The organism is Dethiosulfovibrio salsuginis (assembly GCF_900177735.1).
Taxonomy (GTDB): Bacteria; Synergistota; Synergistia; order Synergistales; family Dethiosulfovibrionaceae; genus Dethiosulfovibrio; species Dethiosulfovibrio salsuginis.
In genome coordinates this window covers 1-106,079 of record NZ_FXBB01000004.1, presented here as the reverse complement: position 1 = coordinate 106,079, position 106,079 = coordinate 1, and the positions used below count along the sequence as shown (strand labels likewise).

Here is a 106,079-nt window from a genome sequence, read left to right as displayed (position 1 = left end):
AACAGGCAGGTCGAGTATACGATTGGGCGAAACAGGGCGTAGGCGGAACGATCTCTCCGAGGGGACTCGAAAGTGAGTTTTTAGAGGTTCCCTAAAGGCTATAGGTTACCACCTTAAGGACCTGGAGGAAACAGAACAGGTATTTGACACATCCGCTTTTTCAGTCTAATATGACTAAAGACGGAAATCCTGCAAGATACACACCTACATGATTTTTTTGATTCAAGGAAGGGGAATCAGCAACTTGCTCAAGGAAAAGATAGCCTCGGAGATAAAGGGATTTTCGCCGTCTCAGGCCAGAATAGCCCGATTCATACTGGATCACCCTCGGGAGGCCCCCTTCATGACCGCCAGTCAGATGGCCGAGAGGATCGACGTCAGCGAATCGTCGGTGATACGTTTCGCCTCTCACCTTGGCTACTCAGGTTACCCAGACCTAAAGGAAGCCATGAAGGAACTGCTATTGGACCAGATGACAACCATAGAGAGGATGGCCCTTTACGACGACGATCACCACAAGGAATCGACCTGTCAGAGGACCATGGCACTGGACATGCTGGACCTGGGAGAGGCCCAGAAAGGGCTGGACCCAGCGAAGGTGGAACACTTCGCTAAGGCACTGGTTCAGGCGCCATCGGTCTATTTCGCCGCCCAGAGAAGCTCCTCGGTTCTCGCCCAATACCTCGGCTTCTACCTGTCCTGGTTCCTCCCTTCGGTGAACCACCTGACGGCGGACCTGTTCAGGGAAAATCTCATCACCGCTCCCTCCGAAAGCCTGGTGGTAGGTATCAGCTTTCCCAGGTACTCAAGGTGGACGGTGGACGTGGTTTCAATGGCTAAAGAGAGAGGCCACAGGATAGGGGTTATAAGCGACAGCAGCGACAGCCCTATGGCTCAGTCGAGCCCGGAACACACCTTAGTCGTCCCATGCAGACATATATCCTTTATAGATTCCTTCACCGCCCCTATGAGCCTGATGAACTGCATCATTATGGCGGTGGCGGAGGAGCTGGGAGATAAGGCTAAGGGTAGGCTTGTAGAGCTGGAGGAACTCTGGACCGAGGGGTCGGTCTATTCGAGCAAATAGAGAGAAAAAACTCAGGAGGTGCGAAGGGGAATGGATTTCGGCAAACTCATACCAAGAAACTACAAGGCGGAGCTGAGGAAGGCCGTTCGGGGGAAGGGCATATACCTCTACGACGACGAAGACAGAGAGTATATCGACGGTTGTTGCGGTGCTCTCATATCCAGCTTAGGTCACGGCAACGAGGAGGTGGCGAAGGCGGTCTACGACCAGCTGCTTACGTTGGAGTTCGCCCACCCCTCACGGTGGAAAAACGACGCCACCTTAGAGGCCGCCGAGGAGGTCGCATCCATAGCCCCAGGGGACCTCAAAAACGTCTGGTTCGTAAGCGGGGGAAGCGAGGCCATCGAGTCGGCCTTAAAGCTAGCGAGGCAGTATTTCGTCGAGAGAGACGGCAAGGGCTCGGGAAAGACCACCTTCATAGCCCGGTGGAACTCCTATCACGGATCCACCATAGGTACCATGGGGCTGGCGGGAAGCATGGCCCGCCGGAGGGAATTCACACCCCTCTTCCAGGAGAGCCCAAAGATACCTCCCCACTACTGCTATCGCTGTCCCTACGACATGACCTGCCCTTCCTGCGAGCTTAAGTGTGCCACAGCCCTGGAGGACGAGATCCAGCGAATCGGCCCGGAGAGGGTCATAGCCTTCGTGGCGGAACCGGTGGTCGGCTCTACCGTAGGTGCCCTCAACCCGCCGGAGGGATACTGGCAGAGGATCAGGGAGATCTGCACGAAATACGACGTGTTGCTAATAGCCGACGAGGTCATGACTGGAATAGGCAGGACGGGCAAAGCCTTCTGCGTGGATCACTGGGACGTGGTTCCAGAGATAATCTGCTCCGCCAAGGCCATGGCCAGCGGCTACTCCCCGGCGGGAGGAATTCTGGTCAGCCAAAAACTAGTAGACGTCCTCAAAGGAGGCAGCGGAGCGTTTCAGCACGGCCACACCTACAACGCCAACCCAGCCTCCGCAGCGGCGATCACCGCCACCATCAGGATAATGAAACGAGACGGACTATTTGAAAACGCCATGAAAAGAGGGGAACAGCTCATGGCGGGACTTAAGGACATGATGGACCTCCCCATAGTCGGCGACGTAAGGGGATTGGGCCTCATGAGAGGGATAGAGATAGTGGCGAACAAAGACACCAAAGAACCCTTCCCCCCATCCATCAAAGCGGCGGCGCTGGTGACCTCCTGCTGTATGGACCAGGGGCTGGTGATCTACCCCGGCACGGGGATGATAAACGGAGTGGCAGGGGATCAGTTCCTCATCGCCCCTCCCCTCATAGTCACAGAGGCACAGATAGACGACATACTCAAAAAGCTGAGAGCGGGCCTGGAAGAGGCCTGTGTGAGGTTAAAGCCATAGATAAGGAGGCCTTTAAGCGACAAAGCACCGCAAACCCGAAAGGAGGAGAGTAAGCACATGAAGAAAAAGGTATTAGCTCTAGCACTATGCTGCGCCATGGCTCTAGGAGGGACCGCCAGCGCCAGAACTTTCATAACCATCGGATCTGGAGGGGTCGGAGGAACCTACTATCCCCTAGGAGGCTCTATGGCGGAGGTACTGACCAAGGCGGATATAGACGTCAAGGCGACCTCTAGGTCTACCGCCGCGTCCAGGGAAAACTGTCGACTTGTAGCATCAGGCAGGGCCCACATAGGGATGACTATGGGATCAACCCTCTATCAGGCCTACAAGGGCACCGACGCCTTCGAGGCCGACGGCGCTCTTCCTCTGGAGATACTTTTCAACATGTATCCCGCACCACAGCACCTAGTGACCACCACCAGAACGGGAATAACCTCCTTTGAGGAGCTTAAGGGCAAAAAAGTATCCCTCGGCGCTCCGGGCAGCGGAAACCAGGTTTTAGCCAGGATGATACTGGAAGCGGCAGGCATGGACCCTGATAAGGACTTCTCCGCCCAACAGCTCACCCAGCCCGAGGCCGCCATGGCCCTTAAAGACGGCAACGTGGACGCGGTTTTCTGGAACTTCGCCGCCCCCGGCTCGGCGGTAATGGAGGTATCGGCGGTCAGAGACGTAGTCCTGATCCCCCTGCCGGAGGACCTAGTGAAGAAGGTAGTCGAGAAAAACTCCTTCCTTTTCCCCTACACCATAAAGAAGGAAGTTTACTCCGGCCAGACAAAAGATGTCCTCACCGTGGCGGACGGAAACTACCTTGTGGTCAAAAAAGGCATGGACGAGACACTGGGATACAACCTCACCAAAACCCTCATAGACAACCGAGAGGCCTTCATGAAGGTGACCCAGCAGGCGGTCCACTTCGCCCCTGAATCCTCCTCCGTGGGGATAATCCCCTTCACCCCTGGAGCTGTCAAATACTTCAAGGAGCAGGGCATAGAGGTAGAGTAGAAGAAAAAACCCAGGCTCCCCCCTTAAGGGGGGAGCCTGTACACCAAAAAGGGAGGGTTCACACATGACGTCTGCGGAAAACATCAGGCCACCTATACCTATAGAGGAGTCGGAGTCGAAAAAAAGGGAGCTGTCGGGATGGCAGTACAAGGTAGTGGCGGGGCTGGCTCTGGCGGCCTCATCGTTTCACCTCTACACCGCCGCCTTCGGCCTGCTCTCCGCCATGTATCAAAGGAGCCTCCACTGGCTACTCATGGGAGTCCTCCTGTTCCTCATATACCCGTCGTCCAAAAATCGTCCTAAAGGCAGGATAGAGATAATAGACTGGGTCCTAGCGGGGCTTCTGGCAATAGGCTGTCTTAATATAATCATAAACTGGCCCACCATAGCGATGAGAGAGGGCACACCGATCGCCTCGGATGTCTACCTAGGCATAATCATGGTGGTGCTGGTCATAGAGGGAACCAGGAGGGCCATGGGCTGGCCTCTTCCTATAATGGCAATACTGGCCATACTTTACGCCTTCTTCGGCCCTTACTTTCCGGGGATACTGGGCCACGGAGGAATTCCCCTCGACGAGCTGGCCCCCTTTCAGTACCTGAGGACCGACGGTATCTTCGGCGTCCCCCTAGGTGTCTCGGCGAGCTTTATATTCCTCTTCGTCCTGTTCGGGGCGTTTTTAAGCACCTCTGGAGCGGGCCAGTTTTTCATAGACCTGGCGGTGGCCCTTACCGGACGGAGCCAAGGCGGCCCAGGAAAGGCGGCGGTGGTAGCCAGCGCCCTCATGGGGACGGTCTCAGGCAGCTCCTGCGCCAACACGGTGACAACCGGGGCCTTCACCATACCTCTTATGAAGCAGTCGGGATATAAAAGCGAGTTCGCCGGAGCTATCGTGGCGGCGTCCTCCACAGGAGGGCAGGTTATGCCCCCTGTCATGGGAGCGGCGGCATTCATCATGGCCCAGTTCCTCGGCATATCCTACTGGGAGATCGTGGTAGCGGCGGCGATCCCAGCGACACTCTACTTCGTCTCCATAATGGCAATGGTCCACTTCAGGGCGGGCAAAATCGGCATGAAAAGACTCAGCGGCGACGACCTGCCGGTTGCGAAAAAAGTCCTCAAAGAGGGCTGGCATCTCCTCATACCTATCCTTACATTGATAGCCTTCCTGGCGACAGGATACTCGCCGGTTAAGGCGGTCTTCTGGTCCATCGTCTTCCTGATAGGCTGCTCCTGGGTCGGCAAACCGGAACACCGAATGACCCCTGCCAGAATCCTACAGGCGATGATCGACGGAGCCATAGGTGCGGTCGACGTAGCGGCGGCCTGCGCCTGCTCGGGAATAGTCATAGGGGTCATAGGCATAACAGGGGTAGGTCTGGCCTTCTCGTCCTTCGTCCTCAGCCTGTCACATGGAATACTGCCCCTGGCTCTGATTCTCACCATGATAGGATCGATAATACTGGGGATGGGAGTTCCAACCACCGCCCAGTACATCATCACGTCGACCTTGGCTGCCCCTGCCCTGGCGGAGATGGGGGTTCCTATGATGGCGGCCCACCTTTTCTGTCTGTACTTCGGGGTTCTGGCCGACGTGACTCCTCCTGTGGCCCTGGCTACCTACGCCGCTTCAGGGATATCCAAATCCAACCCCATGAAGACGGGCTTCACGGCTCTAGTGGTTGCGGTGGCGGGATTTTTAGTCCCCTATATGTTCGTCTACAACCCCTATCTCCTGTTCCAGGGGAACATATTCCAGATCGCCTTCGGCTTTGGAGCCGCCTTTTTAGCCATAGTGGGACTGGCGTCGGGGGTACAGGGATATTTCCTCACCCACATCAACATACTGGAGAGACTGGCCCTGCTGGCCCTTCCGTTCCTGATAATAGTCCCCTCTATGATGGCCAACGGCCTGGCGGTGGCGTTGATGGCGGGAGTGGTCCTTTTCCAGAAGGCGAAAATAGCGAAACTGAAGGCCGAACCGGCCTCCTAACAGAAAGGGGTTATACGCGATGCCTATCACTGTGATAAAGCCCGTCGTATCGGCTACCGAGGCCATCTCCTACGTAAAGGACGGAGCCTCGGTGATGGTCGGAGGGTTCAACTACGGAGGAGTCCCCTATACCTTGATAGAGGCCCTCTGTAAGGCTGGCACGAAAGACCTCCACCTCATAGCAAACGACACGGTGTACGCCGACGACCGCCATCCCAAGGGGGTCGGACACGGATCGCTGGTGGTCAACGGACAGGTAAAGAAGGTCACAGCGTCCCACGTAGGGCTAAACAAAGAGACCCAGAGACAGTACAACCAGGGGACCCTGGAGCTTGAGCTTGTCCCTCAGGGGACCTTCGTGGAGAGGATCAGGGCGGGAGGATTCGGCCTGGGAGGATTTCTCACCCCTACAGGGGTCGGGACGGTGGTGGAGGAAGGGAAACAGATCATAGAGGTCGAGGGGAAAAGGTACATCCTGGAGCTACCTCTCAGGGCGGACGTGGCCCTCATAAAGGGCCACCGGGCGGACCGCTACGGCAACCTGACCTACTACGGCACAAACCGCAACTTCAACCCAGCCATGGCGACGGCGGCGGACCTGGTTATAGCTGAGGTCGACTCGGTGGTGGAGCAGGGAGACCTGGATCCCAACGAGATAGTGACCTCGGGGATAGTGGTGGACATACTGGTTCTAAAGGGGGACTCTTTCTATGCTACCCGTACTTGATGAAGAGCTGATCAGACACAGAATAGCCAAGAGAATAGCCCTGGACCTTGAGAACGGCTCGGTTGTCAACCTGGGCATAGGCATACCTACACTGGTTTCCGACTACATCCCCGAGGGAGTGGACGTGGTCTTTCAGACGGAAAACGGCGTCGTCGGAGCGGGCCCCAAGCCCGAGACCACCGACTGGCGGTTCATAGGGGCGGGAGGCCGTTGCCTCACCATAATCCCCGGAGGATCGCTGGTGGCCAGCGACACCAGCTTCGGCCTCATCAGAGGAGGACACCTGGACGCCACCGTCCTCGGAGCACTGGAGGTGGACCAAGAGGGCAACCTGGCAAACTGGATGGTCCCGGGGAAGATGGTCCCAGGGATGGGAGGAGCTATGGACCTGGTCACCGGGGCGAGGCGGGTAATAATAGCCACCACCCACGTCACCAAAAAAGGGGCTCCTAAGATAATACCCAGCTGCACCCTGCCTCTGACGGGCATGGCGGTAGTCGACACGGTGGTGACAGAGTTCGCCCTGTTCCGTTTCGTCGACGGAGAACTGACCCTGTTCGAGATAGCGCCGGAGGTAACGGTGGAGGATATAAAGGCGAACACCACCGCCCAGTTCACCGTATCCCCGGACCTCGCCACCATGAAAGGATGTGACCTCTGATGGGCAGACCGGTCATACTGGCGACCTGTAGGACCCCAGGAGGCAAGTACGGAGGGGTATTCTCCAAGATAACCGCCCCGGACCTGGGGGCCATAGCCATAAAGGAAGCTCTATCCAGGTCGGGACTTTCGGCTGAACAGGTAGAGGAAGTCGTCATGGGCAACGGCTGGCAGGCAGGGGTAGGGGCAAACCCCGCCAGGATAGCCATGTACCGAGGAGGGATCCCCGAGTCGGTTCCCGCCTACACTATCAACAAAAGGTGCGGCTCCAGCGTCAAGACAGCCATGCTGATATCGGACAGAATTCGCCTGGGGGACATAAAAGCGGGGATAGCGGGAGGAATGGAGAGCGCCAGCAACGTGCCCTATCTGCTGGAGGGAGCCAGGTGGGGTTACAGGATGGGTGAAAAACCGGTCCTCGACGGCCTCCACAGAGACGGATTTATGTGTCCTCTGGCGGAGATGCTCATGGGAGCTACAGGGGAGATCCTGGCACAGGAGCACTCTATATCCAGAGAGGAGCAGGACAGCTACGCCTTCAACAGCCACAGAAAGGCCTCGGAGGCCATAGGCCTGGGCAAGTTCTCCGACGAGATAGTGGCGGTGAAGATAAAAGACCGCAAAAAAGGGGAAATCGTCGTCGATACCGACGAGATCCCCAGGGCGGACACCACGATCGAGAAGCTGGCGAAACTCCCCCCGGTCTTCGCGAAGGACGGAACCATAACCGCTGGCAGCAGCTCCGCCCTCTGCGACGGTGCCAGTGCCATGGTCATAGCCGACGGCGACTGGGCAACCTCCATGGGACACAAGCCCCTGGCGGAGATAATAGGCTACAGCTCCGCCGCCCTGGACCCTAAGCACATGGGACTGGGACCGGTCCACTCAACCCCTAAAGCCCTCGCCATGGCGGGACTGACCCTGGAAAACGTCGACCTCATAGAGCTGAACGAGGCCTTCGCCGCCCAGGTCCTGGCGGTCCACCGGTCTATGCCCTTCGACATGGATCGGTGCAATATATACGGCGGAGCCATCGCCTTAGGACATCCCATCGGGGCCACAGGGGCGAAGCTCATAGCGACCATGGTCCACGGCCTGATCAGAGAGGACAGGGAGATCGGCCTCGTCACCGCCTGTATCGGAGGAGGACAGGGAGTCTCCATGGTTATAAAAAGGCTGTAAAGGACATATCTAAAAACGCTGAACCTCGGAGAGATCGTTCCGGCGTAGGCGGAACGATCTCTCCGAGGGGACTCGAGGGTGAGTTTTTAGAGGCTCTCTAAAGATCAAAAAAGGTTAAGGATCGGGAAACAGCGCCTCCAGGCCGGATGAAAGACAGAACACCACCACCAACCAGGCGGAAGCCTTCACCAGAGGACCGGCGGACAGCACAGATGCCCAAAGAGGCACGGTAGCAGGGAGGCTGGTCAGCCGGGACGCCGCCGAACCTACCAGCCATAGGTGGCCGAAGGCCCCTGCGATGGCCATAGCCACCACGCCGTAAGCACACAGGACGAGAACTCTGGAGGAAAAATATCCAATAGCCCTCCATTTTCTGTCGCCCCGAGACAGAATCATGTAGGACGACACCGACATAATCAAAAACGACAGGACCATACCGGGCCATAGCAAAAATCTCCTGGTTATCTGGGATGACCAGACCACAAGCCCCGAGGCCTCTTTGGCTCCTAAGACGAGCCTGGCCCCTCCGTCGTGGTTGAAGTACCTCACGACCGCCCTGCCGGAGGCCAGGTCGCTGGAGTCGGAGGAACGGACCTCACCGGCGGCCCAACCGTCGAAAAAACCGAGCCGACCGGGCAAATGGTCGACCACCCCTTGCCTTATGCCCGAGCTGGCCACGACGCTTAGCCCCGAATAGGAGGAGACAAGATAGCTATCGATCCTCTGTGCCCCTCCCAGCAAAACCCCCGCCCAAAACAGGGCCCAGAGGACAGGCGCCACCCGTTCCCTCCAGTTATCCAACAAAGTAAAAAACATATTCACCGTTACACCAAGCCTCCTCTTGATCTTTCGGAGGCAAAACGGGACGTTTCCTCCACTTCATCCGCCAATTGATACAGCAGCTCCCTCATAGGAGAGGAATCCGAAGCTCCATCGGAGACCTGCCCCTTCAAAGTCGACTCCACCCAAGCAGCACAGCCACTCAGCCTTTTAAGCCCCAGGTTTCCCGCCGCTCCTTTGAACATATGGGCCACCGCGACACCTTCCTCCCAGTCCTCCCTGTCCGCAATATCCCTTATCTCACCCTGTTTTTTGCCGTAGGTATCGTAAAAAAGGGCTAGCATCTCCATCAGGAAATCCAGGTCGTCGCCGACGCTTACCAAACCGTCGGCCTGATCGAAAACCGGAAGCTCCCTCCAAGGTAATTCTCCCTCAGAGGGACCGGATATCTCCTGTGGGACCTCCTCTGCCTCAGCCCCATCATCGGCGACTCCTTTTACATGGATCGCCAAAACCGACTCCAGGTCAGCAGGGGAGATAGGCTTGGTCACGTAGTCGTCCATCCCTGCGGCGATACACTTCTCTTTGTAACCCGAAAGGGCGTGGGCGGTCATGGCGATAATAGGGATCCTGTGGGCTCCCGACTTGGTCTCTATCTCCCGAATCGCTGCGGTAGCCTCGAAACCGTCCATAACAGGCATCTGGACGTCCATCAAGATAGCGCTATAGCTCCCTGAAGACCACATCTCCACCCCTTCCCTGCCGTCGGAGGCGGTGTCACAGGAGTACCCAATTTTGGAAAGCAGTGCCATAGCGACCTGCTGATTTATCCGATTATCCTCCACCAAAAGCAGCCTGCCTTTGTCCAGCTGGCGATCTCTCGGAGAGGAGCCTTCGTCTTTGACGGTGGATCCTGAGATCAAAGAAACCACAGCTTTAGATAAGGTGGAGGTTCTAGCGGGCTTTATAAGCCACAGACAGCGTTCGATAGAGTCTATCAGATCCGCAGAGGGCTGGTCCCCTATGGAGGACAGAAAGAGAATCGGAACCGACGAGACGTCCCTTATGGACCTTGCCAGCGATATGCCGTCCATCTCGGGCATCTGGACGTCCAGAATAACAAGGTCAAACCTATCGGGATTTCCCTGAACTATCCTCAGGCTATCGGTAGGGGAGGAACACATCTCGGAGATCATTCCCCATCCTCCCAGCCTCTCGGACAAAACGAGAAGGTTATCGGACGTATCGTCCACCAGGAGGACCTTCTTGCCCAGCAAAATCTCCCTAGGGACCCTGTCCTCCCTAACATCTTCCAAAGCCATAGGCAGAGGCAGGTTGAACCAGAAATCCGACCCGGAGCCCTCCACGCTTTTGGCCCCTATTCGACCTCCCATAAGCTCAACGAGCCTCCGTGAGATGGCCAGCCCCAGTCCGGTGCCTCCAAACCGCCTTGTGGTGGTCGAATCCACCTGTTCGAAGGCATCGAATAAAACACCAACCCTCTCGGAGGGGATGCCTATTCCCGTATCGACGACGGAAAATCGGACGTTAAAAGCATCTCCTACGGAGCTGTAAAGGGAGACTTTAACCTTTACCTCTCCCTGGGAGGTAAACTTCACTCCGTTGCCCACCAAATTGACCAGGATCTGGCGAATCCTGACCGGATCTCCTCTCAGAAAACGGGGGACATCGTGATCTATGGCGTATGAAAGCCCTATTCCCTTCTCCTCCGCCCGATGGAACAGCATCTCCACCACGTCCTCGAGGAGAACCTGGAGATCGAAGTCCAGCGACTCCAGCTCCATCTTGTCCGCCTCTATCTTGGAGAAATCGAGTATATCGTTTATGAGCCCAAGCAACGACTCTCCGCTGGTCTGGATTATTCTGGCGTAATGACCCTGCCTATGGTCCAACTCGGTATCCAGCAAGAGGCCCGCCATGCCTAACACGGCGTTTAGAGGGGTCCTTATCTCGTGGCTCATGTTGGCTAAAAAGCCGCTTTTAGCCCTGTTAGCCTCCTCCGCCTCCGCCCTGGCCCTTCTCTCCGAATCCTCCGCCGCCTGTCTATCGGCGACCTCTCTCTGAAGCTCTCCTATGAGCTGGTCCTTCTGGACGTATCTGAAGAGGGCCAGCAAAGCCACAGCGGCGAACAGCAGGTAAAAGGAGATCAGTATCCTGCCGTTGCGAATTATTAGCCTCTTAGGCACCAGCTTGACCAGCTCCCATGACACCCCAGGGAGGGGAATGGACACCGATAAATAACGGAGCGGGCAGTCTCTCAAGCCATCCGGCCCCATCAGGATCTGATCTCCTCGCCTCATAAAAATACTCTCCGACTGAAAAACCTCTCCGAAAACCGGATCCAGATCCATCTTCACCACGACGACCCCTAAAACCTGGCCCTGACGGTCCACCAGAGGGCGGGAGAAGTAGGCACCGACCTTATCGGTCACCGCCCCTAGGGCGTACAGCAGACCGTTTTGGCCCGACATGGCCTGTTTGAAATAACCTCTAAAGGAAAAATTATGGCCCCTCAGAGAGGGATCGGAGGTAGCCACCACGTCGCCGGAAACGTCGGTTATAAAGACCAGGCTGGAACCGAGCCTTCGGTTGATGATCCTGAGCTGTATATCCGATCCAAAACCGGAGGAGGAAAGAGCGGACAGGGAGAGAGGATCGGAGGCCACCGTTTTAGCCATGGAAATCCCCATCATCTCGAAAAAAGCCAGCTTCCCCTTGGTCATCTCCAGCCTTCTGTAGCTCTCCTGGAGAAGGCCCTCCCTGAAATCGTCCTCCATCTTTTTTACAGTAACAGCTCCTGCCACGGTAAAGAGGGTAAAAAGGAGGAGTCCGACGTTTAAGACCGACCTAGCCTTAGGGGACATAGAGTCGCTGGAGAGAAGAAAGTACATCAAAAACCCGACGGAGCCGATCAAGGCCGCCAATGGAATCACGTCGGCAAGAGGGGAAAAATAGGAGATAATGACGTAAGCCCCTTCGGACTCGAAAAGCACCCCTACCAGACGGGCGGTTCTTCGGCGTTGCACCTCATCGATATCGATCCCCATGAGGGAAAATCCCACGATGAGCAACATAGCCCCCCCTAAGTAGAACGTCCCTGGGAAAAAAAGCAACGCCGCCCCGCCGAGCAAGCCAAACCTGATCCGTAGATCACCTAAAAGCCTGAAGGCCAACCAGGAGCACAGAGCAATCGACAGGCCATATCCCAACCTCTCCAGCTCCGGCGAGAGGCTCATGGAACGGACCACACAGGACGCCAGCCATCCGCCACAGAGGAGATAGAGAGCCCCTCTGTGGCGGTATATCATGACCGACAAGCCCCACAGGAACAGAGCGTATCCTGAGGCGACAGGGAAAGCCAGTTCCCTGAGATAGTCCATCAGTCCAAAAACTGATCTACCAGGCCAGCAAACTCCTGGGAAAGGCCTATTCCCAGGTCCGAAAGCCGACCTCTGTTTACCGCTATGATAGAGGCCCTGGCGTCCTCTACGGGAATATCGCTGATCGAATGGCCTTTAAGCAGCCTGGCTGCCATCATACCGGTCTGAAAACCCATCTGGTAGAAATCCACGCTAACCCCACCGTAGAATCCCAGCTCGGTGAAGGAGGAGTTAAGGGCCAGATCGGGCTTGGATATGACGGAGATCATAGGCCCCACCAGGTCCGCCATGGTCATAAAGCCACCGGAACGATCTCGGACGGACATAGTAGCGGGGATCCAGCCGTCCACAGTATCGTCGGCCCCTACCACCTTAGCTGCATCCATCACCTCGTCGTAGCTATCGGCACCGAAGAACAGCAGTTTCTCGCCGTAAGGAGTGGAGCTCAGCTCGTCCTCTATCTGCTGCTTTATGATCATCCCTACAGGATCCCTCGAGTAGAGCACCGCCACCTTATCGAGCGGCCTCTCCAGAAGGACCTCCAGCATCTCCATCTGCTCTTTCATAAAAAGATACTCGAAAACCCCGGTGACGTTTTTATCCGGCCTTCCCGAGCGATCGAGGAAAGGTTCGATCTTGTTATACTCCTCCACCGACCGGTTAAGACCGGTGAAAACCAAGTACATAGAGGGATGTTTAAGGACCTCTCCGTACAGTCTGGCGAAAGCCAGATCGTCTACGGTGACCACCATAGCGGGCTTTAACTCCCTGATATCCCCTATTATGGCCTCGATATCGCCATCTATCTCCTGAGGGGACCTCCGTCGAGAATCGAGATAATATCCCCGAAAAGACAGGTCTGGAATCCCGCTCTGTTTGAGTGCCTCCACCACCGCATCGTACTGAGGCTGGCCGCACATATCCCCCTGGTGGTAGCTGCCTACCATGAAGATCTCCATAGCGAAGGCCCCTCGGGGCAGGACCGACAACACCGCCAGGACTATTCCTAACAGGACACTTTTTTTAAACATTAAAACTACTCCTCTCCGATCTCTCGCTCCATAAAGGACTCCAAAGTCTTCACTGACGCACAGTTCCATTATAGAAGCTGTACAATAGGAACACAATGCGGCACGACCGCTGTAGGAAAGGAGACATAATCATGAAAATAGACATAGGGAAAACCACCACCCCTCTTTACCCCGCACCGGACCTGATAGTGGCGACCTACGACGGAGAGGGGAAACCTAACGCTATGGCCGCCGCCTGGGGTGGAGTCTGTGCCTCAACGCCGCCCTCCATTGCGATATCCGTAAGGCGGGAGAGACACACCTTTCTCGCCTTAGAGGAGCGAAAGGCCTTCACGGTAAACATACCCTCCGAGAGGTTCGTTGCGGAGGCGGACCTTTTCGGCATGATATCGGGCTCGGAGTTCGACAAGTTCGCTATGACAGGATTGACAGCCACGAGAGGGACCTCCGTGGACGCTCCGACCATCGAGGAGTTTCCCATCTCCATCGAATGCAAACTGGTCCAGACCGTGGAAATAGGCTCTCACGTCCAGTTCATAGGTGAGGTCCTGGCCTGTTTTGTGGACGAAAGCTGCCTGGACAAGCAGAACCGCCCGGACCCCAAGATAGTAAAGCCCATAATATTCATGCCGGGATTCGGCAGGTACTACGGACTTGGGGAGGAAATAGCCAGGGCCTACTCCATAGGCAAGACCCTCATAAAGGGGGATAAAAAGTGAGTTTTTAGAGACACCCCCAAAAAGGCGAAGATCCTTGAGATCTTCGCCTTTTTCCATTCAGTGAAAAGGATAAACTCTTGACGGAACTGGCTTTGAGAGATATGCTTTATCTGTTCCATCAGGCAAATCTTAATGCCGAGAGGTAAAGACAAATGTCCGAAAACGGAGGAATCCGTGTTTTAGAGAGGGCCCTTGGGGTGCTGGACCATATGGCCAGGACCCCCGGCAGGACCGGAATAACCGATATAGCCGAGGGAACAGGTCTGCCTAAAGCCACGGTACACCGAATACTCCAGACCCTTGGGAACAAAAAGGTCGTTGTCCAGGGGGACGACGGAGGATACTCTATCGGCCCGGCGGTGCTCTACTGGTCCGACTCTTTTAGGGCCAGATCGGTGCTGCCCCACCTCGCCCATCCGGTGATAAAAAAGCTGTGGGAGGCCACAAAGGAGACGGTTCACCTGACAGCCTACGACGGAGAGACCGCCTACTACGTCGACAAGCTCGAGAGTCCCCATCCTGTGGGCATGAGGTCCCGCATAGGGGCGGAGCTCTGCCTCCACACCACCGCCGCCGGTCGGTCCATAATGGCGGCTATGGATAAAGAATCTCTTGATAGCTACCTGGAAAAAGCGACTTTCGAGAAAAAGACGACCTCCACCATAGCCACAAGGGAGGAACTGGAGGCCCTTTTGGACGATATACGGCTCAGGGGCTACGGCTGGGAAAACCAGGAAAACGAGGAAGGCATAAGGTGTATAGGCTCGGCCATCCTGAGGGGAAAGCATCGCCCCATAGGGGCCATAAGCGTCTCTATCCCGGCCTACAGGCTGGACGAAGGGGACGTGCCGTCCCTGGGAGAGGCGGTCAAGAAAGCGGCGGAGAATATCTCCAAGCTTATAGACGGAACAGACCAAGTAGAAGGAGGAAGATGACCGTGCCGGAGGGCAAAGGCGATATCCTGAGGGCCATAGGTGAATCGGGAATCGTAGCGGTTATCAGGGGAAAGGACGAAAAACAGGGAATGGCCCTGTCGAACGCTGTGTATAAGGGGGGCATCAGAGCCATCGAGGTGACCATGACGATCCCAGGGGCGGTGGAGACGCATCTGGACGGGTCCAGAGATAACACAGGCATTCACCGGCTCAGCCGGAGGAGAAATCGAGGCGGTAGCCAGAAGCTAGGCCTCGGTATCGGAGAAACACCCCGCAAAAGGACTTCTTGAAGAGAAAACTACTGAGAACGGCCCCTCTAACACAACGGAGAGGCCGTTCTTTTTACGTTTTTTTACGTTGACCTGTTGACCGATAGTCAGTACAATGACCAACGTTCATCGGGACAAAGAGAGGTGAGGGCGTGGCGGGAAAGATCAACAAAAAGAGAAAAGAGCTGCTGGAGGACATAATGAGGGAAAGCCTTCTCGAGGCAACCAGGATGGTCCTGGCGGAACACGGGTGGGACGGGACCACCATGGACAGGGTGGCCGCCAGGGCAGGGGTAGCCAAGGGGACCATATACAACTACTTTCAGGACAAGACGGAGCTAATGGCCTCCCTTAGGGGAAAGCTCTCTCAACCGTACATCGACGCACTTCAGAGGATAGCGTCAGGGAACGGAACCGCCTTAGAGAGGTTGGACAGGTTCGTCGTCCTCGCCTTGGAGGACCTTTACCTCAACGCAAAGCTCATAAGGGCCATTATCGTAGGACACATGATGGACCGGTGTTTTACGCTGGATAAGCTGACCGACCCTAACATAGTGCCCCTAAAGATACACAACATACTCGCCGGACTTATAACCGAGGGGATAAGCTCCGGAGAGATTAAAGACGTAGATCCTGGGGCCGCAGCTACGATGATACAGGGCGGGATAATAGAGGCGATGAGACAGGTAACGCTTTTTGAAAAGCCTATGGACAGGGAAAAGCTAATAGGGACTTTCAGGTCCCTGTTATTCGACGGCATAGTGAAACGGGGAGATAGAGAATGAGAGGCCTCATAGAGACTGCGCTGAAACGTCCGGTGACGGTTATCATAGCCACCTTGGCCCTGATAATCTTTGGACTGTTTTCACTCAACACAATGGGAGTGGAGAGGATGCCTAACGTGGACTTCCCCTTCGTAATGGTGACCACCACCATGGAAGGGGCCAGCCCTGCGGTCATGGACAACGACGTGACCGACGTCCTGGAGGAACGGATAAATACCATAGACGGCATAAAGAACATCGACTCCAGCAGCTACGAGGGCTCGTCGATTATAGCCATAGAGTTCGAACTTGACAAGGACGTGGACGTGGCTGCCTCGGACGTCAGGGCCAAGGTCAACCTGGCAAAGGGAAGTCTTCCTGACGAGGCCGACGACCCTGTGGTCGACAAGTTCAGTTTTTCGGACATGGCAGTTATGACCATAGCGGTCAAGAGCGACTCGGACGAGAAAACCACCGCGACCTACGTCGACAAGGTGGCCAAGCAGAGACTCCAGACGGTCAAAGGGGTCGGCAACGCTCAGACCGTCGGGCTCAGGGAAAGGGAGATAAGGATATGGCTCAATCCAGCCGCCCTACAGGCCAGAGACCTCACAGCTACTGACGTCAAAAACGCCATCCACGAAAAGCACGTAGAGCTCCCGGCGGGCAGAATAGAATCGGACTCCCAGGAATACGGCATAAGGTTGGCAGGGGAGTACACCTCCATAGACGCACTGAAGGACATGGTGGTGGCCAGAGTGGACGGAGCACTGGTCAGGCTCAGGGACGTCGCCAGGGTCGAGGACGGCTTCACCGACAAAAGGAGCGTAGCGCTTTTCAACGGAGATCCCACCATACTGATCCAGATAAGAAAGCAAAGGGGCACCAACGAGGTAGCTTTGGCCCAGGATGTCAGAAAGATGGTGGACAAACTACAGGCAACCGCACCTAAGGGCGTAACCCTTGAGGTAGTTCAGGATTCATCACGGTTCATTCAAAGATCTATGAGCGGCGTAAAGGGAGACATCCTGATAGGAATAATGATGACGTCGGTCATAATGTTCCTGTTCCTGCGGACCATAAGGGCTACCTTCGTGGCGGTTGTAACGATACCGGTCTGCCTGCTGGGAAGCATGGTGGTCCTGAAATCCATGGGGATAACCATAAACAACATGAGCATGCTCGGCCTGTCCTTGGCGGTCGGGATGGTGGTGGACAGCACTACCGTCGTCATGGAGAACGTACATCGCCACAGGGAGATGGGCAAAACGGGCATAAGATCGGCGGCGGACGGCACATCGGAGGTCGGATTCTCCGTCTTAGCGGGAGCGGCGACCACTATGGCTGTGTTTTTGCCCGTTGCCTTCATGAGCGGCATCATAGGACGCTTCTTCTACACCTTCGGCATAACCGTAGCCATGACCATTCTCATATCCCTCTGCCTCTCCTTGACCCTGACTCCATTCCTGTGCTCCAGGATACTGGGAAGACAGAGTGACACCAGGCTATCTCGGATCATGGAGGCCCCTCTTATCGGCCTTGAAAGACTCTACTCGGGGCTCCTCAAAGCGGCGGTACGGCACAAAATCATCACCATCGCCGTCGGCATAGGTGTTTTCGCATCGGGTATATGGATGTCAACAAAGCTTGGCACAGAATTTTTCCCAAGCGAAGACAAAGGAAGATTTAAGATAGACTTTGAGCTTCCGGCTGACGCATCCCTCCAGCAGACTGAGGCGTTCCTCCTCAAGGCGGGAAACCTGGTGGGGAAAGACCCCAGAGTTGTATACACCTACGGGACGGCTGGATCAGGCCAGGGCGGCGAGGTCTACAAGGGAACCCTCAACATTGAGCTTGTCCCCAGAGACCAAAGGCCTCCTGTCAACGCTATAATGGGGGAATACAGGAAGAAATTCTCGGTCTATCGAGACGTCGACGTTATAATGGGCAACTGGGGAGGATCGGATATATCCCTGGTGCTCCAGGGTAACAGCTCTGAGGAGCTTGCCAAAATAGGAGAATCGATGAAAGCAGACCTCCTCAAGGGAAGCACCGGCCTGGTGGACATAACGACCGACCTTAGGATGAACAAACCCAGGATAAACCTGGCTATAGATCGAAACCTGGCAGACGACCTGGGGATAAGCATCCGCAGCCTCTCAACTGAGATAAAGACCTACTTTGGAGGGACCAACGCCGGAAGCTACAAAGAAGGCGGATATCGATACGACATCCGACTCAGGGCGGACGAAGGGGACAGAAACACTCCCGACAAGGTCTCGGACATAGCGATCAGAGGAGGGGACGGCAGCCTCATCAAGCTACCGGGGCTCATAACCCCTCAGATGGAGCTGGCACCTAACGTCATAAAGAGACACAACAGACAAAGATCCTTAGAAATAGGGGCTAACACGAGCGGAATCGCCCCGGGAGAGGGCATAGTCCAGATGGAAGAGGTCTTCAGAAAATACGCCCCAGCGGACGGATCGGTCACCATGTCGCCGGCTGGAGATACCGAGACGATGAAAGAGAGCTTCGCGTCGCTTGTCACCGCCCTGGCCTTCGCCATAATGCTGGTCTACATGGTCATGGCGGTTCAGTTCGAGTCGTTCCTCCACCCCCTAACGGTCATGTTCTCCCTGCCCCTTATGACCGCAGGGGCCTTCGGACTGTTGCTGCTGGTGAACGTCAGGCTCAGCGTCATGAGTTTTATGGGAATAATCCTCTTAGTAGGGATCGTCGTCAATAACGCCATACTCCTGGTGGACTTCACCAACCAAAGACGGGAGCAGGGCCTGGACAAGGTCTCCGCCATACTGGAGGCCGCACCACTGAGGATGAGGCCGATCCTGATGACCACCTGCTCGACTATGGTCGGAATGTTGCCTATAGCCCTAGGGCTCAGCGAGGGAGGAGAGATCAGACAGCCTATGTCGGTAGCGGTAATAGGGGGACTCATTACCTCCACCCTCCTGACACTGGTTGTAATACCGGTCATATACCTCATAGTGGACGACATATCGGATAAAACGAAAAGGATGTTCTCCAAAATATCCGCCGTAATAAGAGGCAGAAGGATGGCGGCTTCCGGAAACCTTCCCAAGAGATCGATAACATTGGAGAGGAGCGAACAGGCTCAATGAACTCAAAAAAAGCAACCTGCCTTCTGGCAACGGTAGTCACTCTGCTATGGGCTATGCCTGCCCTGGCTGTGGACCTGACCCTCCAGGAGGCGGTACAGACCGCTCTGGATAAGGACATCGACGTCCTAAAAGCCCTGGAGGATACAAAAAAAAGCGACGCAGCTAAAATAGTGGCGGAATCCGCCTTGCTGCCATCTCTTAACCTGGGATTTAACTACACCAGAAAGGACGGCAACTACGCTTTGGCGGGGCAGAGAGACGCCTACGGTGCGTCTCTGACGGTGACTCAGCCCCTCTACACCGGAGGAAAGGCGACGGCCCTTCTCCGTCAGTCTCAGGCCTACGAGGTCTCGGTGGTCCAATCCGTCGAGAACCAGAAAGAGGCGGTAGCTCTGGTGGTCATAAGGCAATTCTCCAACATACTTCACCTGAGAGAAAACGTTGCCGCCGCCAGAGACTCCCTCTCCTTCGCCGAAAACCACCTTAAAGAGGTGGTAAAAAAAGAGGCCCTCGGGGTGGCAAACCGCTTCGAGGTGACCAGGGCGGAACAGCAGATGAGCAGCTACAGGACCCAGCTCATAGCGGCGGAGAACGGCTTAGAATCGGCGAAAATAGCCCTTCTGACCACCTTGAGACTCGACCCTCACTCGGAGATAGAGTTTCAGGGAGAGCTAAAATACACCATGTACTCCGGCGATAGACAGGACTCGCTGGCGAGAGCCATGAACAACCGCAACGACCTCCGGGCCGCTATAGCCTCTCTCTCCGTCCAGAAAGACGAGATCCAAGTCGCCGCCAGCGGCCTGAGGCCCAAAGTCGACCTCAAGGCCTCCTACACCTGGGACGACCCGAAAGCGGCTAACGGAGACGAAGACGACGACTGGAAAATAGCCCTGGAGGTGGACATACCACTTCTGGACCGAAACGAGACAAAAGGCAAAATCATCCAGCAAAAGGCCATCTACCGCCAGCAGGAACTGGAGCTTGAGCGACTGAAGGAGGCTATAGTCAGCGACGTGGCCCAGGCCTGGCTCGACCTGGAGACCGCCGAGGAGACGGTGAACTCCACCTCTTTGGACCTCCAGCTGGCCTCCGAGTCCCTCAGACTATCCCAGGTTGGCTACAGGGAGGGAGTCAGCTCTCAGATCGACGTCCTCGATGCCCAGGCGTCCTACACCAAAGCCAGACAGGAACACGCAGCGGCTCTAAGCGATTACGCCGTAAAGGTAGCTACGCTGAAGAGAATCGAAGGAGAACTTGTCCCATTTATAATGACATTCGGAGGTGATATCTCTTGAACCGACTGAAAGTGGCCTATGCTGCGGTAATTATAGCGATGTGGCCGTTCTGCGCCCCTGCATTAGCCCAGGATCCCGTCCCTCCCGCCAGGGTAGAGGTTATAGAGATCGTGACGGAGCCCCAGGTATACAAAGGCTTCTCGGAGAACAGCACATTAGAGGCCATAGACCAGGTTACCATATATCCCAGGGTCTCCGGCAGGCTGATGAAAATGTTGGTCAAGCAGGGAGATCCGGTCAAGTCGGGACAGCCTCTGGCCGAACTGGATCACCGGGAGATGGACGCACAGATAGCCCAGGCCCAGGCCCAGATAGCGGTGGCCCAGGCTCAGGTAGCCCAGGCCATGGCGGAGTTGGAGAACGCCCAGAGGGAGAGGGATAGGTACAAAAGGCTGGTAACCGAGGGTTTCTCCACCCAGCAGCAACTAGACAGCAAAGAGACGATCTACAGGACCGCCAAGGCCGCCGTCGACCTAAACAGGGCCCAGGTCCGTCAGTATCAGGCCAACCTCAAGAGGCTCCAGGTGGACCTGTCGGAGTACACCCTTAAGGCGTCTATACCGGGAACGGTGGTAAACGACTACAACCGGACGCCAGGGGAGATGATAACGACCCAAACTGCGCTGGTTCAGATAGCCGACACCACCAGGCTGAAAGCGGTCATCCAGGCCACCGAAGCCCACGCAAAGCTCATAGAGAACGGCATGGCCGCCATCGTCACGGTAGGGAACACCAGACTCAACGGGCAGGTCTACCGGGTCAGGCCCTTCGTCGACGTCAGCACCAGGACCACCCAGGTAGAGGTGGCGGTGGACAACTCGGCGGATCTAAAACCTGGAATGTTCGCCAGGGTCTTCATCGTGGAGAAAGAGCTTAAAGACGCCATAATGGTGCCCCCCGAATCTATCAGGACCCTGGAGGACAGCTCCTGGGTGATGATCAGCAGAGAGGGAAAGGCCCATAAAGTGGAAGTATTGACCGGAATAACCGCCGACGGCAGGGTAGAGATTATCCAGGGGATCTCACCAGGAGACAAAGTAATCGTCTCAGGAGGACGAAACCTGGAGGACCAGGATCCTATCACCGAAATCGCGAGATAAAAAGAGGCCCCTAGGGGCCTCTTTTTGCGTCTAAAGCCTCTGGCCCTGTATAATCGTATTAGGGGATAAAGAGGAGGGGTTTCTATGAGGAGAACTATAAACGCCACAGCCTTGGCTATCGCATCGATAGCTATCCTGACATGTCAGACCTGGGGAAGTACACTTCAGGACGTATTGGACCGAGGGCAACTGAGACACTTAGGGGTCCCTTACGCTAAGTTCGTAACCGGAGCCGGGGATGGCCTGGACGTCGAGCTTATGAAGCGTTTTGCCGATCATCTGGGAGTCGCCTACTCCTACGTACAGAGCGACTGGGACAACGTTATACCTGACCTCATAGGCAAAGAATTGTCGGTAGTCCAGGGGAAGGCTCTCCTGGGGGAAAAAAGACCGATCAGAGGGGATGTCATAGCCTCTGGTCTTACGGTTCTCGACTGGAGGGAGGAACTTCTCCTCCTGTCCTTTCCTACCTTCCCGACTCAGGTATGGCTCCTGGCGACCTCCAGACACCCCTACAGGCCTATAGAGCCATCGGGGTCTATCTCCACCGATATAGAGAGGACCAGAGATATGGTAAAAAACTCCACCGTCATGGGACTAAAGGACACCTGTCTGGACCCCCTTCTCTACGACCTGGATAAAAAAGGGGGAAAGATCGTTTACTTCGACGGAGAGACCAACGACTTAGTACCTGCGATGATAAAAGGGGTATCGGACCTGTTGCTCCTTGACGTCCCCGATTTCCTGGTCTCCCTGCCATCCTGGCAGGGCAGGATAAAGGTCCTTGGACCGATAACTGAGACTCAGACAATGGCGGTGGCCTTCTCGCTGGAAGGCAAAGAACTCAAAGACAGCTTTGAGACCTTCTTCGCCGAATTAATCGAGAAAGGGGAGTATCGAGAGATGGTCACAAAATACTACCCCGGCCTGTTTAACCACTTTCCACTATTTCTGTCCAACCGGAACTAGACCATGAGCTACAGGGAAAAGACGATCGCCACCGCTAGGATAATCGCAGGTCTGGCTCTGATAATCCTCACAGCAACCGTATTCTCCCTCAACGAAGGGGAGAAAAACGCCTTTAGAGAGAGGGGACTTAAGGATTTTTCCTACAGAGCGGATCACCTGGCGACCCTTATGAGCTACGTCCTGTTCGAGAGAAAACAGGACGGAGAGGACATCGCCAACAGCCGAGAGCTGGTCTCCTACTTTCAGGGAATTGACCTGGGAATGTCCTCCCAATACGGCCTGATGGCCGCCAAGGAAAACATCCAGGAACTACTTAAGAAAAAGCTCCAGGCCACCACCTTTCAGGACAACCCGGTATACAGTCGAATAGCGATCATACTGGACGGAGGCAGACCTTTGGCGGTAGTGCCTTCGGTTATAGACTCTCCGCCTAACTGGGCGAAATATCGCTACACATTGGACCAGAAGGGAAGGGTCACCTCCGAGTGGGAAGGGGGAACCCCTAGACTGGTGATCTCGAGGCCTTTTTTCTACAAAGGGCGGTATCAGGCCCAGATAGTCCTATGGATAGTGCCGTCGGATATGCTGGCGAGGATAAGGATGACCCATAACGCCATGCCCTGGGACCAGGTTTTCATAACTACCTGGAACGGCCAAAGGGTAATCAGCCCCTTTGGGGAGAGAGAGACCTCCACGATGTTCCAGATGATGGAAGGGACCCAGGGACCGAATATACTGAAAGTAGGAGGAAAACATCTCCTCGTGGCAAAATCGGATATACCGGACACTCCGCTCTCCCTCTACCTGGTAGCACCGGAGGATAAAGTCCTGAGCAAAAAAGGCCTGGATATATCCTCCTCCTACATGGGGATCCTCTCTCTATCGCTGTTTATTGCGCTTATCGGACTGGTGAGGACAAAGACCAGAGAGGAAGAGCTTTTGTCGGACCATCGAAAAAGGGAGAGACTCCTGAGTATAGGTAGACAAAGGCTGTCTCTGTATCGAAAAAAAATAGCCCTACTGAGAAGCGGGAAAGCAGCTCTTACCTGTGATCGCTGCGTGGGGCCTTCCTCAGCCCCTCTCTGGGAGATAATAGACCGGGAAAAATTCTCAAACCTACTGGATATGATTGGAAACCAGGAGGACATTCTGGAGGGGATCATAAGGGATTTTCTGGACGTCCTGCCAGGAATGGTCAAATCTGTGGAGAAATCACTGAGAGAAGGGGATCTGAGGGCGACCGAGGAGAGCTGCTCCACCTTGAAAGACGCCCTCCAGTCCATAGGCTGTAGCTCTTTAGGCGAAATATGCACATCCATTCAGGCGGAAGTCGCAAACGGAGAGCCAGCCGACCTGGATAATCTTGAAAAAGACCTGCTATCTGGGATAGATACGCTCGTACGGGAGCTCACAAAAGGAGAATGGAGGCGGATAAGATATGGCGACCGTATTGATAGTCGACGACGACCTGATAACTAGAGCGGTGCTGGCAAAGGTGATCCGAGGTATGGAGCACCAGGTCATTGAGGCTTCCAACGGTCTGGAGGCGGTTCAACTGGCTACAAAGGAGCCAGGGCCGGAGATCATACTGATGGACGTTACCATGCCCATAATGGACGGCATAGAGGCCACCAGACAGATCAGATCCCTGGGGATACCGGCGGTAATAATGGTCCTCACCTCCGACGACTCCACCGAGACGATCCAGAAGGCCGTTCACGCCGGTGCGGACGACTACCTCAGCAAACCTATAAACCAGGCCCAGATATCCACCAGGCTGGACATGGCCCTAAAGGCATCGGGATTCTACCGCTATCGCCATAAGTTCGCCTGTCAGATGAAAGATCTAAGCGAGATCTCCGTAAAAAACGGCTCGTCTATGGATTTAATGGCGGAGAAAAACGAAAACCTACTCTCCGACCTTATAGGGACCTTAAACCTGGTCGCCAGAATGAGGGATAACCAGACATACGAACACACCACCAGGGTCGGATGGCTATCGGGCCTCATAGCCCGGCGATTAGGGGAACCGGAGGACGAGGTTCTAGCCCTGAGACTGGCGGCTCCCCTACACGACCTGGGGAAAATAGGCATACCGGACTCCATACTTCTGAAACCGGACAAACTTACGGACAGAGAGTGGGACGTAATGAAAGAGCACACCGTCTACGGCTGGAAAATCCTAAACCGTTTTTCCTCAAGCATCCTGAAGGTCGCCGCAACGGTGGCCCTCAGCCATCACGAAAGGTGGGACGGCAAGGGCTACCTCAGAGGGTTAAAAGGAGAGGACATAGACCTGGCGGGAAGGATAGTCACAGTAGCCGACTGTTTCGACGTAATTGTGACCCCTAGACCTTACAAGAAATCCAGACCTATATCCTGGGGCTTCGACGAAATAGCTTCACTTGCGGGGAAGCAGTTCTGCCCGAGGACGGTGGAGGCCTTTTTGAGTTTAAGGGACGAAATAGAGCCGAGATATCGGGCAAACTACGAGCAGCAGGAAGAAGAATCCATAGAGCCTGAGAGAGAGAGATAACAGAGGCGGGGTTTTTGTGGGATAATGGACCGAATCAGCGACCAAAATTCGGAGGTAATATATATGGCAGGCGGCACAATATTCAGCTTCATAGTGGCCTTTGGGATCCTCTTCGCCCTCTCGGCCTTCTTCTCGGCCACCGACACGGCCTACTCCAGCGTAAACAAGATTCGACTCAGGAGGTTCATAGAGGAGGAAAGGCCAGGGGCCCAGACGGCCATGGAACTGGCGAAAGACTTTAACCGAACCATATCGGCGATCCTAATAGGGGGCAACATCGTCGATATACTGATAACATCCATAGCCACAGCGGTGCTCACCGCCATGTTCGGCCCTATCGGCGCGGTCTACGCAACGGTCCTCATGACCATACTGATAATCCTGTTCGGCGAGATAATGCCCAAAGCGCTGGTCAAGGACAGGGCTGAGTCCTTCGCCCTCTTCGTGGCACCGATGGTAAAGTTCTTCGTCAAAATGCTAAACCCTGTATGCTGGTTTACCACCAAGGTAACCGTGGCGATGAGAAAAGGCAGAGGAGGACTGGAGCCAATTCCCAGCGTCACCCACGACGAGCTACTGGGAATAGTGGACACCATGGGGGAGGAAGGGGAGCTTCCGGCGTCGGAGAGGGAGCTTGTGGAGAACTCGGTCAACTTCAACGGCCTTGAGGTCTGGGAGGTCCAGACTCCCAGGGTGGATCTTTTCGCCATAGACATAGAGGACGACCCCACCACCGTGACCGGCCTCATCCTGGCAAACCACTACTCCCGTATACCGGTCTATGAGGGATCGGTGGACAACATAGTGGGGGTCCTATACGAAAAGGACTACCTGGCCTCGGTTATAGCGGGGGAAAAACCGGACGTAAAAAAGCTGATGAGGCGTCCTATTCTTATAGCGGGCAGCGCAAGCCTGATGGACAGCCTGAAGATTCTCCGGTCGAGCCACACCCACATGGCGGTGGTACTGGACGAATACGGCGGTACATCGGGAATAGTTACGTTAGAGGACCTGCTGGAGGAGCTGGTAGGCGAGCTCTACGACGAACACGACGACATAAAGGAAAACGTGACGAAGATAGAGGAAAACGTCTACATGGCTAACGGGGACATCTACCTGAGACAGCTTTTCGAGAACTTTCTCAAATATCCCGACATACCGGAAACCGAGTCGACCACCCTCAGCGGATGGCTACTGGAGGGATTCAAGACCCTCCCTGAGCCTGGAGCGGAGATAACCTGGGAAAACCTCCGCTTTCAGGTCGCCAAGCTATCGGGACAGAGAATCCAGAAGGTGAGGATCTTCAGGGAAAAAATAGAGAAGCCGCCTCAGGAGGACTACCAGGGGGAATAGACGAAAGGAGGGGGGCCGAGACTCGGTCCCCCTCCTTTATCTATATGGGCATCTCTAAAAATTGGCCTTTGAGTCACCTCGGAGAGACCGTTCCGCCTACGCCCTGTCTCGCCCAATCGTATACTCGACCTGCCTGTTTCGTACGAACCGCCTCGGAGGGCACGTCCTGTGCCCCCTCGGCTTGGGGCGACGTCCTGTCGCCCCATTCATACTACACAACGGCATGTCGAGTATACGGGCTCGAATGGGCTCCGTCAGAACGGTCTCTCCGAGGATGAGCGTTTTTAGAGGTTCCTACATGTTAGACAGCACCATCACCGAGCCTGTCGCGGCTATGAGAAGGAGAGTCATCTTTCTGAAAACCCTCTCAGGGAGGAGCTTCGCTCCCTTGATGCCGATCCAGGTCCCTAGCAGCAATACCGGCACGTAGGCCCCGGTCACCATCATGACCTGGCCGGTAAGGACGCCCCGATAGAGGTACAGCCCTATGGTGAACAGGTTTAGGGAGAGGAAATAGGCCGCCAGGTTTGCCCTGAACTCGTCCTTATCGACACCCTGATTGGACAGAAAAAGCACCACTGGAGGACCGCTCATAGACAGACTGCCGTTCAAGACACCGCTCACAAGCCCTATAGGAAGGAGAGCCCACAGCCTGTAGGGCAGTGGCTTCCTCCATCCCGACATCATGACCAGAGAGACCAAGACGATAAATCCCCCTACGAACAGCCGAAAGGACCGAGGATCGAGGGCGGTGAGTATCCATATGCCCACCGGCAGGGTCAAAACCCCTCCAGCCAGAATAGGCAGCACCTTCCTGAAATCCAGAGAGCCCCAGCAGTCCTTCAGGACCATCACGTTAAGCCCTAAACTCACCAGAACCAGCATAGGTATGACCACCTGCTGAGGCAGAAAAAACAGGAGGAAAGGGGCTGCAACCAGGGAAAAGGCGAAGCCAGCACAGCCCTGAACCACGCTGCCGGCGAGTATGGCCACCCCCCCTAAGACCATAGAGGACACCGTCAGGATCGCTCCACAGGGGCCAAGCCCCCTTCTCTGTCCACCTTAAAGGCCTTCACCAGATCGACTAGTTCGTCGGACCGACCGGACATCATCTGAGCCTCGTCGGAGACCCCACCGGAGGCCCTGGCTGTCTCATCGGTGGCGGTCCTGACGTTATCCATCATATCGGACACATCGACGATGGTACGGGAGACCGACTCTATCGCCGAGGCCATCTCCTGACTGGACTTAGACTGGGACTCAGACACCTGGGCTATCTCGCCTATGGCCTCCGCCGCCCTGTCCACCTGCTCAAGGACCGATCCGAGCTTCTCCCTGGCCTGTTCCGCCCGGGCGACCACGCCGTCCACCATGGACTCGGTCTCCTCCGCCACCGTCACCGACTTACGGGCCTTATCTATAAGGATGTCTATAAGCTTCTCGACCTCCTGAGCGGCCTTAGCGGACTCCTCCGCCAGCTTACGGACCTCCTCAGCAACCACAGCAAAGCCTCTGCCAGCCTCTCCTGCCCGAGCCGCCTCTATGGCGGCGTTCAGGGCCAGAAGGTTGGTCTGGTCCGCTATAGTGGTTATGGTGCTGACGAACTTGACTATAGACTCAACCGACGTAGCCAGATCGGAGATGTTCTCCTTTGTCCTGGCGGTCTGATCGCCAAGTCCCTGGACATCGTCGATGGTCTTGGCCATCTGGGCCACCGCATCGTTGGTGCTTTTTCTGGAGCTCTCTCCTGCATCGGCGGCGTCCTGAGCGGACTTGGCGGCCCTCTCGGAGCCTGCGGCTATCTCCTGTATCCCTGCGGAGGACTGCTGTAAAGAAGCGGCTCCCGCCTCCGCCAGCTCCGCCACCTTATCCACGGCGTTTTGGACCTCCGTCATAGAGGCGTTCATCTCCTCCGCCAGAGCCGCTAAGGTCCCTGCTCCGTCGGAAAACTGACCGGACCGGTCGAGGATCTGACGAACCACGTCCCTCTGCCGTTCCATCATCTCCGACAGGGCCTCTGCCATGGCGTTCATCTCCCCGGAGCTACCGACGTTAAAGTCGGACCTGTCCACGGTGAGGTCTCCGTCTCTGCCCCTCTCGGCAAAGCGGATAACCGATTTTATCGGAGAAGTCACGCTTCTGGACAGGATAAAGCCTAAGCCTAGAGCCAGAACTATGCCCACGAGGACCGCCACGGAGGAGGTCTTTATCGCCCTAGAAGACACCTCTCTGCCCGAGTTCACCGAGGCGACGGTCTCCCTCTGGTTTGCCGATATAACCTGGTCCATAGCGGCGGCCACCGCCTCCTGAGCGAAGGCCATCTCCCCTCGGTAGAAGCCCGCCATCTCCCCGTAGACCGTAACCGACTGATCCGCCACTTCCGAGGCGTTTTTAAAGAGCCTCCTCATGACCGAGAGAGGGGAGAGAATCCGGCTGACGTAGGCCATCTCCAGCCTATCACGAAGAATCTCCTCCGGGACCCGTCCCTTCTGGCCGATCAGCTTGTTTATGAAGTCCGCTCCCTTATGGATCTTTTGATGTTCGAGGTTCATGAGCTTGAATATATCTTTCAGTCGAGAGTTGTTTATATCGAAACTCGCCAGAAATTTTCCCAGATCGCACTTGGTGTGGTCGAGCTGTCCCATAAATGGAGTCTGGGTGACGATCGCCTCGCTCAGGTCTATGACCCAGTCCTCGTGAAGGGACAAAAGCACCGCCAGATCCGCCTTAAACAGGGTCGGGCTCTCTATGCCAAGCTCGTCCATCTTTCCGCAAAGGGCCAAAAACCCGTCGACTCCGTCCTTCCAGCCGCTCCAGGCGGGAGCAAAGCCCTCCCATGCCTGCTGCTCCATGTTAGATTTAGGAAGGGCGGAAAACCGACCTATAAGCGATTCCGCCTTACCAAAGCGATCGAAAATATCTCCGTAGAGGGCCAAACGACTGTCGGGAGGGAGGCCCTCCTGAATTAGCTGGGCACAGTCCTCGGCTATCTTAAGCTGCTCGGTGTGAATAAGGGACACTATGTTCATCCCCTCCATCCTCACCGCCGCCAGCTCTTCCACCACGTCGGAGACCTTTACCAGGCCTCGGTATCCCGACAACCCGACGATCCCGCAGATCACGGCTACCAGGAGGAACCCTCCTGTAAGTTTTGTGGATATTTTCAAACTATATCACCGACCTTCTAGCTTAAAGAAGCCTTCGTCTTTATGGCACCCATCAGGTCGTCAAAGGCGGACACAAAAGCGGACACCCCCTGGTCCATAAGGGAAGAGGTGACCTGATCCAGATCAATGCCCGAATCGGCCATAGCCTCTCTCCTGGACACCGCACCGTCCAGATCTCTGCCTATCCGATCCTCCACCACTCCGTGGTCCATAAAGGCCTTCATGGTAGCGGGAGGCACGGTGTTCACCGTATAGGGCCCCATAAGCTCCTCCACGTAAAAGGTATCCCGGTAGGACTGGCTTTTAGTCCCGGTGCTGGCCCAGAGCATCCTCTGAGGACAGGCCCCTTTATCCGCTAAAGCATCCCACCGGGAGGAGGAGAAAACATCCCCCCAGCCGGAGTAGGCCAGTCGAGCGTTATCGACACCGCTACAGGTCACCATACTCCCTAAGCCTTTGGCCTCAAGGACCGGGTCAAGGGCGGAGTCGAGACGGCTGACGAACAAAGATGCCACCGACCGCACCGACGAGACGTCCTCTCCCCTCGCCAGCCGCTTCTCCAGACCTCCTATATAGGCCTGGTTGACCTTCCTCGACTGATCTAAGGAGAATATCAAAGTGGCGTTTACCGATATCCCCAAGGAGGTGGCCTGCTCTATGGCGGCGATACCTGCCTCGGTGGCTGGGATCTTTATCATGACGTTCGGACGGCCTAAAAGCTTCTTCAACCTGACCGCCTGTTCCACCGTGCCATCCCTATCGTCCGCTAGACGGGGGTCGACCTCGAGGCTGACGTACCCGTCGAGGCCACCGGTGGTCTGAAACACCGGAAGAAGGATATCGGCGGCCCTGCCTACATCGTCCAGGACCAGCTCTTCGTATATCTCCTCCGTCGATAGGCCAGCCCTCGAGAAGGCTGAGATAGGACCGTCGTACTCCTGGCCCTCCCCTATGGACTTCCTGAATATAGCAGGATTGGAGGTCACTCCCCGAACCCCCTGGGAGACCATATCCAAAAGCCCACCGGAGTCGATAAGCTCCCTGCTGATAAAATCACACCATATGCTCTGCCCCAGTTCTGAGACCTTCCAAAGTACGCTCAAATCCACCATCCCTTTCGATCTAAAAGACTAGAGGGCACATCTAAAAACTCACCGTTGAGTCCCCTCGGAGAGACCGTCCCGCCTGCGCCCTGTTTCGCCCAATCGTATACTCGACCTGCCTGCTCCGTACGAACCGCCTCGGAGGGCACGTCCTGTGCCCCCTCGGTTTGGGGCGACGTCCTGTCGCCCCATTCGTACTACACGACGGCAGGTCGAGTATACGGGCTCAAATGGGCTACGTCGGAACGATCTCTCCGAGGATTAGAGTTTCTAGAGATACCCTAGAGCTCCGCCAGACCTTTTTCCGACTTCAATCTGTAGCCGGAGGTCAGCTCCTTCAGTTCCTCAAGTCTCCTCTCCTGCCCTTTTCTTATGCTCTCAAGCTCTTTCAGCTTCTGGGCCATAACCTCACCGGCGGTCCTCATCTCCTTTGCGGACTCGCTGCCGTTGTTGAGCATAGAGGCTATCCCATCCACCGACTTCGCTATCTCCTGGGTGCTGGCGGACTGTTCCTGAGACGCCGCGGCGATGGATTGAATCCCTTCCGCCATAGATGCCACACCGTCTGCCGCATCCCTGATCTCCGACGCCGCCTGATCGGACCGACGAAGAAGGTCCTCCATCATGGCCCCCGCCTCCTTGGTATCCTTGGCGGCGACTAACATATCCTGCTGGACCTTGTCTATAACGTTTTTGATGCTCGACGCGGCGTTATTGCTCTCCTCCGCCAGCTTTCTGACCTCCTCCGCCACCACCGCGAAGCCTCTGCCCGCCTCCCCCGCCCGTGCCGCCTCTATGGCGGCGTTCAGGGCCAGAAGGTTGGTCTGGTCGGCGATGGTAACTATGGTGTTCACGAAACCGGTGATACCTCCTACGGATCTCTCAAGCTCGTCTATGGCGTTAACCACCCTGGAGGTGGCCTCACCTGCCCCGGCGGTTCCGGAGGTAACATCATCGACGGCCTTACGGCCCTGCACGGCGTTTTCCGACACCGATTGAGCTTTTTCGCTCAGTTCGGTGACCACCTGGGTAGAGCTGGCAACCCCGGAGGAAACCTCCTCCACCCCGGCGTTGGTCTCCTCGGCGGAAGAGGCGATAGATTCCACCATGTCCGCAACGGTCTTAGACGCTCCCTCAACCGAACCTAGAGCCCTGTGGACCTCGTCGGCTATATCGCTCATGGCCCGAGACCCCTGGGCGAACTGGCGGTTCATGCCATCCACCTTTGTGACCAGCTTACGGTATTCAGCTATTATGCGACCGAAGGCCACCATCACCCGATCTATCTCGTTTCGGCTCCCCTCAACTGCGTTTACCTCCACCGAAAGGTCGCCCTCGGCGACCCGGTCGGCGACGGCGACCACCTTCTTAAGAGGAGACACCAGCTTGACCACTATCCAGGTCAACAGCGCAAGCCCCAGCAGGGCCAAAGGCAGGGTCCAGAGGAGAAGCCCTCTTTGCATAGCTCCGACAGGAGCCAGGGCCAGATCGGCGTTTACCACCACCATGATAAACCAGGGAACTCCCTCTATGCCTTGTATATATCCTCTGGAGTTTCTGCCGTTAAAGACGTACTCCAGCGCCACAGGTTCGGGAGAGGAGAAGACCCCGCTGGCCACGCAGGCCTCCCACAGAGCGGGAGCGCTGTCTTTCATCCTAACACCGGGCTCCAGCTTGGGATGAGCGACAATAGAGCCCTCGCCGTCCATAACCAGGCCGTAGCTTCCCTCCCCTAGGCTGGCGGCCATAACCCTGTCCTCCACTGGCTTAAGAGAGGTCCCTGAGAAGAGAACCATTCGGATATTGCCCTCCACGTCGGGCACCCCTTTGTAACACCCTGCGTAGGGCTGTCCTCCGAGCCACACTATCTCCTCGTAAACCCCTCTATTTTCGACGGTGTTTTTATACACCGTGCTGCCCTTTTCAAAAAGCCCTCCCAGCAGGAGCTTCCCGTCCTGGTCCGTCAAGGTCGTGGCCACCCTGATCAACCCCTCCTCGGTGACCTGAAAAATCGAGAACTGGGAGTCCATAGCGGCCTGCCAACCCTCGACCATAGCCTGATCGCCGGTTATAGGATGAAGGCCGTTGTCCATGACGAAGATCTTACTGACCTGCCTGTCGCCCACCTGTACCACGTCTTCGTTTCCGAAAATCCTCTTCCCTTCGAGCCTCTGTACGATAATGTTGACGAAAGACTCGTTGGATCTCCTAAGACTGGCTATCTCCTGAGCTACACCGACCTGAAGGCTCTCGACGAACCCCAGCCCTCCATCGTCGATAGTACGCCCCAGCATCCTGCCGGCACGAACCGACGCTACCCCCACCACCACCGCCAAAAGCAGGGCGATCATAACCCCCACCACCGAGGCCACCTGCACCCCAACCGACATTCCACGACGTCTATCCAAGACCTTCACGGCCATACCTCCTCTTCGACAAGGTTTCGGAAACCTAACAAAACATCCTTTGAGTATATCGTCTCAGACAAATATCCGCTACGATGAGTCTAAAGAATCTAAAAGTCCGTGTCAATCGAAATAGAGACCAACAAAAAAAAAGAGGGGGAATTCCCCCTCTTTTGGATGGATAAAACCTATCTCTCCGGCAGACCGAGCATCTCCGGTATATTGGCTACCTCGTGAAGCTCCTCTCTGTTGGAGAGATCCCAGGAGGATATGGACACCTTTCCAGGTCCAGGCTGACCGGTTCCGATAGCTATGACGCCACAGAGCATTATGGTGCTGACGCCTCTTGCGATACCCTGTTTTAAGGTCTTAGACAGCCCATCCACGTCGATAACGGGAAAACCCCACTGAGAACGGCCATACCGGCTCCTCAGAGCCTCAAGCTGGGCCAAAAGCCTTCGGTCTCCCGACCTCACCGCCCCGTCGACCAGCCTGTCGGCCCTCTTTCTATCGAGCCTGTCCAGCCTGTTAAGCTGGCGACCAAGTGCCCTTATCTCCTTCTCCAGCGCCTTTCTCTCCGCACCTTCCACAGACTCCACTCGGGCCAGCAGGCCCTCCATACGCTCCATAATCCCAACCCTGAGGGTCTCATGTTCGACGAAAAGGTCCAGATCCTCCCTGAGGGAGACACCGCCTGTTTCACGAAATACACTCATCGCTAAAATTCCTCCGTTTCGAACAAAAAGCCTCTGTCCATTGATCAGTATAGATCAGTGAGAGGGAATTTACATCGGCGATTTTACCGGTTTGAAAAGACCGAGAGGGCCTCTTCTGCTATGATTATCCCATGGAAAGAGGCAATCACAAAGGAATTTTAGGAAATATCACAGGTAAACCTGTCAAAAACTATCTGACCTGCACCGACCTGTTTTCCTCGGACAGCTTAAACCGCCTGACCAGGTCCATCATGGCTCCGGCGCTCTTAGCCACGTCCTGGGCCTCCTGAGAGACGCTCTCCGACGCCCTGGCGGTCTCCTCCGAGGCCTCCCGGATCGACTCTATCATCCTCACGGTCTCCAGGTTTCCTCTGCCGATCTGATCCATAGAGGAGGCCATCTCCTCCGAGGACGCCGCCTGTTCCTCCGCCACAGCGGCGATGCTCTGGATGGACTCGTTGACCACATGGGCGATCTCCGCCGCTCTCCCCAGCTGTTCCTGAGCGGAGCGGGCCGTATTCATCGCACCTTCGAGGATAGAGCCGGTCCTCTCGGTGGCCTCTATGGACTGCTGGGAGCTGGACTGGAGGAGGGATATAATCTTGCCTACATTCTCCGCGGAGCGGGCTGACTCCTCCGCCAGCTTTCGGACCTCGTCGGCTACGACGGCGAACCCTCGGCCCGCCTCTCCCGCCCTTGCCGCCTCGATGGCGGCGTTCAGAGCCAGCAGGTTTGTCTGGTCGGCTATTCTGGTGATGTCCCCCACAAAACCTCCGATAGAGTCCACCGACTCTCCCAGGCTCTTTATCCTGACTATGCTATCCTCGGAGACCGATCTAGCCTCCTCCATACGGCCTATGGCCTCCACCACCTTTTCGACGGCCTTTTGATTCTCATCGGAGCTCTTCTGAGAGGCCTCCGCCCCTTCGGTAGCGGACCGGGCGGTCATCTGTGCGCTCTCCGCCACCTCCTGCACCGACGCCTCCCCCTCCGAGAGGGCTGCGGAGTTCTTATCCGCCATGGCGGTCACCTTCTCAACGGAGGCCCATATCTCCTCCATAGATGCGTTAGACTGCTGGGAGAAAGCCGCCAGAGAGCTGGACCTATCGGACACCGTCTGAGCCTCTTTGGTTATCTCCACAACCATGTTCCGAAGCCCTTGGATCATCGAGCTGAGGGAGTCCGCCAGCAGGCCCACCTCGTCGGAGGATCGGGTCTGAAAATCATCTCTGGAGATGGACAGATCACCATCTTTAGCCCTCTCCGCCAGAGCGGAGGCCACCTTCACCGGTCGAACCACCTTGCCCACGAAGACCAGGATAACCCCGGATAACAGGAGAAGGGCTACACATCCGACCAGGATACCCTGAAACAGTATGGACCGAGCGTCTCTGTATATCATGTCGTAGGGAAGGGCTATCTCCACCGACCAGGGAGATCCGTATCTGTCGACCGCCACAGGCTGAAAGGTCTCGTAGACCTTATCCCCTGTCACGGCGGAGACCACAGTACGGCTGAAAAGCTTTCCACCGGTCACCGCCGCCATAGCCTCCGAATCGCTTAAGGTCGTCCCTACCAGCGACCTGTCGGGATAGGCCACGTAGGTTCCAAGGTCCGAGAGAAGGCCGGCGTAGCCGGTGCCAAAGGGCTTTATGGACGCAAACAGAGCCTGAAAGGTCTCCATGGCTATGTCCACCCCAACCACCCCTATGGGTTTGCCGTCAAGTAGAACGGGCACGCAGAGGGAGGTCATCATGACCATCTTTCCGCCTACCTCCCACTCGGCAGGGTCGAAGATGAGGGGCTTGCCGGTCTTAATGGGAACCAGATAATAGTCCGAGGTCTCGTACTCTACCGAGGGATCCAGAATAATAGAGCCCTCGGAGCGAACCAGGTAGGGAATAAAACGTCCTGTGTGATCGTGGCCCGGCTTGCCGACGTACTGGTCGTCCTTGCCGTCGAAAGCCCCTGGCTCAAACACAGCCCAGGCCCCTAGCAGCTGAGGGTTGGACTCCACCGTAGCCCGAAGGAGGGATATACCCAGCTCCCTGTCCGCCATTCCCTGAGAGACCAGCGTCGCCATGTTCACCGACAGATCCCTTCCGTGGGTCAAGGCCCTCCCCAGATACTCGGACACCTGAGTCCCGTAGCGTATGGAGGTCTCCTCCCCTATGCGGTAGGCGCTCTCCAGAGCCATCTCCCCGGCCCGATATGTCAGTATACCTACCGCCAGGGCGAAGGCCAAAAAGGACACCGAGATTATCACTCCGAGAAGTTTAGCTTTCAGTCCCCAAGATCTCATACACACACCTCCCAAAAAAATTACCGATCTGTATGGATAATTCTACCACCATAGGGCACGTATCCGTAGTTACTTTTGTACCAAAGCGAAAAGGATCGAGGCCCCTTTTAGGACTCGATCCTTTTCGACGGAGATCAGTAGTTGCTTATTACGTCCTCCTCCCCTGAGAGCATACGGGAGAGAAATGGAGGCATGGCGAAAGAACCTCGGTGTATATCGGAGGTGTAGTACTTCAAGCCCTCTGGAGCTTCCCTGAGAGGCTCGGAGGGGTCGTGTTTCTTCGATCCAATGGCGTAGACCCACATCCCAGAGGGGTAGGTAGGCATAAAACCCAGATAGGTATGGACCGAGGGAAAGACCTCCTTCATTGCACCGTAGGCGGGAACCATTATGGCCGCGTCGGTGAAGGGAGACTCTATATGGGTGACCATAAAGCCGTCCTCCGACAGAGCGTCCCAGACATCCCTATAAAAAGGTGACTGAAAAAGCCCTGCCGCCATATCCACCGGATCGGTAGCGTCGACGATAATGACGTCGAACTCCCCCTTGTGGTCCTTCATGTAGACCATAGCGTCCATAGGACGGATCTCCGCCTTAGGGTGGTCCATAGCACAGCTCACCGAGGGAAAAAACTCCCTGGAGGTGTTTATGACCTCTTCATCTATGTCCACCAAAACCGCCCTCTCCACCGAGTCGTGGCGGACCACCTCTCTCAGGGTTCCACCGTCCCCTCCACCGACTATGAGAACCTTTTTAGGGTCAGGATGGGAGCACAGGGCCACGTGGGCCATCATCTCGTGATAGCAGAACTCGTCCTTCTCGGTCAGCTGGATAGCCCCGTCCAGGACCAGCATCCTTCCGTATTCGGCGGTCTCTAGGGCCATAATCGACTGATAGGGACTCTCTTTTCTAACCAGCTCTCTGTTCACCCTCAGGGACAGACGAAGGTGGCGAGAGGACTCCTCGGTAAACCACACCTCGTTGTATCTTTTATCTCGGGAAGTCATAAAAAAACCCCTTTCGTATATTCCGGCTAACTCCGGTCGACCTATTCTATACGGTCAAACCAGCTATGTACACGGTCAGCGGCCGAGCCGCTTTTTAAGCAAACCTACCTGCTCGGAGTAATACCTGTGAATAGACTCACGGTAAGAGGGAACGTTCCTTCCCCTGTAAATATCCAGAGCCCTGTCCACGTCGCCGCCGCTTCGCTGCATAGCCTCTCGGAGTATGTAGGACCCTACGTATATGTTAGCCCTGGACCTCAGAAGCCTAGCGGGGGATTTTACCGTGGGAAACACCCTGGGAATCCAGCTTCCGTTGGCACGCCAGTTGACCTGCATCAGGCCATAGGCAACGCCGCTTTTGGCCTTGACCCTCACGGTGGACTCTTTGACTATTATGGAGGACACCAAAAAAGGGTCCAGCTTATACTTACGGGAAATGGCGTCCACCAAAGAGGCGTACCCTCCCGCCGCCTTGCCGCTCAAGGTAGGGTTTTTCGTCCTGAAATAGTGGGACATAACTTCGACCCTGGCCTTGGCGTATTTATTGGAGCGACGGCCCTCCATGTACTTCCAGGCTGAACTCCCCTTAAAGCCCGAGTAGGCCTGCCCCTGGGAGGACAGACACAGAAGCAATATCACCGCTATAAGCCTCAGTAGAACCGATCTAACCTTTTCCATAGGAGCCTCCCTCTATCTGGTTTATCAGGGACAATCCTTTGATCTCCTCCTCCACCACCTCTCTTATCGAAGACATAAGCTCCGGCTCGACAGCGGCCCACTCCCGACGGATCGCCTCGTCCACCCCTTGGGCTATAGAGACCCTGGCCTTTTCGACGGTTTTTCTCATAGGACCTTCGGACATCAAAAACCGGGATAAAACCGAATTGACGGGCACTTTCTCCAGCTTCTCCCTTATCGACTTTCTGCCAAAAACGTAGCCTCCCAGACCTATGGCAGCGCCAGCCAATAGCCCAGGGATACCGGTGGCTATTAGAGCTATACCTCCACCGCCGCACAGAGATGCCGTAACCAGCCCAACCACGATCCCTATAACGCCGTCCAGAGAGTCCACCAGCCCCTTGATAGGGGAGAGCCTCCCAAGATCCACCGCCTTTAGGAGATCGGCCTCACCTTCCCCGAGGGCCAAATTCAGATCCCGAGGGAGAGACTTGATCCCCTTATCCTTGAACCACCGGGCCATCATCTCCACCGTGGCCTTAGGGATTGTCCGGGCAGCTCTGTCCATGTGAGATCTTAAAAGGCCGTCCATCTCCTCCTTTACCGAATCGATACCCGATTCCATCGAACCTCTAAGCCGGGAAAGGCTTCCACCGTTGGCTCGGTAGTCCATCAGGACCGGAACCACCACCTTCTCGATCATAAGGGAGGATAACTCGAGAGAACCTTCCTGGGCAGCCTTAGAGAGCAACCTGTCCACCACCTCAGACCGAATCTTCCCCATAAAATCGGGCAAAGACCCTCTCAACGCGGCGATAGATCTGTCATTTCTGCTCCTCAGAGCGGGAAGCAGGGACAACCCTCTTGCCACCACCCCATAGGGCTGATCGCTCCTGATCAGCCTGGCGTCGGGCAATAGATCTCGAACCATATCGGGAATAAAGGGCCAAAGGCAGCTCCCTCCCGCCAGAATCACCGTCTTGGCACCTCGTCCTCTGGATATCAGCTGGGAAACTCTATGAAGCAGGTTCTCAGGGCCGTTCATACCGGGACAGTTGACCCCTATGGATCTAAGCATCTGGTCCGTAGGCCGATAGTCCGACGCCATGGAGATAAACTCCTCCCATCTAAGGTGTCTTATGGCACCGTAGGTTCCGGCGGTTCTCGTCCAGATCTCCTCCCTATCTCTGGACATAGTGTCGGAAAACCCCTCCTTCAGCACCCTGCTCCAGTACCAGTGAACGAAGTATTCCCTTCCAGGATCCTCCGATAGATTGACCAGCTCGGGGTTCGCCTGCACCAATATCTGATAGAACAGGTCGTCGAAGAGCCGCCCTCCCATAGCCCAGTCGCCCCAGGAGTCCTTTACATCCAGCTTCTCAAGGAGGGCGGCGTCGAAGGTTCCGCCGCCAAAGTCCAGAACCAACACCGACCCCATGGCCTCCGAAGGGGACATATCCCCTTGAGACAGGTGGAAAAGCAGCGCCCCTAAAGGCTCCTCCACCGTATTAACCTCGCCGTATCCCGCCTGTTCTGCCGCCTTTTTAACCGCCAAAACGTAGGACTCGGAGGCCTGGCAGGGAACTCCGAAGAAGACGTCCCGCTCCATAGGGTTGAAGACTATATTCATCCTCCTGGCGTCCTCTCTGACTTGAGACAGGAAATCCACCGCCCCCTTAAAGGCCCGTTCGTCCACGTCTATCTCAGGTTTGAACCTGGTGAGAAGGCTGTAGTGGGCTCTCTCCTCCTCCGAGGCCTCCCCCCAGGTACTCAGAGCCTGGGCTCCCACCAGAGGAGACCTTCCCTCTCTGTACAGAATTGCCGTGTCCATTCCGGTACTGCCGGAGATAAAGTCCACCGGAGAGGGAATAAGGTCGTCGTGGGGACACTTGCAGAAGTAGGAGTTAGAGGTCCCAAAATCCACCGCCAGGACCGGACGGCTCATCGGAGGGCCCTCCGAACGACCCCTTTTTCCAGGACAACCCCGTCTTTCACGATCGGAGCCCTCTCCTCCATCACAGGATCCCCTTCGTCGTAATAACCGAAAGGCTCGTATCGATCGAGAAGATCGGCACTCCAGCTAAACACCGAGGGACCTGAGGGATTCACGAAGGAAGGGGTTCCTCTCAGCCCCTCGTACCCCCCGTTAGCCGCCTCTATGAGAAGCCCCTCGGCGGCTGCCACCAGACCGTCAGGAGAGGCGTTTTTAAGGTCGTACAGCGCCCTGGCTATATCGCCATCGTTTTTCCTAGCCTGCTCCACCGGCTTAGCCGTCGTCGCCTCTATGGTCTTAAAGGTCAACTCCGCCAAAAGGGCGAGGTGAGCCCGGGCCCGGCCCATATCGGGAACCTCTTTAGGTCTGGCAAAGAAAACAGCCCCTACCGCCCCTAACAAGGCACCTATAGCCCCTATCCACTGAGCAGGAACCCAGGTCGCCGGTAGGGGAGGAAGAACCAACTCCACCGCAAAGGCCCCCAGAACCGCCCCTAAAGCCACCGAGACCGCCAGAGATCGGCGATCTACGTATTTGGTCCCAGGAAAAGGACCGGGATCGAGCTTCAGATCCATAAGAGCGATAGCCCCCTCCCTTGAGGGATCCTCCTGGACTATCTGGTCTATAACCGAGTTTAACGTTTTCCGCCAGGCCCTCTCCATAGGATCCTCACCGGGAAGGACCTTCAGACCGTTCAGCCCCTCGTCGGCGGCCTTCAAATAATCCACCTAAATCACCTCTTTTTTAAGCTAGGCCGAGTCCGTCGACCTTGTATAATACTAACACCCCATCTAGAAAGGAGGAGGACCTATGATACTGAAAGCGCTTTTGACCCTCCTGTTCCTGATAGCAGGTATTCTGGCAGGACTGTCAGGGGGCAAAAAGCCCCCTGCACCTCAACCACCGGGATACGTGGAGGCAGACCACCGAGAGGCCCAGCCTGTATTCCCGAAAACGACCGACGAGCCACAGGGGGAACCCCAAAAAACCGAGCCCCCTCGGTCCTATCGGATAGAGGGGGTCGGATCGAGGGAAAAAATCCCGGTAGAGCTGCCTGAGGGCTCCTGGACGGTCTCCGACGACGATCCCCCAAAGAGCACGATAAAGCTGCCGAAAGAGCTGGAGGACCTGGGCAAAAAGGCCAAAGAACAGCTGGACGCCCTGGACGAGGCCACTAGAAACTCGGTAAAATCGGTCCTGGACTCCATCAACCTGGAGGAACTGGACCCCGACGAGGCCACCATAAGGCCTAAAGGTGACGGAGTGGAGCTCAAGTTCTCCATCCCTACCGATTGATCGTAAGCCCCTTAACCCGCTCTAAAGGAAACCAGGCCCACAGAACGTAGTCTCCGTCCCTCTCTCCACCGGTGACGACAACCTCTTTAAACAGATCCTCGCCGATATCCAGGTTCTCCGGCAGATCTAAGCCGGTCAGCTCGGAGGAGACACGAAACACGTTCATAAAGAGGGAAAGCCTGGCGGCCCTCTGAGATCTGAGCCTCGAGGAAGGGCTCCCCTGGTCTGACAGAGGGACCCTTCCCTCGACGAGCACCAGCCCTCTCTCCCAGTCCACCAGACCGTGCTCAAACTGTTGGACCTCCTGGGCACCTAAAGGGTAGACAGCTAAAAACACCGTGATAATCGCCAGTCCCAGCATCTTCACCGCACTCGCCTCGCTCCCACGGTAGCGGCGGTAAGGTCCAGTACCTCCAGACCTGCCTTATCCAGGATAACCGCCACATCCTCGGCGGTTCCGTCCACCGACACGTCCAGTTCGAGCCTGCCGGACCGGAAGGACCTCCGGTAGACCCCTACTATACCGGGAGAATCCCGCAAAGTGGCCTCAAGATCCCTGAGGGCACCGAAGTCAAGCCCCTCCACTGTGACCCTCACGTTCCGCCCCGGGACCCCGGAGGAGCCGCCGGTAAGGGCGTAGGCCACCTCGTTCACCAGAGAGAGGGAAGCCCTGTCGGCGGCCTCTTTAAGGCCCTTTATGGCCCCGTCCTCCTCGCTCATGCCCTTCGTCCGAACGTCTGGCACCTCCACGCCTAGGCTCTGTCCCGTCTGAGCTATGACCGCCTTCAGCTTAAAGAGGGTCCTAACCCCGTGGATGGTCTGACCGGATATCTTCTGTCTGGTAAAAGAGGACGACTGGCCTTTGCCGTAGAGGATAACGTCGGCATCGAAATCCCTGGCCAGCTCCGCCAGGGCGGTATCGTCGCCGGATATCCTTGCGGCCTCCGCCTTTTTCGCCGCTATAGCGTCCAACTGTCCCTTGTCGAGCATCAGATAGCCCGCCTTCTGAAAGGCCGACTCCACCTGTCCCTCGGAGGCAACCAGAAAGGGCCTGTTTCCTCCTATAACCTCGTCCACCAGGACAACCACCCTGGGATTTCCAAGGGCGTCTATAACCGCCGGGCCTAAAACACCGTCCAGAGCCTTCTCCTCGACCACACACCTTCCCAGGAGATACAGTATATCGCCCTCGACCCACTCTCTCGTTATGGTCAGGTCCTTTACCAGCCCCTGAGAGCTGGAGAACACCCGATCTCGCACCACCTGAAAGTCCTTCATCTCGGTGATGCCCTCCACCCTGGCCCCTATGGCCTTCTCCAGGGCGTTCCTGTAAAGCTGTCTTTTAGCGGACTCTCTGGCGGCCGCTCTGTTGCCGTCCAGAATAGCCGCCTCTCCCTGAGCCTCGACGGTGGATCCGAAAGACGCCACCGGCGACAGGACGCAGGCGATCACACAACATAGGGCAAAAAGCTTTCTTCCGATCATAATGGAACCTCCTCTCCTAATAAGGGCTGGATTTTTTACTCTGTTTTTTCTATACTATGATCTTGGCACCCCTAAGTCAACGAGGTCACATTATAGGCGGGAAACTGGTATAATGCTTCATCGGGAAGGTGGGTTTAAAGTCTATCCTGTTTTTATCGAAAAGATTTTCACAAGATAACGAAACAGGCTGGATTTTATGCTATCATTTTCCCTATACGAAGGCATCGAAGGACAGACAGGAGACATAATTCTCCGGCGTTTGTCCGCCGGACAGCAAAAGGAGATGGGATAATGTACGAAGACGACAACATCAAGGCGAAGGATCAGAACGAGGAACTTATGGCGGACGAAATGGTGACAGAGGAAGAGGAGATGGAGCAGGACTTCGACGACTGCTGCTGCAACTCCGACTACGACTCCTGTTCCGGAGGGGAGAGCAAGGTCAAGAAGTACGGCCTTCTCATCCTCATGGCGGTTATCTTCCTTGGGCTGTTCTCGGGAATCATGCTCAGGCTGGACCGACTTGAGGACAAAATGGCCACAGCCAGCAAGGACATAGCCACCGCCGAAGCCACCATGGTCGAGAAGACCAGCGCCATGGAGGCCAGCCTGGCGGAGATCAACGAGACCTTCAAGTCCATGGAGGCCCGCCTTGACGTGATCGCCAAAGCGAACACCGGTGCCATCGACGCAGTCGAGGAGATGAAAGAGCTCTACAAGTCCACCGATCAGGTCCTCAGAGAGACCTTGGTCGCCAGGGACCAGCTTATCAGGGAGATCATCAGCAACCTCAGGCTTCCTTAATAAAAAAAGAGACCCTTTTTTGGGTCTCTTTTTTTTATCCTGCCTGACTATCCTCGTCTCCGAAGAGAGATGGAATCGCCTTAGACCGCCGAACTCCTTTGCCGTACCGGAGAAACACCTCGTCCCCTCGCCTCTCCAGCTCGTATCCCACCGCCCCCATCGCCAGAGCCTGCCTGTGACAATCAAGGTCCTTAGCGGATATCTTCAGAGGAAGATGACGGGATATGACCATAGGATCGTCCAGGTCCTGCCAGGTTATAAAGCGATTATGGCCGCCGTAGAGCTTCTTGCAGGCCACCACGTAATACCCCTCCGCCAGAACGTTTTTAAGGCTCGCCCAGTTTCTAGGCGACACGGTGGATATTACGTACTTTCTCCTGGAGGGGACGAAGGACCCCGACGCCTCTATGAGCATCCTGTGGAGGCCGTTGCCCCGGTAATCCCGATCCACCACCACGATATCCCTCATAGCGAAAGACTCTAGAGGCCAGTCCTCCAGATAGGTGCCCTCAAGCACCTTAGCCATATCCTCCATAACCCAGGAAAAAATACACATAGCCACCAACACCCCTGCGGCCCGAACCCCTAAGGCGAACCCCTCCCCTGAGAGGTTTCGCTCTATAGAGTTATCGGAGACATAGATATCCTCGTCGGCCACCTCGTTATACACCCTGGCGTTGAGAGCCATGACATCGTCGTAATCGGACATATCCAGACGACACAGTCGGGCGGGGACGGGGCGGCGATCTCCGTGACGGTGCAGGATAAGTAGCTTATTCTCATGATTAGATAACACGGAACATCCCTCCTCAGTTTAGTTACCCCCACAGACAATGAGAGTTTTCAGCGTTCTAAATAGGTAAACATAGGTAAATCGGATCAAAAACCGGATAAGGGAGATAATCGAAGGAAAAAGGCGATGGAAGAGCTTTTCAGGAGAAAAGACGAGTTACCCTGATATAAGTATAACACACACCTATACATATCATGCAACCTGACTTGCTTTTTTTACCTAGACGTAAAAGAGGCGGCAAAGCCCTGTAGGGCCCTACCGCCTCTTTGTATGGCTATCCCCTGAGGATCAGGGACTCCTCGACTATGTAGTCCAAAAGCTCGGGAAAGGAGTATCCCGCCGCCTTGGCCGCCTTAGGAACCAGGCTGTTGGAGGTCATCCCTGGAGCGGTATTGACCTCCAGCACCCACGGGCGACCATCGGGGTCCACCCTAAAATCCACCCTGGAGTATATGGAGCAACCTGAGGCCCGGTGGGCCGCACAGGCCTGGGAGGCCAGAAGCTCCGCCAGAGAAGGGGCCAGATCGGCAGGAGAGGTGTAACAGCTGCCGCCTCCGTACTTCGCCCGGTAGTCGTAAAAGCCCCCCTCAGGGGCTATCTCCACCGCCGGAAGGGCTCTGGGGACCCCTCTAAAATCGATCACCGCCACGGTTAGCTCTCTGCCTGGAACATAGGCCTCCACCAGAGCCCTGTCCTCCTGCTCCCAGGCCCCCCACAAGGCGGGAGACAGATCCTCCAGATGGGAGACTATAGAGGTCCCTACGGTGCTCCCACCACAGCAGGGCTTCACGACCAGCCCTCCCCAACGGAGGAGATCTTCAGAGAGATCGGGAAACTCCCCTTTATGGACCTCGAGCCCCCAAGGCACGTCTATGCCGGAGGACGAAAAAACCGCTTTAGACACCACCTTGTCCATAGCCACAGCACAGCCCACCGGTCCAGAGCCTGTGTAGGGAACTCCCGCCATATCCAGTACAGCCTGGATGTGGCCGTCCTCCCCCCAGCCTCCGTGGAGGGCTATGAAGAAAAGGTCGGGCCTCTTCTCCCTCAAAAGGTCGAAAACACCCTCCGAAGAGACAAGATCGACCTCCTGCACCGAATGGCCCGCCTCGGTCAGTCCTTGGGCCACCGCCCTGCCGCTTTCCAAAGAAACCGCCCTCTCCGGGCTGTTACCCCCACAGAGGACGGTTATGTTCCTTTTCGCCACGGCTAACCTCGGACCTGTCCTGAGCCTAGGACCCTGTATTTGACGGTTGTCAGGTGCTCCACCCCCATAGGACCTCTGGCGTGGAGCTTCTGGGTGCTTATGCCCATCTCCGCCCCAAAGCCGAAGACCGAACCGTCGGTAAACCGAGTGGAGGCGTTGACGTAAACCGACGAAGCGTCAACCTGGTCCAGAAACTTACGGGACGTCCCATAATCACCGGTGACGATGGCCTCGCTGTGGCCTGAGCCGTAGCGATCTATGTGGTCTATCGCCTCCTCCACCGAGTCCACCATCTTGACCGACAGGATCAGGGCAAGGTACTCGGTATCCCAGTCCTCGTCGGTGGCGCTGGCCATGGACACCAGCGATCGAACCCTGCCGTCGCCTCTAAGCTCCACTCCCGCCTCCTCCATCGCCGAGGAGAGAAGAGGCAAAAAGGCAGGTGCCACCTCCGAGTGAACCAGCAAGGTCTCTATAGAGTTACACACCGATGGCCTCTGGGCCTTGGCGTTCACCGCGATATCCACCGCCATGCCCAGGTCCGCCGAGCGATCGACGTAGAGGTGGCACAGCCCCATACCGGTCATAATCACCGGAACCTTCGCGTGGACCCTCACCGCCTCCTTCAGGCCTTTACCTCCTCTGGGGATCAGGACGTCCAGATCGTCCAGCGCCATAAGGGCCTGAGTAGCCTCCCGACCGGGATCGTCCAGAAGCTGGACCGAATCCTCCGGGAAACCCGACTCCCTCAGGGCCCCTCTGATCAGCGACGCTATGGCACGGTTTGAGTTGACCGCCTCCCTGCCCCCTCTCAGGATAACGGCGTTCCCAGCCTTAAGGCAGAGCCCCGACGCATCGGCGGTCACGTTTGGCCGAGACTCGTAGATCATGCCGATCACACCTAGAGGGACCTTCACCCTGGAGATCTCCAGCCCCTGGTCGTTTATCCATCGGTCTCCCTTGCCCAGAGGATCGGGCAGGGCGGCGATCTCCTCCAGCCCCTTAGCCATAGACCGAACCCTGCCCTCGTCCAGGGAAAGCCTCTCCAGCAAAGGCTCGGACAGACCTCCAGCCCTTCCCTCCGCCAGATCCACTCCGTTGGCCCTGACTATCTCGTCGGTCCCTTTCAAGAGGGCCTCAGCCATTGCCATAAGCGCCCTGTCCCTATCCTTGCCGCTGGTCTGGGACACAAAACGGGACGCAACCTTCGCCGCGGTCCCCATATTCTTTAAACTGAACTCCATATCAAGATCCACTTCCTAACTCTAAATCACCGCGAGGTTGTCCCTGTGGACCACCTCGTCGAAATCCCGCTCCCCTAGGAGCGACTCTATCTCATCGCTCTGCCTGCCAAGTATGGCCAGCACATCGGCGCTATCGTAGTTCACCAGGCCCCTGGCCACCTCGTCGCCGTGGATGGCCTGAATGGAGACCATCTGACCTCTGTAAAAATCCCCTCTTACCGCTATTACCCCTGATGGAAGAAGGCTCCCCCCTCTTTCCTTAAGCGCCGTGACCGCACCATCGTCTATCACCAAGATCCCCTGAGGCCTGGCACCGGCGGCTATCCATCTCTTTCTGCCGTGGGTTCCCTCGGTGGAAGGGAGAAAAAGGGTGCCTAAATCCTCCCCCTCCACTATCCGCCTCACCACCCTATCCTCCCCTCCGCTGGCTATGATCATAGGGATACCTGCCGGGAGGGCGATATCGGCGGCAGCCAGTTTGGTGTACATACCGCCGCTGGCGAAGCTGGAACCTCTTCCGGTGGAGTTTTGCCTTATCTCCTCCGATATGTGGTCCACCACCGGAAGCAGTTTTGCGTCGGGGTTATCCTTAGGATTTCTGTCGTAAAGGCCGTCGATATCGGACAGTATTATAAGCAAATCGGCCTGAACCGCCACCGCCACCAGGGCGGACAGGGTATCGTTGTCGCCGAACTTTATCTCCTCCACCGCCACGGTGTCGTTTTCGTTTATAACAGGGACGACCCCGAGCTCCAGCAATCCGCACAGGGTATTTCTTATGTTCAGATACCTAGGCCTATCGTCGAAAGCGTCCCTGGTGAGCAACACTTGCCCCACGGTCTGGCCGTACTCTCCGAAGAACTTCTCGTACATCTGCATGAGAGACGCCTGTCCCACCGCCGCAAGGGCCTGTTTCATAGGCAGAGTCGACGGCCTCTCTCTGAGCCCCATCCGTCCAACCCCAGCTCCTACCGCACCGGAGGTTATGAGGACCACGTCCTTCCCCTGATTGTGGAGATCCGACAACGCCCGGGCCAGCCTCTCCATACGGAAAAGGTTCAGCTTGCCGGTGTCGTGGGTTATGGTGCTGGTGCCGACTTTTACCACGATCCTCCTACAGTTCTTCAAATCCGATCTATCCATAGGGCTCACCTCAATACAGTTATAAGTTTAGGGGACTCTAAAAACTGACGTTTGGAGTCCCTCGGGGAGACCGTCCCGCCTGTGCCCTGTTTCGGTCGAGTATACGGGCTCGAATGGGCCCTGTCGGAACGATCTCCCCGAGGACCGGCGTTTTCAGAGAACCCCCTTTAATTGCCCCCTCCGAAAAGGTTCTGAAGGACCTTCCCCGCCTCCTGCTCTAAAGCGTCTTTAAGCTGGTCCTCCAGGTTCTTAGGCTCCTCCTGAGGAACGGGCTGAGCTGGCACCGGCGGCTGAGGCTGAGGCTGAATAGACGCCCCAGGAGCCTCCTGAACCTGCTCGGGGGCTATCTTTGAGGGCCCTACTTTAAGGCCCTTCACCGACGACGAGTCGAGGGTCCCGGCAACCTTAAAGGAAATATCCCTGAAATCGTCTTTAGATATACCCTGCTGGGCTCCTCCGAGGGCACCGCCTATTATGGCGGCGATGGTACCCGCGCCGCCCCCTAGAACTCCGCCAACTCCAGCGCCTACGACGGCGTTTAAGAGCCTCATATTGACCTCACCGGCACAATCCAGATCGAGCTTTCTGTCTGGACCGATAACTCCCGACGAGACGAAGGACCGATATATAGGATCGCCATCGTGGGCCTCCACAGAGGCTTTATCCAGGACAAACCGGTCGTCTATAACCTGAAAGGCCCCTTTTGCGGAACGATAGCGAATGCCGTCGGTGCCGTGAAGGGAAGCGGCGACCTGGGCCAGAGGAAAGCCCACTACCTGACCTCCTCCAAGCTCGGCGGTGCCTTTGCCTTTAAAGCTAAAGGGAGAGAGAACCCCTGCTCCCTCGAACTGGGCCTTTCCTACACCGGTCACAGTGCCATCGGTACCGGCGAAATCCCTGATAAGAGGTGCCACGTCGGTTCCGGAAACCGAGACCTTTTTGGAGAATTTGAGGCTATCCAGATCGATCCAGCCCGATCCTACCACCGAACCTCCGTAGAGCTCGGCGGTAGCGGAGGGTATAGTCAGCCTATTGCCTTTGAGCTCCAGAGGATAGCTGACGTTCTTCAAAGACAGGTTCATAACGGTCAGGACAGGGGCGGTTATCCGGCCTCCACCCTCAACCGACTTACCGTCGACAGACCCCTTAAAGGAGAGGGACAGCTTCCCCCCTAGACCGTAGGACTGGGCCTCCGGCAATCCCTGAGAGGCTTTAGTCAGGTCGAGATCGGTGCCGGAAAGCTGGAACTCCCCTTTATATGCTTTCCCGTCGAAAGAACCGCTCATGGAGAAAGGGCTTCCTCCTACCGACGCCTTGGCCTCCTTCAAGGTCACAGATGTCCCTTTAGAGACTAATGAGGCCCCAAAGCCGTCGACCCCAAGGCCCCAGGCGACAGCCTTAGGGACAGAGATGGAGACCGCCAGCTCGGGATCGGCGACGGAGCCCTTAACGGTCACCTGAGCGGACAGAGCACCGGAGATAGGCAGGTCCAGAACCTTATCCAGTCCTATGCCGTCGCCCTTCAGGGCCAGTTCCACCGTCGGGGAATCGCCCAGTCCCAAAGATCCCGATGCCGAGAGGGCACCGCCGGAGACCGACGCCGAACCGGTCAGATCCACGGCCTTAGCTGTTCCTTTGACCTTAAGATCCACCTTATCCACGTCCATCGGGCCAAAAGTCACCTTAGGCGACCGAAGCCCCAGCTGAAGGGAGGGGTCCGCCAGCTTGCCGCCCACGGAGAAATCCAGATCGACCCTGCCTTTTGCGTCAACCCCGAGCTCCGGCAAGGAGGCCAGGTTCAGCCCCTTCATCTCTCCTTTAAAGGACCCCGAGGGATCCTGAGACATAGCCACCTTCCCCGACAGGGCAAGAGGAGCTCCTCGCCAGGTCGCCTGGGCGGAGGGGATCTCCAGATCGGTCCCCTTGAGGACGAACTTCACCGACGGAGCCTCTATAACCTGGTCGAATCCCGAAAGGGACGGAGAGCTCACGGTGCCGGTTATGGAGGGAGATGTCAGTGCCCCTTTTATGGACATATCCATATCTATCTCCCCTGCCACAGGAAGAGGACCCCTCAACACCGAAGCGATCAGGTCGGTAGGGACCTTCCTGACCTTAAATAGCAGCTTAGCCTCGGGACCTCCCTTACCGAAAGACAGACCGCCTTCCAGGTAAGCAGGCTGACCCTGAAACACCGTTTTAGCGGAGACCGTCGCCTTACCGTCGGGGGCGAGGGCCACCGAAGCCCAGCTTTGGGAAAGACCGTATCCCATGACATTTAGGGACTCGGCCCTCGCCTTTAAAGTGCCTTTGAGCTTATCCACAGGCCCATCAAGGGCCACCGAAAGTGACTGGACCACCCCTGAAAGTTCCTCCGGTATCTGAGGATAGGAGGACCTCAGCTTATCGAGATCGGCGTTGGACGCGTCCATCTTCAGGTCTATAACCGGACTCTCCGGGCCAAACCGAGCGGAAAAAGCGCCTGAAAGGGGCACCCCAGCGACCACCGCCCTGAGGTCCTGTAAAGCCATAGACATATCCTGATAACTCAGACCGCCCTCCAGACCGCTCACCGGAAGGGCGGCTAAAACCCCGTCAAAAGCCATAGAGCCGGTTATAACCGGAGACTCTAGAGTTCCCCCTACATCGAAGGCCAAAGACCCGGTGCCGGAGGCCGAATCGGCAAGCTCGGGCCAAAGGCCGGTCAGATCGGCGAGACTCAGCTTGTCTATCCTCCCTTGGGCCGCTAAATCGGGAAACAGATCGCCTTTAGCGGTGATTTTACCTGAACCAACAGAAAGGTCCAGATCCCCGACGGTGAGAAAAGACCCGCCGTAGAGCCCTAGCACCTTACCTTTGACAGGAAGACCGCCGTAGGCCAGGTCCATATTTAGGTCGAAGGCGATCCCCCGATCGTCCTTAAATCGACCGGACAGATCCTTTATCTCCACCACTCCACCGGGGATTCCGAAAGACGAATCCACCAGGGAAACCGCCCCTACAGGCACCGACGGAACACCTCCTCCCTCGGAAGGAGGCAGGCTGTCCATAAGGGCGGTCACCTGATCCAGGTCGGTCGACAGGCCGGACAGGACGACCTTATCCACCACCGCTCCCCCTCGGACAAGGGCTATCAAGTTAATCTTGACCTCCAAAGAGGGCAGACCGACGGAATACTCTCCCTCCCTCTCCAAAGAGAGATCCGATATGACATACCCCTTAAGGGGATTTCCCGAAATATCCCCAATGGAAACCTTGGCCTGAAGGGTCTCGGTGAGGGCCTTAATCGCCTGATCTCTAACCACCCCCGTACCTAGGTCGGTCACGAACAGGGCGACTCCCGCTACCGCTAAAAAGGCCGCCGACAGAGCTGCTAACTTTCCTTTGCTCAATTTTATCCCTCCCTATATGATAGGTTTTACAGTCTGAGTATAGCACGGAGAAACAAAATCGTTGACCGGACAAACTGGGTGTTATAGTATGGGAAAGAGGGTGAGGTGATGTACGTGGCGGACGACGAGAGCAAGAAGAAAGACCTTGAGGAAGAAAAACCTAAAGAGGAACCTAAGGTATTTGAAGAGGTAGCAGGGGCCACCCGCTACTCCCCTGTCCATTTCCATACGGACCTACAGGAGGCGGAGGAAAACGAGCTTGTCAGAGAGGCGGAGGAGAAGCTATTTCTCCACAACATCGAGGTCGCCGACAAGTTTCATCAACTCTCATTGGACATAAGCCTGGACGATCTCTTCGGGCCAGAGTCCGAAGAATCGGAAGAGACAGAGGAAAAAGACGAAGAGGCCTAGTTTTCTAGGCCTCTTTTTCTATACTGCCTTTTGTCACAACCAGAGCAAGCCCCCCCAAAAGGGCCTCAAACCCACCGCCACAACGGGACAAAGACACCTGGTTCACCCCTCCGGGGTTGGACACCTGAACCTCAAGAGGATATCCCAGCCTGACCACCGCCGAAATAGCCGACGCCACCGAGCCGGTGCCGCAGGAATCGGTCAGATCCTCCACCCCTCTCTCGTAGGTAACAACCTTCAAAGCCCCCTCACCGGAGGGACAGGAGAAGTTCACGTTGGTTCCACCGGGGAAAAGGTCGGTCCTGTTACGGAGATCTCGGCCCCAACGGACAAGATCCTCCCTAGAGTGCTCTCCTTCGCCGGGATAGACCACCAGATGGGGCACCCCGACGGTCGAAAAATCCCCTTCCAGCTCTCCACCCCAGCCGGTCAGATCAATAGGGACCACCTGAGGAACCGAGGGAACAATCCCCATATGAAGCTCGACGAAAGAGCCTTTCACCGAGGCCCTCATAGGCCCCGCCAAGGTCTGAAATGTCATATTCTCACCGGCAACACCGGTCTCGAAGGCATACCGAGCGATACACCGGGCGCCGTTGCCGCACATCTCCCCCTCCGAACCGTCGGAGTTGAAGATCCTCATTTTGAAGTCGTAGCCGTCGCAATCCTCCACCACCAAAATACCGTCCGCCCCTATGGACCTCCTGCGGCGGCAGACCCGCCTTGCAAGGTCCGACAGGTCCGAATCGGACAGGCCGGAGCGGTTGGTGATCACCACAAAATCGTTTCCGTTGCCGTTCATCTTCCAAAAATCCATCTAAAAAAACTCCTTTCTAAAAAAGGCCCGGAGCCATGCAGCCCCGAGCCCAAGTATATCAGTCCGCCGCTCCGGTAGAAACCTCGCCGACAGGAGCCTCGTCGAGCCTGTAGTCTTCCACAGGGCTGGAGAGGATCTGGAAGAGTATCAAAGTAACCGCCGACGCAATGGCCAGACATACCCAGGGGCCAAACCCTAAGGCTATCCCTACGTAGCCCGCACCGGACCCTACCGCCGCAAGCATGGCGTAGGGAGCCTGAGTTGTCACGTGGTCTATATGGTCCGATCCGCTGAACATAGAGGACATTATAGTGGTGTCGGATATAGGGCTACAGTGGTCTCCCCAGACCGCCCCGGCGAACACCGCCCCGATTGTTGGGATCATATGGGTCATCGGATCAAGGCCGGAATTGGCGGTCACAGTCGCCACCAGAGGAACCACTATGGGCATGAGGATACCCATCGTCCCGTAGGACGTTCCGGTGCAGAAGGACACCACCGCCCCGACGAAGAAGGTGAGAAGGGGGATCCATCCCGGGCTGAGAAGATCGCCGGCGACGGACACTATATACCCCGCGGTCCCGACCGACTTGATGGCCGACCCTATTCCCCAGGCGAATATCAGGATCAGAGAGCCGACGAAAATTGCCTGGGCGCCCTTCATAAAGCCCCGAAACATCCTGCCGAGAGGGGCCAAGCCCTGAACTGCGTAGAGGATTATGGTCATAAAGGTCCCGCCGAAAGCACCGTAGACCAGAGCCTTGGAGCTGCTTCCCTCGCCTATAGCCTGGGCAAGGCCCACGTTAGGCCAGCCTCCGGTCACAGCCAGCATGGTGAAGATCGTCCCTATCAAAAATATCAGAGGAAGGACGAAGTTTATAACCCTCCTGGGGGTCTCGTCCAGAGGGAGAAGATCTTTATCCTCTCCCGAGTTGCTAAGAGGCTGAGCGCCCTCCCGAAGGAGCTGACCGGTCTTCCTGGCCCGCCTCTCCGCCGTAAGCATTGGCCCGAAATCCCTGCTTGAGAGCACCACGTAGGTAAGGAGGACCAAGGCCACTATATTATAGATGACAAAAGGTATGGACTTGATGTAGGTCACGTAGGGAGAGGCGGTTATGCCAAGCTCGTTGAACTGCATACCTATCTGACCCACCATGTAGGCCACCCAGGAGGAAATCCCGGCGATACAGGCGATAGGGGCGGCGGTGCTGTCCACTATGTAGGAAAGCTTCTCCTTTGAGATACGATAGCGGTCCGAAACCGGGGCCATGGTGGTTCCAACGACGGCGGTGTTCACGTAGTCCTCGAAGAAAATGACGAAACCAGCCAGCTGGGTGAAGAACATGGCCCGGCGACTGCTGGATATCTTGCCGGTCAGCCACCTGACGGCGGCGTCAACTCCCCCTCCTACCTGCATAACCCCCACCATACCGCCCATGGTGAGACAGGTAAGGACGATCCTCGCACCCCAGGGATCTCCAAGGCCGTTCCACAGCGACTCGACGGCCCCGCCGAAGCCTATAACCGGATTCCAGCCAGCCAGCATAGTTCCGGCCACCCAGGAACCCACGAAAAGGGAGGGTATGACCTCCTTGGTCAGGACGCAGAGTCCTATGGCTATCACAGGGGGAAGGAGGGACAGAATCCCAAAATCAGGAGCAGCTCCGTCGTAGGCGAAAGCCGCCCCCGCCATGGTAAGAACGAGCCCGAAAGGGGCCCAGAGTAAAAACCTTCTCATATCAGCGAAACCTCCAATATAAATTTAAGTGTATCTCTAGAAACTCATGTTAGAGTCCCCTCGGAGAGATCGTTCCGCCTACGCCCTGTCTCGCCCAATCGTATAGTCGACCTGCCTGTTCCGTACGAACCGCCTCGGAGGGCACGTCCTGTGCCCCCTCGGCTTGGGGCGACGTCCTGTCGCCCCATCCGTACTACACGACGGCATGTCGACTATACGGGCTCAAATGGGCTACGTCGGGACGATCTCTCCGAGGATCAGCGTGTTTAGAGAGTCCCTAAACAAGATCTTCGGGGATGACCTCTCCCTGCACCAGATCGTCGAATGACTGACGCTGGACTATGCACCGGGCCTGACCGTCTTTTATGAGGACCACCGCCGGACGCCTCAGCCGGTTGTAGCCGCTTGCCATGGAGAAATTGTAGGCCCCTGTGTCCATAACGGCGATAATATCGTTCCTTTTAGGCTTAGGAAGGGACACGTCCTTTATCAGTATATCCCCTGACTCGCAACACCGCCCCGCTACGGTCACCACCGAATCGGCCTCCTCGTCCATCCTGTTCGCCAGCTCACAACGGTAGACCGCCCCGTAGAGAGAGGGCCTAGGGTTATCCGCCATGCCGCCGTCGACGCTGACGTAGGTCCTGATCCCGGGAATCTCCTTCACCGTCCCCACCGAATAGAGGGTTACACCGGCGGGCCCCACTATCCATCGCCCTGGCTCTATCACCAGCCTGGGAAGGGCAAGGGACCGAGCCTCACAGACACCTTTCGCCCTCTCCAATATGCCGCCTAGGTAAGCCTCCACGTCGACCTCGGGGCCCTGACCGTGGGATATGCCGATCCCACCGCCTACGTTCAGCTCTCGAACCTCGAACCCAACCTCGTCCCTCAAGGTGACCATCAGGTCCCCTAGGACCTCCAGGGCCTCGAGATACGCCCGGTTCTCCATGAGCTGGGATCCCACGTGGAAGTGAAAGCCCAAAAGGTCCAGCCCAGAGTCGGCCATGGCCGCCGAGACGCACCGCCTCAGCCCCTGGCCCAGAAGGGGCATACCGAACTTACAGTCGGTGTGGGCTGTCTGGATATAGCGATGGGTATCGCCGCTCACCCCAGGGGCCAGCCGAAACAGCACCGACGCCACCTTGCCTCTGGACCGGGCCATCTCACCTAGAAGGACCATCTCGTCCTCGCTGTCAACAACGTAACGGCCAACCCCGCAGTCCAGGGCCATTGCGAGGTCCTCCTCGGTCTTGTTGTTGCCGTGGAAATAGATCCTCTCGGCGGGGAAGCCCGCCTTAAGCGCGGTGTGCAGCTCCCCCGGGGAGACCACGTCGAGGCCGAGGCCCTCGGACTGGACCATCCGACACATAGCCATGGTCAAAAAAGCCTTACCGGCGTAGAGAACCTGGGTGTTATCGTTACCTTTGGCCATACAGTCCTTTAGCCGCCTCATGCGAGACCGTATCTCGTTCTCCGACATAACGTAAAGAGGGGTCCCAAACCTGCTCGCCAGCTCCACCACATCGCAACCGTTCCAAACCATGTTACTCATAAACACACCACCTCTGCAAAACGGTGACCAACTAAAGGTCGTCAGAATAAAAAAACAGAGACCGCCCCGGTCAGGGACGAGCCTCTGTTGTAGGCACGCGGTACCACCCTGCTTGGACCCTACGCCAAGGGGAGGCCCCCAGATACAAAAAACGACCCGCCCCTATGTAGGGACGGGTCGTTATATACCCGCGGTACCACCCTGCTTGGACGTAAAACGTCCCGCTCCAACCCTCTGACGGAGGTCAACCGGGAGACCTACTCCAGCCCAAAGGCCTTTCGGTTCCAGCTCGCCGGGCCTTATCCCAAAAGACAGCGTCCAAAGCCCCTTCCAGCCGACGGAGGCTTCTCTCTGGTCGTACGCGTTCAGTCCTATGGGCTTCCGGTTCATCGCCTTTAGCCATATGCAACTTGAGGGACATTATACATCGGACTTAGGATCTGTCAAGGGAGAGTTTTGCAATCTACCGATTGTGGTCGATGTACAAAGCCACAGGGAATCTCTAAAAGCTCACCTTCGAGTCCCCTTGAAGAGACCATCCCGCCTACGCCCTGGCCCAATCGTATACTCGACCTGCCTGTTCTGTACGAACCGCCTCGGAGGATCAGAGTTTCCAGAGGTGCTACTGCTACACAGTAAATGGGAGGAGACCAAGCCGAAGCCTGACCTCCTCCCTAGTAATAAAGATGCCTTCGGGGCATCGATATAAACTATCCTCGTCTAAATTATACCACTCATGGGAGCAAAGAACACTCCAGTGCCACGCATTGTGTTTACGGTGCAGAAGACCTATTATAGGGCTATATCACGAGGAGGCGATTTCATGGCTGGGAAGACCACAAACATAACTATCCGTATGGATTCGGAGATAAAAGCTCAGGCGGAGATCCTCTTCGGGGAACTGGGAATGAACCTGACTACGGCGCTCAACATCTTCGTTCGCCAGTCGCTCCGTGAGGGGAGAATCCCCTTTGAGATCTGCCTAAACCGTACAAGCCGGGGAACAGCCGCCCCGAAGCTAGCGGAGGAATAGTGTTTATCCATTTACCAAAAGGAGGAGCACAGGAACAGCTGATCAGCTGGGCAACACCTCCTTATATTCATTGTTTTTATCAAATGTTGGTCTTATGATATACGCATAGCTTAGAATATGACCTTATGGTCGAGGAGGCGGTTAAAATGCTGTCAAACTTAACCCTAAATAACTTCAGACGCTACAAAAAGGGTAGCTTCTGCTTTCATCCTAAAATGACCGTCCTCGTAGGGGAAAACGGCAAGGGAAAGACGACTATTCTGGATGCTATAGCCATAATGCTAGGAACATATTTTCAAGGATCAAGAATAAAAACCGGCCAAAGCACCGTCAAAAAAAGCGATGCCCATCTATTACCGATAGAGACAGACGGACAACTAAACCTTGAACCCCAAGAAGACGTTTTCATAAAAGCCGAGGCCACTATCAGGGGCAAAAGGGTCAATTGGATAAGAGAATTAGGCGATAGAGGTGGAAAGGCCAAAAACATAGTCTCCATAGGGGTTCAGGACCGAAAAAAAACCGTAAAAGGCGAACCGGTGGACCTACCTCTCTACCTGTACTACGGCTCAGGACGCCTATGGGATATACACAGAAATATAAAAACGGAAAAACCTGGCTCTCGCTTAGATGCTTATAGGTTCTGTCTCGACCCTAAATCGGATCAGAAGGCTTTTGAAGAATGGTTCAAAAAACGGACATTGGTAGCACTCCAGAAAAAAACCCCTTCCAGCGGAATGAAAGCGGTTAAAGAAGCTGCACTGAAGTGTATCCCAAATGCCACAGATTTTTACCACGACATAGAAATGGACGAGCTAATCATAGTAACAGACGAGGGACCTATGCCCTTTGGCCTTCTATCGGACGGATATCGCAATATGGTTGCTATGGTCGCAGACATAGCTCATCGTGCATCAAGATTAAACCCTCACATGGAAGAAGGGGTAACTGCGAGGATAGAGGGAATCGTGTTGATCGACGAAATAGACCTGCACCTACATCCCAAATGGCAAAGAAGGGTCGTATCGGACCTTCAAGAAGCTTTCCCGAAACTGCAGTTCATAGCCACGACACATTCACCGTTTATAATACAGTCCCTCGAACCTGGACAGGTCATAGACCTCGACGACACGGAAAACATAGAAGAAAAGTCCTGCTATGGCTGGAACGAAGCCGCTCCAGGCACAAAGGCCCCCTACTCCAACAGATCTATAGAGGACATAGTCGAGGATATAATGGGAATCGATATTCCTCAAAGAAGCGAGCGACACCAGAAAATGTACGATGCCGCCCAAAAATACTATAAAATACTGCGACAGGCGAAGAACACCGATGAAGCCCATAAAAAGGAGCTCAAGGAGGAACTCGACCGGTTAGCAGCCCCCTTTAGCGAAAATATAGCCTATTACGCCTTTCTAGAGGCCGAACGGATAGCAGCGGGAATAACCTCACCAGACGAAGAAAAAGGGGAGTAGTCACAATGCGACCGGTTGTAAGAGGAAAACGTCCTCAAAGCTCAAAAGGCTTTATTGAGTTTAAAACATATGGGGATGCAAAAATATACTTAATAGGAAGATTAGGTGAGTACTGTTCATATTGCGAGGTAGAGCTAGAATCCTGCCTAGCGGTAGAACACGTCTTACCGAAAAAAACAGCTGTAATATCAGCAGATGAAATGAAAAGACGGGAGCTGGACTGGAACAATTTTTTGCTTGCCTGCTCCAACTGTAATTCGACAAAATCGAACCAGGAAACACCACGGGACGACTGCCTATGGCCCGACCGAGATAACACCTTTAGAGCAATTGAATACTCGGAAGGCGGCTTAGTCTCGCCAAACAAAAAAATGCCTCCAGATATAATCGAAAAGGCGAAAAGGTTAATTCATCTAGTGGGACTCGACAAAATACCGACGGCAAACAACGGAAAGTCTACAGATCTCCGATGGCTACACAGAAAAGATATTTGGGACATAGCAACAGAGAAAAGAGAACAACTTAAAGAAATAGACCAAAAAAGCATTGACATATTTAAAAAATTTTTGATTGACATAGCAAAGAAAAGCGGATATTGGAGCATTTGGATGACCGTATTCCGAGACGACGAAGACATCTGTAGACAATTGACGGAGGCCTTTCCGGGCACGTGCAACGACTGTTTTAGCGATCATATGGAACCTATACAACGTAAAAATGGTCTATGCTGATTTTGAAGACCTATCCAAAGAGCCTGCCCTTAGGGCAGGCTCTTCGGTGTTTTATCTTGCAAGGTCGGTCAGAAGCCGTTCCACCAGGTCGGGCAGGACGGAGAAGGCAAAGGTCGGCTCGAGCCTCTCTGTGGCCTTGTGTACGTCCTTGCCGAAGGGGCCGAGGTTGCAGACCGGGGCATCCACCGACTCCATTGCCTCCAGTGGAACCGAGTAGAGATCGCCCCATCCCGCCATGTTCTCCGTCAAGGTGGAGACCGAATTCAAATCCCCGGCGGAACCCAGATAGCTCAGGTCGGAGATACCCTCGAAGATATCCTCCCTTACCGGATCGTACCCCCGATCGGACACCAGGGAGAAAACCCCCTTAAGCGCCCTGTCCAGTGCCTCGTCCCTCATGGAAAAGCCGGGCCTCTTAGGGGGATACCAGGGAGGCAAAAAGCCCACCACTGCCAGAGGTCCCTCGAGGCCGCTACGGTCCAGCATATCCAGCACCCACCGAGCCGCCCGATCGACCGGCGAACCCTCCCCCTCCCCAAGGGGAACGTCCCCTGCTATATCACGAAGCTCGGACAGAGTAAGGACCCTGCCTCTGGAAAAGGGCAGACTCTCCCCCAGCTTCCTTGCGGACCAGGAGGTCATATCCATCGCCCGAGCCAGCCCCTCGGTGGCGGACTTCTTCAAAATATCCAGCAGATCCTCGGAGGAACGGGACCAGTAAAGCAGGTTATAACGGGCCATCACCTTATCGAAAAGGGTCACAGAATAGCCGTCCCTCAGGGCGTCAAAACCCAGACAGGCAGCGGGAGGAAGGGCCCTGCCCTTTATCGAATCGGACGACTGGGGAGAGCCCTCCAGGTGGGCGTTTATCTGACCGGCGATCTGAACCGCGCTGACCCCCTTGAAAAACTCCCCGACGTGAGATCCGACACCTACGGACAGGACGAACCCCATAACCTTACCGATAGACCCCCTGTGCACGGGCCACTGGGCCCCTTTGGCCCCCACGGTGGGCTCGCCGTTGACCCAACAGGCCGGGGATATGCCCCTCTCCCTGAAGAACTCAGCCACCTCGGGCAAGGCCCCTCTCATGCCCAAAGAGAGATTCTCCTCGTCGGGAACCGCCAAAAAGGCCACGTTACAGGGAGCCCCCACCGAATCCCATCTCTCCATGAGGGCCAAAAACACCGCCAGACCGCACTTCATGTCGGCGGCCCCTCGGCCGAACAGCCAGCCCGCCTCCAGATCGGACCGAACCGACTCGGGCAAATCCCTGCCAGCCAGAGCCAAACCTAATGCCCCAGGATCGAAAGCCAGAGGGGCCAGATCCCTGTAGACCGCCGGCGAGACCACGTCGAAATGGCCCGTAAGCCCCACAGTCACAGAGGACGACGGACAGGCCATATAGGCGAAAACCGCCTTCTTGCCCCCACATTCCACCAACCTCAGGGCCGAACCATCTCGGGAGAAACACCGAAACCTCCCCAACAGGGAAAATATAAACTCCGCCGCCGCATCCTCCTGGTCCGAACCGGAAACGCTCTTTATGGCGCAAAGATCCAACAACAACTCCCTAGCTCGATCTGCTACGTCCATCAGGAAAACCTCCTTCGGAAATCCTTCCATCTGAACGAATTATACTAAAAAAACGCAGACCATCAAAACAAAAACTAAAGTTCGTCCCTCACCAAAGGCATGCTCATACAACGAGGGCCCCCACGGCCCCTGGACAGCTCCGAGCTGGGCATAGTGTGGGTCACTATTCCGTACTCCTGCAACAGCCGATTGGTGGAGTGGTTTCTGGAATAGACCACCACCTCGCCGGGGGCTATGGCCAGGGTATTGGACCCGTCGTTCCACTGCTCCCTGGGGGCGTCTATGGGATCTCCTCCGGCACAGCGGATCAAGGTCACGTCGTCCAGGCCCAAGGTGGACTTAAGGATCTCCTCCAGGGTGGCGGTCATCTCCTCTATCTCCAGCCCCTTAGCACCTCTGGTGATGGAGAAAACCTGCAACGGCCCCTCTATCTCCGGGTGGATGGTGAACTTATCCCGATCCACCATGGTGAACACAGTGTCCAAGTGCATAAAGGCCCTCTTTTTGGGGATGTTGAAGGCTAAAACCGTCTTAAAACTTTCGTCCTCCCGGAGTATCCTGTTTGCGAAAGTCTCCACCGACGCCGCGTCGGTCCTCTGGGACACCCCAATGGCGAGAACCTCGGGGCTCAGGATAAGCTCGTCCCCTCCCTCCAGAGAGGTCTTTTCGTCCCGGTCGAACCAGAAGGGAATGGCACAGTCCTTGAACCTGGGGTGATACTCGAAGATATACTTGGCGAACAGAGTCTCGCGGTTTCTGGTTTCCGTCCTCATGTGGTTTAAGGTTATTCCGGTGCCTATGGTCGCGAAGGGATCTCTGGTAAAGTAGAGATTAGGCAGAGGATCGACGGCGAAAAGGTTATGGCTGTCCAACCTGTCAGCAAGGGAAAGGGGATGGTCCCCTTTACCTTTAAGCTCCGACCGACGGACGCCGGACATCATCCAGTCCACCATAGAGCGGGGATCCAGGCTCAAAAAGAAATCCCTCAGGTTATCCCTGGTTCCCTTGCCCGGTATTCCAGCCTCGGACAGAAACTCGTCGACGAAGTTCTTTTTAATCTCGTCGTCCACGATAGCCTCGGCTATGAGGTTTTCAAGGTAAAGCACCTCGACGCCCTTATCGGTGAGGATCTTGGCGAAGGCGTCGTGTTCCTGTCTAGCCACCTCCAGATAGGGTATATCGTCGAAAAGCAGCCGGGACATAAGGTCGGGGGTGAGGTTCTCAATCTCTCTACCAGGTCTGTGGAGCAACACCGAACGGAGTCGGCCTATCTCGGAAGTTACCTTCAGCGGTGACTGTCTCATCAAAAAACCTCCTAGCCTAGTTTTATATAGAAAGTCTACCTTATAAACTCGGCATGTCAATAGGTTTATTGACACAAAAGACCGCAAAATATAAGGCCAGCAAAAAACCCTTGTCAATACCGAAACAACCTCTGATCTCAGATACAAAATATCTGAATCCGTGAACCGAGATAAACTAAACTGGGCAACTACAGTTCAGCCACAAAGCAGACGATGAAATAAAAAAGACCTGTAAAGAGGAGGGGTAGAGATGAGCGACTTCGGAAAAGTAGCGCCGGTGGGATCGGTGGCTCCGGTAAAGATGAGAAAGGTTGAGAGACGGGAAAAAGACGGAAGAGAGGGAAACAGGGACTGGCAGGAGGAACTGGAACAGCAGATGCAAAAAGGGCACGAAGATGAGCCCCAGGAGCAGGAAAAAGACGAACAGGAACCGGAGGAAAAGGAAGACAAAAAAGTCGCTCCCCCTCCCAGCAGACCGATAGTCATCCACGGTCACCTGGACGTAAAAGCGTGATAGAATAATCGATAGCTAACACAATCCCTTTTAAGAAGGTGGCTTCATGGCAGACAAGGAAAGGATAATACTCTCGCCTCCTCACATGAGCGGAGACGAGCTTAAATTCGTACACCAGGCCTTCGACTCGGGCTGGATAGCCCCTCTAGGTCCTCAGGTGGACCATTTCGAGGAAGAAACCTGCGACTACATAGGAAGGCCCAAGGCCCTGGCCCTCAGCTCCGGCACCGCCGCCCTTCACCTGGGGCTCAGGCTACTGGGAGTGGGGCCTGGAGATATAGTCCTCTGCTCCTCCCTGACCTTCATAGCCTCGGTGACTCCGGTCAAGTTCCTAGGTGCCGAACCCTACTTCGTCGACTCCGACGAGGACACCTGGAACATGTCCCCTCAGGCCCTAAACAGAGCCATAGAGGACCTAGCCTCCCAGGGCAAGACCGCCAAAGCGGCCATAGTGGCGGAGCTCTACGGACAGGCCCCGAAGTGGGACGAGCTCATGCCCATTTTCGATCGCCACGACATACCGGTTCTGGAGGACTCGGCGGAGGCACTGGGAGCGGACTACCGGGGCAAAAAATGCGGCAACTTCGGCCGTTACTCGGTGTTGTCCTACAACGGCAACAAGATAATAACCACCTCCGGCGGAGGAATGCTCCTCATGGACGACCAGGAATCCAGGGACAAAGCCTTCTTCTGGGCGACCCAGGCCAGGGACCAGGCCCCGTGGTATCAGCACACCGAGATAGGCTACAACTACAGAATGAGCAACGTCCTTGCCGCCATAGGCAGGGGACAGATGCTCCATCTGGAGGAGCGGGTCGAGGCTAAAAGGGCCATATACGACCGATACAGAGAGGCCCTAGGGAATCTTCCTGGATTTAAGTTAATGCCCGAGACAGAGGGATGCCGATCCTCCATGTGGCTAACCTCCCTGACCATAGACCCAGAGAAAGCGGGCGTATCGGCCATGGACGTCCTGAAGGCCCTGGCGGAGGAAAACATCGAGAGCCGCCCTGTATGGAAGCCCATGCACCTACAGCCGGTCTTCGAAGGCTGTGGCTACGCCTCCCACGGCGAAGGAGACACCGTCAGCGACAGGCTCTTCCAAAACGGCCTATGCCTCCCCTCAGGAACGGCCATGACCGAAGAGCAGCAGAACAGGGTCATACAGACCGTAAAGGACACCCTTAAAAGGTGAAAAGACACCGCTCTTTGAAAGATCCGTTCAAGAGGGCTTTGGACGTCGTTCTATCGTTGATGGGACTGGTTGCCCTGTCGCCGGTCCTACTGTGTACCGCCCTGGCAGTGGCCGTTAAGCTGGGGCGGCCTGTGCTGTTTCGGCAGAAGCGACCGGGGCTGAACGGAAAGCCCTTCTATATGCTCAAGTTTAGGACCATGACCGACGGCAGGGACAAAAAAGGCGACCTCCTGCCCGACGAGATAAGGCTCACCGCCTTCGGCAAGCTCCTGAGGAGCACCAGCCTGGACGAACTGCCGGAGCTGCTGAACGTCCTTAAAGGCGACATGAGCCTGGTTGGCCCAAGGCCCCTCCTGATGGAATACCTGCCCCTCTACAGCAAAGAGCAGGCCAGACGACACCGTGTTCGACCCGGGATAACCGGCTGGGCCCAGGTCAACGGCAGAAACGCCCTCTCCTGGGAGGAGAAATTCGCCCTAGACGTATGGTACGTGGACAACTGGTCCATCGAGCTGGACCTGAGGATACTGGCAAAAACGGTGGGAGCGGTGTTCAAAAGGCAGGGCATAAGCTCAGGAGGCCACGCCACCATGCCGCCCTTCGAGGGCAAAAGATGAGCGGAATATACGTCCTAGGAGCCGGTGGACACGGCAAGGTGGTTATCTCTACCATCAGGGCCATGGGCCTGGAGGTCGAGGCGGTTTTAGACGACGATAGATCTCTGTGGGGTTCCTATCTGTCAGGGGTTGAAGTAACTGGCCCCATAGACAGCCTGAGGGGGAAAAAGAACCCCAAAGCCATAATAGCCATAGGCATAAACCACATCAGGGAAAAGATCGCCACCAGGCTCGACGAGGTCGAATGGATAAGCGCCATACACCCATCTGCCGTGATAGACGGCTCCGTAAAGATCGGACCAGGCACGGCCATATTCGCCGGAGCGGTGGTACAGCCCGACTCCACCGTCGGAAACCACGTCATAATAAACACCGGTGCCACGGTGGACCACGACTGCGTGCTGGAGGACTTCGTCCACATAGCTCCAGGGTGTCACCTAGCTGGAAACGTATCACTCCGCAGGGGGGCCTTCATGGGCATAGGGAGCTGCGCCGTCCCAGGAACCACCGTAGGCCCCTGGACCACCGTAGGAGCTGGCGGAGCGGTGATAGCGGACCTGCCGGGAAACGCCGTGGCCGTTGGGGTTCCGGCAAAAGAAATTACCGCACTTCCCAGCAAGAGAAACAGATAGCCCAGAGAGGGGAGAATCGAAAAATGGAGATATGGTGGATAAACCATCATGCTCGCCTACCTATAGTCCCAGGAGGCACTCGACACTACAACCTCGCCAAGGAATTAAAGAAGCTAGGACACAACACGACCATAATTAACGGAACATTTGATCATCTAGGTCCTATGCTACCCTTCAAAGAGAAAAAACATATCCATAACCCTATAAAAACAAAATACAACGGGGTTCTTTTTTACAGCATCCCGACGCCTAAATACAAGGGCAGTAGTTCGCTAGGACGAGTATGGAGTATGATTATTTTTATGCTAAAAACTATATCGAAGCTAAAGAATACCCCCACACTAAAAAGACCTGACGTGATAATCGGATCCACCGTCCATCCTTTGGCGGCATTGGCAGGATTGATATTGGCGAAAATACACAAGGTCCCTTTTATATACGAGGTAAGGGATCTCTGGCCACTAACATTGGTAGAACTTGGGAAAATACCCTCCCGACACCCTATTGTTATCTTCTTTAGCCTGCTAGACAAAGTCCTGTCAAAGTCATCTTCGACTATAATTACAACCGCCCCACTGATGAAAACCTACTACAAATCCAAATTCCACTTACCAGAGGGCAAATTTCTATGGATAACAAACGGAAGCGATCTCGTTTTTTCTCAAAAAAACACCCTAAATAAAAATATATCTTCACCTATAAAAATAGGCTACTCTGGTAGCTTAGGAGAAGCAAACGGCGTACTAGAATTGATGAAGGGCCTAAAGAAAACTCCTAAGGAAATAGTCAGATCTTTTCAGTTCCATATCATAGGAGACGGCCCTCAAAAGGAAGAAATAAAAAGGCTGGCTGCTAAGCTAAATTTAAACATGGTCTTCCACAACCCGGTTCCCAAAAAGATCTTATCCGAGAAACTTTCCAATTTCGATGTATTACTAGTAATGCTTCAACCATCACCAATTTACAGGTACGGAATAAGCCTCAACAAAATAGCGGATTATCATAAAGCAGGAAAACCTATCGCCATGATAGGGAGGTGCGCAGCAAACCCACTAGATCAATCTCACGCAGGATTCAAAGTAAATTCACTAAAAGAACTACCTGCCCTGCTACGAAATATTTCAAAGGCAACTAGATCCGAGCTTATTAAGATGGGTGAAAAGGGAAGGATATATGGGGAAAAAAACTATGAATGGAGTACCCTCGCTAAAAAACTAGACATAAGACTTGTGAAAATAGCAAAGACAAATACTCAAATTACCCTAAAAAAGGAGGGAGAGCCGTCTCGCTCAAGACTAAAATCACCGGTCTTCGACGGCAACATCCGATGAAAAAAGTAACCCATATCACCTCAGCACACCCGAGAGAGGACATAAGAATCTTCATAAAAGAATGTTCCTCCCTCGCTCAAAATGGCTACAAAGTCTCGCTAATAGTAGCCGATGGAAAAGGTCATGAAAACAAAAACAACGTTTCCATCATCGATGCGGGAGCAAAAGAGAAGAGCAGATATCGGCGAATACTGAAAACTACTTCTGACGTAGTGGATAAAGCCATAGAGACCAAGGCCGATATTTACCACATACACGACCCTGAATTGCTGCTTTTCTCAAAAAAACTAATGAAACACGGGAAACTAATATATGATGCACACGAGGACGTCCCTCGACAAATTTTAAGCAAAAACTGGATTCACCCATTCTTTCGGAAGCTTATCTCGCTCGCAACAGAAAAGACGGAAAATTACTATGCAAAAAAGGTTAGCGGAGTTGTTGCAGCAACACCATTCATAAAAAAAAGATTCATCAAAACAAACCCCTTAACTGAGAATGTAAATAATTTCCCAATATTAGAGGAGCTAGGGGATATCCAACACCCATCCAGCAAAGAAAGGTTTGTCTGTTATATAGGCGGGTTATCAGCTGTTCGTGGACTCTTTGAGATGATAAAGGCTATGGAATACGTAGACGGCAAACTCCTTCTCGCCGGAGTTTTTTTAAGCAAAGAAGAAAAAGACCTGGCCCAAACCCTCCCTGGCTGGAAAAAAATCGTTGACCTTGGATTCTGTGACAGAGATAAGATAAAGGATATTTTATCCCTATCAAGAGCAGGGCTAGTGGTGTTAAGGCCAACCATAAACTACGTCGATGCTCTCCCGATAAAACTTTTTGAATACATGGCAGCAGGACTCCCTGTAATAGCATCCTCTTTCCCGTTATGGAGGGACATAGTTCTCCCCATAAAATGTGGAATATGCGTAAACCCGTTAAATCCTAAGCATATAGGAGAAGCGATAAACTGGATACTAGACAACCCCAAAAAATCGGACGCAATGGGGCGAAGGGGGAAAAAGGCAACCCAATCCACTTATAACTGGGAAGGAGAACGGGAAAAGCTATTAAGTTTTTATGCTCACATGTAGACTAATCAAAAAGAACAAATCAAGACTAAAAAAATATTTTTTTGTAAACTCTAGAAAAAAAGTCAAAAAAGGGCTTTTCCGAAGGATAAATGAGATGCGATTTTTCCGGTCTAGAAAGATACTCGTCAAGTTGATTTTTTGACCAGCACATCTTCTTAAGGAAATAACCTATATCATCCTGAAGATCTTTCTCTGAGGGGTAAGCAATCCCCTCCAAATCTTTAATTGCATCTACTCTTGACATCTGACCGCTTAAGATAAGTATGCTAAGATGTATCTTTCTCTTATCCACACCAAATTTACTAGGAAGAATGTATCCTTGATAAAATCTAGTAAAAACAGACTCATAGTGTTTATAGGGGTAGGGTTTATAATCAAAATCCCGCTGAAGAGTGCTCATAGCACTGAATTTATTGTAATCAATACTGTTTAAAAGCGACTCCCATTTTATTCTGTTGAATATTTTTTTAATTATAAAATCCACTGTGCCTATCGCAGGAAATGTTATCAGAGAGGGGCCGTTAAACTCCGCAACAATTGATTTTATATTTTTCTTATCAAACTTGAGCCAATTCCAGCCATCAGGCATTCTCATGCCCTCTGTAGCCTGGTTGGAGCCGGACAGTATATGCTTTATGCCGTATTTAGCGGCCATTCTGTAGTTAACGGCCAACATTGCGTTATCATAGAGCAACTCTATGTCTATGACATCGGCGTCAAAAAAGGCCTGCATCAGTCCTTTATACTCTTCCCAATTTATGACGTGAGTATATAAGTCCACGCCAAGTTTCTGGACAAGGTTCGAGATATTGTTCTGGGCCAGCTCGGAGTTCCAGCCGTTATCCATGTGGACCGCCAGAGGTCTTAGCCCTAACTCTATAGCCTTCACCAAAACCCAAGAGCTGTCCACCCCGCCGGAGACACCGATAATGCAGTCGTACGGTTTGCCCTTTCCGTCTTTTTTTACTTTAGCTACGAAAGCATCAAGCTCTTTTTTTCTAGCCTCAGGTTCCTTGAAAAGAACCTTCGACGAGCGACTCAAAAACTCGGTGCAGTAGTTACACACGCCGTTATCGTCGAAAGATATATCCCTAGCGGTAGTATCCATGACACACCTAGAGCACATTCTGTAGTCTTTATCCATCTCAATCCATCGCCCCTAACTCTTTTTCCAGATCTTCGTACTTTGGGTATGTTATCAGTACAGCCCTATGTGGACCGTGGAACACGAAAAAGGCTCCAGCCGCCACAGCGCTGGCTCCGGCACCGACGGCATCTTTCATGTCTTTTATGCTGCCAACTCCACCAGAGGCGATCAACGGAACGGAGAAAGTACTGGAAACCTGGGTTATAAGCTCCAAGTCCATACCGGACATAGTACCATCCCTGTCTACAGAGTTTAACAGTATCTCCCCAGCCCCAGCTCCGACAGCAGAGGATATATAGTCCATAAAGGGCTTTTTCAGCGTTTTTTTAGTCGACGCAGAGTAGAGACATTTTTTACCAAGCCAACTTTTCTTAACGTCCACGGAGACCACCACGCTCTGGCTTCCGTACCGAGAGGCAATCTCTTTGATCAAAGATGGGTCGTCTAAAACAGCGGTCTGCAAGCAAACCTTTTCGACTCCCATGGAAAAAAGCCTTCGGGCCTGTTCAAGGCTCGATATGCCACCACCGTAACAAAGGGGCATAAAGCACTCACCGGCGAACCTCTCTATCAGATCGTAATCAGGCCCCTTTCCCTTAGTGGAAGCGGAGATATCCAGGACCATCAGCTCATCCACCTCTTTTTCGTTGAAGATGCGGATGGCGTTGATCGGATCGCCTACGTACTTAGGATCGGAAAAACGACAGGTCTTGACCAGCCCGCCGTCTGATAACAGTAAGCTGGGTATTATTCTTGTTTTAAGCATTGGAGAACTCCATAAATCGCCTCAGTAGAGCCATGCCAAAGCGATGGCTCTTTTCCGGGTGAAATTGAACGCCAAAGACATTGTCCCTAGCGAAGGCGGCCACAAAATCGTGGCCATAATTGCACTTCGCGATAACGTCGGACTCGTTATCACAGCTCACGTAGTAGGAATGGACAAAGTAAAACCTCTGTCTCTCCTCCGGCACTATCAGGGGGTTGTCCCTTGGTATATCCACGGTGTTCCACCCCATGTGGGGAACCTTGAGCTTCGGATCGTCAAAAGAAAACTTGCGGACATCCCCGTTGATCCAGCCCAGGCCGGGAAGTGCCCCCTCTTGGCTGGACCTGGTCATGAGCTGCATCCCAAGACATATCCCGAGAACCGGAACCGCTCTATCCAAAACCGCCTTGGACAAAACGTCCACTAACCCCCGTTCCTCCAACGCTCCCATACCGGCATCGAAGGCCCCAACACCAGGCAATATGAGCTTATGGGCGTCAAGTATCCTTTCTGGATCGGAGGAAATCTCACAGTCTCCCCCGACGTGCCGTATCATATTTGCGACGGAGTTTACGTTGCCAACTCCGTAATCGACTATAACGGTCATATTTTTCTCCCTACAATTCAGGATAAGGCGTTTTTCAGGAAATCACGGTAGTTGCTCTCCCAGCCAGAAGCCCACATCGACTCGATAATCGAGGCGGAAACTTCGCCCTCTTTTCCAAACGCTATCTTTTCAACGAGATCATCAGATGAAGAAAAAGTCGAAAAAGGATGAGATGGATAACAAAACCTCGCCTTTTCGGTATCCCAAAGGAATACCGATCGAACCAGACCTATAGCCTCAAAGAGTCCAGTGGAAAGCTCGCTGATCAAGATATCCGCAGAGGCAAAGGCATCGTAGATATCTTTCTCCCACTCCAGGGCAATCTTGCCTTTCCTTTTTCCGTACTTTCTGGCAACCTGCTCCCTTTCGATAGGGTGAGGCCTAAAGACTACCCTGTATTTTTCACTAAGGGCATCTGCAAGAAAAGAACACAGCGAGAGGTACTTCTCAGTCTCTGTTCCATCACCTAAGACCAGTATGTCCTTCTTCCTATCCCCATCCATCCTGACTCTTTTAAGGGCATCCGTCCTGAAAGGATTTCCGATGGGGATTTTTTCAGAAGGAGTTTGTAGCTGGTCAAGCCACCACGTTCCATACCCAAGCAAAAACTGTGGAAGGGTTCGACGGTAATCAGGGCTATCACAGAGGGTCTTTGAAAAGTTATAGGCATCGTGGCCAGAGGAGATGCTGCCATGCTGATACTCCGCGGTGACAAGGCCGTTTTCTCTCGCGATCATATTTATTATGGAAGATCCCCCGTAGGAAGCCTCCTCCCTCAACAGCATCCTGGCCCTTGTTCTTCTAAAAAGCCTTGAATAGAGGAGCCTGGCCCCTGGTATAGATGCAGCCCTTCTAGAGAGCCCCTCGATCAAAAAGCGCTTTCGCTTCTGGGAAAGAGACCACCCAATCAACGTTATTGCCCTATTCGCCACAAAGTCCACGAGAGCGGTAGCGGCCTTTACGTGTCTATCTCTAACGCTAAACTTACCATAGAGAGACGAAAGCCCCAGAATAGGGGAATCGAATAGGACCTTTTCGTTTACCCTGGGAAAGGGCCAACGCCAGTCAATCGGCAAAGACTCCATGGTAACGGTCCTATCCGAGGCAGCTATGGCAAAGTGATCCGATAGACGGTTAAAAAACAGCCCATCTCGGAGGACATGGCTTCCTGTAGAGGATATAAGCACATCCCCCCTCAGATGTCGCCCCTTTATAGCGTTGTGGGCACAGGCCTTTAGGACCGAAAGATAGGCCTTCCTCGGACGAGGTTGTCTTTGATCTGAAATCAAAGGTTCTTTATAGTGTAGATCGCTTTTTATGAACCGTATAAACACGTTTCTGATCAAAGGCCAGAGCAGATATCCCGTATCGGGACAGCGAAAACTCAGTATTTCCGGAGTGTCCTCTATAACCAATATATCCTGAAGTGTCTTTATCTCCACGTCAAAATCCCCTTGTCCAACAAAAACTCCGCCCAGGCCCAGTCCTCCATGGTGTCTATATCGACGGACCTCTCCCAGGGCATGGAATAGAGGCGGGTTTTCTCGTCCATGAAGGCTCTGTTCCTCAAAAACCACCGGACGTCGAATACATAGATGGCCCCATTCAATATCTGCCACCGCAGAGAAGCAGCCTCTCCAAGGCGTTCGGAGAGGGAGGACAAGACCTCTCCCTCCTGGGAATACATCCATGAGGGATTTTCCCTCACCGGTCTGGTGGAGATCAATGACGAAAAACCTCCAGAAAGACAGCCCTTTATGGCTCCGTCCACATCCTCACAGGATCGAAAGGGAGATGTAGGCTGAAGCAAAATCACGTAGTCGAAAAGACCGTCACCTAGAAAGTTCAGTGCGTGTATAACCACGTCGGCACTGGTAGCGGTATCGGTCGCTAAGCTGTCAGGCCTCATAAAAGGGACATCGCAGCCGTGCTCCTGGGCTACCTTCGCTATGGCGTTATCGTCGGAGGAAAGGATTAACCTGTCTATGTAGGCCGATTTTTTCGCAGCCTCTACGGTCCAGGCTATTAAAGGCTTATCCCCCAGTATCTTTACGTTCTTGCCTGGTATCCTCTTTGAACCACCTCTGGCCGGTATTATGGCCAGAACTCTCTTGTCCTCGTACAACTGAGATCACCTCAACCTGGAATCGTCGCATACGGACCGACGGGCTCGCTCAAAGTCCTCCATCCTGCCGACGTCTATCCATAGGCCATCGACGGTATGGGAGACAAGTTTTTTGCCTCTGGAGATTAGGTCATCCATGAGGGTCGTCATGGCATAGGGCTCCCCTTTAGGGACAAAGGACAATACCTCTGGGCTCAGAACATACATACCGGCGTTCGCCATATAGGTTATAACCGGCTTTTCCCTGATGGAGCTAACACTGCCATCGTCGGATAGATCTACGACTCCGAAGGGAACCTGATAGGACATCTCCCTGAGACACATGGTTCCGTCGGCTCCAGATCTCTCGTGGGTATCTATAAGCTCTCCAAAATCCAAATCGGTGAAGATATCCCCGTTCATCACCAGTAAGGGCTCTTTCGGCAAAGGATCTATGAGGCTCAAGGATCCCGCTGTATTCAAGGGCTTTTCCTCGTGAAGATAGGCTATTTTGATACCTAGCCTGTCACCGTCGCCAAAATGGTCGATAATGCTGTCTTTGAGGTAGTTTACGGAGATATAGAAATTAAGAAAACCGCACTCCACCAGGTTTTCTATGATCATCTCGAGTATGGGCTTCTTCCCCAAAGGCAGCATAGGCTTGGGACAGTTATCGGTCAAAGCCCCCAGCCGACGGCCCCTCCCACCGGCCATTATGACGACGGGATTTGTCCTGGTCGCAGGGACAGCCAGATCTGAAAAACGGACTATTCCCAAAACCCGCCGATTTTCGTCGACCTTTATGAGAAAATGGACATCAAGCTCCTTCATACGGCGAATCATTGAGCCCCGCGACTCACCCTCAACTGTAACCTTAGGGGACCTGTTCATGACGGAGGACACAGGGGAATCAAGGGAGTCCCCTCTTAGAATAGCCCTTCTGATATCTCCATCGGTTACGACCCCGAGGAGGGTATCGTCTTTATCGACTACTAGGACAAATTGAGATGCGTTAGCATCGATAATACTCAAGGCACCCTTTAAAGCGAGAAAAGAGTCAACACAAAGAGCTCGAATGGCGATGTCCTTATTCATTCAAAAACCTCACTAAGGTCTCCTCCTTGCGGGAACTCCCATAACAGTCTCTCCGTTTCCGACGGACTTAACGACCACGGCCCCAGCGGCTACGATCGCACCTTCGCCTATCTCTATTCCCTGTATCACCGACGCTCCGGTCCCTATGTGGCAACGGTCCCCTACTGTGACGTCGCCGGACAGGACCGTACCAGGGGCGATATGAACGTGGTTGCCTATTTTACATCCGTGGTCCACTACCGCTCCTGTGTTTATTATCACGTTTACACCGAGGGAAACCGCCGTCTGGATAATCGCTCCTGGGAAAATCACCGTCCCCTGTCCCAGGGAGGCAAAGGGGGATATATAGGCGTTTTTAGATATTACCGGCGGAAAATCATAGCCTTTACCCTGAAAGTCCTCGAATATCCTCAGTCTCAAGGAGGGATCTCCTACGGACCCTATTCCGTTAGCCAGACAGACCTCCCGTCGGTCCCTGGCTAAAACGACGAGATCGTCCCCTAGGTATGGTATACGGCCCAAAAGAGGGGGCGAGGGTGATATATCGGTAAAGCCCTCGACGGAGTGGCCGTCGCTCAAGAGGATATCCCCTATGACGGAGCCGTGGCCGCCGCCTCCTAATATTATCCAGCCCACTTAGAGAAGGTCTCCTACTTTAACGTCCTTAACCGTGGTTCGCCCCAGTATATTCCACATATCCATGGGGGAAACCCCATTCCCGGGGCGGAGAGGCAGCAGCTGGCGCTCTTCTATGGTCGAACCGCAGGGAAGGTCCGACGAGAAGGCAAGGCTTTTCCTGACTGTAAGCCTGTTCGTCCTCTCGCTGGGCGTCACCGTTTTCGTTCCGTCCCCTAGTGCCAGCTCCACGTCCCTTATGGCCTTCACCATAGAGGCCATCTCACCTGGATCTATAGAGGCCCTGTGGTCCGGCCCAGGCAGATTTTTATCCAGTGTGAAGTGTTTCTCTACCACCGTAGCCCCTAGGGCCACAGCGGCGATGGGAACCGAGATACCCTGGGTGTGGTCCGAATATCCCACCGACAGGCCCAGGGCCTTCCCCATGGTCACCATGCAGTTCAGGTTCACGTCCTCCAGGGGAGCGGGGTACTCGGATGTGCAGTGCAACACCGTCACCTTATCCCTCAAGAGGGAACGGCCCTCGGGGTCCGAATAGGCCGCCACGAACCCCTCTTTTGAGGGATTTTCAAGGCCCATATAGCCGAAGGCCAGACAGCCTAAGGCCATCTCCACCTCCCCTAAAAGACTCATTCCTGTGGAGAGGATAACCGACAGGCTCGCCTTAGCCGCCTTCAGGAGCAGTGGACCGTTGGTCACCTCCCCGGATCCCAGTTTGATCTTTTTGAGCCCCAGATTGTCCGCCAGAAAGGACAGGCTGTCTTTGTCGAAAGGGGTGGACAGAAAATCGATCCCTCTATCCTTACAGGCTGTCTGTATCCTTCGGTGGTCGTCCTCGGAGAGCTCCAGCCGACGAAGCATGTCGAACTGGGATTCTCCCGCTCCGGTGGTCTTTATCTGGTACTCCGCCTTAGGAGCGTCCCTTTTGACCAGCTTTTCCGCCTTGAAGGTCTGAAACTTCACAGCGTCCGCCCCAGCTTCGGCGGCGGCGTCCACCAGCTTCAGGGCCATTTCCATAGATCCGTTGTGGTTTACGCCTGCTTCGGCGATTATGTAGACGGCCATTAAATCCTCTCCCTCCAGGGTATGTCGTAAAAACCTTTCGGCGTTTTGAACTCGAAGGCCCTAATGTGATTGGCCATGGTCACAGCGGGACTAGGCAATTCTACCCTACCGTTGGTATCCACCCTTCCCCGATCCAGGGCGAGGCTTATGGAGGATTTTATGGCCTCTTCGTCGCAATGGCAGTCTATCACCAGAGGATCCCTTATACGACCGGCCTGTCTATCCCCGACGTTGACCACCGGAACCCCTACTAAAGGAGCCTCTATCACGCCGCTGGATGAGTTGCCTACCACCACGTCGGCGATGGACAACATCCCCCAGTACCGTTTTCTTCCAAGAGACTGTACGAATACCTTGCGTTTAGGGTCTTCGGCACAGAAACGGGCTATGCGGTCGTTTATGATCCGTCCATCCGTATCGGCATTGGCCCCGGTAAAGACCATGGTGGCCCCTTTAAACCGGTCAAGGGCACGAAGCAACCGGTCGATCTGGTCTTCCGAGGATAGCGACGAGCGGGTCTCGGGATGGTATGTCACCACCATAAGGGGCTTGCCCAGATCTATGGAAAGGTGTTCCTCCAGGTCCACTTTGGACGGAAGGGCCTGTCTCGACAGGGAGTCGGCGCAGGCGGGACCGACGACGAACACCGATTCGGGACACTCTCCCATCTGGATAACCCTGTCCCTGTAGGTTTCGTTGGCGACGAAGTGCAGAGAGCTCATCTTGGTTATGGCGTGACGGAAGGAGTCGTCGTACGCACCTAGGGTTATCTCCCCTCCGTGGATGTGGGCTATGGGGATACCGGCCAAGTTGGCCGCCGCCGCTACCCCTAACATCTCGTATCTATCCCCCAGGATAACGGCGACGTCGGGGCTCAGCTCCTTAAAGGCGTCGGCAAAGCCTATAAGGCCGAGGCCGAGGGATTTGGTTATCGCAACTGTGGAATCCCCCGATAGGAGCATCTCCACTGATCTGTCTACGGGAAAGCCGTCGGACTCGATCTCCCTCCAAGTAAGGCCGAACTCAGGCGACAGATGGGCACCGGTGACTATCAGTTGCAGTTCCAGATCTGGGTCGGACTGGATCTCCTTCATGAGCCAGTAAAGCAGGCCGTATTCCGCCCTGGTGCCCGTCACTACCGCTATCTTACGGCGGGCTTTATTTTTAGAGGTCACGTCAGCCGCTCCGAGCCTAGACGTTGTACAGGTCGCTTTTATAGAGCGATTTCCGGTCTTTCATCCACTCCACCGTCTTTTTAAGCCCCTCGTTCAGAGAGACGGTTGCCTTCCAGCGGGAGAGGGATTCCATTCTCGACGGGTTCGACAGTAGCCGCTCCACCTCGCTTTTGGGGGGACGAATACGCTGTTCGTCGGAGACTATCTCGACCTGACAGCCGACAATTTCGGCGATTTTGTTCACCAGGTCGCCGATGGATATCTCGTATCCCGTACCGAGGTTAACTGTTTTACCTACCGTACCCTCGGAAGAGGCGGCGGCGATAAAGCCAGAGACGGTATCGGAGACGAAGGTGAGGTCTCTGGTGGGGCTTAGGTTGCCTAAAGAGAGCTTATTCCTGCCGTCCAGCATCTGGGATATAACGGTAGGGATAATGGCCCGAGCGGACTGTCTGGGACCGTAGGTGTTGAACGGCCTGACCACCGACACAGGAAGGTCGAAGGATCGGTGGTAGGACAGGGCCAAAAAGTCGGCGGAGGCCTTGCTAGCGGCGTAGGGAGACTGAGGATTGATAGGATGATCCTCGTCGATAGGGACGTACTGGGCGGTTCCGTAGGTCTCGCTGGTGGAGGTATGGATAACCTTCACACCGTATTCCCTGGCCCCCTGAAGGACGTTGTAGGTTCCCTCTACGTTGGTTCGGACGTAGGCCAGAGGGGATACGTAGGAATAGGGAATGCCTATGAGAGCGGCGAGATGGTAGACCGTATCGCAGCCTTTAAGGGCCGTATGAACCAGGTCGTAGTCTCGGATGTCGCCGGATATTATCTCGATCGAGTCCCTACAGGGGGAATTCTCCAGCCACCCCCAGGAGTTGCTTGAGTTATAGCGGACGAAGGCACGGACCTCATGGCCCTGATCCACCAGCTTTTCCACGAGGTGGGAGGCGATAAAGCCTCCTGCACCGGTCACTAAGGTTTTCATCTGTGTTCACCGTCTTTCAGTTTTGTTGTCTTTAAAGCCTCTTTCCACGGCATAGGGTAGACCTTTGAAGCGACATACCACACAAAGAGAAAAGTCAGCACGTAGGTTAACGAGGTGGCCTGAGCGGCTCCCACAGCCCCGTTTAGTTTTATAAAAAAATAATTCAAAACGATGTTTATCATAGCCCCAAGGAAGGTTGCCAAAGCCAAAACACGGGTTTTTTCGGCGTAAAAAATATAGTTCACGACCATATAGTACATCCCGCTAAAGGCGTACCCCATCGCTATCCATACGACAAAGACGACGGATCCCTGAAATTCCCTGCCGACAAGAAATCCCATCAAGACAGGAGCGATCAACCCAAGGAAAAGAGCAAGAAAAATTATAATGATAAAGTAAGCATAGGTAAGACGAACTATCTTTATTTTTTCCCCGGAGGAATCCTCGTTTAGCTTCCTGTAAAGCCAAGGGACATAGGCCTGGTTGAACGCCGTGGTCAAAAGGCCTATTATGGATCCTATCTGATAACCGACGGTGTATAACCCCGTGTCCGCCATTCCCACCATATGAGAGATGAAGACCCTATCGATGGTCGTGTTCAGTATCCCAGCCAAACCGTGGGGTATCAAAGGAACTCCAAAGCACAGGGCATGTGCTAGATAGGCTCTGTTAAAACGAGGCCTCAGCCAATCATTTTTAACCATAACCCAAAACCCAAGCATAGCGAAAAAGACGTAAACAGCAGTTTTTGACAGTATTCTGCCCTGCCACCCCATACCCAAGAGGACGACCAATCCCAGAGCTCCGATTAACTCCGACAAGGTCCTTCCGTTTTGGAAAAGGCCATAGGACTTTGGGGCTTCTCTGACCTGCCAAGAAGTCAGGACTATCTGTCCAATCACGGAGGACAATGCAACTAGGGGAACTGCCCAAATCCAGGAAGCAGGGAAAGAGAATATGCCGCTGAGAGTCCCTCTGAAAATATAAAACAGCCCCTGCATAGCAAGTCCCGTCGCGATGACAAAAAATACCACCGTCCCCATATAGACATCGGCGTCAAACCGGTCAGGGGCAAAAAAAGCTCTTCCGTATGCACCGTGAGCACTGAGTCCCACAAACGGGGTTGCAAGAGTGACCATAACCCCAAATATAGCGACGATACCGTAGTCATCGGGAGTAAGATACCTAGTCATAACCGGAAGCAGCAAGAAAGGGATCGCCACACTGAGCAAAGAGAAAAAGCCATAGGTTCCCGCAGAACGAAATAGGTTTGATTTAAAAACACCGGATATTATCTTGCTAACACCAGTAAACCTACCTCCCATACCATGCCCCAAAGCGATTATCCCAGCCTTTTATAGGTCCCATAAGCCCTCTCCAACACCTCAACGGTCTTCCTTCCCTCTCTGGCACTGACGAAACCGTAAAGCCCTTCCGCTTTGTTCAGAAAACCCGGGATTCTGCTGTAAAGAACGTAGTGTCCCCCTCCGTAGACGCTCTTAGGGTCGTAGCTTACCGAGTCAAGCTGTTCGTCCATACGGTGAGGTGCGTCGAAGTCCCATATCTCCACTTTGTTCATGGCGACGCCACCTATTTTTGCGGTTCCCCTGTCTCCCATGATTGTGATACTTCCCTCCAGGTTTCTGGGGTAGGTCAGCACCGATACGTTTATGTTCCCTATGGCTCCGTTTCGGAACTTGAGTCCCACTGAGATGGTATCCTCCGCCTCTATCCGTCTGCCGAGGGTCGAGGACAGGGAGTATACCTGCTCAACCGATCCTCCCATCCACTGGACCATATCCACGTAGTGGGCGGCCTGGTTGGCGAGGCATCCTCCGTCGAACTCCCAAGTTCCCCGCCAGGGGGCCATGTCGTAGTAGTCCTGAGGCCTGGTCCAGAGGACGTTGGAGGTTATCATGTGGATCCGGCCAAAACGCCCGGCCTCCAGGGCCTGACGAAGCAGCACTATGGTGGGGTTCAGCCGGTTCTGTTTTACCTCCATGTAGAGCACCCCTGCCCTGTCGCAGGCGGCTATGGCCCTGTCCACCTCGGCGAGGCTGGTTCCCAGGGGCTTTTCGGACAGTACGTTGACCCCGGCCTCGGCGGCGGTGATGGCGTGGGCTGGATGAAGCCCCGAGGGAGTGCAGAGGGCTACCAGGTCTATGGATTCGTCCCTGAGCATGGCGCTGTAGTCGGTGTAGGCCTTGCATCCGGTCTTGGCGGCGGTTGCGGCGGCCCGATCCTCCAGAATATCGCAACAGGCTACGAGCCTGAGCTGATCTACCTTCTCTATGGCGGCGACGTGGCTTTCGCTGATACGGCCACAGCCGAGTATGGCTATGTTGTGCATTTATAGGTCTCCTTATGGGCCCTAGAGCAGGTGCAGGTTTACAAGCTCTTCCCGAGGGGTTTCCACCGACGGGGCCAGGGCGTTTTTGGTGTCGAATATGAGCTGGGTGTTTTTGGCGATAAGGGCGTAGTCCACCTTGTGCTTATGTCCGGTGGTTATTACAACAGCGTCGTAGGCCCTTAGGACTTCCTCGGTAAGCTCGGTTGAGGCGATCTCCTGCCCCTTCCAGTGAACCGTGGGGCAATAGGGGTCGTGGTAGTCGACCGAGGCTCCTTTGGACTCCAGGTTCTCCCATACCTTCAGGGCAGGCGATTCTCTCAGGTCGTCGATGTCCCCTTTGTAGGCGACTCCGAGGATCAGGATTTTGCTGCACTTTAGGGCCTTGCATCGGTCGTTCAGCAGGTCCATGAGCCTTTCGACCACGTGGTCGGGCATGGAGTCGTTAATCTCCCCAGCCAGCTCTATGAGCCTTGTGTGGTAGTCGTATTCCCTGGCCTTGTAGGTGAGGTAGAAGGGGTCCAGGGGAATACAGTGGCCCCCTATTCCCGGGCCGGGGTAGAAGGGGACAAAGCCGAAGGGCTTTGTGGACGCCGCCTTTATGACCTCCCAGAGGTTTATGCCCATTTTGTTGCAGAGTACGGCCATTTCGTTGGCAAGGGCACAGTTTACTATGCGGAAGGTGTTTTCAAGTATTTTAGTGGCCTCCGCCTCTTTAGGGCTGGAGACGACGCAGACCGGGGCGTCTAAAACCGCTTCGTAAAGGGTTTTGGCGACCTCGGTGCAGGCTGAGGTACAGCCACCGACCACCTTAGGGGTGTTGTGGGTTTTGTAGGTGGCGTTGCCTGGATCTACCCTCTCGGGGCTGAAGGCCAGGTATATGTCGGTTCCCACCTTTAAGCCAGACGCCTCGAGGAGGGGCTTCAGGATTTCCTCGGTGGTTCCGGGGTAGGTGGTGGATTCTAAAACCACAAGCATGTCCTTATGGAGCCTGCTTGCAACCTCTTTTGTGGAGGCCTCGACGTAGGACAGGTCGGGCTGTTTGAACTTGTCCAGCGGCGTGGGGACGCATATGGCGACCACGTCGCAGCCCTTCAGGCCGTCGAAGTCGGTGGTGGCGGAGATAAGCCCACGGGACACCAGGTCCATAAGCTCCTCGGGAACAACGTCGCCTATGTAGTTCTCCCCCCTGTTGACCTTGTCGCACTTGTCTCCCTGCACGTCAAAGCCTGTCACGGTGTAGCCAGCTTTTGCCTTTTCCACCGCAAGAGGAAGCCCCACGTAGCCCAGGCCTATGACCCCTATTTTTGCACTCTTATCCTTTATTTTGTCCAACAAAGCCATATACTTGTCCCCTTTACCTTATGTAGAATGTCTGGTTCTCTATGAGCTGCTCTTCCGGCACTTCCCCGAAGGGCCTGGCGGGACATCCCGCGACGATGGTCCTGGGAGGAACGTCCTTTGTGACCACCGCTCCTGCGGCCACCAGAGCGTCTTGGCCTATCTCAATCCCTGGGAGCAACGTCGCGTTGACGCCTACTCTGGCTCCCTTTCGGAGGATCGGCCCTGCGAAGTGTTTTTTGCGCTCTTCGGTGCGGCCCAGGTAGTTGTCGTTTGAGAAGGCCACCGATGGGGCTATAAAACAGTAGTCCTCCACGGTGCTCATGGCGGTTATGTATGCGTTGGTCTCTATTTTACACCTCATGCCTATGGTGGTCTTGTTCTCCACCGTGGCCCCTCGGCCTATTATGGTCAGCTCGCCTATGCTCACGTCCTCTCGGACGGTGGCGCAGTCGCCGAAGAAGACCCCGTCACCGACGGAAGCCCCACGATATATAACGCAGTTGGCCCCTACTGTGACGTTTTTGCCGAGGATCAGAGGGGGAAGTTCCACTACCTCGCCGGTGGTGGCGGAGAGGCCAGCCTTGGCGGGGAGCTTGCCCAGGATGGAGCCGTCCAAGACGATAGATCCGTCCCCTACGACCACCCCGGACTTTATTACGACGTTGTGGCCAATCTGGACGTTCTCGCCCAGAGTAACCCCTTTTTCTATTACGACGTTCTCCCCTAACGTGACCGTGTCGGGGCAGGTTATATGGATCATAGGGATTCCCCTTTCAGTACAAATTCTATGAGTAAAAATACTACTCACAATCCATTTGGTCAAGAGCTTATCCTTCCTGACTACGAAGCACGGAGGCACAGGCTTAGCCTGTGCCTCCGTGTATTCTACACTTATTTTACCTTCTTGAGAAAAGCACCACCATCGGGGCCAGAAGCAGAAGGGAGGCAGGGGCTAGAAGTCCTAAAGAGCAGCCACCGCCGCTGCCGGAGGACTGGGACACCTCCCCTTGGGAAGTTCCGCTGTCCACCTTAACCACGTTTCCGTCGTCGTCACCGGCTTTAGGGCTGTCGGCGACGAAACCGATGCTCCTGGAGGCCAGGGAAGAGGAACTTAAGGCGGAGGCCTTAACGGTAGCTATCTCGCCGGACTCCAGAGGGCTGTCGCCGTACATAAGGATCCTGATACGACGGACGTTGCCCGGAAGATCGAACTGAGACACCCTCACGTTCCAGCCCTTGCCGTACATCGCGGAGGAAAGCTGAACCCCGCTGGCGAAGGCCTTAACCCTGTCGGAACGAAAATCCAGATCGGCGGTGAAAGAGGTCAGCTGCTCTCCCTCTCCTACCGAGACGGAGATGGGGAGATCGTAGTCCACCCCAGGCTCCCAGACCGAAGGGGCCTTCAGAGAGACCTCCGCAGCCCAGGCCGATCCGGTCAAGGCCAAAGCTCCGACCAAAACCATAGCGGAGAACCTGCCCTTTTTCAGGAAAAGAAGGGGCAGAAGGAGCAACAGCCCCCAGCCGGAGAACCCTACGGAACAACCGCTGGAGCTGCTTCCTCCAGGGCCGTCAGGATCTACCGGTGAAACCCCTTTAGACCCAGTGAAGCCCAGCTCGTAGACCACGGTGCCAGTGGCTTCATCCTGATCGTACGCAGAGTTATCGGTCATAGTGACGGTCATCTTCCTCTCAACCGAGGCCGTTTCGACCCCCGAGACGGTCTTGATAGACTTGCTGGATCGGTCCGATTTCAGAACCTCGACCTTTCCGGTAGAGCGTTTTTTGGCGAAGACCGTAAAGGTGTCGGTGCCGTCGGCCATATCCTTAAAGGTCACGTCCAGAGACACAGACGTAACGTCCACACTGAGAGCGGTAACGGTGACCTTCTTGGACCCTAACACCTCAAGCTTATCGCCAGCGTTCACGAAAAACGCCTTTATATCGCTCTCGGAGATAGAGCCAGCACCGGAGGACAAAGTTCCACCGACGACGGAAAGCTCCGCCACAGGGTTCCTCTCAGGATCGGGAGTCGATTTAGGCTCAAGTTTGCCAACTCCGCCGGGATCTACGAGACGGCCGTTTCTCTGCCTATCGGCGTCGTAGATGCCGCCCTCGACGATATAGAGCTTAACGGAGTTCGCACCGGTACGGACGAAATAGCCCCCGCCGGGATGGCCAGGATCGGGGAAGAGGGCCTGGTTTTTGGCGAAAATGGCCTCATCGCTGGAAGCGAGATCCACGTCCAGGGATATCTCCGTCATGGCCTCGAAGGAAGAGCTGTAATCGTCGGGATTCCAGGTCAGTTTCCACCAGGAAGCGTCGGCAGGCATATCGTTCACCTTAGCATCTATAACCACTACCTCACCGGCGGCACAGTCCACCGTCACGTTCCAAAGCCCCGAGGGAAGGGCCAGAGCCTTGTCGCCCCAGTCGGCACTGACGGTCATCCTCTTAACCGCATCGTCGAAGTTAAGGGGAGCGGCCAGTTTTATATCCCTGGAGACCAGATCGCTGTTTACCCCTATGCCTAAGGCGTTGCCGCCCTCTTTAACCCCTGCCACCTTATCGGCGGATATACTGGCGTGGGCGGAAGGATCGACCTTATCGGAAGGCACACCGTCGGAGTTTACCTCCAACAGTTCGGCGGTAAGAGGAATGGAAACCGATGGCCTCTCATCGTCGTTGGTGGTGAGGGTTATAGCTCCCTCAAAAACCCCCGCCTTGTCGACGTCTTTAAGCCTCACGGAGAAAGTACGCTCCTCACCGGCGTTAAGGGACACCCCCGAAAGGGCGCCGTCGAGGACGAAGAGATCGGGAGACACGTCACCGGACACCACCAGGCCATCTGCACTTCCTCTGTTAACGATGGAGAAGGTCGCAGAGGGAGGAACCTCGGTTCCCATAGGCACAGGAGGTATGACCACCGAAGAGGGATAGCCACAGACCACCTTAGACAGAGTGGTTCCTGTTGCCGAAAGATCGTAGACCCTGGTCCAGCGGTTTGCCGAACCGGCCTCGGTCACCACCACAGTGGCCTTTCCCGTCACAGAATCGGCTGAAACCGGCGTGAAGGCAACCTGAAGGGCTTTGGAGTCTCCACCGGCTATGGTACCTGTGCTGTCCCCAGGCACGGCCATGGCAAAGCCGGAGCCCGAAAGGGACACTTCATAGCTCATAGCCTTTTTGCCCTCGTTGGAGAGCAAAATAGCCTTAGTAGAGCTGGTTCCCTCGAGGACGTTGCCGTAGGCTAAAGATCTACCCATAGGCAGGAAAGCGGGAACCGCTGCGTCCTCCAGACCTCTTATCATAACGGTGTAGCTTCTTTGATATTTTTCCGCCTCGTTGCCCAAAACCACCAGAAGGGAGTTACGGGCCACGTGGTTGCGGATACTGGAGATATAATCGTTAAGGTCTATCCTCACCGAATCGCTCTTATCGGCGCTCAAGGCACCGACGAAGCTCTCGTCGTTGCTGACGCCCTGGAAGGTCCAGTCGAAAAAGGGCCTGCCGTAGGGAGCCCAATGGCGACTGAGCTTAACGGTCAAATCCACGTCGCCGATGTTGGAAAGGGCAACCGAGGCGGACTGAACGTCCGGGCTTGTGACGAAGATATTCTGAGGTATAACGGTCTCCGCCGCTCTTCTGGCCAGGCCGTAGCCCGAAAGCCCTGCTCTCACCGAGTTACGGGACGTTCCGGCGACGGCGGCTTTAACCTCCAGACGACCGTCCACCGATCCAGAGCCACCGGCGGTAAGGACAACCTCGACCTCTTTGGACTCTCCGGCCTTCACCGACATAGAGACATCGCCGGATAGGGCAAAACCGCCACCTGATACGGAAACGGAACCGCTGAAGTCGCCGTCACCGACGTTGCTTAGAGCGAGCTTTCTGGATGAAGGCTTGCCCACCAAAACCGTGCCGAAATCGACAAAAGAGGGCGACAGAGCCAGCTGTGCCTGAGGGGCCGCTTTGGCCTCGGCCTCAAGTCGGAATCCCCCTAAGGTAGCGGAGCCACTTTGGACCGACACCGCCTGAGAATATCGACCAGGTCGGGAAGGGGCAAAGACCGCCCTGACCTCAGCGGAGCCGCCGCCGGGGATCCCTATAGATCCGACAGGGAAGGAGAAGGGCTCGGCCACCGACAGGTCGACGGACACAGGTTCCTGAAGCCGGTTGATCAAGGTGATGGCCTTATCGGCGCTCTTGCCCACCTGGACCTCAGAGTCGAAGGAAACGCCCCCTCCCTCTACGTAGACCAGAGAGTCCACGACCTGAAAATCCCCGGATATAGGCCGCTTGCCTCCGTCTACGAGGAAGAAATCCCCGCTGACCAAAACTCTGCCAACCGAATCCACCACCTCGGAGTAGAGAGGGACAAACCTAGCGGAGGTCACCTCAGGAAGGGGGGAAAGCTTTCCGACGACCAGCTCTCCGGTAGGGAGAGGGGCAGCGGACTTATCCCCGGAGGCCAGAAGGCCGATCCTGAGCTTCTCCGAGCCTATATGGCTCCACTCCACCGTATAGCCTACAGGAAGATCCTTACCAGGAAGGATAGAATCGACCGTAAGGCCCTCGGTGCTGAAATCCGCCTGAAGGGCCCGGGCAGGTGTCCCAGGATCGACGTAGGTCAGCCCCAGATCCACAGGGGTGCCTTTGATCAAAACAGGGCCGTGGGCCCCGGAAACGGAGTTAAAAATCCCCCAGACCGGCACATGGGAGGCCCAGGCACCGGAGGAAAACAGCCCTATCGCCAGCCCTATCGCCAGAGCCATAAGCCTTCGGGACATATTCATCTTATTCACCTCAAGATTCCCCCAATCACTTGCTCAAAGTCCAAAGGGCGATGGTCTCAGAACCGCTCACCAGACGGAACTCCACCCTGTCCGTAGAGGACATATCCACATTCGACCAAATTCCCTCCATAGGTTTGAGGTCTATTTGATAGCTTCTCCAGTAGGGATCGGGATCTCTAGAGCCATCGAAAGCGATTGGGACAGGCTCATCCCATGGGCCTACGATCACAGCACCATCGAGAATAGAGCTATCAAACTCCTCGCTCACGGCCAAGGTCATATGGTGGAGATGATAGACCGTGCCCTCTTCGTTAAGCCAGCCGCCTACCCACAGATCCTGGACAGGCCCCCTGAAATAGCGATGCTCAAAGTAAAGCATATCGAGCTTAGAACCGGAGAAGTACCTATTGGCTATGATCTGGCCGCCCAGATACCCTACGCCGTCGGGGATCTGGTAGCTATTCCTCCACACTCCACCTTCGTTCACCAGGTTGTTCCAGTTTCCGTTGGATGTTCCGTCGGGCAAACTCCAGTTGGCGGTGAAAAACCCATCTCTGATCGAGTCGCAGGAAACCTCCGCCCCTAAAAGCTCTCTGCTGTCCCTCCAGAGAACCGAGCTATCGGCCATCGGGCCGTCCTTATCGAACCACTTCACGTCGGGAACTATATCGGACACCTCTCCGAGAGGAACGGTTATGGTCTCGGTAAAGGTACCGACGTTATCGGTATAGGTAACCTCAAAGGTCCAGTCCCTTCGGAGGTCGGCGTTAACCTTATCCACCGACACGTTGGCTTTCCAGCCGTCGGGCTCGATATCGTCGGACCACACCAGGTTTGGCCCTGAAAGCTTGGCTTCAGCGTCGAAACCGTAGCTATCGTTGTACCCTCCCTGGTTAAAGCCGTGAATCCAGAACTCTCCTCCGTTGACCTCTATGGGCACACGAAGCTTCCTCAGGTCTGGCATACGATACTGCTTTACCGTCCAGGAGGGGTACATAATCCTCGGGACGAACCACAGATCGAAATAATCCCCGCCAGGCTTACCGTCGTTCATAAAGCGGTGGAGGTGAATACTGCCGGTTATTACCGGATCGGCGCTCTTGAAGATAGGCTTGTAGAAGGTGTAGGTGTAAACATCGGAGTAGTCCATATAGAGGATAAGATCTCCACGGATCCAGTCTTCCAGCAGATCGTCGTCGTCCAGATCCACGGAAAGCTCGGTTATCCCGGAGTTCCAGGATTCTGAACCGAATTCGACCTCTCTGTTCTCCACGTCCATAGCCCATATATAGCTTTTCACCCTATATCTCTCGGCGTTTTGGTCGCTGTTGTCCCAGGTAAACCGGACGGACTGGAAATCGCTCTCCCCTATGGCGGGCTGGGTTATCTCCCTTTCCTCCCCGCCCTCGGTCATGGCGTAAAACCGGGGATCCACCGGGAACCGACCGGGATCCATAGTGGTCTCAATCGGCATGGACAGATTCCTGCTCACAGTAGAACCGTCGCTCTCCTCGTAGAAAATCTCCACTTTAAGGTCTTTTTCACCCTCAATCGTATCGGGGAAAAGCTCCCTAAGCCTGTAGTACCCCTCCACCGCCTCGCCGTACTCGTCGACCATCCAGTCGGATAAAAAGCGGCTAGTTGGATCCTTTGCGTCCATGACGAACTCCGAATCCCCCAGAGTCGCCCTCAGACGGGAGACACGCCTCTCCCCGACCATAGAGTAAAAATCGAGCCTGAGCCTCTTGTTCTCCACCCGCTCAGAATAGGCGGTACCGTCGCCGTTGGAATCGTAAAACCGCCTCATCTCCACCCTTGGAGTTACCACAACGTCGGGGAAGATATCCGCCACGAAACGACCACAGAGGGAGAAATTGTCGGGATAGGTATCCCCAGAATCGGCGAGGTAGAACCTAGCGGACAGGCTGCCTCTGCTGAAGAAAACGTCCTTCCAGCCCTCTTCGTTCAGGTCCATCTTTCCGTCTTTCAGGAGGACGTCTCTCTCTCTGTACTGGCCTCTGCCGTCTCTGACCCTCTCCTGGATATAGCCCCACATTTTCTCAGGGGCGATAAGACGATCGCTGGAGACCGACGATATATCCAGGCCAAACAGGTTGTCCCCAAAGGGATCGAGGATCAAGGCCATATCGTCGGAGACGGTCAGGACGGAGCCGTTTTTGGTCACCTTAACGGAGGCAAGAGGGCCGTCTAGGCCATCTTTAAGGGCCTCGAAGCTCCCTAGGTTCGCCGTCCACCGGGTGGACTTAGTCGATCCGTCCTTCAACGTCAGAGTCACGTTAAGGGCCATATCCTGAGAGGGAAGCTCGTTCCACTTAGGATAATCGGGGACATACCAGGCTCTATCCTCAGGAGAGTAGACCATATCGGCGGTCTCTCCGTCCAGATCCTCTCCACCTCCCTCCACGGAGATACGGACCGAGGCGATCCTGCTGTCGTCCTCGTTCACCCAGCCGTTGAGGGACCAAAACGTAACGATACCTTTGCCGGGAGTCCTGCGAATCTCTCGGTTCAACCTCACTCGGAAAGGAACGTCCTCGATGCCGAGAAACCCGGCGATTCGCTCCTGAACGTAGGAGATATTCACCTTTCCGTCCTTAAAGTCCTTCAGGCCTTTGACCACATCTTCAAAGGTGTAGGACCCGGCCATGGCCATAGTCATAAAGACCATCAGGGCCAGACCTATTCCGCCGAACAATGCCGCTTTCTTTCTCACACTTGTCGACCTCCTTATTCCTCAAAAACCACCGGTTAAATTATAGCAGAAGAGGCCCTCGAAAGGGCCTCTTCTTAGGTTAATTAGTGAAAACTACCTCTTTATCAACGCCAATCCAGCCAGAAGCAGCAAGGCCATAGAAGGCGTCGCCCCTATGTCACATCCACCGCCGGAACTTGGCTTAGGATTCTCGGGATCCACCGGGGCCGGAGCGTCGGCTGCGGCGGTCTTGAAGCTGACCTCTCCGGAGGGAGTGGAAGGCACTCCCAGTGCATCGAAAGCTATCGCCTTGAACACATACTCCGTCCCGGCCTTCAGACCGCTCAGGCGGACGTTAGCGGAAAGACCGGAGGCTCCCTTAGAGGACGAGGTCGTCGCTCCCTTTACGGGAACAGGATCGGTCGTCCGAAGCTGAGCCTCAAAGCCCTTCGGCCAATAGTCGAGCTGAACCGTCACGGCCTTATCGGGCAGATCGGTCAGAGCTATAACCACGTCGGAGCTTGTGGGCTCCGAAACCGACTCGGAGGTCAAGGCTATAGTCGGCCTATCGGCTCCCCAGGAGACATCGGTGGTGTCGGACGAACCGCTGTACTTGGAGTTCGGGTCGGTACCTCTCAGGAACTCCTCCATATTCGACAGGCCGTCTACATCGGGATCGCCGTCAGGACCGTTTATCCCTGAGGGATCGTTGTCGTCCAGGCCGTAGGCCCTCTCCCACCATCCGGGGAGGCCGTCCATATCGGCGTCGTCCACCGCTGCCAGGGAAACCGAGCCCTTCGGGAAGGTCACGTTAAGGGAGATCGACGCCTCCTCGGTTATCCTTAAACTCGACTCAGAGGTGTTGTACTGAACGGGCCACAGGGACACCACCAGACGATCGCCGTCGATATCCGCACTGGCCAAAACCATATCGTCGAAAGACGAGGTGTTCAGGTCCTTAGTCTCCTCCTTATCGCTGTTGGCAAACCTGCTGCTCACCGATCCTCCGTAAGTATCCTGCTTGGTCTTACCGACGGTGACGGTAAAGTCCCCACTGATAGAGCTGCCTTTAGGCACGGAGGTGGAGAAAAGCAGGGCAGGACGGCCAAAGCTATCGGTCTGGCCTACTCCGTAGACCTGAACCTTTCCGTCTGCACCTATAGAGTAGTCGCCGGATATCATTTTAAACTCCAGCTTAAGCCCCATAGAGGAAGTTCCTCTGGTGGTCGTCGACTCGAAGAAACGGCCACCTTGGACCGTCTCAGCAACCGAAGACATCCTGGAAACCGCTAAAGAAGCCCCTTTAGAGGCGGTGGAGGCGACGGGAGCCGGTCCGAGACGATAGGATGGGATACCGTAGAACTGGGGCCTTCCCATTATATCCTCGTTGATGGACGGCTCGTAAGGAAGGGCTGTCCCCTTAAAGACACCATCGTAAACCACAGTGTCGTAAGTTCCGTCCACAAGCTGCCTCACTGCGTTCTGAGTCAGTCTGTCGCTGTAGCCTACCCCCGCTGGGGTGTAGATCCCGTAGGGAGTGTTGGCAACGTAGACCGCCAGAGCTCTGCCGTCTTGGGCAAATATCTCCGGGAAGTCGGTATCAGAGACCGAGCCAGATGAGGAAGACACGAAGTTCAGCCCCGAATGACAGGCGTTGGTGAACAGCACTACGTTCTCCAGAGAGGAAATCTGAGAGCCACTTCCGAAACCGCTCTGAGCCCCGGCGAAGAAAAGCTCGTCGCTTCCCTTGCCGTTCTGGATAAGGTAGTAATGTCCGTGTCCCGTCATTACGGCGATACCACCACCTATGGCATTTAAAGCGGAGACTATCTTGGTTCCCGCAAAACCATCGGTAGGATCGTAAACCGAACCGTTATCGGCGGTCCAGCCGTTTGGAGATAGACCACTGTAGGACTTTAGCCACTTACCGATCAAGAATCCATCGGCCTCGTTGTTTCTGTCGTAACCACCGAGGTACAGAAGGTTCTTTCTGTCCACCAGATAGGCCCCATCGCTGATATAGCGATTTATGAGGGCTGTGGCGTCGTCGGCGGTCTCCACCAGCCTTCCTGCGCGGAGGAAGGAGTTTCGGTAGATAACGTCGGAAGGATACAGGTTTCCGGCGTAGAGGGACTCAAGGCCAGGGGCCTTGGAGGACTTGAGAGAATTCTTATACCAGTCGCTCTCCGTCCCAAGCCAGGAAAACGCGTTGTCCGACGTGCCGTAGGGGATAGCCTCGTTGGCACCTACTATCACCAGAGTCATAGAGTCTTTAAGGACCAAACCGGACCGGAGGAAAAGGGCCTTGAGACCGGCCAGGACCTCCTCGGCGGTACCGTAAGCTCCGCCATCCCACTTAAGCTGGAAGGGAGCCTGAGCACCGGACAGAATGGTCCTATCCTGGAGGTCCACCACCACCGGAAGCATATTCAGTCCGCTGCCGTCCTCAGCGAGAGGCCTTCCGGAGGCATCGAGCTTCCAAGCGGCCACCACCAGGTCGGAGATAGCCTTTTCGAGGCCAGCGGTGGAGCTCATTTTGGCCAGATTCGTCAGTATAACCGTATCGGCCTTCCCACGTATAACAGCCCCAGGATCAACGGCGTAGTAGAAAACCCTGGTCTTTCTGAGGAGTCCCTTCACCTGAACTCCAACCTGAACAGCGCCAAAGCCCGCCATATCCTCGGCGGAAAGAACCACCTTATAGACATCTCCGTCCTTGGTGGCAATCACAGGGGAGCCAGCCACTCCGGCAAAATCCCCTCCGGTGCTCTTGTACACCAGGAAAGGAGGCTCACCGTCGGAGGGAAGATCACCTAAAACCAAGGCAACCGTCATGTTCCACGAACTATCCAAAGAGGCATCGGCGGAGACTATGACGAAAGGACGGCTCTCCCTGGAGACGTAGGCGGAACTTCCGTCTTTAGGAAACACCGCTCTAGCGCCTTCTCCGTCTATAACCCTAGCGGAGTAAAGAAGAGGGGCGTTCGCCGGAACCTGATCCCCAGACAGGACGACCTCAAGCCGACCGCTATCCAATCCCTCGGAGTAGTCAATATACTTGCTCGACTCGTCTCCCTCGAAACGATATGTGAAGCGAAGGGAAGAAATACCGTCTCCGTCCAGGTCTCCGAAAACCACGTCGAAGGATATAGGCACTCCCGCATCGGCACTTACCTTAGTGGGGCCGTAGACGGTCACCACAGGAGGGATATTCACGTCGTAGCTGGTCAGAAGCTCGATAGAATCCCTGAAGGTCAACCTGACGTCGACCACATCGTCCCCCGAAAGGGTCTCAGGGAGGTTAGGGGTCCTGTAGGACAGGAGGTAGCTCCCTCCCACCGCCGACCCTATCTCGTCGATAATAGGGGAGAAATCGCCGTATATATCGAACCATTTACCTCCGGTGAGATCGGTCAGGCTGCCCGAACCGTTATACTGATTAAATGTAGTGCCAGACCATCCACCGTGAGAGTAGGAATGACCGATATCCGGGCTCCCTTTATCGTCACGGGCGATGGCGTAGAGCACAACTCCGGCGTCTTTGAGGGCCTTGACCATCTCATCCCAGGTGGGTGTGGGCTTGTCGAATTCGTCACGGCCCTCCCAGCACGGGGCGTCGGTAAAGAGCATAAACACCCTCTGTGCCCCAGGACGGAAATCGTACTCGGTGGCGATCTTCATGGCCTCGAAACCGTCTTCGTACCAATCAGCTCCACCGGTGGCCCTCAGAGAACTGACCTGTTCCTTGAACAGATCGGGGGAGGTCGTCCAGAACCAGCCGTCGTTGGCGTCGTCTTTGTAGGTAATGAGCCTGTATCTCAGGTCTATGCCGGACCCAGAGATACTCCCTATAAACTCGACTATCCTCTCCTTCAGATGGTCTATAAAAGGCCCCATACTGCCGGTATCGTCGAAAACCACCACCAGATCGGCGACCCTGGTGACGTCCTTCGACGAAGGCACCGACATGGAAAAGTCGGGGATAATCCGGCCCTCTTCGTAGAGCTTAAAGTCCTGAGGGGAAAAGACCTCCCCTATAGGCCCTCCGTTGGAGTCGACCGGCCGAAACTGGAGGGCTATGTTGGGATAGAGGGACGTATCCAGACCCATCTCGACCAAAGCGGACGGCCCGGAATCGGACCTCCTGGTGGACGTCTTAGCCTCCATCGGCACGTCCACGACGAAAAGCTCTATTCCCTTTCCCCGCAACAGCCTGACTTCGTATACCCCTGAGGGAAGGTCTCCTATAAGGACACCGCTCCCTTTGACCGTCACGGCCCTCTCAACAGGGCCGGACACCGTAACCTGAGACTCAACCGGCTCGTTGCTGCCGGGCCAGGAAAGGCCGATCTCCCCGGGACCGGACCTCACCCTCACCGACGCAAAAGCACAGCCAGCCCACAGGACCAGCACACAGAGCGACAGGACCAAGCCCCGCCTTTTACAAACACTCACCATACTCTCTCCTCCTCTTCTGTCAAAAATCGGAGCCCTCCGGCTCAATGATAGCAGAAGAGGGAGATTATTCCAAAATACGAAAAGGACCTTTTGGCTCTATTTTACCCCCAGCAAAGCACCGTCTTCTTTGACCCGATAGTAGCCTGTGACGTAGTCGTAAAGGCTGTAGACCCTAAGGTTAGAGTCGTGAAAGCCCTCTTTGCCTCTGAGGGCCCGCCCATAATCGTCGAGGGCATTGTAGAGGTTTATCCCCAGCACCTCAGGACGAAGCTGTCCCAACAGATCCTCCGGGGTCTTCCAGGACCCAGGCATACGGCCTCCTAAGTATATCCAAGCGGAATTTATCCTCATATCCTCTTTCCAATACTGGGCACTGTCGGTTCCCCACCAGGCATCGGCGGGAATTGACACAACCGCACCGGTCTTTGTGTAGTTCTCCCCGGGGATCTTGTTGTCCGTAACCCGATAGTAGAGCCCCAGAGCCAAGTCATCCCAGTTTCTGGTCATCTGGAGGTTATAGCCCATATCGCCGTCTATAAACTTACCGTATTCGGCGGTCAGGTTAAGGTCGTAGGGCATGACGGTATAGTTTGCCTGAGCCCACCAGGAGGACCACCACTCGCCGTCGTAGGGGATATCGGTGGGCTGGGATATCCACAGCTGATTTTTGGACAGGCCAGCAAAGCTGTAGGGATCTCTCTCGTGTAGGAAGCTGTATCGTCCTCCAAGCCACCAGGAGCCGTCCTTACCGTACCACCGGCCCCAGACGTTGGCCCCAAACCACATATCGTCCAGCCAGCCCACCTCGGCCACGGCGTAAAGCCCCTCGCCGAAGCGGTGAATGTAGCTCAAAACGCCTTTCCATATCCGGGTCTCGTCGTTTACCTCCGACTCAAACCACTGGTCTATGGTGTTGGAGATCGGCTGCCTCACGTCCAGATGGGCGGCCAATCCCTGGGAGCTCCTCCAGTCGTAGACGTAGTCCACGCTCCAACGGGACATAAAGAAAGGCTTGGTGGTCTTTCGGTCCACCCGGAGATCGGCGGTCAGCATAATCTTAAAATCGTTTTGGCCCTTGTGTAATGTTTTCCCGGGCTTGCGGAAAAACTCCCAGTCCTCATCGGGATCGACGGAAAGCCTGCTTCCTGTGGCCCATCGAATGGCGGCGGACCTCCGATCGTGGCGATTAAGCTCTCCCAGTCGGATCAATCCCAACTGAGAACCTGGCACGTCCACCCGAACCACCGGAACCCCTCTGACCCTGGGAACGAAGGACACCGTATCGGCGTCCCAAGGGACAAGCCAGGAGGCCATAACCATAACCCTGGTCAGGGCCTCGGCCTGAGAGCTGTATCCTATATTCTCGTAGGCGATCAGAACCTTTTTATCTCCCACTAAGATGTTGACGTCCCTAACCCCTATGGAGCTCCCAATAGCCTCCACAAGGTTCAAAGACATATCCTCCGGGGTAGTTTCCTCCCAGGCTATGACCTTGCCGTCCTCGGGTTTTGCGACGGGGCTCTTCTTACCGCCGAAAAGGGGCTTGTTGACGTCGAAGGCGTAGGAAAAGTTCCAACACCATTGATCCCCCCTTTGGCGACTGAGGGAGACGCTCAGGTCGTTCCACGTCGCCACCGCACCGTAGTTGACCTTTGATGAGGGGTTCTCTTTCAAGATTCTGGTTCCTCCCCCCATATCTCCGGTGTAATCCATAGGGCTGTACTCCGCCTTAAACTCCAACCAATCCAGAATCTGCCAGCTGACCCCTCCAAAAAAACCGTTAAATCGGTCTGTGCCATACCCCATAGAGAGGGCAAAATCCTCCAACTTCCACGTGGCCACGGCATATTTAGCATCGGTAACCTTAGTGCCCGAGATATCGGTGGCCCCGACGGAAAAGCTGGGGATCCAGCCGTCCTGGCTGTACAGCAAAAACTTAAGGTCTATGGCCTTATCGACGAAGTAGTCCCAGACCTCGGTGGGTATAACGACGCTCCTCATCTCGGTCAACCTGACGTTGAACTCCATCCAGGGCAACAATCCTATGGTGAAATAATAAGGGGCGTAAGGATCGTTTCTGGCCCTTCCAAACCATCCCCTGCCGTCTCCAGGAACCTCGGCGGTGGGATACTCCCAAAGCCCGGTCCCTCCCCAGCCGGAAGGGGAAAGGGCCCACCCAGGCACAGAAACTAAACAACAACAAAGGGCAAAAAGAGCAGCGGCCCGTCTCACATGACATTCCTCCCAAGCTATAAGCGATGTAGGCATAGGATACCAAAAAAGCCCCCCTAGCGGGGGGCTGCGACGTCGCGTGTCGGTTTATTTTTTACTTCTTGAGGAAGAACAGAGGCAGGCCGAGAAGAAGGGCCATAGGAGCGAAGCCTACGTTACAGCCGGAGGAAGAGGAACCGCCAGTATGGACAGGGGTCGTCTTGGCAAGAACGATAGGATTCTCAGAAAAGAAGTTTCCGGGCTTGTTAACGGTAATCTTAGCGTCCCTAGAAGTCAGGATATCCAGAGAAACAACTGGAGCGCCATGCCACTCGCCACTGACTATGGGGTAAGTAGTTCCACCGGAAACAAAGCTATCACTGCTCTTGGCTCTCATGTAAGCAGAGGTGAACTTATTAGTATCCACATTCTTTATAGTAAAAGAAAGCTTGTCCGCCGATTTAGCCTGCGCACTATCAGCACTTACGGTAAACACAGCAACCGCTGTAACGTCAGAAGAAGAGTCCCTACGAACAGTAGTTTTGTCAAAACTCACAACTACAGAATCAAAAGAAGCATCAAGAATCATGGCCCCAAAGTCCATAGACACACTCTGATCCCCTGCAAAATCGGCTGAAGTCACGACAATCGTGGAATCAATCTTGACATCAACATCGGAATCCGCACTGGCCGGGTTATGAGGATCATCATAGACATTCGCCACAGCCACACCGGCCATGGCTATTACAACAGCTAAAGCTAAAAGATATTTCTTCATACAACAACACCTCCGTGAGAATATACTTTCCAGTTTGAATTAAAACGACGCGACGCTTAGAATATACCCTGTTCCGGCTGGAATATCAAGAGGGTAAGACACAAAAAAAGAGCTCTACAGCAAAAAAAACAAACTGGATTCACAACCTGCTATGGAAATCTCCATGGATAGAGCATATAATCGGACGGTCACTTAAAAAAATACCGATATAGCAAAAATACACCCTGGAGGGATAGCCTCGTGAGACGAAAAAAGTTCTTACCTATTGTAGCACTGGCCATAACCATGGCCCTTTCAAACTATGCCGCCGCCGAAACCGGCCCGAGCATAGCGGCGATGCAGGCACTGGCGGCACCGGTAGTGGCGGAAGGGGGCCCTGCTCCCGCTCAGGGATCGGCACCAGAAGGCCAAACACCGGAGGGCCAACAAGAAGGCCAAGAGGGCGATGAAGCCGAAGGCCCGGAAGGAAAGCAGGAAGGACAGCAAGAAGGGATCCAGGCCCCTGAGGGAGGAGAGGAAATAGACGACTTCCTGGCAGGTGGAGCGAGAAACCGATTCACCACCCGCCTTCCTCGGTACGGAGCTGCCTTCTTTAGAGGAACCCCCTCCACCTTCGCACCGGTCCAGGACGTGCCAGTCGGGCCGGACTACGTCGTCGGCCCGGGAGACGAGATAAGGATATCGGTCTGGGGCCTTGAGGAAAGACACTTCTCCGTCACCGTAGACCGAAACGGCTCGGTATCCCTGCCTGTCGCAGGGGTGGTGGGAGCGGCGGGACTCACCTTCGGCCAGCTCCAAAATGCCATAGAGAAGGCCTACGCCCGGTTCTTAAACGACTTCGACATAAACGTCACCATGGGCAGGCTCCACTCTATAACGGTCTACGTCACTGGCAACGCCAGACGGCCAGGGGCCTACACCGTGTCGTCCCTCTCCACTGTGATGAACGTCCTCCTCGCCTCGGGAGGCCCGTCGGACTCGGGGTCAATGAGAAAGATCCAGCTCAAACGAGGGGGAAAGGTCATCACCACCTTCGACGCCTACGACCTGCTTATGCACGGCAACAAAGCCAACGACGTCCGAGTCATGGCAGGAGACGTCCTCTTCATACCGACGGTAGGCAAGCTGGCGGCCATAACGGGAGACATCAGAACCCCTGCGGTCTACGAGATGAAAGGCGACTCTCTCTCCCTCTCGGAGCTGATTAACATGGCGGGAGGGCTCACCCAGAGGGCCTACAAAGGCAGGGTGCAGATAGAGAGGTTTCAGGACAACCAAAGGCGAATCACCTTTGAGGGAGACATCGTCAACCTAGACCCTAAAGCCCAGGGAGGCATAGCCCTCCAAAACGGCGACCTGGTGCGGATCTACCCCGTCCCTGTGGCCCAGGCCATGATCAACATAACAGGAGCGGTGGCCCAGCCGGGACAGTTCGCCATCGACGCGGGCTCCACAAAACTGGCGGACGTCATTCAAAGGGCCGGAGGAATCCTCTACATGGCCTCGGACAGGGCGGAGATCACCAGGGTCAAAGTCACCCAGCAGGGACCGATCACCGAACACATAGAGGTAAACGTCAAAAAAGCCCTGGAGGGCTCGATACAGGACAACATCGCCCTCCAGATAAACGACTACATATTCATAAGAAACGTCCCCGAATGGGACCTCTACAGGACCGTCAACATTCAGGGCGAGGTGGTCTACCCGGGAACCTACACCATCAAAAAAGGTGAGACCCTCTCCAGCGTCCTGGAAAGGGCGGGAGGCTTCACATCCAAAGCCTTCAGAAGGGGAGCCATCTTCACCAGAGAAAGCGAAAGACGAAGACAGCAGGAGCACATAAACGAGACCGTTAGCAGACTTAGACAGGATCTCTCCATGGCCGCCATGAGCGCCATGAGAAGCGCGACCACCGCCGACACCACCAGTGCGGCCCAGAGCCAGATACAGATGCAAAACGACTTCCTAAAAAGCGTCCAGGGACTGAAGGCAACAGGGCGAATTGTGATAAAATTGCCCGAAACGGTGGCGATGCTCAAAGCCACCCCCTACGACATAGAGATGATCGAGGGAGACAAGCTGATAATCCCCACCAGGCCAAACACCGTCCACGTACTGGGGATGGTCCAGAGGGCGACCAACCTTATCTACAGGCCTAACCAGCCCTTCAGCACCTACGTAAAACAGGCGGGGGGCTATGCACCATACGCCAACTGGAAGAAAACCTACATCCTGAGGGCGGACGGCAGCACCGTCCAGGCCTACTTCAAAAACAGGCCCGCCATAGTGGAAGAAGGGGACGCCATAGTGGTTCCCCAGAAGATAATGAGCGGCATAGGGGCAAGAAATACCAGAGACCTTATAGACATGATCTCAAAAACCGCCCTGTCCATAGCCCTCATAGACAACACTATCAACAAATAGAGAGGACAGCTCGAATGGAAGACAAACCCATAGAAAGACAGGACCCCTACTACGACGAGGACGAAATAGACCTCCTAGACCTCCTCCTGGTTCTCGCCAGGAGGAAGGGGTTTATAATAAAGACCACCACTATCTTCGCCCTGCTGTCAATAGTCTACGCACTGGTAGCCACACCTATCTACAAGGCGGACACCCAGGTGATCCCACCACAAAGCGGAGGATCAGGGGCCATGGCGGCACTGGCCCAGATGGGAGTTCCCGACTTCGCCGCAGGAATGATGGGGGTGAAGACCCCCAGCGACCTACTGGTAGCCATAACCAAAAGCCGTCCGGTGCTGGACAAAGTGATAGACCAATTCGACCTGATGAACCGACAGCCGAAACCCTCTCACCCAGCGGTAGAGACGGTAAAGGAGACCCTGGGGAACATAATCTCCCCAATAGTCAAGGCCCTGTCTCCTGAGGGTGACGGCGAGGGAGAGGGCAAAAAGATACTCAGGACCGACATCAGGAACAGCCTGTCAGGGGCGACCTCCGCCACAGCCGACGCAAAGAGCGGAATAATAACCATCTCGGTATCCGACACTTCGCCGGACATGGCAGCTGCCATAGCCAACAGCTACGTGGATCAGCTCCAGACCATCATGCAGAGCCTGGCCTTTAGTCAGGCATCCCAACAGAGGCTGTTCCTGGAAGAGCAGGTCAAAGAGTCTCAGCTCAACCTGCTGGCGTCGGAGCAAAAGCTGTCGGAATATCAGATAAGGACGGGCATACTGAACGTCGGAGACCAGGCCTCGGCGGTGGTGGAGAGCCTGACAAAGCTAAGAGCCCAGGTTACGGCAAAAGAGGTTGAGCTGAGGTCCACCCAAACCTTCGCCACAGCCAACAACCCTAGGGTAAAACAGCTACAGGCGGAGCTATCGAGCCTTAGACAGCAGCTCCAGAGGATGGAGGCCAGCACGGGCTCCACCTCGCCATCGGACATATCCCTGAAGGACCTGCCCGACGCAGGGCTGGAATATTTGAGGCTAATGAGAGACCTCAAGTTCCACGAAACACTCTACGGAATGCTCCTAAAACAGTACGAAAGCGCCAGAATCTCCGAGGCCCAGGAGCCAAGCGTGGTCCAGGTGCTGAGCAAGGCGGAAACACCGGAGCTGAAGGACAAACCAAAGAAAAAGCTGATAGTCGTCCTCGCCACGGTGCTTGGAGGATTTATAGGGGTGTTCGGAGCCTTCCTGAAGGAGTTCGCCTCCAACGCCCAGTCGGACCCGGAGAGAAAGGCAAAGATGGACGAGTTGAAGAGGAGCCTGAGGATATTCGGCGGCAAAAAAAGCTAGACAAGGAGTGTTTGTGGTGGCAAAGTACATAGCTTTTGTGAAGTGGGGCCTTCTCGCCCTGGACGGAATAACATTTCTTCTGGTGGCAACCGTAGGCTCTACGACATTAACCCAGATACTTAGCCACCCAATCCAGTGGGGGACGTTGCTGGTGGCTATAATACTCTCTCTCTACGCCTGCCGGTGCTACGACTTTGAGTCGTTATCTCAAAGCCGAAAAGGAGAGTCTATGTTCAGGGTCTTCATAGGATCGTCGGTAGCGGTCATCCTGGTGGGAATAGGAACCCTCTACACCGTCCCTAACTACCTCCGAATACTTTCCAAAATTGAGTTTGCGACCATCTGGCTGGGCTTTGCATCGATAGCGAGCCTAGCCAGATGGATAATATCTAAGGGCCTCAGATATCTCCTGCCCTGCAAGAGGGCGATTATAGTCGGCCAAAAGGCAAAGTGGCACCCTATTATGATGGAGATCTCGGAAAAACTCGTCAGGAAGCTACTTCCGGTGGCCTACTGCGAGCCTAACGAAAAATCCATACAGGAAGCAATAAACCTAAAAGGGCAGACCCAGATCATCATACTGGCGGACAGCTCCTTCTCCTCGGAGGAAGGACAGACCTCCCTGATATCCGCCCTCCGACACAAAGGCATCGAAACCATCTTTCTCCCGGAACTGGCGGAAAAGTATCTAGGCAGAATTCCCCATGAGCTTCTCATGGAATACTCGGACTACTACCATATATGTCTCAGCAGGGAGATAAACGACAAACCTCAGAGGATCAGCGACATACTGGCAGGGCTTGTGGGAATGACGGTAGGAATGATACTCATGATCCCCACGGCCATAGCTGTAGCGGCCTCCTCGGGCTTTCCGGTTATCTTTACCCAACGGAGAATCGGAAAAGACGGCAGGATCTACACCTTGCACAAGTTCAGAAGCATGACCAAGGAAAAACCCCAAGAAGCGGCCTTCGCAAACCAGGAGCAGAGCAGAATAACCAAAGTTGGCAGGTTCATAAGGAAAACAAGACTGGACGAACTGCCTCAGTTCTGGGACGTACTCACAGGCTCTATGAGCCTTATAGGCCCAAGACCAGAGCAACCGGAGTTCGTAAAGAGCTTCAGAGAAGAGATACCGTTCTACGAATATCGTCACAGAATAAGACCTGGCATAACAGGCTGGGCCCAGATAAACTTCACCTACGCAGCAGACGTAACGGAAACCAGAAAGAAACTGGAATACGACCTTTACTACGTAAAGAACAGGTCGCTACTGCTAAACCTCCAGATCGGCCTGAAGACCGTTGAGACCATGTTGGGAATGAGGGGAGCGAGATGAGAAAAGCAGAATTGAGTGCGATGGTGACTCTAGGCATACCTTTTCACGAAGGAGTGCCTAACAATCATCTTGAGCAGGCTATAAAATCGATACTCAACCAAACCGTTACCCCTTCAGAAATCCATCTTATTCAAGACGGAGAAGTCTCTGAGTCGAAAGCTAGAATCATAAAAAAATACCTTGAATCTAACAACATGACTCTCATAGTAAACAAAAAAAACTGTGGACTCGCATACAGTCTAAACAGGTCCATTGCACAGACAAAAACTAAATACTACGCCAGAATGGACTCCGACGATATTGCACTACCTCAAAGAATTGAGCTACAAATCTCTTATATGGAAAAAAATCCCTGTGTGGATATTTTAGGGTCTTGGGCCCTTGAGTTCAAAAACGGTAACTACAAAAACCAAAAAGATTTATTTCTCAAAAAAATGCCAACTGCACAAAAAGATATTGAGGCTTGGTTTCACTTTAGGAATCCACTGATACACCCAACTGTTGTATTTAGACGAAGTGTATTCAGCAAAACAGGCATGTACTCCGAAAACTTTAAATCAGATCAGGACCTAGAACTGTGGGGAAGGGCGCTTAAAAACAATGTCAAGATAGCGAACTTACCTCTACCCTTACTGCTTTTTCGAACGGATAACATGATAAAAAAACGATCAGAAAAAAGCAGGATCATGCGACAAGTAAAAGCAAGATTTTCGTATAACACTTGGTCACCAAAACTAAACGCATTAAAAGTTATTGCTATCATCTTCAGAATGCTACCCCACAGTATAAGGGAGTGGGGATACGGCAATCTTAGATAATAAAGGCGTAGCCAATAGAAGAGGTGACAAAGTGAATGATTAAAAAGCTAAAAAAAGCAGAGAGCAAGCTAAGTGCTGCTCTAAATAAAAACCCCAAGATAAAAAAAGGTCTAAAGAGGCTTTATCAAATAACATCGATCCTCCTCTCGCCTAAAAAATGCAAAGTTAACGGAAGTGTAAAACGTGTTACCCCTGGTGACGATTTCGAGTATTTTTTTGGCTATTACGACAAATCCCCCTGGGATGCCACAGACCGTTATTTGTTATCCCTAAAAACAGTCGACACACATCGCTATCCTGCCTCTGACGTCCAATCTGAGATAGTCATAGTAGATTCAAAAGACGACAAAAGCACTACAATTGCTTCGACAACCTCTTGGAACGTGCAGCAAGGATGTATGCTTCAATGGCTTGGACCAGACTTCAGTAGCAAGATTATATTCAACACATTCAGAGATAAGCGTCCTTGCTCTGTCATCCTAAACGTAAAATCAAAAGAAGAGGAAGTAATACCAGCCCCTATTTACTCTATATCGCAAGATGGCAAAACCGCCCTAACGCTTGATTTCTATAGATTGAACAGATTACGCCCTGGATATGGATACATAAACAAACCTGATGTAACCGCAAAGAAACTAATACCCGACGGTTTTTGCATATGGTCTGTAGACATAAGCACAAAAAAGATGAAGGGAATTTTTACATATAAAGACCTAATGAATATCGACAAAAGAGATGAAATGATTGGAGCAGAGCACAAAGTAAATCATTTATCAATTTCCCCAAGTGGGAATAGGTTTATGTTTATACACCGCTGGATAAACAAAGGACGAAAATATTCTAGGCTTCTAACCGCTAACATAGATGGTAGCGATCTTTTTAATCTAAGTGATGATGACATGATTTCACATTGCACATGGAAAGACGATAATTTTATATTGGGATATTTAAGAAAGAATAAAGTCGACGGTTACTTCCTTCTTGAAGACAAGACCCATAACTACAAGCATTTATGGCCTACTCTCGTGTGGGATGGACATCCTAGCTATTCTCCAGACAGATCGATGGTAATAACAGACACATACCCAGACAGAACTAGGACATCTAAAGTAATGGTATTGGAGCCTACAGCAGGTACGTATAAAGAGATTGCATCCATGTATAACCCATTCAAATATGACAACGACGTCAGATGCGATTTACATCCTCGATGGAATCGTAGGGGTGATGCTATATGTGTAGATGGAGTCTTTGAGGGGAAAAGGGCTATGTACACAATACCTGTGTCATTAAAAAAATCGGAGGTTAAATAAAGTATGCGCATATGCATGATAGGAACAGGATATGTAGGTCTCGTCACCGGAACCTGCCTGGCGGAGGTTGGAAACCACGTCTGGTGTGTGGACGTGGACCAGAGGAAGATAGAGAAGCTCCAAAACGGAGAGATCCCAATATACGAGCCAGGGCTGGAGGACATAGTCGCCAGAAACGTAAAGCAGGGAAGGCTTCAGTTCACCACCGACCTTAAAGAGGCTTTGGATGACAGTCTGTTCGTATTTATAGCTGTTGGAACCCCTCCTGGGGAGGACGGCTCCGCCGATCTATCCTACGTATTCAACGCCGCAAAACAGATCGGGGCCTCCATGGAAAACTACAAAATCGTCGTGGCAAAATCCACCATTCCCGTAGGGACAACGGAGAAAATCGCCGGTCACATATCCCAGGAGATCGCCTCCAGAGATCGTAAGGATCTGGACTTCGACGTGGCCTTCTGCCCGGAGTTCCTCAAAGAGGGGTCGGCCATAGATGACTTCATGAAACCCGACCGTATCGTCGTAGGAACCCAAAACAGCAGAACAGCCGAGCTTCTGAAAGAGCTTTTCTCCCCTTTCTGCATGAGGGAAAACAGGATAATATCCATGTCCATACCCTCTGCGGAGCTGACCAAATACGCCTCCAACTCTATGCTTGCCACCAGGATCAGCTTCATGAACCAGCTAGCAAGGTTCTGCGAGAAAGTCGGAGCGGACATAGACCAGGTGCGTCACGGTATGGGAAGCGACAGCCGAATCGGCTCGGCATTCCTCTACCCCGGTGTGGGATACGGCGGATCCTGCTTCCCTAAAGACGTAAAGGCCCTTATCCACTCGGGCATAGAAAACCAAAGCCCTATGACCCTTCTGGAGTCGGTGGAGGAGATAAACAAAACCCAGAGAGAGTGGTTCTATCAGAAGGTATTAAACCACTACGACGGCGACCTTACGGGAAAGACCTTGGCGGTATGGGGCTTGAGCTTTAAACCTAACACCGACGACGTTAGAGAAGCCCCCGCTTTGGACATAATACCCTGGCTGTTGGAAAAAGGGGCCACCGTAAGGGCCTACGACCCGGTGGGACAGGAAAACGCAAAAGCCGAGCTTCCAAAGACCGACAGTATAATCTACTGCGAGGACAACTATCAGGCACTGGAAAACGCCGATGGTCTCCTCCTCCTGACCGAATGGCTTCCCTTCCGTCGTCCCGAGTTCGATAGGATGAAAGAGCTAATGGCAGGAGACGTCATCTTCGACGGAAGGAACCAGTATAACCCGGAGCAGATGAACGCCATGGGATTCGTCTATCACGGCATAGGGAGGTGTGTTCTGTGACGAAACACTGTCTAGTCACAGGGGGAGCGGGGTTCATCGGAAGCCATCTGGTGGACCTGCTCATGGATCAGGGCTGGAAAGTCACCGTAGTGGACAACTTCGACCCCTTTTACGACAAATCGATCAAGCTGTCCAACATAGCCCCTCACAGAGATAACCCAAAATATCGTCTGGTGGAGGAGGACATCCGTAACCTGCCGGGCCTGAGGGAGAAGCTGAACGACAGCTACGACGTAATAGTCCATCTGGCCGCCAAGGCGGGGGTAAGGCCCTCCATACAGGATCCTGTAGGATATCAGGAGGTAAACGTAACAGGGACACAGAACATGCTCGAGTTCGCCAAAGAGAGGAATATAAAGCAATTCGTGTTCGCATCGTCCTCCAGCGTCTACGGCATAAATCCTAACGTACCGTGGAGCGAGGACGATCACGTACTGATGCCTATAAGCCCCTACGCCTCGACCAAAGTAAGCGGAGAGCTAATGGGACACGTCTACAGCCATCTCTACGGCATAAGATTTTTAGCACTCAGGTTTTTCACCGTCTACGGACCGAGACAGAGGCCTGACCTTGCTATACATAAATTCACAAAGCTCATAAAAGAGGGCAAGCCAATACCGGTTTACGGAGACGGAAGCACCAGAAGAGACTATACCTACGTAGAGGACATAGTAAAGGGCATAAGATCCGCCATGGACTACGATAAAACCCTCTACGAAGTCATAAACCTGGGCAACAACAAAACAGTGAGCCTGGCGGAGATGATAGAGGCTATAGAGCAGACCCTGGGGATAAAGGCCATCATAGACAGACAGCCAACCCAACCGGGAGATGTGCCACAGACCTGGGCGGATGTTAGGAAAGCCAAAAAAATAATAAGATACTCCCCTACAACAGAAATAACTAAGGGGATAGCCCAATTCGGAAAGTCTAAGTCATGATATCAATCATAATACCGACACACAACTCAGAGCGTTTTTTATTAAACACAATAAAAAGTCTTCAAATGCAGACAGACCAGAACTTTGAGATCGTTTTTGTAGATGACAACTCTAATGACAGCACACTACATCTAATAAAAGAATTTAAATTAAAAAACAAAGAAAAAGTCCAGATACTAGCATCCCCCCAAAATATAGGTCCAGGTGGAGCTAGAAACTTAGGGATAAAAAGTGCAAAAGGAGAGTTCATTCTTTTTCTTGATTCTGATGACACACTGACCAGTAATGCCATAGAAAAATTAAATAAAATAATAGCCACTAAACCGATAGACTGCCTGTTTTTCGATGCACTATCAGTAAAAAACAAAAAAAAACATACCTCAAAACTCTTCCCTTTAAAAATGAAGTTATCATCTCCAAGGAGATAGCAATAGCACTCTCATCAGGAGGAGTTTGTGGTAAATTATACAGAAAAAGCATCATAACAGACAATCAAGTCAAATTTCCTCCTACAATGCGTCATGAAGATTTTGTATTCAATAAATTAGCTATTTCAAAGTGTCTTGACTTTGGATATCTTCAAAAAGCACTCTATGGTTACTTTCAACGCGGAGATTCGCTTACACATTCCATACATTCCACACAAAAAGATGAGAGTGCTTCAGCTTTTAGAATAGTGGAGGAAGAGCTGCTTCAAGACTACCCCAAAGAGGTTGAATTTTTATTCATTCAAAAAATACTATATCAATCAATGATGTCAAAGCTAACAAAAGAAACGAGTTCAAGTCTGAGCAAATATCTAGAACAAAGGATAAAAAGATACCCCGAATGGCACAAAAACAAGTACCTTAGCTCAATTCCTATCCATCAAAAAATGTTTCTTTTTTTAATTAAAAACAATATCTTATGTATTGCACGGCACTTTTATTTTATAAAAAAAACACTGACAGGAAAGGTCTAAAGAACAGCATTATTCCGTATTTATCTGATAGCAGCCACACTACATATCAAAATAGATGTCGCATGATACAATAGTTTGAAAAATCAAGCGAGACCCCCTGGAGGTGCGACATATGGCTAAGTACAGCAAAGAGCAAAAAGAGGCTATCCAGAGCAGAATGATGCCACCGGAAAACATATCCATTCCTAGATTATCTCAGGAAACCGGAATAACGGTAACCACGCTCTACAACTGGAGAAAAGAGCTCAGATTGTCCGGCAAAGCCGCACCTGGCAGAGAGGAT

The 106,079-nt window shown here is 54.4% G+C and carries 84 protein-coding genes; 39 read left to right on the top strand and 45 right to left on the bottom strand.

Going from position 1 to position 106,079, the window contains the following annotated elements; genetic code table 11:
- Window positions 1–208 precede the first annotated feature (208 nt).
- The 7 genes from B9Y55_RS03110 to B9Y55_RS03080 all read left to right on the top strand — a co-directional run bounded on the left by B9Y55_RS03110 (window position 209) and on the right by B9Y55_RS03080 (window position 8,028).
- Window positions 209–1,087, top strand: coding sequence for a MurR/RpiR family transcriptional regulator (locus tag B9Y55_RS03110; RefSeq protein ID WP_085543902.1), 879 nt, complete (start codon window positions 209–211; stop codon window positions 1,085–1,087).
- A 30-nt stretch (window positions 1,088–1,117) separates the two neighbouring features.
- Window positions 1,118–2,458, top strand: coding sequence for an aspartate aminotransferase family protein (locus tag B9Y55_RS03105; RefSeq protein WP_085543901.1), 1,341 nt, complete (start codon window positions 1,118–1,120; stop codon window positions 2,456–2,458).
- A gap of 57 nt (window positions 2,459–2,515) precedes the next feature.
- Window positions 2,516–3,466 (top strand): TAXI family TRAP transporter solute-binding subunit, encoded by a 951-nt coding sequence (locus B9Y55_RS03100; RefSeq protein ID WP_085543900.1) that lies wholly within the window; start codon window positions 2,516–2,518, stop codon window positions 3,464–3,466.
- A gap of 64 nt (window positions 3,467–3,530) precedes the next feature.
- Window positions 3,531–5,459: a TRAP transporter permease gene (locus B9Y55_RS03095; protein WP_085543899.1), complete on the top strand. Its 1,929-nt coding sequence runs from the start codon at window positions 3,531–3,533 to the stop codon at window positions 5,457–5,459.
- Window positions 5,460–5,478: 19 nt separating this feature from the next.
- Window positions 5,479–6,186: a CoA transferase subunit A gene (locus B9Y55_RS03090; RefSeq protein ID WP_085543898.1), complete on the top strand. Its 708-nt coding sequence runs from the start codon at window positions 5,479–5,481 to the stop codon at window positions 6,184–6,186.
- On the top strand, window positions 6,170–6,847 hold the full coding sequence (locus tag B9Y55_RS03085) for a 3-oxoacid CoA-transferase subunit B (protein WP_085543897.1): 678 nt from the start codon (window positions 6,170–6,172) through the stop codon (window positions 6,845–6,847). Before B9Y55_RS03090 ends, B9Y55_RS03085 begins: the two co-directional genes overlap by 17 nt.
- Complete coding sequence (locus B9Y55_RS03080; protein WP_085543896.1) at window positions 6,847–8,028, top strand: thiolase family protein; 1,182 nt, start codon at window positions 6,847–6,849, stop codon at window positions 8,026–8,028. Before B9Y55_RS03085 ends, B9Y55_RS03080 begins: the two co-directional genes overlap by 1 nt.
- Before the next feature lie 114 nt (window positions 8,029–8,142).
- On the opposite strand, the gene B9Y55_RS03075 is transcribed toward B9Y55_RS03080, so the two are convergent.
- Genes B9Y55_RS03075 through B9Y55_RS03065 form a run of 3 tightly spaced genes read right to left on the bottom strand, consistent with a single transcriptional unit; the run spans window position 8,143 to window position 13,240 of the window.
- Window positions 8,143–8,850 carry a hypothetical protein gene (locus tag B9Y55_RS03075; RefSeq protein ID WP_085543895.1) on the bottom strand — a complete coding sequence of 236 codons (708 nt, stop codon included), beginning with the start codon at window positions 8,848–8,850 and terminating at the stop codon, window positions 8,143–8,145.
- A 2-nt stretch (window positions 8,851–8,852) separates the two neighbouring features.
- Entirely contained in the window at window positions 8,853–12,209 is a 3,357-nt protein-coding gene (locus tag B9Y55_RS03070) for a response regulator (protein WP_085543894.1), read from the bottom strand.
- The gene (locus B9Y55_RS03065) at window positions 12,209–13,240 is read right to left on the bottom strand and encodes an ABC transporter substrate-binding protein (RefSeq protein ID WP_159448212.1); all 1,032 of its coding nucleotides are present in this window, start codon (window positions 13,238–13,240) and stop codon (window positions 12,209–12,211) included. The genes B9Y55_RS03070 and B9Y55_RS03065 overlap by 1 nt, the downstream gene beginning before the upstream one ends.
- Window positions 13,241–13,371: 131 nt before the next feature.
- Between B9Y55_RS03065 and B9Y55_RS03060 the strand changes: the two genes are divergently transcribed.
- The 11 genes from B9Y55_RS03060 (at window position 13,372) to B9Y55_RS03010 (ending at window position 26,326) form a co-directional block, all read left to right on the top strand.
- The gene (locus B9Y55_RS03060; RefSeq protein ID WP_085543892.1) at window positions 13,372–13,959 is read left to right on the top strand and encodes a flavin reductase family protein; all 588 of its coding nucleotides are present in this window, start codon (window positions 13,372–13,374) and stop codon (window positions 13,957–13,959) included.
- A gap of 152 nt (window positions 13,960–14,111) precedes the next feature.
- Window positions 14,112–14,894: an IclR family transcriptional regulator gene (locus B9Y55_RS03055; protein WP_085543891.1), complete on the top strand. Its 783-nt coding sequence runs from the start codon at window positions 14,112–14,114 to the stop codon at window positions 14,892–14,894.
- Complete coding sequence (locus tag B9Y55_RS03050) at window positions 14,891–15,184, top strand: beta/alpha barrel domain-containing protein (protein WP_143340792.1); 294 nt, start codon at window positions 14,891–14,893, stop codon at window positions 15,182–15,184. Before B9Y55_RS03055 ends, B9Y55_RS03050 begins: the two co-directional genes overlap by 4 nt.
- Before the next feature lie 131 nt (window positions 15,185–15,315).
- On the top strand, window positions 15,316–15,948 hold the full coding sequence (locus B9Y55_RS03045) for a TetR/AcrR family transcriptional regulator (RefSeq protein WP_085543889.1): 633 nt from the start codon (window positions 15,316–15,318) through the stop codon (window positions 15,946–15,948).
- Window positions 15,945–19,070 carry an efflux RND transporter permease subunit gene (locus B9Y55_RS03040; RefSeq protein ID WP_085543888.1) on the top strand — a complete coding sequence of 1,042 codons (3,126 nt, stop codon included), beginning with the start codon at window positions 15,945–15,947 and terminating at the stop codon, window positions 19,068–19,070. The genes B9Y55_RS03045 and B9Y55_RS03040 overlap by 4 nt, the downstream gene beginning before the upstream one ends.
- Window positions 19,067–20,368 carry a TolC family protein gene (locus tag B9Y55_RS03035; RefSeq protein ID WP_085543887.1) on the top strand — a complete coding sequence of 434 codons (1,302 nt, stop codon included), beginning with the start codon at window positions 19,067–19,069 and terminating at the stop codon, window positions 20,366–20,368. The genes B9Y55_RS03040 and B9Y55_RS03035 overlap by 4 nt, the downstream gene beginning before the upstream one ends.
- The gene (locus B9Y55_RS03030; RefSeq protein ID WP_085543886.1) at window positions 20,365–21,468 is read left to right on the top strand and encodes an efflux RND transporter periplasmic adaptor subunit; all 1,104 of its coding nucleotides are present in this window, start codon (window positions 20,365–20,367) and stop codon (window positions 21,466–21,468) included. The genes B9Y55_RS03035 and B9Y55_RS03030 overlap by 4 nt, the downstream gene beginning before the upstream one ends.
- Window positions 21,469–21,552: 84 nt before the next feature.
- The gene (locus tag B9Y55_RS03025) at window positions 21,553–22,437 is read left to right on the top strand and encodes a type 2 periplasmic-binding domain-containing protein (protein ID WP_085543885.1); all 885 of its coding nucleotides are present in this window, start codon (window positions 21,553–21,555) and stop codon (window positions 22,435–22,437) included.
- Between the two features lie 3 nt (window positions 22,438–22,440).
- On the top strand, window positions 22,441–23,916 hold the full coding sequence (locus B9Y55_RS03020) for a hypothetical protein (RefSeq protein WP_085543884.1): 1,476 nt from the start codon (window positions 22,441–22,443) through the stop codon (window positions 23,914–23,916).
- Window positions 23,876–24,973 (top strand): response regulator, encoded by a 1,098-nt coding sequence (locus B9Y55_RS03015; protein ID WP_085543883.1) that lies wholly within the window; start codon window positions 23,876–23,878, stop codon window positions 24,971–24,973. The genes B9Y55_RS03020 and B9Y55_RS03015 overlap by 41 nt, the downstream gene beginning before the upstream one ends.
- Before the next feature lie 63 nt (window positions 24,974–25,036).
- Complete coding sequence (locus B9Y55_RS03010) at window positions 25,037–26,326, top strand: hemolysin family protein (RefSeq protein ID WP_085543882.1); 1,290 nt, start codon at window positions 25,037–25,039, stop codon at window positions 26,324–26,326.
- 294 nt (window positions 26,327–26,620) lie between these two features.
- Here the strand turns inward: B9Y55_RS03010 and B9Y55_RS03005 are convergent, their stop codons facing one another.
- From B9Y55_RS03005 to B9Y55_RS02960, 10 genes are all read right to left on the bottom strand, one after another.
- The gene (locus B9Y55_RS03005) at window positions 26,621–27,334 is read right to left on the bottom strand and encodes a sulfite exporter TauE/SafE family protein (protein ID WP_234986114.1); all 714 of its coding nucleotides are present in this window, start codon (window positions 27,332–27,334) and stop codon (window positions 26,621–26,623) included.
- Window positions 27,335–27,345: 11 nt separating this feature from the next.
- Window positions 27,346–29,493 carry a methyl-accepting chemotaxis protein gene (locus tag B9Y55_RS03000; protein ID WP_085543880.1) on the bottom strand — a complete coding sequence of 716 codons (2,148 nt, stop codon included), beginning with the start codon at window positions 29,491–29,493 and terminating at the stop codon, window positions 27,346–27,348.
- A 17-nt stretch (window positions 29,494–29,510) separates the two neighbouring features.
- Window positions 29,511–30,605 carry a transaldolase gene (tal, locus tag B9Y55_RS02995; RefSeq protein ID WP_085543879.1) on the bottom strand — a complete coding sequence of 365 codons (1,095 nt, stop codon included), beginning with the start codon at window positions 30,603–30,605 and terminating at the stop codon, window positions 29,511–29,513.
- Window positions 30,606–30,877: 272 nt separating this feature from the next.
- Window positions 30,878–33,013, bottom strand: coding sequence for a methyl-accepting chemotaxis protein (locus B9Y55_RS02990; protein WP_234986111.1), 2,136 nt, complete (start codon window positions 33,011–33,013; stop codon window positions 30,878–30,880).
- Window positions 33,014–33,189: 176 nt separating this feature from the next.
- The gene (locus B9Y55_RS02985) at window positions 33,190–33,717 is read right to left on the bottom strand and encodes a hypothetical protein (RefSeq protein WP_085543877.1); all 528 of its coding nucleotides are present in this window, start codon (window positions 33,715–33,717) and stop codon (window positions 33,190–33,192) included.
- Window positions 33,718–33,907: 190 nt separating this feature from the next.
- Window positions 33,908–36,019, bottom strand: a complete 2,112-nt coding sequence (locus B9Y55_RS02980; protein WP_085543876.1) for a methyl-accepting chemotaxis protein — start codon at window positions 36,017–36,019, stop codon at window positions 33,908–33,910.
- Window positions 36,020–36,153: 134 nt separating this feature from the next.
- Window positions 36,154–37,026: a polyamine aminopropyltransferase gene (gene speE, locus B9Y55_RS02975; protein ID WP_085543875.1), complete on the bottom strand. Its 873-nt coding sequence runs from the start codon at window positions 37,024–37,026 to the stop codon at window positions 36,154–36,156.
- Between the two features lie 75 nt (window positions 37,027–37,101).
- Entirely contained in the window at window positions 37,102–37,704 is a 603-nt protein-coding gene (locus tag B9Y55_RS02970; protein ID WP_085543874.1) for a lytic transglycosylase domain-containing protein, read from the bottom strand.
- A complete protein-coding gene (locus B9Y55_RS02965; protein ID WP_085543873.1) occupies window positions 37,691–39,649 on the bottom strand; it encodes an Hsp70 family protein in 1,959 nt (652 codons plus the stop codon). Before B9Y55_RS02965 ends, B9Y55_RS02970 begins: the two co-directional genes overlap by 14 nt.
- On the bottom strand, window positions 39,646–40,425 hold the full coding sequence (locus tag B9Y55_RS02960) for a hypothetical protein (RefSeq protein ID WP_085543872.1): 780 nt from the start codon (window positions 40,423–40,425) through the stop codon (window positions 39,646–39,648). The genes B9Y55_RS02965 and B9Y55_RS02960 overlap by 4 nt, the downstream gene beginning before the upstream one ends.
- A gap of 82 nt (window positions 40,426–40,507) precedes the next feature.
- On the opposite strand from B9Y55_RS02960, the gene B9Y55_RS02955 reads away from it, so the two are divergent.
- Window positions 40,508–40,993, top strand: a complete 486-nt coding sequence (locus tag B9Y55_RS02955; protein WP_085543871.1) for a hypothetical protein — start codon at window positions 40,508–40,510, stop codon at window positions 40,991–40,993.
- On the opposite strand, the gene B9Y55_RS02950 is transcribed toward B9Y55_RS02955, so the two are convergent.
- Together B9Y55_RS02950 and B9Y55_RS02945 are read right to left on the bottom strand one after the other, a co-directional pair.
- Entirely contained in the window at window positions 40,983–41,360 is a 378-nt protein-coding gene (locus B9Y55_RS02950) for a hypothetical protein (RefSeq protein ID WP_085543870.1), read from the bottom strand. The two genes, B9Y55_RS02955 and B9Y55_RS02950, sit on opposite strands and share 11 nt — an antisense overlap.
- Window positions 41,357–42,478 (bottom strand): flagellar assembly protein T N-terminal domain-containing protein, encoded by a 1,122-nt coding sequence (locus B9Y55_RS02945; protein ID WP_085543869.1) that lies wholly within the window; start codon window positions 42,476–42,478, stop codon window positions 41,357–41,359. The genes B9Y55_RS02950 and B9Y55_RS02945 overlap by 4 nt, the downstream gene beginning before the upstream one ends.
- A gap of 291 nt (window positions 42,479–42,769) precedes the next feature.
- Here B9Y55_RS02945 and B9Y55_RS02940 point away from each other — a divergent pair, with 291 nt between their 5' ends.
- Complete coding sequence (locus B9Y55_RS02940) at window positions 42,770–43,282, top strand: hypothetical protein (protein ID WP_085543868.1); 513 nt, start codon at window positions 42,770–42,772, stop codon at window positions 43,280–43,282.
- A 34-nt stretch (window positions 43,283–43,316) separates the two neighbouring features.
- Here B9Y55_RS02940 and B9Y55_RS02935 read toward each other — a convergent pair whose 3' ends face one another.
- The 5 genes from B9Y55_RS02935 to B9Y55_RS02915 form a co-directional block, all read right to left on the bottom strand.
- The gene (locus B9Y55_RS02935; RefSeq protein ID WP_085543867.1) at window positions 43,317–44,078 is read right to left on the bottom strand and encodes a hypothetical protein; all 762 of its coding nucleotides are present in this window, start codon (window positions 44,076–44,078) and stop codon (window positions 43,317–43,319) included.
- A gap of 271 nt (window positions 44,079–44,349) precedes the next feature.
- Window positions 44,350–45,282: a D-alanine--D-alanine ligase family protein gene (locus B9Y55_RS02930; RefSeq protein ID WP_085543866.1), complete on the bottom strand. Its 933-nt coding sequence runs from the start codon at window positions 45,280–45,282 to the stop codon at window positions 44,350–44,352.
- A 2-nt stretch (window positions 45,283–45,284) separates the two neighbouring features.
- On the bottom strand, window positions 45,285–46,526 hold the full coding sequence (locus B9Y55_RS02925) for a glutamate-5-semialdehyde dehydrogenase (protein WP_085543865.1): 1,242 nt from the start codon (window positions 46,524–46,526) through the stop codon (window positions 45,285–45,287).
- 21 nt (window positions 46,527–46,547) lie between these two features.
- Window positions 46,548–47,669 (bottom strand): glutamate 5-kinase, encoded by a 1,122-nt coding sequence (gene proB / locus B9Y55_RS02920; protein ID WP_085543864.1) that lies wholly within the window; start codon window positions 47,667–47,669, stop codon window positions 46,548–46,550.
- A gap of 167 nt (window positions 47,670–47,836) precedes the next feature.
- Complete coding sequence (locus B9Y55_RS02915) at window positions 47,837–51,061, bottom strand: AsmA-like C-terminal region-containing protein (RefSeq protein WP_085543863.1); 3,225 nt, start codon at window positions 51,059–51,061, stop codon at window positions 47,837–47,839.
- 108 nt (window positions 51,062–51,169) lie between these two features.
- Between B9Y55_RS02915 and B9Y55_RS02910 the strand changes: the two genes are divergently transcribed.
- Window positions 51,170–51,472, top strand: a complete 303-nt coding sequence (locus B9Y55_RS02910; RefSeq protein ID WP_085543862.1) for a hypothetical protein — start codon at window positions 51,170–51,172, stop codon at window positions 51,470–51,472.
- 4 nt (window positions 51,473–51,476) lie between these two features.
- On the opposite strand, the gene dapF is transcribed toward B9Y55_RS02910, so the two are convergent.
- From dapF to B9Y55_RS02890, 4 genes are all read right to left on the bottom strand, one after another.
- Window positions 51,477–52,289, bottom strand: a complete 813-nt coding sequence (gene dapF / locus B9Y55_RS02905) for a diaminopimelate epimerase (protein WP_085543861.1) — start codon at window positions 52,287–52,289, stop codon at window positions 51,477–51,479.
- Between the two features lie 58 nt (window positions 52,290–52,347).
- The gene (locus B9Y55_RS02900) at window positions 52,348–54,027 is read right to left on the bottom strand and encodes a Na+/H+ antiporter NhaC family protein (RefSeq protein WP_085543860.1); all 1,680 of its coding nucleotides are present in this window, start codon (window positions 54,025–54,027) and stop codon (window positions 52,348–52,350) included.
- A 277-nt stretch (window positions 54,028–54,304) separates the two neighbouring features.
- Complete coding sequence (gene lysA / locus B9Y55_RS02895; protein ID WP_085543859.1) at window positions 54,305–55,582, bottom strand: diaminopimelate decarboxylase; 1,278 nt, start codon at window positions 55,580–55,582, stop codon at window positions 54,305–54,307.
- A 180-nt stretch (window positions 55,583–55,762) separates the two neighbouring features.
- Window positions 55,763–55,972, bottom strand: coding sequence for a hypothetical protein (locus B9Y55_RS02890; protein WP_085543858.1), 210 nt, complete (start codon window positions 55,970–55,972; stop codon window positions 55,763–55,765).
- A gap of 433 nt (window positions 55,973–56,405) precedes the next feature.
- On the opposite strand from B9Y55_RS02890, the gene B9Y55_RS02885 reads away from it, so the two are divergent.
- The 3 genes from B9Y55_RS02885 (at window position 56,406) to B9Y55_RS02875 (ending at window position 58,821) form a co-directional block, all read left to right on the top strand.
- Window positions 56,406–56,615 carry a type II toxin-antitoxin system RelB/DinJ family antitoxin gene (locus B9Y55_RS02885; RefSeq protein WP_085543857.1) on the top strand — a complete coding sequence of 70 codons (210 nt, stop codon included), beginning with the start codon at window positions 56,406–56,408 and terminating at the stop codon, window positions 56,613–56,615.
- A gap of 146 nt (window positions 56,616–56,761) precedes the next feature.
- Entirely contained in the window at window positions 56,762–58,090 is a 1,329-nt protein-coding gene (locus B9Y55_RS02880) for an AAA family ATPase (RefSeq protein ID WP_159448211.1), read from the top strand.
- A gap of 5 nt (window positions 58,091–58,095) precedes the next feature.
- Window positions 58,096–58,821, top strand: a complete 726-nt coding sequence (locus B9Y55_RS02875; protein ID WP_085543855.1) for an HNH endonuclease — start codon at window positions 58,096–58,098, stop codon at window positions 58,819–58,821.
- A gap of 51 nt (window positions 58,822–58,872) precedes the next feature.
- On the opposite strand, the gene B9Y55_RS02870 is transcribed toward B9Y55_RS02875, so the two are convergent.
- Both B9Y55_RS02870 and arcA read right to left on the bottom strand, forming a co-directional pair.
- Window positions 58,873–60,417 carry a M20/M25/M40 family metallo-hydrolase gene (locus tag B9Y55_RS02870; protein ID WP_159448210.1) on the bottom strand — a complete coding sequence of 515 codons (1,545 nt, stop codon included), beginning with the start codon at window positions 60,415–60,417 and terminating at the stop codon, window positions 58,873–58,875.
- 74 nt (window positions 60,418–60,491) lie between these two features.
- Complete coding sequence (arcA, locus tag B9Y55_RS02865; RefSeq protein WP_085543853.1) at window positions 60,492–61,721, bottom strand: arginine deiminase; 1,230 nt, start codon at window positions 61,719–61,721, stop codon at window positions 60,492–60,494.
- 250 nt (window positions 61,722–61,971) lie between these two features.
- Here arcA and B9Y55_RS02860 point away from each other — a divergent pair, with 250 nt between their 5' ends.
- From B9Y55_RS02860 to B9Y55_RS02835, 6 genes are read left to right on the top strand one after another with little or no spacing between them, the layout of a single operon-like run.
- The gene (locus B9Y55_RS02860; protein ID WP_085543852.1) at window positions 61,972–62,235 is read left to right on the top strand and encodes a hypothetical protein; all 264 of its coding nucleotides are present in this window, start codon (window positions 61,972–61,974) and stop codon (window positions 62,233–62,235) included.
- A 46-nt stretch (window positions 62,236–62,281) separates the two neighbouring features.
- Window positions 62,282–63,430 (top strand): DegT/DnrJ/EryC1/StrS family aminotransferase, encoded by a 1,149-nt coding sequence (locus B9Y55_RS02855; protein ID WP_085543851.1) that lies wholly within the window; start codon window positions 62,282–62,284, stop codon window positions 63,428–63,430.
- A gap of 14 nt (window positions 63,431–63,444) precedes the next feature.
- The gene (locus B9Y55_RS02850; RefSeq protein ID WP_085543850.1) at window positions 63,445–64,047 is read left to right on the top strand and encodes a sugar transferase; all 603 of its coding nucleotides are present in this window, start codon (window positions 63,445–63,447) and stop codon (window positions 64,045–64,047) included.
- Entirely contained in the window at window positions 64,044–64,679 is a 636-nt protein-coding gene (locus B9Y55_RS02845; RefSeq protein WP_085543849.1) for an acetyltransferase, read from the top strand. Before B9Y55_RS02850 ends, B9Y55_RS02845 begins: the two co-directional genes overlap by 4 nt.
- A gap of 23 nt (window positions 64,680–64,702) precedes the next feature.
- Window positions 64,703–66,010, top strand: coding sequence for a glycosyltransferase family 4 protein (locus B9Y55_RS02840; protein ID WP_085543848.1), 1,308 nt, complete (start codon window positions 64,703–64,705; stop codon window positions 66,008–66,010).
- Entirely contained in the window at window positions 66,007–67,101 is a 1,095-nt protein-coding gene (locus B9Y55_RS02835) for a glycosyltransferase (protein WP_085543847.1), read from the top strand. Before B9Y55_RS02840 ends, B9Y55_RS02835 begins: the two co-directional genes overlap by 4 nt.
- 25 nt (window positions 67,102–67,126) lie before the next feature.
- Here B9Y55_RS02835 and B9Y55_RS02830 read toward each other — a convergent pair whose 3' ends face one another.
- The 19 genes from B9Y55_RS02830 to B9Y55_RS02740 form a co-directional block, all read right to left on the bottom strand.
- Complete coding sequence (locus B9Y55_RS02830; RefSeq protein WP_268753271.1) at window positions 67,127–68,227, bottom strand: N-acetyl sugar amidotransferase; 1,101 nt, start codon at window positions 68,225–68,227, stop codon at window positions 67,127–67,129.
- A gap of 19 nt (window positions 68,228–68,246) precedes the next feature.
- Window positions 68,247–69,014 carry an AglZ/HisF2 family acetamidino modification protein gene (locus B9Y55_RS02825; protein WP_085543845.1) on the bottom strand — a complete coding sequence of 256 codons (768 nt, stop codon included), beginning with the start codon at window positions 69,012–69,014 and terminating at the stop codon, window positions 68,247–68,249.
- Window positions 69,007–69,621 carry an imidazole glycerol phosphate synthase subunit HisH gene (hisH, locus tag B9Y55_RS02820; RefSeq protein WP_085543844.1) on the bottom strand — a complete coding sequence of 205 codons (615 nt, stop codon included), beginning with the start codon at window positions 69,619–69,621 and terminating at the stop codon, window positions 69,007–69,009. The genes B9Y55_RS02825 and hisH overlap by 8 nt, the downstream gene beginning before the upstream one ends.
- 17 nt (window positions 69,622–69,638) lie before the next feature.
- Window positions 69,639–70,562, bottom strand: a complete 924-nt coding sequence (locus B9Y55_RS13170; protein WP_159448208.1) for a CDP-glycerol glycerophosphotransferase family protein — start codon at window positions 70,560–70,562, stop codon at window positions 69,639–69,641.
- 491 nt (window positions 70,563–71,053) lie between these two features.
- The gene (locus B9Y55_RS02810; RefSeq protein ID WP_085543842.1) at window positions 71,054–71,746 is read right to left on the bottom strand and encodes an acylneuraminate cytidylyltransferase family protein; all 693 of its coding nucleotides are present in this window, start codon (window positions 71,744–71,746) and stop codon (window positions 71,054–71,056) included.
- 6 nt (window positions 71,747–71,752) lie between these two features.
- Window positions 71,753–72,820: a nucleotidyltransferase family protein gene (locus B9Y55_RS02805; RefSeq protein ID WP_085543841.1), complete on the bottom strand. Its 1,068-nt coding sequence runs from the start codon at window positions 72,818–72,820 to the stop codon at window positions 71,753–71,755.
- A gap of 12 nt (window positions 72,821–72,832) precedes the next feature.
- Entirely contained in the window at window positions 72,833–73,456 is a 624-nt protein-coding gene (locus B9Y55_RS02800; protein ID WP_085543840.1) for a NeuD/PglB/VioB family sugar acetyltransferase, read from the bottom strand.
- Complete coding sequence (gene neuB, locus B9Y55_RS02795) at window positions 73,457–74,521, bottom strand: N-acetylneuraminate synthase (RefSeq protein ID WP_085543839.1); 1,065 nt, start codon at window positions 74,519–74,521, stop codon at window positions 73,457–73,459.
- The gene (neuC, locus tag B9Y55_RS02790) at window positions 74,521–75,696 is read right to left on the bottom strand and encodes a UDP-N-acetylglucosamine 2-epimerase (RefSeq protein ID WP_085543838.1); all 1,176 of its coding nucleotides are present in this window, start codon (window positions 75,694–75,696) and stop codon (window positions 74,521–74,523) included. The genes neuB and neuC overlap by 1 nt, the downstream gene beginning before the upstream one ends.
- Before the next feature lie 16 nt (window positions 75,697–75,712).
- Window positions 75,713–76,681 carry an NAD-dependent 4,6-dehydratase LegB gene (locus B9Y55_RS02785; protein ID WP_085543837.1) on the bottom strand — a complete coding sequence of 323 codons (969 nt, stop codon included), beginning with the start codon at window positions 76,679–76,681 and terminating at the stop codon, window positions 75,713–75,715.
- A complete protein-coding gene (locus B9Y55_RS02780) occupies window positions 76,678–78,006 on the bottom strand; it encodes a flippase (RefSeq protein ID WP_085543836.1) in 1,329 nt (442 codons plus the stop codon). Before B9Y55_RS02780 ends, B9Y55_RS02785 begins: the two co-directional genes overlap by 4 nt.
- Before the next feature lie 17 nt (window positions 78,007–78,023).
- Complete coding sequence (locus B9Y55_RS02775) at window positions 78,024–79,031, bottom strand: Gfo/Idh/MocA family protein (protein ID WP_085543835.1); 1,008 nt, start codon at window positions 79,029–79,031, stop codon at window positions 78,024–78,026.
- A 21-nt stretch (window positions 79,032–79,052) separates the two neighbouring features.
- Complete coding sequence (locus B9Y55_RS02770; RefSeq protein WP_085543834.1) at window positions 79,053–80,372, bottom strand: nucleotide sugar dehydrogenase; 1,320 nt, start codon at window positions 80,370–80,372, stop codon at window positions 79,053–79,055.
- Between the two features lie 13 nt (window positions 80,373–80,385).
- Entirely contained in the window at window positions 80,386–81,132 is a 747-nt protein-coding gene (locus B9Y55_RS02765) for an acyltransferase (protein ID WP_085543833.1), read from the bottom strand.
- 136 nt (window positions 81,133–81,268) lie between these two features.
- Window positions 81,269–85,165 (bottom strand): choice-of-anchor D domain-containing protein, encoded by a 3,897-nt coding sequence (locus tag B9Y55_RS02760; RefSeq protein WP_234986112.1) that lies wholly within the window; start codon window positions 85,163–85,165, stop codon window positions 81,269–81,271.
- A 25-nt stretch (window positions 85,166–85,190) separates the two neighbouring features.
- On the bottom strand, window positions 85,191–87,899 hold the full coding sequence (locus B9Y55_RS02755; protein WP_085543831.1) for a hypothetical protein: 2,709 nt from the start codon (window positions 87,897–87,899) through the stop codon (window positions 85,191–85,193).
- Window positions 87,900–87,992: 93 nt separating this feature from the next.
- Window positions 87,993–92,336, bottom strand: a complete 4,344-nt coding sequence (locus B9Y55_RS02750; RefSeq protein WP_085543830.1) for a VWA domain-containing protein — start codon at window positions 92,334–92,336, stop codon at window positions 87,993–87,995.
- A 96-nt stretch (window positions 92,337–92,432) separates the two neighbouring features.
- A complete protein-coding gene (locus tag B9Y55_RS02745) occupies window positions 92,433–94,568 on the bottom strand; it encodes a YjbH domain-containing protein (RefSeq protein WP_159448207.1) in 2,136 nt (711 codons plus the stop codon).
- A gap of 94 nt (window positions 94,569–94,662) precedes the next feature.
- On the bottom strand, window positions 94,663–95,325 hold the full coding sequence (locus B9Y55_RS02740; protein ID WP_085543828.1) for a Synerg-CTERM sorting domain-containing protein: 663 nt from the start codon (window positions 95,323–95,325) through the stop codon (window positions 94,663–94,665).
- Window positions 95,326–95,565: 240 nt separating this feature from the next.
- Between B9Y55_RS02740 and B9Y55_RS02735 the strand changes: the two genes are divergently transcribed.
- The 9 genes from B9Y55_RS02735 to B9Y55_RS13700 all read left to right on the top strand — a co-directional run.
- Entirely contained in the window at window positions 95,566–97,749 is a 2,184-nt protein-coding gene (locus tag B9Y55_RS02735; protein WP_234986110.1) for an SLBB domain-containing protein, read from the top strand.
- Between the two features lie 14 nt (window positions 97,750–97,763).
- Window positions 97,764–99,089, top strand: coding sequence for a GumC family protein (locus B9Y55_RS02730; RefSeq protein ID WP_085543827.1), 1,326 nt, complete (start codon window positions 97,764–97,766; stop codon window positions 99,087–99,089).
- Window positions 99,090–99,105: 16 nt separating this feature from the next.
- Entirely contained in the window at window positions 99,106–100,428 is a 1,323-nt protein-coding gene (locus tag B9Y55_RS02725; RefSeq protein WP_085543826.1) for a sugar transferase, read from the top strand.
- Window positions 100,425–101,246 (top strand): glycosyltransferase, encoded by an 822-nt coding sequence (locus B9Y55_RS02720; RefSeq protein ID WP_085543825.1) that lies wholly within the window; start codon window positions 100,425–100,427, stop codon window positions 101,244–101,246. Before B9Y55_RS02725 ends, B9Y55_RS02720 begins: the two co-directional genes overlap by 4 nt.
- 35 nt (window positions 101,247–101,281) lie before the next feature.
- The gene (locus B9Y55_RS02715; RefSeq protein ID WP_085543824.1) at window positions 101,282–102,559 is read left to right on the top strand and encodes a hypothetical protein; all 1,278 of its coding nucleotides are present in this window, start codon (window positions 101,282–101,284) and stop codon (window positions 102,557–102,559) included.
- Window positions 102,560–102,574: 15 nt separating this feature from the next.
- Window positions 102,575–103,894 carry a UDP-glucose dehydrogenase family protein gene (locus B9Y55_RS02710; RefSeq protein WP_234986109.1) on the top strand — a complete coding sequence of 440 codons (1,320 nt, stop codon included), beginning with the start codon at window positions 102,575–102,577 and terminating at the stop codon, window positions 103,892–103,894.
- The gene (locus tag B9Y55_RS02705) at window positions 103,891–104,835 is read left to right on the top strand and encodes a GDP-mannose 4,6-dehydratase (protein WP_085543822.1); all 945 of its coding nucleotides are present in this window, start codon (window positions 103,891–103,893) and stop codon (window positions 104,833–104,835) included. Before B9Y55_RS02710 ends, B9Y55_RS02705 begins: the two co-directional genes overlap by 4 nt.
- Window positions 104,832–105,263, top strand: coding sequence for a glycosyltransferase family 2 protein (locus B9Y55_RS02700; RefSeq protein ID WP_085543821.1), 432 nt, complete (start codon window positions 104,832–104,834; stop codon window positions 105,261–105,263). The genes B9Y55_RS02705 and B9Y55_RS02700 overlap by 4 nt, the downstream gene beginning before the upstream one ends.
- Window positions 105,264–105,908: 645 nt before the next feature.
- Window positions 105,909–106,079, top strand: a 171-nt coding sequence (locus tag B9Y55_RS13700) for a transposase (RefSeq protein ID WP_407641438.1), incomplete at its 3' end; no start/stop codon positions are given.

Coding starts and splice junctions, on each gene's coding strand:
- B9Y55_RS03110 (WP_085543902.1), top strand. CDS start 209: ATGATTTTTTTGATTCAAGGAAGGGGAATCAGCAACTTGCTCAAGGAA.
- B9Y55_RS03105 (WP_085543901.1), top strand. CDS start 1,118: ATGGATTTCGGCAAACTCATACCAAGAAACTACAAGGCGGAGCTGAGG.
- B9Y55_RS03100 (WP_085543900.1), top strand. CDS start 2,516: ATGAAGAAAAAGGTATTAGCTCTAGCACTATGCTGCGCCATGGCTCTA.
- B9Y55_RS03095 (WP_085543899.1), top strand. CDS start 3,531: ATGACGTCTGCGGAAAACATCAGGCCACCTATACCTATAGAGGAGTCG.
- B9Y55_RS03090 (WP_085543898.1), top strand. CDS start 5,479: ATGCCTATCACTGTGATAAAGCCCGTCGTATCGGCTACCGAGGCCATC.
- B9Y55_RS03085 (WP_085543897.1), top strand. CDS start 6,170: ATGCTACCCGTACTTGATGAAGAGCTGATCAGACACAGAATAGCCAAG.
- B9Y55_RS03080 (WP_085543896.1), top strand. CDS start 6,847: ATGGGCAGACCGGTCATACTGGCGACCTGTAGGACCCCAGGAGGCAAG.
- B9Y55_RS03070 (WP_085543894.1), bottom strand. CDS start 12,209: ATGGACTATCTCAGGGAACTGGCTTTCCCTGTCGCCTCAGGATACGCT.
- B9Y55_RS03065 (WP_159448212.1), bottom strand. CDS start 13,240: ATGTTTAAAAAAAGTGTCCTGTTAGGAATAGTCCTGGCGGTGTTGTCG.
- B9Y55_RS03060 (WP_085543892.1), top strand. CDS start 13,372: ATGAAAATAGACATAGGGAAAACCACCACCCCTCTTTACCCCGCACCG.
- B9Y55_RS03055 (WP_085543891.1), top strand. CDS start 14,112: ATGTCCGAAAACGGAGGAATCCGTGTTTTAGAGAGGGCCCTTGGGGTG.
- B9Y55_RS03050 (WP_143340792.1), top strand. CDS start 14,891: ATGACCGTGCCGGAGGGCAAAGGCGATATCCTGAGGGCCATAGGTGAA.
- B9Y55_RS03040 (WP_085543888.1), top strand. CDS start 15,945: ATGAGAGGCCTCATAGAGACTGCGCTGAAACGTCCGGTGACGGTTATC.
- B9Y55_RS03035 (WP_085543887.1), top strand. CDS start 19,067: ATGAACTCAAAAAAAGCAACCTGCCTTCTGGCAACGGTAGTCACTCTG.
- B9Y55_RS03025 (WP_085543885.1), top strand. CDS start 21,553: ATGAGGAGAACTATAAACGCCACAGCCTTGGCTATCGCATCGATAGCT.
- B9Y55_RS03020 (WP_085543884.1), top strand. CDS start 22,441: ATGAGCTACAGGGAAAAGACGATCGCCACCGCTAGGATAATCGCAGGT.
- B9Y55_RS03015 (WP_085543883.1), top strand. CDS start 23,876: ATGGCGACCGTATTGATAGTCGACGACGACCTGATAACTAGAGCGGTG.
- B9Y55_RS03010 (WP_085543882.1), top strand. CDS start 25,037: ATGGCAGGCGGCACAATATTCAGCTTCATAGTGGCCTTTGGGATCCTC.
- B9Y55_RS03005 (WP_234986114.1), bottom strand. CDS start 27,334: ATGGTCTTAGGGGGGGTGGCCATACTCGCCGGCAGCGTGGTTCAGGGC.
- tal (WP_085543879.1), bottom strand. CDS start 30,605: ATGGTGGATTTGAGCGTACTTTGGAAGGTCTCAGAACTGGGGCAGAGC.
- B9Y55_RS02985 (WP_085543877.1), bottom strand. CDS start 33,717: ATGAGTGTATTTCGTGAAACAGGCGGTGTCTCCCTCAGGGAGGATCTG.
- B9Y55_RS02980 (WP_085543876.1), bottom strand. CDS start 36,019: ATGAGATCTTGGGGACTGAAAGCTAAACTTCTCGGAGTGATAATCTCG.
- speE (WP_085543875.1), bottom strand. CDS start 37,026: ATGACTTCCCGAGATAAAAGATACAACGAGGTGTGGTTTACCGAGGAG.
- B9Y55_RS02970 (WP_085543874.1), bottom strand. CDS start 37,704: ATGGAAAAGGTTAGATCGGTTCTACTGAGGCTTATAGCGGTGATATTG.
- B9Y55_RS02965 (WP_085543873.1), bottom strand. CDS start 39,649: ATGAGCCGTCCGGTCCTGGCGGTGGATTTTGGGACCTCTAACTCCTAC.
- B9Y55_RS02955 (WP_085543871.1), top strand. CDS start 40,508: ATGATACTGAAAGCGCTTTTGACCCTCCTGTTCCTGATAGCAGGTATT.
- B9Y55_RS02945 (WP_085543869.1), bottom strand. CDS start 42,478: ATGATCGGAAGAAAGCTTTTTGCCCTATGTTGTGTGATCGCCTGCGTC.
- B9Y55_RS02940 (WP_085543868.1), top strand. CDS start 42,770: ATGTACGAAGACGACAACATCAAGGCGAAGGATCAGAACGAGGAACTT.
- B9Y55_RS02925 (WP_085543865.1), bottom strand. CDS start 46,526: ATGGAGTTCAGTTTAAAGAATATGGGGACCGCGGCGAAGGTTGCGTCC.
- proB (WP_085543864.1), bottom strand. CDS start 47,669: ATGGATAGATCGGATTTGAAGAACTGTAGGAGGATCGTGGTAAAAGTC.
- B9Y55_RS02910 (WP_085543862.1), top strand. CDS start 51,170: ATGTACGTGGCGGACGACGAGAGCAAGAAGAAAGACCTTGAGGAAGAA.
- dapF (WP_085543861.1), bottom strand. CDS start 52,289: ATGGATTTTTGGAAGATGAACGGCAACGGAAACGATTTTGTGGTGATC.
- B9Y55_RS02900 (WP_085543860.1), bottom strand. CDS start 54,027: ATGAGAAGGTTTTTACTCTGGGCCCCTTTCGGGCTCGTTCTTACCATG.
- lysA (WP_085543859.1), bottom strand. CDS start 55,582: ATGAGTAACATGGTTTGGAACGGTTGCGATGTGGTGGAGCTGGCGAGC.
- B9Y55_RS02890 (WP_085543858.1), bottom strand. CDS start 55,972: ATGAACCGGAAGCCCATAGGACTGAACGCGTACGACCAGAGAGAAGCC.
- B9Y55_RS02885 (WP_085543857.1), top strand. CDS start 56,406: ATGGCTGGGAAGACCACAAACATAACTATCCGTATGGATTCGGAGATA.
- B9Y55_RS02880 (WP_159448211.1), top strand. CDS start 56,762: ATGCTGTCAAACTTAACCCTAAATAACTTCAGACGCTACAAAAAGGGT.
- B9Y55_RS02875 (WP_085543855.1), top strand. CDS start 58,096: ATGCGACCGGTTGTAAGAGGAAAACGTCCTCAAAGCTCAAAAGGCTTT.
- B9Y55_RS02870 (WP_159448210.1), bottom strand. CDS start 60,417: ATGGACGTAGCAGATCGAGCTAGGGAGTTGTTGTTGGATCTTTGCGCC.
- arcA (WP_085543853.1), bottom strand. CDS start 61,721: ATGAGACAGTCACCGCTGAAGGTAACTTCCGAGATAGGCCGACTCCGT.
- B9Y55_RS02860 (WP_085543852.1), top strand. CDS start 61,972: ATGAGCGACTTCGGAAAAGTAGCGCCGGTGGGATCGGTGGCTCCGGTA.
- B9Y55_RS02855 (WP_085543851.1), top strand. CDS start 62,282: ATGGCAGACAAGGAAAGGATAATACTCTCGCCTCCTCACATGAGCGGA.
- B9Y55_RS02845 (WP_085543849.1), top strand. CDS start 64,044: ATGAGCGGAATATACGTCCTAGGAGCCGGTGGACACGGCAAGGTGGTT.
- B9Y55_RS02840 (WP_085543848.1), top strand. CDS start 64,703: ATGGAGATATGGTGGATAAACCATCATGCTCGCCTACCTATAGTCCCA.
- B9Y55_RS02835 (WP_085543847.1), top strand. CDS start 66,007: ATGAAAAAAGTAACCCATATCACCTCAGCACACCCGAGAGAGGACATA.
- B9Y55_RS02830 (WP_268753271.1), bottom strand. CDS start 68,227: ATGTGCTCTAGGTGTGTCATGGATACTACCGCTAGGGATATATCTTTC.
- B9Y55_RS02825 (WP_085543845.1), bottom strand. CDS start 69,014: ATGCTTAAAACAAGAATAATACCCAGCTTACTGTTATCAGACGGCGGG.
- hisH (WP_085543844.1), bottom strand. CDS start 69,621: ATGACCGTTATAGTCGATTACGGAGTTGGCAACGTAAACTCCGTCGCA.
- B9Y55_RS02805 (WP_085543841.1), bottom strand. CDS start 72,820: ATGAATAAGGACATCGCCATTCGAGCTCTTTGTGTTGACTCTTTTCTC.
- neuB (WP_085543839.1), bottom strand. CDS start 74,521: ATGGCCGTCTACATAATCGCCGAAGCAGGCGTAAACCACAACGGATCT.
- B9Y55_RS02785 (WP_085543837.1), bottom strand. CDS start 76,681: ATGAAAACCTTAGTGACCGGTGCAGGAGGCTTTATCGCCTCCCACCTC.
- B9Y55_RS02780 (WP_085543836.1), bottom strand. CDS start 78,006: ATGGGAGGTAGGTTTACTGGTGTTAGCAAGATAATATCCGGTGTTTTT.
- B9Y55_RS02775 (WP_085543835.1), bottom strand. CDS start 79,031: ATGCACAACATAGCCATACTCGGCTGTGGCCGTATCAGCGAAAGCCAC.
- B9Y55_RS02770 (WP_085543834.1), bottom strand. CDS start 80,372: ATGGCTTTGTTGGACAAAATAAAGGATAAGAGTGCAAAAATAGGGGTC.
- B9Y55_RS02765 (WP_085543833.1), bottom strand. CDS start 81,132: ATGATCCATATAACCTGCCCCGACACGGTCACGTTAGGGGAGAACGTC.
- B9Y55_RS02760 (WP_234986112.1), bottom strand. CDS start 85,165: ATGAATATGTCCCGAAGGCTTATGGCTCTGGCGATAGGGCTGGCGATA.
- B9Y55_RS02750 (WP_085543830.1), bottom strand. CDS start 92,336: ATGGTGAGTGTTTGTAAAAGGCGGGGCTTGGTCCTGTCGCTCTGTGTG.
- B9Y55_RS02740 (WP_085543828.1), bottom strand. CDS start 95,325: ATGAAGAAATATCTTTTAGCTTTAGCTGTTGTAATAGCCATGGCCGGT.
- B9Y55_RS02730 (WP_085543827.1), top strand. CDS start 97,764: ATGGAAGACAAACCCATAGAAAGACAGGACCCCTACTACGACGAGGAC.
- B9Y55_RS02720 (WP_085543825.1), top strand. CDS start 100,425: ATGAGAAAAGCAGAATTGAGTGCGATGGTGACTCTAGGCATACCTTTT.
- B9Y55_RS02715 (WP_085543824.1), top strand. CDS start 101,282: ATGATTAAAAAGCTAAAAAAAGCAGAGAGCAAGCTAAGTGCTGCTCTA.
- B9Y55_RS02710 (WP_234986109.1), top strand. CDS start 102,575: ATGATAGGAACAGGATATGTAGGTCTCGTCACCGGAACCTGCCTGGCG.
- B9Y55_RS02700 (WP_085543821.1), top strand. CDS start 104,832: ATGATATCAATCATAATACCGACACACAACTCAGAGCGTTTTTTATTA.